This window comes from Geobacillus sp. DSP4a, from assembly GCF_013096875.1.
GTDB classification, from domain to species: Bacteria; Bacillota; Bacilli; order Bacillales; family Anoxybacillaceae; genus Geobacillus; species Geobacillus thermophilus.
The window spans coordinates 1-97,218 of the sequence record NZ_SDLD01000004.1; the positions used below are offsets into that span (position 1 = coordinate 1).

The following is a 97,218-nucleotide window of genomic DNA, read 5'->3' on the forward strand; positions in this document are numbered from 1 at the left end:
CGATCGTCTAATTTGTCCTCGAACCGTGGGGCACACGGGGATCGCTCGGTCAACTTCCCATCATGAGATGGGATTACCCGAGAAGCCCCCACCTCTAAGCGAAGCGTAGGTGGTGGGAGTATGTCACTCTGTTCACCCTTTTCGATAGTGTCTGGATCTGCTCGATGAAGTGATCCATTTGGCTCCACCCCTCTGCATAAAATTTATATGTCCTTGACGGACCATTTATATCCCCCTTTGCTAAATTTTCAGCGAAACATTTCCCGAAAATTTTGGATCTTTTATAGTATAATACAGATGACAATGATTTGATGAGTGGGGGGATGGGCATTGAAAAAACGGAAGAAATACGCGGCGGCGAGCGTGTTGTTGGCGTTGGGGCTGCTGGCTCCTTCGTTTGGGCCGACGGCGGTAGGCGCGGAGGATCGGGATGTCGTCAAGCTGCGCATTTTGGAGACTACCGATGTACATATGAATCTCGTTAACTATGATTATTTCAAAGACAGCCCGACGAATGAGTTCGGGCTGTCAAAAACGGCGCGATTGATCGAGCAGGCACGCGCTGAGCAGCCGAATACGCTTCTGTTTGACAACGGAGATTTGATTCAAGGAACGCCGCTTGGCGACTATGTGGCGAAAGTGAAGCCGCTGCAAGATGGCGAAGTGCATCCAGCCGTGAAACTGTTGCATTTGTTGAAGTACGATGCGGCGACAGTGGGAAACCATGAGTTCAACTATGGCTTGGATTTCCTCGATGAGGTGTATGATGATGCCAAGCTGCCGATCGTGAACGCGAATGTGTACCGCGATGACCATGATCAAAATCCAGATAACGATGTCAACTATTTCACGCCGTATCACATTTTAGAGAAAGAAGTCGTTGATGAAGACGGGGAGGCACATACGCTGAAGATCGGTGTCATCGGCTTTGTGCCGCCGCAGATTATGGATTGGGACAAAGCGAATTTGCAAGGGAAAGTGATAGCGAAAGACATTGTGCAGTCGGCACAAAAGTATATTCCAAAAATGAAAGCCGAAGGGGCCGATTTGATCGTCGTGCTGTCGCACTCGGGCATTGAAACCGGCGGAAACAGCCCGAATATGGAAAATGCCTCCTATTATTTGACGCAAATTCCGGGGGTCGACGCCGTGCTGACCGGCCACCAGCATAAAAAATTTCCGGCGCTTCCGGGAACGACGCCTGATTTTCTGGATGGGAACGGTATCAACAATGAAAACGGGACGATCAATGGCGTTCCGGTGACGATGCCAGGTTCGTGGGGCGATACGCTTGGGGTCATTGACTTGACGGTTGAGCAAGTGGATGGGAAATGGAAAGTAACACAGGCAAAAGCCCAGCTTCGCCCGGTGTATGACAAGGCGACGAAAACGCCGTTGGTTGACAGCGATTCGGCCGTTGAGCAGGCCATTCAGGCGGAGCACGAAGCGACGATCCAGTACGTCCGCAGCCCAGTGGGAAAAACTACGAGCCCGATCAACAGCTATTTTGCACTCGTTCAAGATGATCCGTCCGTGCAAATCGTCACGAACGCCCAAAAGTGGTATGTGGAAAAAATGTTAAAAGGGACGCAGTATGAAGGCCTTCCGGTGCTGTCAGCCGGCGCTCCGTTCAAGGCCGGCGGGCGCGGTGGACCGAGCTATTACACGGATATTCCGGCAGGGGAAATCGCCATTAAAAACGTCGCCGATTTGTACTTGTATCCAAACACGGTGTATGCGCTGAAAATTACGGGAGCCGAGTTGAAAGAATGGCTTGAGTGGTCGGCGGGACAATTCAACCAAATCGACCCGAACAAGACAGGCATTCAGCCGCTTGTCAACAACGACTTCCCGACGTACAACTTCGACATTATTGATGGCGTGACGTATGAGATCGATGTTACCGAGCCGGCGAAATACGACAAAAACCAAAATGTGATCAATCCGAAAGCAAACCGCATTAAAAACTTGCGATTCCAAGGCAAACCGGTGACGGCGAAGATGGAATTTATCGTTGCGACGAACAACTATCGGGCGACGACGAACCGGATCATCAATCCGGGCGGGAAAAACACGATTTTGGCCGCGCCGGATGAAAACCGGCAAGTGATCATCGATTATATTCGCGAAAGCGGAACGATCAACCCGTCCGTGGACGGCAACTGGACCTTTGCACCAGTGAAAGGGAAAGCATCGGTGACCGTTTCCTTTGAATCGTCACCGGAAGCACAAAAATATTTGCCGCCAGACAGCCGCATCCGCTATGTGGCGACATTGTCCAACGGGTTTGCCCAATACGAACTTACGCTGTTGTCTTGGAAAGAAACGAAAACAAACCATTCGAAAGAGCTAGAAAAATCTGGACGTTAAGAAGAGGTTGGAAAAATAGCAGGTGATTTAGGAGGCAGGTGATTTCGTATAAAATACTGCTAGTTCCAGCTGTTTCTTAATTAGAACAACCTTGCGGAATCAATCTTCTTTTTCGGCGAAATGCCGCTGATTTGCTCGTGACAGCCGTTTTTTACCGGCCTTTTAGGTGACACGAAAATGTGACTAAAAGTATTTCTGGCGCTACTGCCATTTTTTCCATTTCGAAAATATCGCCTTTTTGACTGACGATGAGAAGAAGATCTTTTACGTTAACGTCATTTCCGAAAGAAGTCTCCCACCTCAAGGAATGTGAAGAGCGATCGATCAATGAGTAGGTGGGAGATGAATTTCGGTTGGCCATCGCCGATGAATATGATCGTCTATGGTTCAAACCGACACCTTTGGAACGAAGGGAAGCGTAAAGGGTTCTTGTTTGTGGCTTACCGTTCAGCGAACACGCACAAGTCGCTTGAAGCCCCTGCCTCTAAGCGAAGCGTAGGTGGTGGGCAGTTCGCTTCTAACAAGGACAGTGAAAAACAGCCGCTTTCGTTGAGCGGGCGGTCATGGAAGGAAAAAAGATGTTCGATTGGGGAAGCGCTGCTTGTCCGACCGGGCGCTACCCATCATCTGCTTTTTCGAAGGCCGGTGGACATCGAGGTTCTTGGGATCATTCGTTTTGGAAAACGGAACGTTTTTGTCACTGTATCGGTGGTGAAGCCACCCACCTTTTGTAACATTGCCCGAAAGCAGTGCCACTGTCCATGGATGATTGTTTGCTAGCTTGGTCAGGAGGGAGACATGTGTTAGGCATTACAAGTTACGGGATGTATTTGCTGGCGTCGATTTTGATGCATGCCACTCCGGGAGTGGATACGATGTATATTATGGGGCGCAGTGTGGCGCAAGGGAGAAAAGCGGGCGTGTATTCGGTGTTGGGCATTTCGACGGGGGTGTTCATTCATACGTTGCTCGCTGCGTTTGGCTTGGCGGTGATTTTGCAGCAGTCGGTTGTCTTATTTACGGCTGTGAAAATCGCTGGCGCAGCGTATTTGGTGTATCTTGGCATCAAAATGATGCGGCAGTCGACGCCGCCAGCGTTGGAGTCCGAGGAACTGGCGCCGATGAAGCTGAAAAAGATTTATTGGCAAGGCGTGACGACGAATGTGATGAATCCGAAAGTGGCGTTGTTTTTCCTTTCCTTTTTGCCGCAATTCATTCAAACGGATCAGCCATACGGCCCGCTCCCGTTTCTGCTGCTCGGCGTTTCGTTCGTGGTGACGAGCACGCTGTGGGGGCTTGGCGTCGTCTATGTGGCTGCGCTGGCGACGAAACGGGTGCGCCAAAACGCGAAAATGGCGCTTCTTGTCAATCGGTTGACGGGGATCGTGTTCATTGGGCTTGGTGTGAAGCTGCTGCAAACGAAAGCGTCGTGAGCGAGGGCGGGCGGCGTCGGAACGCACGATTCTCAGCCGAATGAAAGCGCGGGCGGTGATTCGTGAGGAGGTTGGTTGGAGAAATGGGGGCGGATGACAAAGGAATAGCGGTGATTCTCCTTGTGGCGGGAATCGGGATGTTTCCGTTTGGGATCGTGATCATTAAGCAGCAGTGGGGAAGCATACAAGAAGAAGGAGGGCGTGAGCGGAGAATAGCCTTGTTTTTTGAAATGATCGATCTTTGGTCAACGTGGGTGCTGTTCCTCTCCCTGCTTCTCATATTGGGAGGCGCGGCGCTGTTGTGGAGATGAGCAGAAAAGAGGGCAGCCGCCCTCTTTTTTCTTGCCGCTACGACCGTTCGCTGACGGCGATTTGAATGCCGATCAGCGCGAAGATGGCGCCTTTGAGCCAATGGATTCGCTTGGTGATGGCGGTGTGGGCCGAGAGCCATTGGCGCAGCTTTTCCGCGCCGATGCTCACCAAGGTGAAGACAACGAGCGCCTGCACGAGAAAGATGGCGCCTAATAGAAGCATCTGCCCCGGCACATGGCCGGCTGTTTCGTCGACAAACTGCGGCAAGAGCGCCAAGAAGAAGAGAGACACTTTCGGGTTGAGCACGTTCATGACAATGCCTTTTTTGTACAGCGAGGTGTATGCCATCGGCGTCTGCCGCCCAAAGGCGAGGCCTTCGTCTTGTTCACGGAACGCCTGCCAGGCTAGGTACAGCAAATACGCGGCGCCCGCGTACTTGACGATGGCAAACACCAAGGCGGATTGGTAAATGACGGCCGAGACGCCAAGCGTGGCGGCACTGATATGGACAAGCAGCCCTGTGCACAGCCCGAGCGCGGTGGCGATGCCCGCGTGTTTGCCTTGGGACAGGCTTTGGGCGATGACGAATAAAATGTCTGGGCCCGGGGCGAGTGTCAGCACAATCGCGACGCCTAAAAACGATAAAGCGGTATCCATTTCCATCGAACACACCTCTTTGTTTGTCTATCGTGACGGTTGCTTCTAAATTTCGCGATCTTCCCGTTCGATTCCTTTTTCCTCGGCAAAAATGGGTTCATTTCCTGTTTGACGAACACATCGGCGCGCTTGGAAATAAAGGTGTACAGGGGGAGCAAAGAATGAAACAATTGAAAGTGATGGGGATGGCGTTGCTGCTGTTTTGGGGGTATAGCTCCGCTGCCTCGGCGGACACAGAAATCAAGCCGCCGTCCTCGGTAAAAGAAGTGGTTGCAAAGTTTTCTGAACCGAAAGAAATGGTGGCGAATGAATTAGTCGTCAAATTTAAAGAAGGGGTGACGGAAAAGCAGCGTGAGGCGCTACTGCGTCCGTTCCGAGCCGCCGAGCTCTCATTTATGGACATAGGGAATTTTTCCCTTATTAAAGCACCAAAAGGTATGGATCTGAAGGGGCTGGCTGCGAAACTAGTAAAGCTTCCCGAAATCGAATCGGTGGAGCCCAACTATATCATCGAACGGAACTATACGCCGAGCGATCCAGGATACAGCAAACAGTGGCATTTGAAAAAAATCAACGCCCCAAAGGCGTGGGATACGACAAGGGGCAGGGCAGATTACGGTAGCCGTTGTCGATAATGGGGTGCAGACGAATCATCCGGATTTGGCAGGGAAAATTGTCTCGCCTTATAATGTGGTCACCGGAACGAGATCTGTGCCAGCGGGGGAGCACGGGACGCATGTGGCGGGCATTATTGCCGCTTCGATCAATAAAAAAGGGTCACCGGCGTGGCTCCAAATGTAAAAATCATGCCAGTCAATGTGTTTGAAGGGGAAGGGGCAACAAGCTACGATGTGGCGTACGGAATCGTATATGCAACAGACCAAGGGGCGAATGTGATTAATTTAAGTTTGGGTGCATATGCGGCAACGAATTACGAAGCGGCGGCTGTGCAGTATGCCGCGTCCAAAGGGGCTGTTCTTGTTGCTGCGGCGGGAAATGACCATACATATTTGCCGTCGTATCCTGCCGCGTTCGAGCCGGTTATTGCAGTGAGTGCAACGGATGGTGATGACTTTATCACCGACTTTTCCAACTACGGAAATTATATTGACCTCGCCGCCCCCGGAGTCAACATTTATTCCACGTTTCCGGGAAGTTCCTATTACAGCCTGCCTGGGACATCGATGGCGGCGCCGATCGTATCGGGCACGGCAGCGCTCGTGTTGTCGAAAAATCCGCTGCTGACGCGCGGGGAAGTCGAGAGCATTTTGCGAAAGTCAACCGTCGATCTGGGCGGTAAGGGATGGGACGTGTTTTATGGGTATGGAAGAGTGGATGCCTATAAGGCGGTGCGGAACACGCCTTCGCCGCTGTCTTCGATTTCGGCGGCAGGAACGTTTACAATGAAGGGAAATAACAAGGTTGGGTTTTCGCTGTCCGCCTATAGAAAAGGGCTGAAAGTGACGGCGTACGTAAAAAACAGCAGGGGGTACGCCGTCCGGACGATCGCCAAAAACAAGCTTTGGAACAGCAACCGCATTTCCTTGTCGTGGGACGGCAAACAAGATAACGGCGCATTTGTCGGAAGCGGCGCGTATACGATGGTCGTTCAAGTGTCGAACGGGCGCGAAACGGTGGCGAAAACGAAGCAAATCAAGGTTGTAGACAGCGTGGTTCCGTCTATTCAGCTGTCATCTTCCACTGTATCGTTCTCGCCGAAGGCAAAAGGGAAGGTGTCCATTCCGTTTGCGCTCAACAAAAAGGCAAGCGTCACGGCGCAAGTGTACGATTCGAAAAACAAGCTCGTGAAAACGATTTGGAGCAACAAATGGCTTTCCGGCGGAAAACAGACGCTTGTTTGGGACGGGAAAAATGCGAGCGGAAAGCTGCTGCCTGACGGAACGTACCGGTTGAAACTGTCCGCAGTGGACGACAAAAAACGCAAGGCCGCCGCGCGCAGCCTCTCGGTCGTGATCGATACAAAAGTCGCCTTTAGCGGCGTGTCGCTTGGCCAAACACTGTTTAAAATGGACGGGGTGGCGAAAGCAAGCTTCCGGATGAATCTGAAAGAGCCTCTCGTCGTTTCTGCCTACGTGAAAACAGAAAAAGGAGCCATCAGCAAACAGCTTTTGCGCAATAAAAAATACAACAGCGGTTCTTATACGGTCAGCTGGGACGGAAAAGACAACAAAAACGCCTTTGTCAGTGAAGGAAACTACTATTATACTGTTGAGCTACGTTATTCGTCTATGACCCGTACGGCGATGCGTACATTGATGAGAAGACCTATTCGCTGAAGGCCAATGTGGAAACCAACATCGTGTATGCGAAAAAAGACAAATACAGTGACTACTATTACTTGCTTGCATACAAAGACCGTCTCGGCAATGTTTACGTCTACGGCGTGGACGAAACGGAAGAAACGGGATATGCAGCTTCGTACCGCCTGCAAAAAGAAAACGGAGCCAAAAACGGGTTAAAACGATCCGTGAACTGATCATAAAAGACCGCCTTGCCGATTCGGCATGGGCGGTCTTTATCATTGCGGCTGCTTCTTTTTCTCCAAAAACGCCTTCCCATAGGTTCCGTGGTCGTGGAGCATGGCGTGCTCGACTTGGATCGTGGCATGCTCAATGCCGTATTTTTCCTTCAGCATTTCATTCACCGCCAAAATGACACAAAGCGGCTGGATGTGCTCGCTGACAAACACATGAGCCGACAGCGAGTAATGGTCGGTCGAGATGGCCCATAAATGCATGTCGTGCACGTCTTCGACCCCTTCGATCTGTCGAATGTCGGCGCGGATTTGTTCGAGATCGAACCCATCTGGCACGGCTTCCATTAAGATGAGATACGATTCACGCATAATTTTCGCCCCGCCTGTGAAAATGATGGCGGCGATCACGAGGCTGATGATCGGATCGAACACCGTCCAGCCGGTGAAGTAAATGAGCAGCGCGGACACGATGACGCCGATCGAGCTGATTAAGTCGCCGATGAAATGCCAAAGGGCGCTCTGAACGTTCAAGTTGTCTTCTTCTTTCGTGCTCCGGCTTAAGACGATGGTCAACGTCAAGTTAACGATGAGGCCGATCGCCGCGATTCCGAGCATAAGACGAAAGTTGATCGGTTCAGGATGAAGAAAACGCTGAATGCCTTCCCATAAAATCCACAGCGCAATGACGGCCAACGTCAGCCCGTTCAAAAACGATGTGATGATTTCAAATCGCAAAAAACCGAACGTAAAGCGGCGGTTCGGCGGGCGCGTTGCCATGTAGAGGGCGACCATGCTCAATCCAAGCGCCAATACATCGGATGCCATATGGGCCGAATCGGACAATAAGGCGAGCGAGTTGGAAATCAGTCCGCCAATGATTTCAACGGCGGTGAAAAACATGGTCAACAAAAGCGTCACCCAGAGCGCTTTTTTTGATTCATGTTGCGTTTTGACGTGCGGGAGATGGTGAAAATCGTACAGTGTTGGAGCCATAATGCACCTCCATTATTTATAATAATTATCAACTTATATATATTATAATATAAAAATCAGCCTGTGTGCAAATGAAATTTCGACAGCGAGAAAGAGCGGTTGTTGGAATTTGTCTAAAAATATAGACGAACAATTCAAGGAATGGATCCTGCTGTTGGCGAATAGGAATCAATGTTGTGTATGGCCATCATCTTGCTTCAGAAAGGATGCGATCGAGCTTGATTGCGGCGAATCCGACGGATTTGGAAGTGTATTTGTTTCATGAAGGCAGCTTGCATAAAAGCTACGAGCTGTTTGGTGCCCACGTGATCGATGAGGGCGGAAGGGCCGCCACCCGCTTTTGCGTCTGGGCGCCGCATGCGCGCGACGTGCGCCTGGTCGGCAGCTTTAACGGCTGGGACGGGGCGAAGTTCCGCCTCACCAAAGTGAACGATGAAGGAGTATGGACGATCGTTGTCCCGGAAAACTTGGAAGGGCATTTGTATAAGTATGAGATTGTCACGCCGGATGGGCGGGTGCTGCTGAAAGCGGACCCGTACGCGTTTTGCTCCGAATTGCGCCCCCACACCGCCTCGATTGTCTACGATCTGAAAGGATACCAGTGGAACGATCAGTCTTGGCAGCGGAAGAAGCGGCGAAAGCGGATTTACGAGCAGCCGATGGTCATTTATGAGCTCCATTTCGGTTCGTGGAAGAAAAAGGAAGGTCGTTTTTTGACGTACCGTGAGATGGCCGACGAACTTATCCCGTACGTGCTAGAGCGTGGATTTACGCACATTGAGCTGCTTCCGCTTGTCGAGCATCCGCTCGACCGTTCGTGGGGGTATCAAGGGACCGGCTATTATGCGGTGACAAGCCGCTACGGTGCGCCGCATGATTTCATGTATTTCGTCGACCGCTGCCATCAGGCAGGAATCGGGGTCATTCTCGATTGGGTGCCGGGGCATTTTTGCAAGGACGCCCACGGGTTATATATGTTTGACGGCGCCCCGACGTACGAATATGCGAACGAAAAAGACCGGGAAAATTACGTCTGGGGGACGGCGAATTTTGACTTGGGCAAACCGGAAGTGCGCAGTTTTCTCATCTCCAACGCCTTGTTTTGGCTCGAGTATTACCACGTCGACGGATTCCGCGTCGATGCGGTCGCGAACATGCTGTATTGGCCGAACAACGACCAGCTCTATGAAAACCCGTATGCGGTCGAGTTTTTGCGCAAGTTAAACGAAGCGGTGTTTGCCTATGACCCCAACGTCTTGATGATCGCCGAAGATTCGACCGATTGGCCGCGGGTGACGGCGCCGACGTATGACGGCGGGCTTGGCTTTAACTACAAGTGGAACATGGGCTGGATGAACGACATGCTGAAGTATATGGAAACGCCGCCGCATGAGCGGAAGCATGCACACAATCAAGTCACCTTTTCCCTCCTTTATGCGTATTCAGAAAATTTCATTTTGCCGTTTTCTCATGATGAAGTTGTGCATGGCAAAAAGTCGCTGCTCAACAAAATGCCGGGGTCGTACGAGGAGAAGTTCGCCCAGCTGCGGCTGTTGTACGGCTACATGATGGCCCACCCCGGGAAAAAGTTGTTGTTTATGGGCAACGAATTTGCCCAGTTTGACGAATGGAAGTTTGAGGGAGAGCTCGACTGGGTGCTGTTTGATTTTGAGCTGCACCGGAAGATGGATGAGTATGTCAAGCAATTGATCGCCTGCTACAAGCGGTATAAGCCGTTTTACGAGCTCGACCACGACCCGCAGGGGTTTGAATGGATCGACGTTCATAATGCCGAACAAAGCATTTTCTCGTTCGTCCGCCGCGGGAAAAAAGACGGTGATCTGTTGGTAATTGTTTGCAATTTCACAAATCAAGCGTACGACGACTACAAAGTCGGCGTGCCGCTTTTGGCTCCGTATCGGGAAGTGCTGAACAGCGATGCGGTGGACTTTGGTGGATCAGATCATGTCAATTCGAAGCGGCTTCCGGCGTTCAATGAACCGTTTCATGGAAAGCCGTACCATGTGCGCATGACGATTCCGCCATTTGGCATTTCAATCTTGCGCCCAGTGCAAAAACGAGGGGAGAGAAAGCAAAATGAAGAAGACGTGCATCGCCATGTTATTGGCCGGCGGGCAAGGAAGCCGGCTTCGCTCGCTGACGACAAACATCGCGAAACCGGCCGTGCCGTTCGGCGGGAAGTATCGGATCATTGATTTTACATTGAGCAACTGCACGAATTCCGGCATCGATACGGTCGGCGTGCTGACGCAGTACCAGCCGCTCTTTCTTCACTCGTACATCGGCATCGGAAGCGCGTGGGATTTGGACCGGCGAAACGGCGGGGTCACCGTCCTGCCGCCCTATTCCGTCTCGTCCGGCGTGAAATGGTATGAAGGCACCGCCAACGCGATTTATCAAAATATGAATTATATTGAACAGTACGACCCGGACTACGTGCTCGTGCTGTCCGGCGACCACATTTACAAAATGGACTATCGGCAGATGCTCGACTACCATATCGCCAAACAGGCCGATGTGACGATTTCCGTTATTGAAGTGCCATGGGAAGAAGCGAGCCGGTTTGGCATTATGAATACGAATGACGAGATGCAAATTGTCGAGTTTGCCGAAAAACCGGCGGAGCCAAAGAGCAATTTGGCGTCGATGGGCATTTACATTTTCAATTGGCCGCTGTTGAAAGAATACTTGAAAATCGACAACGCTGACCCGCATTCGTCGCACGATTTCGGCAAAGACATCATCCCGCTTTTGCTTCGCGAACGCAAGCGGCTGTTTGCCTACCCGTTCCAAGGCTACTGGAAAGATGTCGGCACGGTGAAAAGCTTGTGGGAAGCGAACATGGACTTGTTGGATGAGGACAACGAGCTCGACTTGTTCGACCGCTCATGGCGCATTTATTCCGTCAATCCGAATCAGCCGCCGCAATACATTTCCCAGGAGGCGGAAGTGGCGGACTCACTCGTCAATGAAGGGTGCGTCGTCGAAGGGACGGTCAAGCGTTCAGTGCTGTTTCAAGGCGTCCGTATCGGCAAAGGGGCGGTCGTGAAAGAATCGGTCATTATGCCAGGAGCGGCAGTCAGCGAAGGAGCGTATGTCGAGCGGGCGATCGTCACGCCGGATTGCGTCATCCCGACGCATGCCTCGATTGCCCCGGACGAAGACGGCGAGGTGGTGCTCGTGACCGCCGAATGGCTTGCGCAATGGAATGAGGAAACCGCGAGGAAGGATGAAGCGTGATGAACAACAAGATGTTAGGCGTCATTGACGCGACGATGTATATGGAGGCGTTAGCGCCGCTTATCGAACAGCGCTCGATCGCCGCGGTGCCGTTTGCCGGCCGGTATCGGCTCATTGATTTCGTGCTCTCAAGCATGGTTAACTCCGGCATTGAGAGTGTTGCGATTTTTCCGAAATATCAGTACCGTTCGCTCATGGACCATTTAGGGTCAGGGAAAAACTGGGACTTAAACCGAAAGCGGGACGGACTGTTTTTCTTCCCATCGCCGGATTTGCTGTTTTCCGGCGAGCGCCGCGTCGGGGCATTTGCCCACTTCGAGCAGCACATCGACTATTTTTTGCGGAGCCGACAAAAATACGCGATCATTGCGAACGGCTATACGGTATGCAACATCGATTTTGCCGCCGTCTTGAAGCGCCATATCGAAAATGGCTGTGATGTGACCGAAATCCGTCATCGCGGTCGGTCGCTTGAGATGTATTTGCTGGAAACGTCGCTGCTGCTTGACTTGATCGCCGATTACAAAAACCGCGGCTACCGAAGCATCGTCGACGTCGTCCGCGATGGCCGCCATTCACTGTCGATTTGCGATTACGAATACACGGGGTATGCGGCGGTCATCGATTCGGTGGGGCAATATTTCCGCTCAAGCATGGAACTATTGGATCGGAACGTCTGGGAACAGCTCTTTCTCGCGGAGCGGCCGATTTATACGAAAGTGAAAGACGAGCCGCCGACGAAGTACGGGCGGGAAGGGAGCGTAAAGCGCTCGATGATCGCCAACGGCTGCGTCATTGACGGGACGGTGGAAAACAGCGTCTTGTTCCGCTCTGTGAAGATCGGCAAAGGAGCGGTCGTGAAAAACAGCATTATTATGCAAAAGTGCCAAATCGGCGACGGCTGCGTCCTCGATGGCGTCATTATCGATAAAGACGCCAAGGTCGAACCGGGCGTGGTGTTGAAAGGAACGGCTGATCAACCGTTTGTCGTCCGCAAAGGAACGGTGCAGGGGGAGGTCGCCAGCCGATGAACGTGCTATTTGCCGTTTCCGAATGCGCCCCGTTCGCCAAATCGGGGGGATTGGCCGACGTTGCCGGCGCGCTGCCGAAAGAGCTGCGCCGGCTCGGCGTTGACGCCCGTGTCATGCTGCCGAAATATGAGACGATCGCCCGCGAATGGAAAGAGAAGATGAACAAAACGGCGGAGTTCACCGTGCCGGTCGGGTGGCGCCGCCAATATGCCGGCGTGGAGGAGCTCGAGCACGACGGGGTCATCTATTACTTCATCGACAACGAGTATTACTTCAAACGGCCGCAGCTGTACGGCCATTATGACGACGGTGAGCGGTTTTCTTATTTTTGCCGGGCGGTGCTGGACGCGCTGCCGGAGATCGGGTTTCAGCCCGACATCATTCATTGCCATGACTGGCACGCCGGCATGATTCCATTTTTGCTGCGCGAGCAATACCACCATGATCCGTTTTATGCGGATATCCGCACGATGTTTACGATTCACAACTTGCAGTTTCAAGGGCTGTTTCCGCGCGGGATTTTAGAGGATTTGTTGAATTTGGACGGACGGTATTTCACCGTCGACCAGCTCGAGTTTTACGGAAGCGTCAGCTTTATGAAAGGGGCGCTTGTCGCCTCCGATTTGATCACGACGGTGAGTCCGACGTACAAAGAAGAGATTCAAACCGCCTATTACGGCGAGCGGTTGGACGGCTTGCTGCGGGCGCGGCGGGCCGATTTGCTCGGCATCTTAAACGGCATTGACGACGAGTTTTACAACCCGCAAACCGATCCGTTTTTGGCGGCGACCTATAGCGTACATACGCGGGAAAGAAAAAAACTCAACAAGCGCGCTTTGCAGCGGCGGTTCGGTCTGCCAGAGCGGGATGATGCGCCCGTCGTCGCCATGGTGACGCGAATGACGGCGCAAAAAGGGCTCGATTTGGTGACGTGCGTCTTTCATGACCTCATGCAGGAAGACATGCAGCTCGTCGTGCTCGGCACCGGGGATTGGCGCTTTGAACAGTTTTTCTCGCAAATGGCAGCGGCCTATCCGGACAAAGTCGGGGTGTACATCGGCTTTCACGAACCGCTCGCCCATCAAATCTATGCGGGCTCGGACTTGTTTTTAATGCCGTCATTATTTGAACCGTGCGGGTTGAGCCAAATGATCGCGCTTCGGTACGGGACGATTCCGATCGTTCGGGAAACGGGTGGGCTGAACGATACGGTGCAATCGTACAATGAATTTACAGGAGAGGGAAACGGGTTCAGCTTTACGAACTTTAATGCCCATGACATGTTGTACACGATCCGCCGGGCGCTGTCGTTCTACCACCAGCCATCTGTCTGGGAGCGGCTCATGGAGCGGGCGATGCGCGGCGATTACAGCTGGCGCCGTTCAGCGAAAGAGTATGAAAAAGCGTACAAACGGCTGGTCAAAAAAGGGGGAGATGCGCTTGTTCGCCGATAAAGAAACGTTCAAACGGGCGTTTGTGGCGCGGGTCGAGGCGCTGTGCGGCAAACCGTTTGCCGAATCGACGGCGCGCGATCATTATCACGTTCTCGGCCAGATGGTGCGCGAACATATCAGCCGCCATTGGATCACGACGAATGAACGCTACCGGGCGCAACGGTGGAAGCAAGTGTATTATTTGTCGATTGAGTTTTTGTTGGGTCGCCTGCTTGGCAACAATTTGTTAAACCTCGGCGTCCGCTCGGTCGTCGAGGAAGGATTGCGCGAGCTCGGCATTCGCCTCGAAGACGTCGAGGAATGTGAGGCGGACGCCGGGCTCGGAAACGGCGGGCTCGGGCGGCTCGCCGCCTGCTTTTTGGATTCGCTCGCGACGCTCAATTTGCCGGGCCACGGGCACGGCATCCGCTACAAGCATGGGCTGTTTGACCAAAAGATCGTCGACGGTTATCAAGTCGAACTGCCGGAGCAATGGCTGCGCCACGGAAACGTGTGGGAAGTCCGCAAAGAAGAGCTGGCGGTCGAAGTCCGGTTTTGGGGGCGGGTTGAGGTGTCGGAACAAAACGGCCGCCTTGTATTCCGCCATGTCGACAGCGAAAACGTGATGGCGGTGCCGTACGACGTGCCGGTCATCGGCTACGGGACGAACACGGTCAACACGCTCCGGCTTTGGAGCGCCGAACCGGCGAAGACGTTCCCGCTCCATAAAGATGTCATGCAATACAAACGGGAGACCGAAGCCATTTCCGAGTTTTTGTACCCGGACGATACGCATGACGAAGGAAAAATTTTGCGGCTGAAGCAGCAGTATTTTCTCGTCGCTGCCAGCCTCGGCAGCATCACCCGCGCTCATCGCCGCCAGCACGGGAGTTTGCGCCGGCTTCATGAGTATGTCGCCATTCATGTGAACGACACGCATCCGGCGCTCGCGATTCCGGAATTGATGCGCATTTTGCTCGATGAAGAAGGGATGGGCTGGGAAGAGGCGTGGCACATTACGACCCATACGATCGCGTATACGAACCATACGACGTTGTCGGAAGCGCTCGAGAAATGGCCGATCCACTTGTTCCGGCCGCTTTTGCCGCGCATTTATATGATCGTCGAGGAGATCAACGAACGGTTTTGCCGCGAGCTGTGGGAACGCTACCCTGGCGATTGGGGGCGGATTGAACAAATGGCCATCATCGCCCACGGAATGGTGAAAATGGCGCACTTGGCCGTCGTGGCAAGCCATAGCGTCAACGGCGTGGCGAAACTGCATACCGACATTTTGAAACAGCGGGAAATGCGCCTGTTTTACGAATGGGCGCCGCAAAAGTTCAACAATAAGACGAACGGCGTGACGCACCGGCGCTGGCTCTTAAAAGCCAACCCCGAGCTGTCGGCGTTGATTACGGACACGATCGGCCCGCGTTGGATTCATGAGCCGGAAGCGCTTGTGGAACTGGCGCCGCATGCTTCCGATCCGGCGTTTCAAGAGGCGCTCGCCGCCGTCAAGCGGCGGCGCAAAGCGAAGCTCGCCACCCGCATTTATGAGAAGACCGGAATCGGTGTTGACGAGTCGTCGATCTTTGATGTGCAAGTGAAACGGCTGCACGCCTACAAACGGCAACTGTTGAACGTGCTGCACATCATGCATTTGTACAATCGGCTGAAGGAGGATTCACACTTCTCGATTCACCCGCGCACGTTTATCTTCGGGGCGAAGGCGTCGCCGGGCTATTACTACGCCAAGAGGATTATCAAGCTGATCCATTCGGTCGCCGAGAAGGTGAACAACGACAAACGGGTCCATGACCAGTTGAAAGTCATTTTTTTGGAAAACTACCGTGTGTCGCTCGCCGAAGAGATCATCCCGGCCGCCGATGTGAGCGAGCAAATCTCAACCGCCAGCAAAGAAGCGTCCGGGACGGGCAACATGAAGTTTATGATGAACGGAGCGATCACGCTTGGTACACTTGATGGGGCGAACGTCGAAATCGCGGAAGCGGTCGGGAAAGAAAACATGTTTTTGTTCGGGCTGACGGCTGAGGAAGTGCTCAACTACTATGAGCACGGCGGCTACCGGGCGCACGAGTATTACCATCACGACAAGCGGATCAAGCAAGTCGTCGACCAGCTTGTCAACGGCTTTTTCCCGGATGCCGGCGATTACTTTGAACCGATTTACGATTCGCTTTTGACGCAAAATGATGAATATTTTGTGCTGCGCGACTTTGCCGCCTACGCCGAAGAGCATGAGCAGGTGGAAGACGCTTACCGCGATCCGGCGCGCTGGTGGCGGATGAGCGCCGTCAACATCGCCCACTCCGGCTACTTTGCCAGCGACCGGACCGTCGCGGAATACGCGGCTGAGATTTGGGGCATTTCGCCGTCGATGTAAAGCCCGGCGGGAAACAGGCGCCCCTAAAGACGAGCGCGGCCGCTTCGAATCATCCCAGAGGCGCAAACGACCAGCCGCTCGCCATCACGAACTTGTCTTTGGCATGATGAACCATTTCCGTCTGAGCCGGTCTGAACGATCGATTCCGCCGTTTCCAAACGCCGGGCTTGGGACGGTTTCCTGTGCGGAGGCAAAACAGCGGCCAAGGAGCGACGGCTTGCAGCGGAAAGAAGTCGGATGTATGACCGTTGCCGGACTGCGGCGGCAACGGCATAAACGGAACGGGGCGCCCTGTTGGAACGCCCCGTTTCGCGTCGGCGGAACCGGCCGGCGTTCGGTTTGAACGCCTGATTTTGTTTCAATCGTCGCCGTCTAGCCAATCGCCGATGCCGCCAAGGATGCTGCCTTCGCCGACCGACCGTCCGCCGGCGCTCGGAGCGGCGGCAAGCACGCGGTCAGCGAGCCGGCTGAACGGGAGCGACTGCACCCACACCGCCCCGGGGCCGGTGACGGTTGCCAAAAACAACCCTTCCCCGCCGAAAAAGGCGGTTTTGATGTTGCCGACGTATTCAATATCGTAGTCGACGTCCTTCGTCATGGCGACAAGGCAACCGGTGTCAATGCGCAGCTTTTCCCCCGGTTGCAGTTCGCGGCGTTGGATCGTCCCGCCCGCGTGCAAAAAGGCGAGGCCGTCGCCTTCCAGCTTTTGCATAATAAACCCTTCCCCGCCGAAAAAGCCGGCCCCGAGCTTGCGTTGAAACTCAATGCCGACGGAAACCCCTTTGGCGGCGCATAAAAACGAGTCTTTTTGGCAGATGAGTTTCTCGCCCAGTTCGCTCAAGTCGACCGGAATGATTTTTCCCGGATACGGAGCGGCAAAGGCGACGCGGCGCTTGCCGCTGCCTTGATTTGTAAACACGGTCATGAACAGACTTTCCCCGGTGAGCAGCCGTTTCCCGGCGCCGACGAGGCGGCCGAGCAGTCCTTTTCCGGCTGAGGAGCCGTCGCCAAAGACCGTTTCCATCGCGATGTCGTCTTCCATCATCATCATGGCGCCCGCTTCCGCAATGACGCTTTCGCGTGGATCGAGTTCGATCTCGACAAACTGCATGTCATCGCCGTACAGCCGGTAATCGATCTCATGTGCGTTCATCATTTCGCCTCCATTCGGATCATATAACGTTCTGCTCTGTACTACGGAAAACGGCATTGGCCCGTTTCACAAAAAAGACCATCTTGCCGATGGCCTTTTTCATGGAGTCGTTTCCCCAAAATGCTGCTGGGACGGTCTTTCATCGTACCGGCGGTAGCTGTCTTTCGATGTATACGGGTCTTTTTCATACGCCGGCAAATCGCCGATGTTCGACATGATGCCTTCGTCATCCAATATGTTTTCCAGCAGCTCATGCTCCCGCGTCGGGTACACACGTACGTGTCTGCCATGCAAATCGACGGCCGCGAAATTTTCCAAATCCTCGACATAGCCGACGTGCTCCTCCGATTCGGCGTATACTTCTCCGTAATAATCAACATTTTTGCCAAGGTCGGACGGCGTGTCCGATGAACCGTAGCGGGCGACTTCCTGCCAAGCGTCTTCGGCGTCATAGGCGACCGATTCGTCGCGGTCGTCAAAATCGAATTTGCCAAACGGCGGCATGAGTACCCCTTCTTCGAGTGGCCGCTTTTGCGAGACGATTTGGTCCGGGCTGTGCTCCCGGCAATAAAGCGTTGTCGGCAACGCCTCAAGCCGCTCGTACGGAATCGGCTGGCCGCATGTGCGGCAAATCCCGTACGTGCCGTCATCGATGGCTTTCAGCGCCCGCTCGATCTCGCGGAATTCGCGCTCTGTATGGTCGTCCAACGCCAAATCTTTTTCCCGCTCATACAGTTCGGTCGCCTCATCGGCGGGATGGTTGTCGTAGCTTGCCAGCTCGCCGACCGCATCGTGGGCGTGGCTGCGCGTCATGCCGAAATGGTCGTTTTGATTCAGCCGGTCTTCAATGTCCCGCTTCATCTCAAGCAATGTGGAGCGGAAGGCGGCGAGTTGTTCGTTCGTCAACATCGGTTGCAACCCCTTCCTTGCAGCGTCTGTCTTGCATGGATTCAAACTTGAAAATGTCTGGAGCCTTTCAAACACAGGGAGCGTTTCATCCTTCCGTTGGCGGCGAATGGTTTCGCCGCGGGAGCCTATCTATATGGTGTAGTATGGGCGAAAATCAAAAAAAAACACGGCCGTTTCGACCGTGTTTACAGCCATTGGCCGACAAGCAAGCCGATGGCGAGCAAAAAGCCAAATTGTGTATTCGTTTGCGCTGTGGCCTTCATCGCCGGCATCATCTCCGCCGGTTTCGTTTTACCGATGAATCCGCGCGCCGCGGCCGCTGCTTTTGGCGCGCTCAGCAAGGCGAGCATCGCCCAAAACGGCACGATGCCAAACAGCACAAGCGCCACCGTCCAAAGAAACGCGGCGGCAAACATCATGGCAAGCACGCGGATCGCCCAGTCGCGGCCGACTAAAATGGCGAGCGTTTTTCGTCCTTTTTCGCGGTCGCCGTCCAAGTCGCGAATGTTGTTGGCCAGCAAAATGGCGCCGATGAAAATGGCGACCGGGACCGCCACGAGTACCGCTTCTTTGCTCACGCCGCCTGTTTGGATGAAAAAGGAAATTAAAATGATCATAAAGCCCATGAAAAATCCGGCGGCGAGTTCGCCAAACGGTGTATAGGCGATCGGAACAGGACCGCCAGTGTAAAAGTAGCCGGCCGCCATGCAGACCGTTCCGACAAGCGCGAGCCACCAACTGCTTTGCGCGCAAATGTAGACGCCGATGAGCATCGCTGCCCCAAAGCAGGCAAACGCCAACGCCAGCACCGTTTTCGGCTTCAGGCCGTCACGGACGATGGCGCCGCCGATGCCGACCGATTCCGGCGAGTCAAGGCCGCGCTTGTAATCGTAATATTCGTTAAACATATTCGTCGCCGCCTGAATCAACAACGAGGCGGCCATCATGGCGACAAACAACAGCCAATTGACAGACGTTTCGCCCATCGCCAGCACCGTTCCGACGCAGACTGGCACAAACGCCGCTGTCAGCGTATGCGGACGCGTCAGCCGCCAAAAGACGCGCCAGTCGCGGCGAGCCGGCGGTCGGTGGCCGATATGTGTGACTGGTTGCATATCCATTCCCCTTATATTCCTTGAAAATATGATCGGTTTCCGCTCAAAATAAGTGTAGGAAAACGTTTTAGGCGTGTCAACCCTTTCTGATAGATAAATGATTTCCTATTATATATAATGGATAATGGGAAGCAGGGGATGGAGAGGGAATTTTACGAAAGAAAGCGTGAGGATCGTGGCGATTGGATTTCAACATACACTCCAACAACAACTGCACGAATTGGTGGTGCGGGCGGCGCGGCCGTTTGTCAGCTGGACGGAATCGTTGGAAGGCGTCGATCCGGTTTCTTTTTTTATGCAAGGGCCGTCTTGCGGATTCCGCGAACGGTTTTTTTGGTCGGACCGAAGCGGCGGCACCATCTTGGTCGGCCTCGGCTCGGTGCATACAATTGAGACGGGGGAAAAGGACGGGCGGTTTCGCGAGGTCGATGCGCGCCGCCGGCAGTGGGCCAGCCAAATCGAGCGGCATGGCGACACGGATGCGCCGCCGCTGCTGTTCGGCGGGTTTTCCTTTGATCCGCACCGGACGCCGACGGACGTATGGCGCGGGTTTTCAACCGGAAAACTGATCGCGCCGGCTGTGCTTCTTTCGATGCGGAACGGGCAGGCGAAGCTGACCGTCACGCTGCCTGCCGGCGGTGGGGGGCGGGAAATCGAGCAGGTCGGCCGGCTGCTTGGGCGAATCGCTGCACCGCCGCTTCCGCCCCCCCTTCCCGCGCTCGTCGCGGCTCGGGAAGCAGACAGCGGACGGTGGATGGAGGCGGTCCGACAGGCGATCGCTTCGATTCGCGCCGGGGCGCTTGACAAAGTCGTGCTCGCCCGCGCCCGGCAGTTGACATTTGCCGGAACGATCGATGCTGGCTCCGTATTGGCCCGGCTTCGCGAGCAGCAGCCGTTTGCCTACTTGTTTGCCTTTGAACAAGACGGCCGCTGTTTAATCGGGGCATCGCCGGAGCAGCTCGTCCAAAAAGAGGGGGAGACGTGCCGTTCGATTTGCCTGGCGGGATCGGCGCGCCGCGGGGCGACGGTCGAAGAAGACGAACGGCTCGGCGCCTGGCTGCTTTCCGACCGGAAAAACCGCCAAGAACATCAATTTGTGGTGCGCATGATCAGCCGCTTGTTCGCCGAGGTGTGCGAGGCGGTCGAGATGCCGGACGGGCCGCAGCTTCTCAAGCTTCCTCATATTCAGCACTTATGCACGCCGGTTGTCGGCCGCGGCTGCCGGGAGCCGTCCGTGTTGCGTCTGGTGGAACGGATGCATCCGACGCCGGCGCTCGGCGGGACGCCGCGCGAACGAGCGATGGAAACGATTCGCGCCCTCGAGCCGCTCGAGCGCGGGTGGTACGCCGCTCCGATCGGCTGGGTGGACGCTTATGGTGACGGGGAATGGGCGGTCGCCATTCGGTCGGCTTTGCTTGCTGGCAGTCAAGCGTTCTTGTTTGCTGGCTGCGGCATCGTCGCCGACTCCGATCCGCAAAGCGAGTACGAGGAGACGAACGTGAAAATGGCGCCGATGTTATCGGCGTTAGGAGTGATGCACCATGACTGAGGCGTTGTCGTTGTATGTAGCCGCTTTCGTCGATGGGCTTGTGCAAGCCGGGGTGGCGGAGGCGGTCATCAGCCCCGGATCGCGCTCAACGCCGCTGGCGATGGCGATCGCCGGGAACCCCGCCCTCCGCTTTTCGATGCACATTGACGAGCGGTCAGCCGCCTTTTTCGCCCTTGGCATGGCGAAAGCGAAGCGGCGGCCGGTCGCATTGGTGTGCACCTCGGGCACGGCGGCGGCCAATTACTTGCCGGCGCTCGTCGAGGCCCACTATTCGCGCGTGCCGCTCGTCGTGCTGACGGCGGACCGGCCGCATGAACTGCGCGATGTCGGCGCGCCGCAGGCGATCGATCAGCTTCATTTATACGGCCGCTATGCAAAATGGTTTGTCGATTTGGCGCTGCCGGAAGAAGCGGAAGGGATGCTTCGCTATGCGCAGGCGATGGCGGCAAGGGCTGTTGGAGCGGCCGCTGCTGCGCCGGCCGGTCCGGTGCATGTCAATTTGCCGTTCCGCGAGCCGCTTGTTCCGGAAATTGACGATGGCGTCTGGGAGCGCGTGCAGGCGCTTAAAGGGGTGCCGCGTGTGGTGAACGGCCAGCCGACGGTTTCTGATGAAAGCGCGGCCGGCCTGTATAAAGAGCTCGCCGCGGCTCAACGCGGGCTGATCATCTGCGGGCCGCTCGACCGGCCCGGTTTCGCCGAGGCGGTCACCGCGCTCGCGCGGGCGCTCGATGTTCCGATTCTCGCCGATCCGCTGTCGCAGTTGCGCGCCGGCGCGCACGACAAAACGTATGTCATTGACAGCTATGACGCGATTTTAAAAGACGAGGCAATCGCGTCCAAGCTTGTGCCCGATGTCGTGCTCCGCTTCGGCGCCATGCCGGTGTCCAAGCCGCTGTTGTTATGGCTGAAGCGGCATCGCTCGATCCGCCAAATCGTCGTCGATGACGGCGGCTGGCGCGACCCGACGCTGTCGGCCGCCTACATGGTGCAAAGCGACGAAACAGCGTTGTGCCGGCAGCTGTTGCGTGTGGCCGAACCGAAAGCGGCCTCAAGCCCCTGGTCGGCGGCATGGCGGGAAATGAACGACATCGCCCGCACCGTGTTGCGGCAGCACTTGCCAGAAACCGAATGGTTTGAAGGGAAGGTGTTCGTCGAGCTTGCCGAATTGTTGCCGCCGGACGCGTTGCTGTATATCGGCAACAGCATGCCAATCCGCGACGCCGATACGTTTTTCTGGTCGACGGACAAGCCGCTCCGCGTGCTTGCCAACCGCGGCGCCAACGGCATTGACGGCGTCGTCTCGAGCGCCTTGGGGGCCGGCGCCGCCGCGGGGCCGCTTGCGCTCGTGATCGGCGATTTGTCGTTTTACCACGATTTGAACGGGCTGCTGGCAGCGAAAATGCACGGATTGCAGGCGACGATTGTGCTGTTGAACAACAACGGCGGCGGCATTTTCTCCTTTTTGCCGCAGGCGCGTCATGAAGGGCCGTTTGAAACGCTGTTTGGCACGCCGACCGGTTTGTCGTTTTCCGATGCCGTTGGGATGTACGGCGGACGGCACGCAACGCCGCGTACGTGGGACGAATTTCGCCGTCAAGTGGCGGAATCGTTTGAAGCAGGCGGGCTTCATGTTGTCGAAGTGCGCACGTCGCGCGCGGAAAATGTCCAAATGCATCGTTTTTTGTGGGAACGTGTTTCCCAGGAAATCGCGAAATTTCTCGAACATAAAGGAATGGTTTGATGTGGAGCTGAATGGGGTTCGTTACCATGTGGAACAATATGGCGAAGGGGAGCCGCTTTTATTGTTGCACGGGTTTACCGGCAGCGCGGACACATGGCGGCCGCTCCACCCGTTTTGGCGGAGGTTCCGCCTGATTGCGGCGGACTTGCTTGGGCACGGGCGGACGGAAGCGCCAAAGGACGCCCGGCGGTATCGGATCGAACGCGCCGCCGCCGACTTGGCGGCGTTGCTTGATAAGCTTGGCGTCGAGAAAGCGAACGTGGTCGGCTACTCGATGGGCGGGCGGCTGGCGTTGACTTTCGCCATGTTGCATCCGCACCGCGTCCGCCGCCTTGTGCTGGAGAGCAGTTCGCCGGGGCTGCAGACGGATGCGGAGCGGCGCGCCCGGCGAGAGGCGGATGAGGCGCTTGCGCAGCGGATCGAGCAGGAAGGGGTGCGTGCGTTCGTCGACCATTGGGAGCGTCTTCCGCTTTTTTTTACGCAACAGGCGCTTCCGGCGTCTGTAAGGGCGGCGGTCCGCCGTGAGCGGCTTCGCCATACGGCTGAAGGGCTTGCCAACAGCTTGCGCGGGATGGGAACCGGCGTGCAGCCGTCTTGGTGGGAGCGGCTTAGGGAACTTGACATGCCCGTGCTTCTTGTTTGCGGGGAGCGTGATGAAAAGTTTTGCCGCATCGCCGCCCGCATGCATGAGCGGCTGCCCAACAGCAGGTTCGTCTGCGTTCCGGGAGCCGGACATGCAATTCACGTGGAACAGCCCGGTGTTTTTGCTACAATAGTAAGTGAATTCATGACAAAGGGGGAAGTGTAAATGCCGTTTGAATGGGTGAAGCAGTACGACTATGAGGACATTATTTACGAAACGTACAACGGCATCGCCAAAATTACGATCAACCGTCCGGAAGTACATAACGCGTTTCGGCCGAAAACGGTGAATGAGATGATCGACGCGTTCACAAAAGCGCGCGACGATTCGAATATCGGCGTCATCATTTTGACCGGCGCGGGCGGAAAAGCATTCTGCTCGGGCGGCGACCAAAAAGTGCGCGGCCATGGAGGATATGTCGGCGAGGACGAAATTCCGCGCCTCAATGTGCTCGATTTGCAACGGCTCATTCGCGTCATTCCGAAACCGGTCATCGCGATGGTCGCCGGCTATGCCATCGGCGGCGGCCATGTGCTCCACGTCGTCTGCGACTTGACGATTGCGGCCGACAACGCGATTTTCGGCCAAACGGGGCCAAAGGTCGGCAGTTTTGACGGCGGTTATGGGGCCGGCTATTTGGCGCGCATCGTCGGCCATAAAAAAGCGCGGGAAATTTGGTATTTGTGCCGCCAGTACAACGCCCAAGAAGCGCTCGAGATGGGGCTTGTGAACAAAGTCGTGCCGCTCGAGCAGCTGGAAGAAGAAACGGTCAAATGGGCGCAAGAAATTTTGGAGAAAAGCCCGACCGCCATTCGCTTCTTAAAAGCGGCGTTCAACGCCGATTCCGACGGCCTGGCCGGCATTCAGCAGCTTGCGGGCGATGCGACGCTTCTATTCTATACGACGGAAGAGGCGAAAGAAGGAATGCGGGCGTTCAAGGAAAAACGGAAGCCGGACTTCGGCCAGTTCCCGCGTTTCCCGTGAGAACGGACCAAGCAGCTTGATGCCGCATCAAGCTGCTTTTTCGCATCTCACTGCCAGCGGGGCACATAAGGAAGGAACAACCTCGCCCCCGGAACAGGACGTTTCCACAGCGGCGGATGTTTTTTGGCGGGAGCGGCGGCGCCTTGTGCGATGGGCCGGCACGCCAAACGGCCGAAAGGAGGAGAACGCATGACCACAATGCCAAACTGGCTGAAGCAGCGGGCGTTTTTAACCCCGGAGCGGACGGCTGTTCGTGATCGAGAGCGGGCGAAAACGTTTGCTGAACTGTACGAAGCGTCGGCGTCATGGGCGCGCCGCCTCGCTGCAGCGGGCGTTCGGGAAGGCGACATCGTCGCCATTTTGATGAAAAACCGCATTGAAATGATCGAGATCGTCCACGCCTTGTTTTTGCTCGGCGCGCGCGCCTTGCTGCAAAACGTGCGTCTCACGTCTTATGAGCTCGGCTGGCAGCTCGATGACAGCGGCGCGCGCCTTGTCATTGCCGATGAGGAACTGGCCGGGCGCCTTGGCGGCGACGGGCGGGTGATGACGACGAGCGCGCTCGCCGCGCTTTCGGAAGTGGACGTTCTGCTCAAGGAAACGCTCGAGTTGGACGAGACGGCGACGATTATGTACACATCCGGAACGACCGGCACCCCGAAAGGCGTGCTGCAAACGTACGGCAACCACTGGTGGAGCGCGGTCGGCTCGGCGCTCAATCTCGGGTTGCACGAAGGCGACTGCTGGCTTGCGGCCGTGCCGCTGTTTCACATCAGCGGCCTGTCGATCGCCATGCGCAGTGTCATTTACGGTATGCCGATGTACATTCAGCCGTCATTTGACCCAAAGGAAGCGAACGCCTTGATTATGAACGGAACGGTGACGATCATGTCGGTGGTAGCCGCCATGCTGCAACGGATGGTGGCGGAGCTTGGGGAAGCGCGCTATCCTGATACGTTTCGCTGCATGCTGCTTGGCGGCGGGCCGGCGCCGCGCCCACTGCTTGAGACGTGCAAGGAAAAAGGCATTCCGGTGTACCAGACGTACGGGATGACGGAGACGTCATCGCAAATTGTGACGCTGGCGCCCGAATACAGCCTGACGAAACTCGGCTCCGCCGGCAAGCCGCTCTTTCCGGCCGAGCTATGCATTATGCAAGACGGAAAACAAGCTGCGCCGTATGAAGCTGGGGAAATTGTCGTCAAAGGACCGAACGTGACGAAAGGATACTTGCACCGCCCCGAGGCGACGGAACGGGCGATCCGCGGCGGCTGGTTTTACACCGGGGATATCGGCTATGTCGACGAAGACGGATTTTTGTACGTGCTCGACCGCCGCTCCGATCTCATTATTTCCGGCGGGGAAAACGTCTATCCGGCCGAAATCGAAGCGGTGCTGCTGTCGCACCCCGATGTCGAAGAAGCCGGCGTGACCGGCATCGACGATGACACATGGGGGCAAGTGCCGTGTGCCTTTGTAGTGCTGAAAAAAGGCGCTGCGGCTGATGAGCATGGGCTGAAGCAGTTTTGCCGCGAGCGGCTTGCCAAATACAAAGTGCCAGCGCGCATTTATTTCGTCGACGCGCTGCCGCGCAATGCGGCGCAAAAACTATTGCGCCGCGAATTGAAAACGTTGATTCCGGAAGCAGAAAAGCGAGCGTCCCGTCTTTAAGCAGGGCGCTCGCTTCGTCTGTTTGCCCGCCTTACACGTCATCATCCGTCCATCCGATCTCAGCCGCTCGATAAGCGACAAGCCGTTTCAAATCCGGCGGCAGCGTCTCGAACGAACCGAATTCGTACTCCCACAAATTGGCGAACGAGTCGATGCAACGTGGGGACGCCATCGGGCGAGTCCGCTTCATTTCCTTTTGGAACGCTTGAATGAGGCTCGCGCGTTTGTCCATCGTCATCCCCCTCGAACGATGCAAGCGCCGCCCGCAACACCGGGCAGCGCTTTATTTGCTGAATCGTTACGCTTCATTGGAAGGAGTAAACGTTTTGCAGTCCGTTTCCGACGAATCAGACGCCATGTTTCCGGCATGGCTGACGACGTAAATCGCATCAGCGCTGCAGCGGTTTCCTTCCGCCCAATAATGGCAGTTGCGCACTTCGCACAAAACGTCTTTGGCCATGGATGGATCCCCCTTGTCGTGATGAAATCGCCGGCACTACTAGTTTGGCGGTTGCGGCGAAATTTATGAGCGAAGCTGCCGGCATTTTTTCAGTGAAAATATTTATCATTTTCATTGACATAGAAAATCATTATCAATTAAAATAAAAGCAAGAAGAACCGAAAGAGGAGGATGGCGCTATGGCATCACTGCTTGTCGTTGGAGCTGACCATTTAGGTCATATTACGGATAAACTAGCGGATTCCGGGTTCCGCGAAATCATTCATGTGAGCGGCCGGAAAGTGAACATGGTGAAGCGCGGCATTCCGGAACATGTGGACGCTGTCTTGGTGATGACCGATTACATCAACCACAACTTGTCAAAAAAAGTAAAAGAGAAGGCGAAAAGCAAAGACAAGCCCATTTATTTTGTCAAGCGGTCGTGGAGCTCGATTCACGCTGTGCTCGAGCAGCTTGAAAAACATGCGTAAAACGGGGGGAGGCCATGTGAGCGCCGCATGTCACCACGCTTTGCCTGAGCGTCCTTGTGCGGTCGGCGCCTTTCTTCGACGCGTGGTCGAAGCGTATTGCCAAACCGCCCCTTCACTCCGCTCGCCGTTTTCGCTGCTGCACGCCATTGAGCGGCATCGTCCGCTTCTGCTTCGGGCCGCGTTCCCATCGCCGCTTCATCCTATTTCGTGCAGGAGACTCCCACTTCAACGACCAAAGGGAGTAAGTGGGAGAGGAATGCGCGTTCCCCTTTTCTTTTGTGTATGATATAATAAAGGCGTGGAGAAAACCGTTCAATAAAGGCACTCCAATAACTGCTACTCGATGTATGGGGTTGGTTACAGGAAACGTTGTAACCGTAAAACATCGAGCGTAGATCCGTCTGTTGTGTGTGGAAGCCAAGTACTGCCAACAGACACACCGAGAGAATCGGTAACGATGCAGGCATGACCTGCGTCGTTGGGTAGTTGTCAACCTGCCCAGATGCAACCCCAAGTCAAGGAAGGAGGACGAAGTCCGCTTGTACTTCTGGGGAGTTGCAAGCCCCCACTTCAAGCGTTAGCTAAGTGGGGGTAGTTGACTACGGCCTTGTGCTGGCGAAAGTGACGGACCATTTGCTCGAGTTTTTTGGGCCGGAGGAACGGGAGGAGACCCCGCTGTTGTTGGCTGGCGGGGAAGAACGGGAAGCGGCGCGGCTGTATATCGTCTACTGCGACCGGGTCCGCGTGCTGCTCTGGCGGGACGAAGAGGACGAAATCCGGCACTGCAAGGAACAAGTGCCGCTTTTATGCCGGGAGGCGGTCGGATTTTGCCCGTGCGAATTGGAATGCTGCTTTTTATCTTAATTAGGCGAGAAGACTCCCACTTCAACGAAGCGAAGCGGAGTAAGTGGGAGATGAATCGCCTTAACTATATTTTGCTGAAAATAGGATAGATTCAGTAAAATATAGTATAATATAGTTAGATGGGAGGTGAAAAAATGTATTTTTGTATCAAACAACAGCTAAATGGTTTGACCAAAGAAGAATACTTGACTCTTCGAGAACTGTGCCATATTGCCAAGAACATGTACAACGTCGGATTGTAAATTGGCAAACTTGTCATTGGCTATGCGGAAACATGGCAACGCAATATTAATCTAGGAAAAAAGACAAATCAAAACTTTGTCAATATTCCTCTCGGTAACATAAAAGAAAAACTATATAAGTTGCAATAAAGATTTTCCGATTGTTCGATTCTGTTTTCCTTCATAACAAGTCATTTTGATAGAATGCAGCGGGCGTTCTACTGGATGTAAAACAAAGTTTCAACTTATGTAGAATATCTTTGTAAATTTTACGGCATTGAATTCTTGAAACAGGAAGAATCCTATACGTCTCAAGCCAGCTTTTTTGACGGCGATGAGATTCCTGAATATAATGCCGACAATCCAAAAGAATATAAGTTCAGCGGCAAACGTATTAAGCGCGGCTTGTATCGAACAAAGTCTGGCAAACTAATTAATGCTGATGTCAATGGCGCATTAAACATCTTAAAGAAAAGTAAAGCTGTAGACCTGAGTGTCTTATGCTCTAGCGGCGAAGTGGACACGCCTCAAAGAATAAGGATTGCTTGAAGCAGTCAAACTTCTTTGGAAGCCCCCACTTCAAATTTTCTCTAGAAAATTAAGTGGGGGTAGTTCACGGACGGGCGGCCGCCGCATCGAATGGATTTCTGCTTGAACGGATGCGGAGGGACAATGTATAATCATAAATTGAGAATGAAAATCGTTATTTTGATTGACGGCGGAAGCGAAGGAAGGGGAGCGCCTGTTTAACGGGAAAGGGAATTGCTTAAGCTGCCATGGGGGCGAGTATTTCACCGACAGCGTCAAGGCGGTCGGGCCGGACGGGAAATTGACGACTGCCAATACCGCCTACTTGCACGATATCGGCACGGCCAACCCGAAAGACCGCGCTTCCAAAGGCGACGCCCGCGTCCGGTTCACGAACCCGCGGACGCCGAAGCAATGGGATACGCCCACCTTGCGCGGCGTGTGGGCGACGGCTCCGTATTTGCACGACGGCAGCGCGAACATGATCGAAGAGGCGATTCGGCGGCACGAGACGAAGGAAGTGCAAACGTTGATGCCGGAGGAAATTGCCGCCATTGCGGCCTACGTGCGCTCTCTCGAGTAGCAGCGGCCGGGGGAAAGAAAAAAGATGTCCGCCTGATGCCGGGCGGACATCTTTTTATCATCATAAATGTCCTATTTTTGAAAAAAAGCCCCGCTCAATGGCCGGAGCGGGGGCGGAGGATTAACGAAGCGCCTGTTCAATTGTTTTGATGTTTTCTTCCATCAAGTCGAAGTAGTCGCGGCCTTGTTTTCGATCCTCATCGGTCACCGATTCGAGGTTGTGCAAATACAGCGCTTTGGCGCCGATTTCGCGCTGGACCGTTTCGGCGATTTTCGCCGGCGTGTTGCGCTCAAAGAGGACGTAGCGGATGTCATGGCGTTTCGCCAAATCGATGAGCGCGGCCAGCTCTTTTTGCGACGGCTCGTTCGTCGGCGACAGCCCGGAGACGCTCAGCTGGCGGAGGCCGTAGCGGTCTTCCCAATAGCCGTAGGCGGCGTGGGCGACGAGCATCTCTTTTTTGGGCGCTTTTTCGATGACGGAGCGGAACTGCCCGTCAAGGCGCTCGAGTTTGGCTTTTAACGCTGCAAAGTTTTGGTTGAACTGTTCCTTTTTTTCAGGGTTCAGTTCAACGAGCAAATCGCGGATGTTCTCGGCGACCGCAATCGAGCGGATCGGGTCGAGCCAGACGTGCGGGTCTTTGTCTCCATGGTCATGCTCATGTTCTTCCCCGTGTTCGTCTTGGTGCTCTTCCTCATGCCCCTCTTCGTGGTTTGATTCAAGCAATTCGATGCCGTTTGTGGCCGCAAGAAATTGGACATGCTCATTTTGTAATGTTTCCTTCAGCTTTTCAGCGAACGGCTCCATCCCGTGACCGATGTAAATGAACGCGTCCGCCCCGGCGATTTGCTCGATCGTTTTCGTCGTCGGTTCAAACGTATGGGCTTCCGCGCCCGGCGGATAAATGCTTTTCACCTCAACAAGATCGCCGCCGATCTTTTTCGTGAAGTCTTCCAACGGATAGACGGTCGTGTAAATCGTCAGGCGATCGTTTGACGTCCCGGTCTCGTTCTCCGGTTTCGATTGGCAACCATATAGCAAGGCGCTTGCCGTTAAAAGCAAGGATAGAAGGATGGGTGCAGCTCTCATGGTCGACTCCTTTCTGGAATGGGGATAGGCGTTTTTATTATATCGTAATCATTACGATTTGAAAATGATGAAGCACGGCCGGTTTCCCTGACCCTTGACCGAAAGTTTGTTCATCTGTTTTGCCTCCTTTATGCATGAAAATAGTAATCATTACGATTTAACGCGATCCATCATACAAAAAAAGAAAGCCTGCGGCAAGAGTTTTTCGTTATATTTTTCGTTTCGGACGCCGGGCCGGCTCGGGAACAGGGTCGAAACCGCCCGGATGGAACGGGTGGCATTTCAAAATGCGCTTCGCCGTCAGCCAGCCGCCTTTCAAGGCGCCAAAGCGCCGAATCGCTTCGATTCCGTAGCTTGAACAGGTGGGGGAAAAGCGGCATGTCGGCGGCTTGAGTGGAGAGAGAAATCGCTGGTAAAAGCGGATGAGCATAATGAGCAGCTTGGCCAACCGAAACCATTCCTTTCTAGCTTGACTATCTTTAGCATAGGACAAATCATTCCGCCGTTCAAGAAAAAGGGATGCTTCGTGCCGCGCGGAAGCAAAGCAGGTGAAACACAGTTCGGCCTCCAACTGGATCAAGTTAGCCAGAAAAGTCCTATGGGCAGCAGTTTTTCCTCCGTCCGGGCACGAAACGGGCGTTTTCGCGGAAACGTTGCATGGGCAGCGTTTTGCCCTCCACCTAGGCATGAAAATGGTTCATCAAGGCGCATGCATTTTCGCGGAAAACGTTTCCCGCTTGGGGCTTGGGAACGGCCGGCTTGGCGCCGCTTTTTGCGTCAGCCGCCGCAAACGGGACGGGCGGCAGGCAAAAAAGGTGCGGGACAGGCGCCGTTTTGGTTATGATAAAAACGAAAACAACTGACGAGGAGTGATGGGCATGCCTTCCCCTGTGGAAAGCTTTGAATTGGACCATTGCGCCGTCAAAGCGCCGTACGTGCGGCATTGCGGCGTTCATAAAGTCGGCAGCGACGGCGTCGTCAATAAGTTTGACATTCGCTTTTGCCAGCCGAACAAAGAGGCGATGGATCCGGCCGCGATTCATACGCTTGAGCATCTGCTCGCGTATACGCTGCGCAAACATGCGGCCAAGTATGATCACTTTGACATCATCGACATTTCCCCGATGGGCTGCCAAACCGGGTTTTATCTTGTCGTGAGCGGCTCGCCGACTGTCGAAGAGATCATCGATTTGCTTGAAGAGGCGATGAAAGACGCCTTGAACGCGACCGAGGTGCCGGCGGCGACGGAGCGGCAATGCGGCCAGGCGAAGCTCCATGACTTGGAGGCGGCGAAAAACTTGATGCGCTTTTGGCTGGCGCAAGACAAAAACGAGCTGAAAAAGGTGTTTGGCTGACAAACAAGCCGGCCCCAAGCCGCTAGTGCAGCTGTTTCGGGCCGGCTTGTTGTTCGCCGCCGCGTTCATTCGGGAGCGGATCGACCGTATGCTTGTAGGCATACGCTTTGGAAGTCGTGACGACCGCCAGCGCAAGAACGACAGCGGCGATGATGAGGCAAACGATCAAGGTCCAGTACATCATGACGCCCGCCTTTTTTCTTTTTATTATACCATATCTGGCAGAGCTGGCGTTCATATTTCCGGTGAAATCGGGCAAGCTATCCATCGACACGTTTTCCATGTTTCATCAACAAGCCAGCTGGGTACAAGAACCATGAGGAGGAGTGAGAGGATGACAACTCGACTGATCGATCTTGTCAACAAGCAAATCGCCAACTGGACTGTGTTGTACGTGAAATTGCACAACTATCATTGGTATGTCACCGGGCCGCAGTTTTTCACGCTGCATGAAAAATTCGAAGAGCTGTACAACGAAGCCGCGACCCACATTGACGCACTGGCCGAGCGGCTGTTGGCCTTGGGTGGCAAGCCTGTGGCGACGATGAAAGACTGCCTCAAGCAGGCGTCCGTCAAAGAAGCAGCCGGGACGGAAACGGCGGAGCAAATGGTCGCTTCGATTGTCGGCGACTTTGAAACGATGATCGGCGAATTGAAAGAAGGCATGCAGCTGGCGGATGAAGTGAACGATGAAACGACGGGGGATATGCTGCTTGGCATTCATCGCAGCTTGGAAAAACACGTCTGGATGTTGAAATCGTTCTTAGGACGATAAGAATGAGGAGGCTGTCCTCAGGCCGGGGGACGGCCTTTTGCTTTGTCCTTTCTTTGTCGAAAAAGGGCGATTTTTTAGGGAATGCGCCGCGCCGCGTTCTCCCCTCCGGGCATACGATAGTTACGCGTATCCTATGTTCAAGGAGGGGGGAGCGTGAACAAGCCGATCCCGATGGTTGCCGTGTCGCTGTTCGGTTCGTTTCTGTCGCTGTTTGTCGGCAGCGTGGACTCATTTGTCGTGATTTTGCTTGCTTTGGTCATTGTCGACTACCTTACCGGCATTGCCGCCAGCGCGGTCGAAGGCAAGCTGTCAAGTCAAGTCGGCTTTCGCGGCATCATCCGCAAACTGTTGATTTTCGTTCTGGTGGCAGCATCGCATCTCGTCGATTTGGCCATTGGATGGAACATGCATGTAATCCGCGATGCGATCATTTTTTTCTATATCGCCAATGAGTTTATCTCGATTGTGGAAAACGCCGGCCGGGCCGGCGTTCCGATCCCGTCCGTGCTGCGCAAGGCGATCGAGCTGTTGAAAGATGAAATAAAATAAGCATATTTTTCCCCGATTGCCCCACACTAAGCAAAAAGAGCAAAAGAAGGAGTGGATGAAGGTGGCAGATGAACAAAAAAAGACGTATTACGTCTCAATGGCGCACGGGGAAATTTCCCAGTTGAAAACGGCATCGCCGTGGGACTTTCAAATTGAGGCGACCGACGAGGAAATCGCACGCCTGCGCGAGTATTTTGACCAAAACTACTCCACCGACTGGCAGGCGTTTTGGCGCACCCATGTGCCGTACATCCAATACCACTATGATCGGGAAAACGATGCGTACGACCGGACGATGGTCGACATTTACAAAATGATTTATGAGCTCGGCAACGACGAAGCGAAAGCACACATCCGCTCGATGGGCATTCTTCCGGACGAACGCGACGCATAAAAAAGCCGCGAAGGAAGCGGCTTTTTTCGGTATAATGGGGAGAGGAAAGGAGCGAGTCCGATGCATGAATTTCGCGATTATTACGGACATCGCGTTCGGCTGGCCTTTGCGGATCATCCGTTTTCCCCCTCCCCCGGGCATGTATGGGTCATTTGCCGCTATGGCGGGCGATGGCTGTTGACGGATCATCCGCGCCGCGGCCTTGAGTTTCCCGGCGGCAAGGTGGAAGAAGGGGAAACAGCGGCGGAAGCCGCGGCCCGCGAAGTGATGGAAGAAACGGGGGGAATTGTCGGCCGGCTCGAATACATCGGCCAATATAAAGTGGAGCCGGATATCGTGAAAAACATTTATTTTGCCGACATCGCTGCGCTCGTCGAGCGGGGGTCGTATTTGGAAACGAACGGCCCGGTGCTGCTTGAGGCGCTGCCGGATGACATCCGCGCCGATCAGCGTTTCAGCTATTTCATGAAAGATGACGTGCTTTCACTGGCGCTTGCCAAGTTGAAACAGCGCGGGCTGATCGATTGAAAAGGGGCGCCGATCGGCGGCTCCCGAAGATGGGCTTCCCAAAAGCGGCGGATGCCGGCTCATTGGGACGACAGGAATGAAACGAGACGCCCGTCAACATTCGGCGAGCGTCCCGCTAGCGGCGGTTTCCCCATTTTTTTTCGATCAAGGCGACAAGCTGATACATAACGGTCGACAGCAAGGCGACAATGAGCAGGCTCATCAACACAAGGGTGAAGTTGAACACTTGGAAGCCGTAAATGATTAAATACCCAAGCCCTTGCTTGGAGATGAGAAACTCGCCGGTGATGACGCCGACCCAAGCGAGGCCGACGTTCACTTTCAACGTCGAAATGATCGCCGGGAACGACGCCGGCAGCACCGCCTCTTTAAAGCATTGGTAGCGGGTGGCGCCGAACGTCCGCAGCACTTTCAAATAGTTCGGATCAACTTCTTGGAACGCCGAATAGACGACGATCGTTGTGATGATGACCGAAATGACGACGCCCATGGCGATAATCGACGTAAATCCCGGTCCAAGAGCGACGATCAAAATCGGCCCGAGGGCGACTTTCGGCATGGCGTTGAAGACGACCAAATATGGATCGAGCGTTTTCGCCAGGCGCGGAAACCACCAGAGGACCGCGCCGATGAGCGCCCCGCCGGCGGTGCCGATCAGAAAGCCGAGCAACGTTTCAAACAATGTCGCCCACGTGTGGACAAACAGCGAATGATCGCCGAGTTTTTCGCCAAACAGCTTGGCGATGGCGGAGGGCGAACTGAATAGGAGCGGATCGACCCAATGGAAGCGGCTCGCCGCTTCCCAGACGGCGAAAAAGGCGACAAGTAGCGCCGTCTGCCAAAGGCGGATCACTCGCCGCTCTTTGCGCAATGCGGCGAGGTATTCACGGTGCAGCGACTGGATGCGGTCAGGAGCTTGATTCAAGAGCCTCCATCTCCTTCCAAATGGATTGGAACAATGGCGAAAACGCCGGATGCTGGCGGGCGGCAAGCGGCGGGCGGCCGCGCAGTTCATCCGGGATGACAAACGTCCGCACAAGGCGCCCAGGGCGCGGCGAAAACAAGAAAATGCGATCGCTCATGGCGATGGCTTCTTCGATGTCATGGGTGACGAGCACCGCTGTTTTTTCGTATTGTTTTAACGTCTTCCAAACGAGTTCTTCCAGTTTCAGCTTTGTTTGTTGATCGAGGGCGGAAAACGGTTCATCAAGCAAAAGCAGCTTCGGGTCGGTCGCCAACGTGCGCACGAGCGCCGCACGCTGGCGCATGCCGCCGGACAGCTGGCTCGGGTAATACGACTCGACGCCGCCAAGGCCGATCTCCGCCAGCAGAGCGAGCGCCCGTTCTTTGGTTTGAGCAGTTAGCGTTCTAGTCATTTTTAAGCCGAGAAGGATGTTTTCTTCGATTGTTTTCCATGGGAATAGGTAGTCTTGCTGAAGCATGTAGCCGACCGCGCGCCGCGCCGTCGGCGCGGCCATTCCGCTCGGCCAAATCGGTTGGCCTTCGATGTGGACCGCCCCTTCTGTCGGTTCAATCAGCCCAGCGATGATGGACAAAAGCGTCGTTTTGCCGCAGCCGCTTGGGCCGAGAAAGGAGACAAATTCTCCTTTCTCGACGGACAGCGACACATCATCGAGTGCAGTGACAGCGGTCGTTTTTGTCAAATACGTGTGCGAAAGGCGGTCGATGGCAAGAAACATTTCGTTCACCTGCTTTCGTCACTTGTTCATCGCGTTTTTGGCAAACGACGAATCAACAAGCGTGTTCAGGTCGATGCGCTTCGGCAGCTCGCCGGCTTCGGCCATAATGGTTTGCAAGTTGTTCCATTCTTCTTCATCCAAAATCGGATCGGTCGCGTAGGTCCCTTGGCTTTTGTAGCGCTCAACCACTTTTTCGATGATGGCCGAGTCCGTGTCCTTAAAGTACGGTTGAATGGCTTTGGCAATTTCAGCTACGCTGTGCGATTCGACCCATTGCTGCGCTTTGTAGATCGCGCGCGTAAATTTTTCAATCACGTCTTTGTTTTCGTTCATGTAGCTTCGTTTTGCCATATACGACGTGTACGGCACGCGCCCGGATTCGGTGCCGAATGAAGCGACGATATAGCCTTTCCCTTCTTGTTCAAAAATGCTCGCTGTTGGCTCAAACAGCTGGACGAAATCGCCGGTGCCGCTCGCAAAGGCGTTGGCGATATTGGCGAAATCGACGTTTTGGATCAGCTTCAAATCTTGATGCGGGTCAATGCCGTGTTTTTTCAGCACAAACTCGCCGACCATCTGCGGCATGCCGCCTTTCCGTTGGCCGAGGAACGTGCTTCCTTTCAGCATCTCCCATGTAAAGTGGTCGATTTTCTCGCGGGAAACAAGAAACGTCCCGTCGGTTTGCGTGAGCTGCGCGAAATTGATGACCGGATCGTCCGTCCCTTGTGCATACACATAAATGGATGTTTCCGAACCGACCAACGCGATGTCCGCGCCCCCGGAAAGAAGCGTCGTCATCGTTTTGTCGCCGCCCCATGTCGTCGTCAGCTCGACATCGAGCCCCTCTTCCTTGAAGAACCCTTTCGCCAAGGCGACGTACTGCGGCGCGTAAAAAATCGAACGCGTCACTTCGGCGAGGCGCACGGTTTTAAGTGGTTTTTTTCCTTCGTCGGCGCCGTTGTTGCAGGCAGCGAGCGGCAAAAGGAGAAGAAGCGAACACAACCATGCGATCCATTTTTTCATGCGGCTTACCCCCTTTTCGTCCACGTGCGGTGAACATTGGTTTCACCTTATCGTATGCAGGAGGGAAAAATGTGTGAAGGCCTAGAAAAAATAGGCGGTCGGCCGAGAACAGGTGGCGGTCGGGCCGTTCCTCGCGCTCGAGGGCTTTTTCAAGTTGATGCTCTTCCAAGGGGCGGCATGCAAGAGCGGCGAGGCAGTCGGACATCTCCACTTGCCCTAATGAAAGAAGGCGTTGGGGGATGATGACGGGTGGTTCGCATCATCTAGTTTCGCGTAGGAAGGAGGCGGGCGTATGGACGGGGACATCATCGACCAATACCGGTTTCCGTCGCCGCACCCGGGCATCGAGGTGTTCGTTGTCACCTATATGTCCCAAGGGCTGAAGGTGAAAGGGTTTTTCGCGGCGCCGAAAGGAAACGGCGTGTACGACGGGTTTTTATATTTGCGTGGCGGGATCAAAAACGTCGGGCAGGTGCGAGTGCCGCGCCTCATCGAGTTCGCGTCGCGCGGATTTGCCGTCTTCGCCCCGCTTTACCGCGGCAACGGAGGCGGGGAAGGGAACGAAGATTTCGCCGGCGACGATCGCTATGACGCATTTGCCGGGTTTGAGCTTCTTCGCCGCCACCCGCTCGTCCACCCGGGGCGCGTCCATCTGTTCGGCTTCTCGCGCGGCGGGGCGATGGCGCTTCATGCCGCCCTTATGGCGGAAAAGGTCTGTTCAGTCGCAGTTTGGGGAGGGGTGACCGATATGGCGCTTACGTATCAAGAGAGGCCAGACTTGCGGCGGATGATGAAGCGCGTCATCGGCGGGACGCCGAACAAATGCCCGGAGCGCTATCGGCACCGCACGCCGCTCTACCATTTGGAGCGGCTCAAGGCCCCGGTGCTCATCATCCACGGCGGACGTGATGAGAACGTATCGATTGAGCACGCTTGGCGGCTGGAACGGCGGCTGAAGCAGCTCGGCAAACCGGTGACCGCATGGTACTTCCCCACGTTCACCCACTATTTTCCGCCGCCAGCCAACCGCAAGACGGTGCAAAGGCTTACACAATGGATGAAACAACAGCCGACGGTGTGATACGATACGAGTAGAAAGGCGGCGCGGCCGCCAACGAATCGATGGGCAGCCAAGGAGGTTGAAATCATATGGGCATGCCGATGGAAGTGCAGACGGTCATTGTGACCAAAGGGAAGGAACAGCGCGTTCAAGGAAATGTGTTTGTGCTGGAAAAAGACGGATACCGCTTGTATCCGCTCGACGTGCCGCTTGAAGTGCGCCGGACCGTACAAAGCGAAGCGAGCGGCATCGCGGTCGTGAAAAAGCTCGAGTGGGAAGACAACCGGACGACGGTGACGTACGAGCTCGTCAGCCTGTATTCGACGAATTGAATGCGGGAGACCGCGGAGCCGCACCGAATGGGGCGGCCGACTAAGTGGGGAATGGGAGCGCAAACGGAAGAACGGTTTGCGCTCCCTGTTTTGGAAGCGAGGGAAAACTAGGCCGCTTGCCCCGATTCCGGCCGTAACAGCGAAACGGATGAAAAAGTTCGGGGAAAAGCAGGAGTTGGGCCGGAAGAAAGCGAATAGGATGCAATGAATTTGATATCGCAAGGAGGGAAAACGTGGCCAAACAGCGAATCGATCACGACCGGTTGTTCAAGGAGCTTCTGTCGACGTTTTTCGAAGACTTTTTGCTTCTTTTCTTTCCTGACGTGTACGAGCACATCGACGTTCACCATCTCTCTTTCCTCTCCGAAGAGCTGTTCACCGACGTGACAGCCGGGGAGAAGCACCGCGTCGACTTGTTGATCGAAACAAAGGTAAAAGGGGAAGACGGGCTCGTCATCGTTCACGTCGAACATCAAAGCTATAAGCAGCGGACGTTCCCCGAGCGAATGTTCCTCTACTTCAGCCGCTTGTTTCAAAAACACCGCCGCCGCATCCTCCCGATTGCCATCTTCAGCTACGACGAACGCCACGACGAACCTTCCTCATTGATGATTCAATTTCCATTTTTGACGGTTCTTGACTTCCGCTTTCTGACGGTGGAACTGCGCAAACTGCCGTGGCGCGAGTACATCCGCCGTGACAATCCGGTTGCCGCCGCCTTGTTAAGCAAAATGGGGTATAATGAAAGCGAGAAGGTGGAAGTGAAAAAGGAGTTTTTGCGCATGCTAGTCCGCCTCGAGCTCGATGAGGCGAAGCAGCGGCTGTTGTTTGGGTTTTTTGAAACGTATTTGCGGTTGTCCGAAGCGGAGGAAATCCAACTGCGAAACGAGGTGAGCCAAATGGAGACGAAGGAAGCGAAACAAGTGATGGAGCTCATCATCTCATACGAACAGCGGGGAATCGAGAAAGGCATTCAACAAGGAGTCAAACAAGGAATCGAACAAGGGTTGAAACAAGGAATAAAGCAAGGGATGAAGCAAGGGATGAAGCAAGGGATGAAGCAAGGGATGAAGCAAGGGATTGAACAGGGACGTCAAAAAGGGATCGAGGAAGGGAAAATCGACATCGCGAAGAAAATGTTGGCGAAAGGGTACGATGTCGACACGATCCACGAGCTGACCGGGCTGCCGGCGGAAAAGATTGAACAGCTGAAGAAGTAAACCCGCCTTCGCATTGTCGTCGACCTCCAATCGTGCAAAAATCCCGGGGGATCGACGACAATCATTTTATGCGTTCGAAAAAACAGCCGGACAGGGAACGGTTCCCTGTCCGGCTGGGTTCTTGTTAAACGAGCGGTCCGCCGAGTTTTTCGATGGACGGATCGATGTGGGCGAATTTTTGGAAGTTGGCGCGGAATTTTTGCGCTAGCTCTTTTGCTTTTTGTTCGTATGCTTGTTTGTCGGCCCATGTGTTTTGCGGCTGCAGGACGTCATCCGGCACGCCCGGGACGCGGGTCGGGATGGCGAGGTCGAAAATCGGATCTTTGACCGTTTCGACGTTGTCGAGCTCCCCTTCGACGGCGGCTTGCACCATCGCCCGGGTGTAGGCGAGCTTCATGCGGCTGCCGACGCCGTACGGTCCCCCTGTCCAGCCGGTGTTGACCAAAAAGACGCGGACGTTGTGTTCGGCGATTTTTTGCCCGAGCATTTCCGCGTATTCGACGGCCGGGCGCGGCAAAAACGGTGCGCCGAAGCACGTTGAGAACGTTGCTTCCGGTTCGGTGACGCCGCGTTCGGTGCCGGCGAGCTTGCTTGTGTAGCCGCTTAAGAAATGGTACATCGCCTGTTCGCGCGTCAGCTTGCTGATCGGCGGCAGGACGCCGAACGCATCGGCTGTCAAAAACACGATCGTGGACGGATGGCCGGCGACGCTCGGGTCGATGATGTTTTGGATCGCCTGAAGCGGGTAGGCGGCGCGTGTGTTTTCCGTCAGCGTGCCGTCGTCGTAATTCGGCACCCGCGTCGCGTCGTCGAGAACGACGTTTTCGAGCACCGCGCCGAAGCCGATGGCGTCAAAAATTTGCGGCTCTTTCTCGCGCGATAGGTTGATGCATTTCGCATAGCAGCCGCCTTCGATGTTGAAAATGCCGCGGCTTGACCAACCGTGTTCGTCATCGCCGATCAAGCGGCGGTTCGGGTCGGTCGAGAGCGTCGTTTTTCCCGTTCCCGACAAGCCGAAAAAGAGGGCGACGTCGCCTTCCTGCCCGACGTTGGCCGAGCAGTGCATCGGCAGGATGCCTTGTTCCGGCAGCACATAGTTCATGACCGAGAAAATCGATTTTTTCATTTCGCCGGCATACTCGGTGCCGCCGATCAACACGGTGCGCCGTTCAAACGAGATGATGATGAACGCTTCCGAGCGCGTCCCGTCCACCTTCGGGTCGGCTTTAAAGTTCGGCGCGCAAATGACGGTGAATTGCGGCTCGTGCGCGGCGAGCTCCTCGGCGCTCGGGCGGATGAACAGCTGATGGACGAACAAGTTGTGCCAGGCGAATTCGTTGACGACTTGAATCGGCAGCCGGTATTTCGGATCGGCGCCGGCAAAGCCTTTAAAGACGAACAGTTCATCTTGTTTCATTAAATAATCGAGCACTTTGTCGTACAGTTTCTCAAACGTTTCCGGAGACATCGGCTGGTTGACCGTTCCCCAGTCGATCGTTTGCTTCGTGGACGGTTCTTCGACGATGTATTTGTCTTTCGGCGACCGCCCTGTGTACTTGCCGGTTGTCACCGCGACGGCTCCGGTGTGCGTCAGCCGTCCTTCGTTCCGCCGCAGGACTTTCTCGACGAGCTCGGCGACGGACAGTTGATGATGCACGTACGGTTTTTGCAGCAATACATCCAGCTTATTTGTCATGTTTGCGATCCCCATGTTCACAACCTGCCTTCTTTTTGTAATCACTCTTGAAAATAGTATAACACATTTTTATTAATAGTCCATACTAATTGTGTGGGTTTTTTTGAACTTATTTTGCCTATTTTTCAGATTTTGCACGCTCTCCCGCCTGTGCTTCAAGCGGGAGGCGGCCGTTCCCGGGTTGTCTTACTGTCTTGCTATTAAGGAAGCAGGCAGTGATGACCCAAATCGGCAATACGTTTGCCAAATCCGCCTCGTCTTGTTCAAGCATGCAGCCGGAAGCGGCACGTTTATATAGACGCGCTCCCCTCCTATACAAAAGAAAGGGGCTGCGTTTAGCTTCCCTTTGTTTTATGGAGGCAAGGGAAAGGCGCTCATTCCTCCTTTGCTTGGGTTCGTGCGCGGAAGCGGGATGATAAAAAATTCACTTCTGCGGTTGACTTTGTTCCTTCAATTGCGATAAGATAATTCATTGAACGGATACTCTTATCCCGAGCCGGTGGAGGGACAGGCCCGATGAAGCCCAGCAACCGTCACAACTGGACATGTGTGAAATGGTGCTAACCTGTGGCAAGGCGCAGTCCTTGAACGATAAGAGTGAAAGGAAGCAATACGATTGCCATGACCTTTCCTCAGCCGTTACAGGAAAGGTTTTTTATATTGCGAAGGGAAAAAGGGAAATGAGTTCCGTGTCGCCACATTATGTTAAGAGGAGGAAACAAACCGAATGTCAGCCAAACGCCGCTTGTTTACGTCAGAGTCTGTGACGGAAGGACATCCGGATAAAATTTGCGACCAAATTTCTGATGCCATTTTGGATGCCATTTTGGAAAAAGATCCGAACGCCCGCGTCGCCTGCGAAACGAGCGTGACGACCGGGCTGGTGCTCGTGAGTGGGGAAATCACAACATCAACGTACGTGGACATTCCGCGCATCGTCCGCGATACGGTCCGGGAGATCGGCTACACGCGCGCCAAATACGGGTTTGACGCTGATACGTGCGCGGTGTTGACGTCGATTGACGAACAGTCGCCGGACATTGCGATGGGAGTGGACCGGGCGCTTGAGGCGCGCGAAGGTCAGATGACTGACGAGGAAATTGAAGCGATCGGCGCCGGCGACCAAGGATTGATGTTTGGGTTCGCCTGCAATGAGACGGAAGAATTGATGCCGCTGCCGATTTCGCTTGCGCACCGCTTGGCGCGTCGATTGGCGGAAGTGCGTAAAACGGACGTCTTGCCGTACTTGCGGCCGGACGGGAAAACGCAAGTGACGATCGAATACGATGAAAACGGCAAACCGGTGCGCGTCGATACGATCGTCGTGTCCGCGCAGCACCATCCGGAAATTACGCAAGAGCAAATCGAGCGCGACATTAAAGAGCAGGTCATCAAACCGGTCGTGCCGGCCGAGCTGCTTGATGAGAACACGAACTATTTCATCAACCCGACAGGACGGTTTGTCATCGGCGGTCCGCAAGGGGATGCTGGGTTGACGGGGCGCAAAATCATCGTCGATACGTACGGCGGCTACGCCCGCCATGGCGGCGGCGCGTTCTCGGGCAAAGATCCGACGAAAGTCGACCGCTCGGCAGCGTATGCGGCCCGCTATGTCGCGAAAAACATCGTCGCGGCAGGACTGGCCGACAAATGCGAAGTGCAGCTCGCCTACGCGATCGGCGTCGCCCGTCCGGTATCGATTTCCATTGATACGTTCGGCACCGGCAAAGTGTCGGAAGACATTTTGATTGAGGTCGTGCGCAGCAACTTCGATCTCCGCCCGGCGGGCATCATCAAAATGCTTGACCTGCGCCGCCCGATTTACAAACAGACGGCTGCTTACGGCCATTTTGGGCGTACGGACATCGACTTGCCGTGGGAGCGCACTGATAAAGCGACGACGCTGAGAGAACAAGCGCTGGCGCTGGCGGACAAGTGATGAAAGAAAAAGAGCTGCCTGATCACGGTAGCTCTTTTTTGTCGGCGCACGATGTCCGCTGTTGCTGCAGCGCTTTGTAATACTGCCCTTTCTCGACATATTCGCGGCGGATGCGCTCCATTTCGCGGATATCGTCTTCCGTCAGTTCGCGGACGACTTTCGCCGGCCGTCCGAGGGCGAGCGTGTTGGGCGGAATTTTTTTGCCCGGCGGCACTAAACTGCCGGCGCCGATAAACGCGCCTTCCCCGATTTCCGCGCGGTCCAAAATGATCGAGCCCATGCCGATGAGCGCGTTTTTGCGAACGATGGCGCTGTGCAAAATGACTTGATGGCCGACGGTTACCCCGTCTTCAATGATAAGCGGATTGTTTGGACTTTGATGCAAAATTGAGTTATCTTGAATATTGACCCGGTTGCCAATCACCGTTGGTGCCACATCGCCGCGAATGACGGTATTGAACCAAATGCTTGTCTCTTCGCCGATCACGACATCGCCGGTGATCGTCACATAGTCGGCGATAAAGGCGGAGGCGGCAATTTGCGGCGTTTTGCCTTTGTATGGGTAAATCATGGGCGTTCGTTCCTTTCTATGGCAAAATCGATCGTTCACCATGTATTGTACAACGCTGCGTCCAAATCGCCAACGAAAGCGAGCGCGCCTAATCGGGATTGGTGAAAAACGTTTCGTTTCGCCCGATGAGTGGTTGGGATCGGGGAAGAAGATCCGATTTCACAAAGCTTCTCAACGTGAGAAGAACCGTTGTTGAGCGGCTTTTTCATTCCGTCGCCAACCCTTTTATGGTTTGCCCCGGCCGCATTGATGGCAATACTGCGAGATCGCAAGCTGTTCAGACGCGAAACAATTTTGGTTGCCGATAAGATGGAAATGCTAGGAGACGAGACCATGGTGTTTGCACCTGAGGTGAACCGATTGAACATTCCGAAAAACCCCATCGCCTTGATGAAAATGGTGTATCGTGACGTGCTTCCGCTTGTCCACCGCGAGCTTGCCTATTGGCGGCGCCAGGCCGAGCGCATTCCCGACCCGGAGCTTCGGCGCCAGGCCTTGGCGAGCATCGCGTCGAAAACGTTCCATTGCGAAGGCGGCTCCATTTTGGCGCTTTTGGCCGGAGAAAACATGGAGGATTGCATCCGCTTTATCGTGGCTTACCAGACGATCAGCGATTATTTGGATAATTTGTGCGACCGCAGCACCTCGCTCGATCCGCTCGACTTTCGCGCCTTGCACGATTCGATGCCGGACGCGTTGACAATCGGCGCCGAGCCGTCGAACTATTACCGCCATCGCCGCGAACAGGAAGACGGCGGCTATTTGCCGGCGCTTGTCCGCACGTGCCAAGAGGTGCTCGAGACGGTGCGCCATTATGAGACGATCGCCCCATTTTTGCATGAATTGGCCGGATATTATTGCGACTTGCAAGTGCATAAACATGTCGAAGCGAGCGAGCGGGTGCCGCGGCTGGAGAAATGGTTCGCGCAATACAAAGACGCCTTGCCGCCGATGGAGTGGTATGAGTTTTCCGCCTGCTCCGGTTCGACGCTCGGTATTTTCTGCCTCGTCGCCTATGCGTTTGGCGAATCGCTGCCGCCGGAGATGGCGAGACAAGTGCGCGACGGTTATTTTCCATACATTCAAGGGCTGCACATTTTGCTCGACTATTTGATCGATCAAGAGGAAGATCGAGCCGGCGGCGATTTGAATTTTTGCTTTTACTATCCGAATGAAACGGTGATGCTTGAGCGGCTTTGCCATTTCATCGAAGAGGCCGACCGCCATGTCGGCGCCCTTCCGCACGGCCAGTTTCACCGCCTTATTCACCGAGGGCTTCTTGGGTTGTATTTGTCGGATGCCAAGGTGAAAAAGCAACGCGGTCTGCACCGGCTGGCGCGCCGGCTCGTCCGCGCCGGCGGGGCGGCGTCGATGTTTTTTTATTGGAACGGAAAAGCGTACCGCTTTTGGCAGGAGCGACAAAAACGGCTGTCCTTTTCGTAAGGGCAGCCGTTTGCTTGTACTGGCGAGAGCAGTGGTTCGTCGGCGGATCGGACGGAATCAGGCGCTCCCATCCGCCCGATTCTCGAGTGCGATCAAAAACGGCGGGTTGTTTTGCCGATTGATGAATTCGTATTTCAAGGCATGGACGCGCCGTTGATCAAGAAAGCGGACGTAATCAAGGAGCGCGTCGCGTTCGCGCTTTCCCTCCGGATGGCCGTGGTAGACGACAAGAACGATGATGCCGCCCGGCTTTAGGATGGAAAGAAGCTGCTCGACCGCTTGAATCGTCGATTCCGGCTGGGTGGCGATTTGCTTATTGCCGCCCGGCAAATAGCCGAGGTTGAACACGGCGCCGGCGATGCGTCCGTGAACGGAGTCGGGGAGCGTTTCGAGCAGCAGGCTATGGCTTGTCTGAAACAGCGTCACCCGCCCGTCCAGCCCGTGTTCGGCGAGGCGGGCTCTGGCCGCCGCGATCGCTTCGGCTTGAATATCAAAACCAAACACATGCCCGCGCTCCCCGACGAGCTCGGCTAAAAAGACGGTGTCATGGCCGTTGCCAACCGTCGCATCGACGGCGATGTCGCCTTCGTTGACTGCTTGATCAAGCAAAAAGCGGGCAAACGGCAAAATATTCATGATGGCCATGCGTTTGCCACCCCCTGTTCGCGCCGCTTTCCTTGAAAGCTGTCCCGCCGCTTGAGTTCAGCGTCAATGGCGTTTAGCCCTTCCCATTTGTTGACGCTCCACATCGGGCCAAAATCGCCCGATCTGGCGGCGCTGCAAAACGTGCAGTCGCCATACGTCACCGTCCCGTCGCGGTTCGGGCAGTCAAACCTGCCGTCAAGGGCGACTTTGAACACGTTTTGGCCGAACGTTTGCCGCAAATGGCAGTTCCATGTGTGATACCGTTTTCCGTCGGCGGCATATGGAAATGGGATTGCGTTTGTCACGGCCGTTCTCTCCTTGTGCTGAAATGGCATCATCCTTGCATTGTACCACGGATGGCGGCAAAAAGCGACTGTTGCCAATCATTGACGTGATACAGATGAAAGCGTCGGCGCATAGTAAAGATGAGGGAACATCATGAAACGAGGTGAGCGCATGGCGACAAGACAATCGGTGGAAGAATTTTTGCAGCGGTGCGAAGACGTCATCCGCTTTGCGAAAGAACAATATACGGAAGCGCAAAAGCAAGAGCACTACAACATCACGGAATACACAAACGCCCAGCAAATGCTTGAGCAGACAGTCAACGATTTGGCTCACTTGGCGCGAAGTTGCAACGCCCAGCAGCGCGAACAGCTGCATCGGATGCGGCTTCAGCTTGAGCAGCTGCAAAACGAGATGATCTTGCTTGACCGATGAAACAAGAGCTTTGCACGATGGCCGCTATCGAAGGTCCTGGTGCATAACAAGCGGATGTTGCCTGACCGGTGAAACGGAAAGCAACCGCAGGGCGGCTGTCTGCTTGATGGCGAACACAAGGAGGAACAAGGAATGAAGCGACGTCTGAAACAAACGAACCCGGAGCAAAAAACGCGCAACGGTCACAACAACAACGATTTGGAACTCGGCCAAGACTTTGATCCGGTGAAACTGGCGAAAAAACAGTATGAACAAACAGGTGGCCAGCCGGCCCGCTCCAAGCAGCGGAACGGGTGATGCGCCGCTGTCCGTGAGGGCGCCATGCCGCCCTCTTTTTTTGATTGCTTTTTTTCGCTTTCCCACATACAATTAGTTTGGGAGTCGAAATAGCAGACGAAAAGGATGATGACCGATGCCCCGCGCTCTTTGGTGGCTGCTTGTCGGCATGGCGCTCAATGTCACAGGAGCGTCGTTTTTATGGCCGCTAAATACCATTTATTTGCATGAACAGCTCGGCCAGCCGCTCGCCGTAGCGGGAGCGGTGCTGATGCTCAACTCCGGCGGCAGCGTCATCGGCAGCTTGCTCGGCGGCATGTTGTTTGACCGGATCGGCGGGTTTCGCACGCTCGTGTCCGGAGCGTGCCTGACGATGGCGGCGCTTGCCGGTTTGGGCGTCTGGCATGGTTGGCCGCATTATGCCGTCTGGCTGGCGCTTGTCGGCATCGGCAACGGCGTCGTCTTTCCGGCGGCGTCGGCGTATGTCGGGGCGGTTTGGCCGGAAGGGGGACGGCGGGCATTCAACGCCTTGTATGTGGCGCAAAACATCGGCGTCGCCGCCGGCTCGGCGCTTGGCGGCGTTGTCGCCTCGCATTCGTTTGCGCTCGTGTTTTGGGCGAACGTTTGGCTGTATGCCGCTTTTTTGGCGACGGTCGTCATTGGGCTGCGGCGCATGCCGCTGCCGCCGTTGCGGAGAAAAGAGCGGAAGCGCCGAACGGGGGACGGGGCGCCCCGGGCGCACATCCGTGCCCTTGTCCTTCTTTGCGCCGGCTATGGATTATGCTGGATGAGCTACGTCCAATGGTCGACGACGATCGCCGCCTATACGCGCGAGCTTTCCATTCCGGTTCATCACTACAGCTTGCTTTGGACGATCAACGGCGCCTTGATCGTGCTCGGCCAGCCGCTGTTGGCGCCGTTGGTCCGCCGCTTTATGCCGGGGATGAAGCGGCAGATCGCCATCGGGTTCGCCGTTTTCACCGTCTCGTTTGCGATATTGTTTGGCGCGGATTCACTTTTGCAATTTGCGACGTCGATGGTTGTGCTCACGATCGCCGAAATGATCGTCTGGCCGGCGATTCCGGCGGTGGTGAACGAGCTGGCGCCGCTGGGGAGAGCCGGGTTTTACCAAGGGATCGTCAACGGCACGGCCACGGCTGGACGGATGATCGGGCCGGTCCTCGGCGGGTGGGTCGCCGATGCGTTCGGAATGAAACCGCTCATCGGATTGCTTGTCGCCTTCGCTCTGCTGGCCGCCGGCGCGGCGCTCGTGTATGACCGGGGGCTGCCGAAGCGGGCGGAAGAGGCGGGGGAAAAAACGGCTGTGACCGTCTAGTTTTTCGCTTGCAATCGATCGACAAATTTTTTACAATAATAATAAATTTGTCATCATAAAGCGAACAACGGTGAAGAGGAATAGTAGCGGGCTTGATGGACGGCAGAGAGTTGACGGTCGGTGCGAGTCAACCGAAGTCAATCCGCGAACTCGCCTCGGAGTTGCCGGCGTGAACGGCTGCGGCCGATAACGCCGGCCGTGAATCTGCGTTAAGGAACAAAGCGGGTGCGCCATAGGCGCGCCAAAAAAGGGTGGTACCGCGGGAAGCGTTCCTCTCGTCCCTTTTGTTCGGGATGAGGGGTTTTTTTGTACATATTTTCGTCTATGATGCAAGTAGAACTGGATAGGAGGAGTGCTGCGATGAGCTTCAACCACCGCGAAATTGAACAAAAATGGCAGGACTATTGGGAGAAAAACAAAACGTTCCGCACGCCCGATGATGACGACAAGCCGAAGTTTTATGTGCTCGACATGTTCCCGTATCCGTCCGGCGCCGGCTTGCACGTCGGCCATCCGGAAGGATATACGGCAACCGACATTTTGGCGCGCATGAAGCGGATGCAAGGGTACAACGTCCTTCACCCGATGGGCTGGGACGCATTTGGGCTGCCGGCCGAGCAATATGCGCTTGACACCGGCAACGACCCGGCGGAGTTTACGCAAAAAAACATCGACAACTTCCGCCGGCAGATCAAATCGCTCGGGTTCTCATACGACTGGGACCGTGAAATCAACACGACCGACCCGAATTATTACAAATGGACGCAATGGATTTTCTTGAAGCTGTATGAAAAAGGGCTCGCCTACATGGATGAAGTGCCGGTCAACTGGTGCCCGGCGCTCGGCACCGTGCTGGCGAACGAAGAGGTGATCAACGGTCGGAGCGAGCGCGGCGGGCATCCGGTCATCCGCAAGCCGATGCGGCAATGGGTGTTGAAAATCACCGCCTACGCCGACCGGCTGCTCGAAGACTTAGAAGAGCTCGACTGGCCGGAAAGCATTAAGGAAATGCAGCGCAACTGGATTGGCCGTTCGGAGGGAGCGGAAATCGAGTTCGCCGTCGACGGCCATGACGAAACGTTCACCGTCTTCACGACGCGGCCCGATACGCTGTTTGGCGCGACGTACACCGTCTTGGCGCCGGAGCATCCGCTCGTGGAAAAAATCACAACGCCGGAGCAAAAGCCAGCCGTTGACGCCTACTTAAAGGAAATTCAAAGCAAAAGCGACCTTGAGCGCACCGATTTGGCGAAAGAAAAAACGGGTGTGTTCACCGGCGCGTACGCCATTCACCCGGTCACCGGCGATCGGCTTCCGATTTGGATCGCCGACTACGTCTTGATGAGCTACGGCACCGGAGCGATCATGGCCGTGCCGGCGCACGATGAGCGCGACTATGAATTCGCGAAAACATTCCACTTGCCGATCAAAGAAGTCGTTGCCGGCGGGAATATCGAAAAGGAAGCGTACACCGGAGATGGTGAGCATATCAACTCCGAGTTTTTAAACGGCTTGAACAAGCAGGAAGCGATCGACAAAATGATCGCCTGGCTTGAGGAGCATGGCAAAGGGCGGAAAAAAGTGTCGTACCGGCTGCGCGACTGGCTGTTCAGCCGCCAGCGCTACTGGGGCGAGCCGATTCCGATCATCCATTGGGAAGACGGCACGATGACGCCGGTGCCGGAAGACGAACTGCCGCTTGTGTTGCCGAAAACGGATGAAATCCGTCCGTCGGGAACGGGCGAATCGCCGCTCGCCAACATCGAAGAATGGGTCAACGTCGTCGACCCGAAAACCGGCAAAAAAGGGCGGCGCGAAACGAACACGATGCCGCAATGGGCGGGCAGCTGCTGGTATTACTTGCGCTACATCGACCCCCACAACGACAAGCAGCTCGCCGATCCGGAGAAATTGAAAAAATGGCTGCCGGTCGACGTCTACATCGGCGGGGCGGAGCACGCGGTCTTGCATTTGCTTTATGCCCGCTTCTGGCATAAGTTTCTCTATGACCTTGGCATCGTGCCGACGAAAGAACCGTTCCAAAAGCTGTTCAACCAAGGGATGATTTTGGGCGAAAACAACGAAAAAATGAGCAAATCAAAAGGCAACGTCGTCAACCCGGACGACATCATCGAAAGCCATGGCGCCGACACCTTGCGGCTGTATGAAATGTTCATGGGGCCGCTTGAGGCGTCGATCGCTTGGTCGACGAAAGGGCTTGACGGGGCGCGGCGCTTCCTCGACCGCGTCTGGAGGCTCTTTGTCACCGAGAATGGCGAACTGAACCCGAACATTGTCGACGAACCGGCAAACGATACGCTCGAGCGCATCTATCACCAAACGGTGAAAAAAGTGACGGAAGACTACGAATCCTTGCGCTTTAACACCGCCATTTCGCAGCTGATGGTGTTCATCAACGAAGCGTACAAAGCGGAGCAAATGAAAAAAGAATACATGGAAGGCTTCGTCAAGCTCTTGTCACCGGTTTGTCCGCACATCGGCGAAGAGTTGTGGCAAAAGCTCGGCCATACGGACACGATCGCCTACGAACCGTGGCCGGCGTATGATGAAACGAAGCTCGTCGACGACGTCGTCGAAATCGTCGTGCAAATCAACGGCAAAGTGCGGTCGCGCCTGCACGTGCCAGCCGACTTGCCAAAAGAAGCGCTCGAGGAGCGGGCGCTGGCCGACGAAAAAATCAAAGAGCAGCTCGAGGGCAAAACGGTGCGCAAAGTGATCGCCGTCCCCGGCAAGCTCGTCAATATCGTCGCCAACTGATCGTTGGCTGTTCGATCCGCACAGGCGGTGGCGCGTGCCGTTTCCTGCGAAGCAACCGCAACGGCGCCCGCGCCGTCTGGGCCGGCTTTGTCCCTCCGCTTGGCGCGGAAGCGGGCGTCCATCGCCGATGTGCTTTTAGGCAGCGGGCGGGGAAACTGCGCTTTCTCGCCGCCGTTTGTCGAAGCGGCCAAAAGCAAGAACCGTTTGCTGAAACGATCAAAGAAAGGAGTCGGTCCGCCATGGAAGAGATCAAAGAAATTACCCCGGCTGAGGTGAAGGAAAAACTCGAACGCGGTGAAAAGCTGAACATTGTCGATGTGCGCGAAGACGAGGAAGTCGCCCTCGGCATGATTCCGGGCGCCAAGCATATCAAAATGGGCGACATCCCCGATCGGCTTGAGGAATTCGACCGCAATGAAGAATATATTTTCGTCTGCCGCTCCGGGCGGCGTAGCGAAAACGTCTGCCGCTATTTACAAGAGCGCGGCTACCGTGTTTGCAACATGACAGGCGGCATGCTTGAGTGGGAAGGGGAAACGGTGCCGAAACGATGATGCCTCGTCGCGCCTGCCGTTTCCGCCTGACCGCGGCCGGGCGTCCGTGCGAATGGCGATGTGGGCTTTCGTGAAGAAGGTTTCCATGTTAATGAGACATCACAGTTTCGGCCGACATGCAGCCGGCAGCCGAAGGCGGCCTGCACGTTTTGTTCGACAGGTGTCCCAATCGTTTGGGGCGCCTGTTTTGTTTTTTAGTGCCGAAGGGCGATGGAAGCAGACAGAAAAAACGTTATAATTTTCAGTAAAAGAAAAATGAAGGGATCGATGGTGGTTGAAACTGGGCGATCATGTGAAATTGGCCCGCTTGATGAAGGGGTTGACTCAAGAGGAGGCGGCGGACGGTATCATTTCGGTCTCGTATTTGTCGAAAATTGAAAACAATCAAGCCACGCCGAGCAAAGACGTGCTTGACCTGCTGTTCCGCCGGCTCGGCATCCGTCAAGGTGAAGGCAAAACGGCCGCTTCATGGCGTGAATCGGTGATGGACTGGTACAAAACGATGGTGGCCAGAGAGGTGCAAGCCGCCCGCGAGAAGCATGAAACGGTGAGGCAGCTGTGCCAGGAGAGCAACGATATCGAAGCGGCGATTTACTTCCAATTGATGTACGTCCGGTATTTGCTGCTGCTTCGCGATGTCAAAGGGGCTGAGGCGGCGGCGCGGAGCGTACAGGAGTGGTATGAGGCGCTCGATGATGCGATGCGCTACTACTATTGGAAGTTTTTTGGGCTTCTCTATTATTGTCAAGAAAAATACGACGATGCTTTGCAATGCTACCAAAAGGCAGAACGGTTGTCGGGGGCGGAACGCCGGCCGGGCTGGGAGAAGGCGGATTTGGATTATTTGTTGGCGCTTTCATACAGCCGGACGTGGAACGTGTTTTCGTGCCTCCGCTATGCCGAGCAGGCCTTGGCGCTCAGTCAGGCGGAGTACGATTTGCGCCGCAGCGCTGAATGCCATATTTTGCTCGCGATTTGCTACCGGCGATGCGGGGAGATCGACAAAGCGGTCGACCATTGTCTGCTGGCCCAAAAGGCGGCGAGGATGGTGGATGATCGACGACTTCTGGGGATTGTGGAACACAATCTCGGCCACTTGAAAGGAATGAAACGTCAATACCGCGAGGCGGTGCAACATTACGAGAACAGTTTGATCTATAAAGAGGACGTCCCGCTGGATGCTCGGCTCATCACGCTTTTGTCGCTCGTGCGCGTGCATTGCGATGCCAAGCATTATCGCAAAGCGTCGATGGCTGTCGAGGAAGGGTGGAAACAGCTCGAACAAGCCCCTAACGGCGCGTCCGAGCATTATGAGTATTATTTGCATTTTTCCATTTACCGGCTGCTGTTGTCGGGCGAGGGGGAAGCGTTCGAGCGGCTGCTCAAGCACGAAGCCATTCCGTATTTTCAAAGGCGGAAAGAATACGAAGACGCCGCCTGCTATGCCGAATATTTGGCCGATTACTACGCGCGCTTGCGCCAGTACAAACAAGCGGCCCATTATTATCGGCTCAGTTGCGAGCTTTTGCGGAAACGGGAAAGGAGGTGAAGCGGTTGAAAAAGCGAATCATCCTGATCATCGCACTCGCTGTCCTTGGTCTTGCTTCCGCCTTCGCCGGCGGAACCGGCGTGAAAGAAGCAGCGAAAGACGAACATCCGCCGCCGACCGTGATCGCCCGGTAACCGGGCGTGCGATAGGCCGCGAAACTAAAGCAAAACCGTAAACAGTGGCGCCCCTAAAGGGCCCCTTTTTTCTTTGAAAATGCGCCGCCTTGATCAGTCATTTTCATGCCTAGGTGGGGAGCAAGGCTTGCACATAGATGTTTTTTATGAGCGGAGGAGGCCCCCTTCCCCGGGTGGCGTCACGCCTTGCTGTGGATCAGGAAGCATTGCGCTATGGACGAAGCGAGCCTCCTTTCGTTCTCGGGATATAGCCGAAAAGAACCAGGGGAGGAAAAACGAAAGTCCGGCCGTGCACGGAGGGCGTGTCATTGCCGTTCATTTTCCCAATACAATAAGGATGACTATTTTGGTAAAATTCATAATGTAAGGAATCATCAAATACATATTCAAGAAAGGGGAAGAGGAGAATGAACAAACGGGCGATGCTCGGGGCGATCGGGCTGGCGTTCGGCCTGCTGGCGGCGCCGATCGGCGCTTCGGCGAAGGGGGAATCGATCGTCTGGAACGAACAATGGAAGACGCCGTCATTCGTGTCCGGTTCGTTGCTAAACGGAGGGGAACAAGCGCCGGAAGAGCTCGTTTATCAATACGTCGATCGGGAAAACGGCACATTCCGCCTCGGCGGACGCGCCCGCGACCGTTTGGCGCTGATCGGCAAACAGACTGACGAACTTGGCCATACCGTGATGCGGTTTGAACAGCGGCATCACGGTATACCGGTTTACGGCGCCATGCTGGCTGCCCATGTGAAAGATGGCGAGCTGATCGCGCTGTCGGGGTCTTTAATTCCCAATTTAGACGGCCAGCCTCGGTTGAAAAAGGCGAAAACGGTCACCGTCCAACAGGCGGAAGCTATTGCCGAGCAAGACGTAACGGAGACAGTGACGAAGGAGCGGCCGACAACCGAAAACGGCGAGCGGACGCGGCTCGTCATTTACCCGACTGATGGCACGGCCCGCCTCGCTTATGAAGTGAACGTCCGCTTTTTAACCCCGGTTCCCGGCAACTGGGTGTATATCATTGATGCAACCGATGGGGCCATTTTGAATAAGTTCAACCAAATCGACACCGCCAAGCCCGGCGGCGGGCAGCCGGTCGCCGGCGCGTCGACGGTCGGCGTGGGCCGGGGTGTGTTGGGGGATCAGAAATATATCAATACGACGTATTCCTCGTATTACGGCTACTACTATTTGCAAGACAATACGCGCGGCAGCGGCATTTTTACGTATGACGGACGAAACCGCACTACACTGCCCGGCAGCTTGTGGGCCGATGGCGACAACCAACTGTTCGCCAGCTATGACGCGGTGGCCGTGGACGCCCATTATTACGCCGGCGTCGTGTATGATTACTACAAAAATGTGCACGGCCGCCTGAGCTATGACGGCAGCAACGCCGCCATCCGTTCGACCGTCCATTATGGCCGCGGCTACAACAACGCGTTTTGGAACGGTTCGCAAATGGTGTACGGCGATGGCGATGGACAGACGTTTTTGCCGTTTTCCGGCGGCATTGACGTCGTTGGGCATGAGTTGACCCATGCGGTGACGGATTATACGGCCGGGCTTGTTTACCAAAACGAATCTGGCGCCATCAATGAAGCGATGTCCGATATTTTCGGCACGCTCGTGGAGTTCTACGCCAACCGCAACCCGGACTGGGAGATTGGCGAAGACATTTACACGCCTGGGGTCGCCGGCGATGCGCTCCGCTCGATGTCCGACCCGGCGAAATACGGCGATCCGGATCATTATTCCAAACGGTACACCGGCACGCAAGACAACGGCGGCGTGCATACGAACAGCGGCATCATCAATAAAGCGGCGTACTTGCTCAGCCAAGGCGGCGTCCATTACGGCGTGAGCGTCACCGGCATCGGCCGCGACAAAATGGGGAAAATTTTCTACCGGGCGCTTGTCTACTATTTGACGCCGACGTCGAACTTCAGCCAGCTGCGCGCCGCCTGCGTGCAAGCGGCCGCTGATTTGTACGGGTCGACAAGCCAAGAAGTCAACTCGGTGAAACAGGCGTTCGATGCGGTTGGAGTGTATTAAGACGAATGAAGTTTCTGACGTCACGCGTCCCGCTGTTCGGGGGCGCGTGACGCCTTTTGTGGGCAGGATTTTCCCTAAATGCGTGGAAAAGGAAAAAGAAAACGGGGGAATGGCGATGTACAAAGTGAAAGTGTTTGATAAAGAGCATGAAAAAGATTTGGAAGCGGCGGTCAATGATTTTTTAGCCCGATTGAAAGACGGACAGTTGATCGATGTCAAGTACAGCGTGGCGGCGATGGAATCGGAAGGCGAGCAAATCTACTGTTTTTCCGCCATGGTCATTTACCGGACTTGACACTTCACACGGCTCCAGACTGCGGGATTCTTTGGCCGTTTTCGTGCTGATCCCCCCAAAGCGGGCGACGCTTTTTTCGTTTCGGCATTTCCATTTCAGGCGGCGAAATTTTGCGATCGCCCGCCTTGAAGACGGGCGTTGTCGGAATGTCAGCGAACGCCCCGGAGCACCCGAGGGGCATGAGGACGGCGGTCAATTCGTTGCTGTCTGCCCCGCGGAGCCGCTCTCCCCGTTTTTTTCCGCCAATGCATAGCGGGCGGCGTTCACGCCGGCGAGCCGCCCGGTGACAAGGGCGGCGGTGATGTTGTAGCCGCCCGTGTAGCCGTGAATGTCCAAAATTTCCCCACAAAAGTAAAGGCCGGCCATGCATTTGGAGGCCATTGTTTTCGGCTCAATTTCTTTGACCGACACGCCGCCGCCGGTGACGAATGCTTTCTCAAGCGGCAGCGTGCCGTGGACGTAAAAGGTAAATTGTTTGCACTGTCGGACAAACGCCCGCAGCTCCTCATGGCCGACCGTGCCGGCAGAGGCGTGCGGGTCGATGCCGGCCCGCTCGAGCAAAAAGACGGCGTACCGCTCGGGAAGCACCGTTTTGGCGATCGTTTTCATCGCCTTTTTCGGCTCCTCTTTGCACAGCTTGGCGAACTGTTGAAACAGCTCTTCCTGCGTCACGTCCGGAAGCGCGTCGATACTCATTTTGACCGCGCCGTCCGCCGCTTTTTTCAACGCCTTAACGACAAACTGGCTGCAGCGGAGAGCAGCTGGGCCGGAAATGCCGAAGTGCGTAAACAGCATATCCATCCGGTGGGTGATGATCGGTTTGCCATTCGGCTTTAAGACGCTTAACGCGACGTCGCGCAGCGACAAGCCTTGCAGCGTCCGCTCTCGGATGAACGGCTCATGCGAGACGATCGGAACTTCGGTTGGAAACAGTTCGGTCACCGTGTGACCCGCTTTTTCCGCCCACGGATAGCCGTCGCCTGTTGAGCCGGTTTGCGGCACCGATTTGCCGCCGACGGCGACGACAACCGCACGGGCGTGGATCGTCTCCCCGCTTTTCAGCGTGACACCGACTGTTTTTCCTTGTTCATACAACACGTCCGCCACTGGCGATTCAAGTCGAACATCGACGCCAAGGCGCGACAATTCGCGAACAAGCGCGTCGACGACCGACTGGGCGCTGTCGCTTTTGGGAAACATGCGGCCGTGGTCTTCCTCCTTGAGCGGCACGCCGAGCCGCTCAAAAAAGCGGATGATGTCTTCATTGTTAAATACGGAAAAGGCGCTGTATAAAAAGCGGCCGTTGCCGGGAATATGGCGGACCATTTCATCCACCGGCAGCCGATTCGTCACGTTGCAGCGTCCGCCGCCGGAGATGGCGAGCTTGCGCCCGAGCTTCGTTCCTTTTTCCAACAAGAGCACCTTCGCCCCTTCTTCGCCGGCGCCGATGGCCGCCATGAGCCCGGACGGACCGCCGCCGATGATGATGACGTCGTATCCCATGTTCATTCCACCCTTTCTTTCTGCGCGTGGCCGATATTTTTCGTTCCATTGACAACTATGGTAAAATAGATACGTTGTCATTTTCAACGTCCATGGCTAGGGAAGGGGTCATATGTCAACATCGAAACTGCTGCGCGGCACGTTTATTTTAACGGCTGGCGTGATGATTTCTCGCCTTCTTGGTTTATTTTACGTCATCCCGTTTTACCATCTTGTCGGCGAGCGCGGCGGGGCGCTGTACGGATACGGCTATGTGCCGTACCAAATTTTTTTGAGCTTGGCGACCGGCGGGCTGCCGGTGGCGGTGTCAAAGTTTGTGTCGAAATACAACGCGCTTGGGGAATACGGCGTCGGCTATCGGCTCTTTCGCTCCGGCCTTGTCTTGATGATCGCAAGCGGCATCGCCTCATGGCTCATTTTGTACGCCCTGGCGCCCATCTTGGCGCCGCACGTCATCGATGCGAAAACGAACGTCAACTCGGTCGACGACGTCACGGCCGTCATCCGCGCGGTCAGCTTTGCGCTCCTCATCGTGCCGGTGATGAGCTTGATCCGCGGATTTTTCCAAGGACATGAGTCGATGGGCCCGACGGCGCTGTCGCAAGTCGTCGAACAAATCGCGCGCATCGCGTTTTTGCTTGGGGCGTGCTACGTCATTTTGCGCCTGATGGACGGCTCGATCGTCTCCGCTGTGAGCGCGGCGACGTTTGCCGCGTTTGTCGGGGCGGCGGCGGGGCTTTTGGTGTTGCTTGTCTATTGGTGGAAGCGGCGTCCGTATTTGCAGTCGCTGCTTGCGCGTGACCGCGGCGAAGCGGACGTGTCGCTTTTGGCGATGTATAAAGAGCTGCTTCTTTCTTCGATTCCGTTTGTTTTTGTCGGCTTGTCGATGTCGCTGTACCAGCTCGTCGATCAGTTTACGTTCAATCACGCGATGGCGGCGGCGGGCCGCGGGAGCATCTCGGAGCACGCGTATTCCGTGTTCAACATGTGGGCGCAAAAGCTCGTCGTCATCCCCGTGACGCTCGCGACCTCGTTCAGCTTGGCGCTCATCCCGACGATTACGAAAGCGTATGTCGCGCAAGACCGGAAAGCGCTGCGGCAATATTTGAACCAGACGTTTCAAGTGCTCATGTTTTTAACGCTCCCGGCGGTGATTGGCATGGCGGTGCTGGCAGGGCCGGTGTACAGCTCGTTTTACAGCTATGATCCGCTTGGTGAACAAGTGTTGCGCTGGTATGCGCCGGCGGCGATTTTGTACGCTTTGTTTTCTGTGACGGCGGCGATCATGCAAGGCATCAACGAGCAGCGGTTTACGGTCGTCAGTTTGACAGCCGGCTTGCTTGTGAAGCTTTTGCTCAACACGCTGCTCATTATGAAATGGTCGGCCGTCGGGGCCATTGTGGCCACGATGGCGGGCTATTTCGTCTCGGTGGCGTTCAATTTATGGGTCATTCAGCGCCGCACGCGCTACCGCTATCAGTTTGTCGCCCGCCGGACGGCGTTTATGGCCATCCTGACGGCGGCGATGTCAGCGGCGGTTATGGGGGTCGAGGCGCTGGCGTCCCGATGGATCGATTACCGCGCCGGCACCGCTGAATCGGTGGGCGCTGTTTCCATCGGCGTAGCGGTCGGGGCGGCCGTCTACTTGTTTCTCAGCATCCGCTCCGGGTTGTTTTCGGCGCTGTTTGGCGACCGGTTTGCGTTTTGGCGCCGGAAAGAGAAAAAGGCGGTATCGTAGACGAGGGTGTATGGGGGGATCGGCCGTTTCCTAGAAGCGGCTCGTTTAGGCCGGGAGCCTGGCGGACGGCGCTTCTTGCGAACATCGCGGCGCCCGAGCGAAAGGGTTCGACGACGGCTGTTTTTCGCCCTCCCCCATGCCGTTCGGCTTGCGGCAAAAAAAGAAGAAGGCGGTCGTCCCCGCCTTCTTTCTCCATTTCGCTTACGACAGGCCGAGCCGGCGTTCGACGCGATCGAGGCGGCTTTCCACCCGGTCGAGCCGGCGGTCGAGCCGTTCGACGGCCCGCTCAAGCCGTTCGATGCGCCGCGCCCAGTTGGCGAATGGCCCGCCTGGGTATCCGGGCCAAAATTGGCTGGCTGGCGGCTGTTGACGGTAATCATCCAACGTTGGGACATAATAGTAATATTCATTCATCGGCAAATCCCCCTTCTTGATGTTTCCTTCACAGTGTATGGGGGGAAGGCGGAAGCGGACTAGATGAACGCCTAATGAAGGCCATATTTTTAGGAGGGAGATTTGTGGAGCTGCGCATTGACAAGCTGCTCGCCCATATGGGGTATGGGACGAGGAAGGAAGTGAAAAAGCTGCTCAAGTCCGGAGCGGTGAAAGTGGACGGCGCGCCGGTTCGTGATGCGAAAACGAAAGTGCGGCCGGATGAGCAAATCGTGACCGTTTGGGGAGAAACGGTCGAGTACAAGCCATTCATTTACTTGATGATGAATAAGCCTTCGGGGGTCGTTTCCGCGACGGAAGATGCCGTGGAAGAGACGGTCGTCGATTTGCTTGAAGAAGAAGACCGGGCATTTTCCCCGTTTCCGGTCGGGCGGCTTGACAAAGATACGGAAGGGCTGCTGCTCTTGACGAATGACGGCCAGCTCGCCCATCAGCTGTTGTCGCCGAAAAAACACGTGCCGAAAACGTATTTTGCCGTCGTGGACGGGGAAGTGACGGAAGCGGATGTCGCGGCGTTTCAGCGCGGCGTCGTCCTTGATGACGGCTATGAAACAAAGCCGGCCAAGCTCGTTGTGTTGAAATCCGGCCTTCGTTCCGATGTCGAGGTGACGATCACCGAAGGGAAGTTCCATCAAGTGAAGCGGATGTTTCAAGCGGTCGGCAAGCGGGTCGTCTATTTAAAACGAATTCAAATGGGGCCGCTGCCGCTTGACCCGGATTTGGCGGTCGGTGAGTATCGGGAATTGACGGACGAAGAGGTGGACATGTTGAAGCAATACCGGCCAGAGACGGACGAAAAAAAAGGAACCTGACGCGGTTCCTTTTTTATGGAAAAATAGTGGATATTCATCTGTGGAAAAATGGTTCGCGTTCATCTCCCATCTTGCCTACCCTATTGGCACCGGGTTTACGAAGAGATGCGCACTTTTTTGTTTGTGGTCGTCCATTTGCCCTTGCTTGGGCTGCGAACGAGATCGTTGTACATAAGCACGTTTAAGTCGCGCTGGATCGTTCGTGGGGTGGTGCCGAACTCATCAACAAGCTCTTGGGTCGTAACCGTTCCTTTTTCGCTAATGTACATATACACGGATTTGATGCGGGTAAGCATCCGATGTGTTGAAGGTTTCAAAAGACCACTCCCTATCTTAGCATCATTCGCATGGCACAACCGACTGCTAGCAGATGAGAGATGTCTTTGTCTGTTTACTACCATTGTACACGAAATAAGAGGGAAAATGCTACCCGGTTGCCTCTATTCACGAAAAATTTCAACATTTTGTCATGAAACGGAAATCGATTTGCAACGAATGAAACATTTTGACTTCCTGTTTTTGATATGATACGTTGGCAACAAAGGGTGTTGAATAAGGAAAGGAAGAATGGCGTTGAACATCGACTGGATGAACGAAGCGAAGAAACGAAAAGACGATCTTGTCCGCGACGTGCAAGCGCTTGTCCGCATTCCGAGCGTCCGCGATGACGGCGGGGCGAAACCGGGGGCGCCGTTTGGCCCGAAGGTGGCGGAGGCGCTCGATTACATGTTAACTCGCGGTCAAGAAGAAGGATTTCGCATTAAAAACGTCGACGGCTATGCCGGTCATATCGAAATGGGAGAAGGGGAGAAGCTCGTCGGCGTGCTCGGCCATCTGGACGTCGTGCCGGCAGGGGACGGTTGGTCCGTTGATCCGTTTGCTGCTGAGGTCAAGGATGGCCGCCTTTACGGGCGCGGGGCGATCGATGACAAAGGGCCGACCATCGCGGCGTTTTACGCCTTGAAAATCGTCAAAGAACTCGGCTTGCCGCTCCGCAAGCGGGTGCGGCTTATCCTCGGCGGCGACGAGGAAAGCGATTGGCGTTGCGTCGCTCATTATTTTCAGCGGGAAGAAATGCCGGATGTCGGGTTTGCGCCGGATGCTGATTTTCCGATCATTCATGCCGAAAAAGGAATCATTGACGCCGATTTGTCGTACCGACCGCCTGAATCGGCGGAGGCGGAAGGGCTCGCGCTTGCCTCATTCCAAGCCGGGCGCCGCTACAATATGGTGCCGGATGCGGCCGAAGCGGTGATGGAAGGAGCGGGACGGACGGAGGAGCTGCTTGGCCTCTATGAACAGTTTTGCCGAGAGCGCGGCGTAAAGGGGAGCATGAGGCAAAGCGAAGGGGCCGTCGTCTTTCAATTGGAAGGGGTGTCCGCTCATGGCGCCGAGCCGGAGCGCGGCAAAAACGCCGGCGTCTATTTGGCGCAGTTTTTGGCGTCGCTTCCGCTCGATGGCCGAAGCCGGCCGTTCGTTCAGTTTGTGACCTCCGCCTTTTTCGGCGATGCCCGCGGCCGGCGGCTCGGCCTTGCGTATCGGGACGAACAAAGCGGCGACTTGACCGTCAACGTCGGGGTGCTGTCGTATGACCGGCGGCATGGCGGAACGATTGGGCTGAACATCCGCTATCCGGTGACGGCCGACGGCGACGCGATCCGCCGGACGCTCGCCGGCGCTGCGGCTGAACATGGATTCGCGCTCAGCCGTTTCAGCGATACGAAACCTCATTATATCGATCCGAGCCACGAGCTTGTCCGCACGCTTCAGCGCGTCTACGAAGAGCAGACGGGCGAGCCGGCCCGGCTTTTGGCCATCGGCGGCGGCACATACGCCCGCGCCTTGACCGCCGGGGTGGCGTTTGGCGCGTTGTTTCCGGGCCGTCCGGATGTCGCCCACCAGAAAGATGAGTATATCGAAATCGACGATTTGGTGAAAGCGACCGCCATTTACGCGCAGGCGATCTACGAGCTGGCGAAATAAACGGCGGTCCGCCGCTCCGGCGAAAAAGAGAGCGGGGCGGGCGTTGTTTTAACGAAAGGGGGGACGGGATGGAAGCGGCGTTCAAACGGGGGGCGGCAGCGCGAAAAACGGTGTTTCCGCTCTTTTACTTTCTCATCTTTTTTGCTTTTGGCGCGTTGTTTCCGCTTTTGTCCGTCTATTTGCAGGAAGAGGCGCGCCTTTCGGGGGCGGCGATCGGCTGGATCATGTCTCTTCCTCCGATCGTGACGATGGCGGCCCAGCCGCTTTGGGGCACGGCGGCCGATTACACGCGCAAACCGGTCGGCCTTTTGCTGGCAGCGCTCGTGCTGGCGGCGCTGTTTGGGGTCATGTATGCGCTCGCCGGCAGCTATCGGCTGTTTGTTGTGCTCACCGTGCTGCTGTCAGCGATGCAAAGCGCCATCGTTCCGCTTTCCGACAGCCTCGCCCTTCGCCATGTGCACGAACAGGGAGGAAACTACGGGGCGATCCGGCTGTGGGGGTCGCTTGGGTTTGCGATGGCGGTGCTGGCCGTCGGCTGGCTGTCTGATCATATCGCCTTTGCGGTCATTTTTTACGCCTTTTCGTTGGCGCTGCTCACCGCGGCGGCTTTGGCCACCCGCCTGCCGCGCTATCCGATGGGGGCGCCGGGGGCGCTGACGCGGCAGGACGTGCGCGGGCTGCTGGCGTCCCGCCCGTTTCGGCTGCTGCTTGTGGCGACGTTTTTATTGTTTGGCCCGATTTTGGCCAACAATTCGTATTTCGGGTTGCTCATTCATGAGCTGGGCGGGACGTTGACCGGCATTGGCCTTGCTTTTTTGTTTGCCGCCGGCAGCGAGGCGCCGTTTATGAAAGCGGCGGATCGGCTCATCGGCCGTTTCGGCATGGTGCGGCTTCTTCTATTGGCGGCGCTCATCTCGGCGGCTCGCTGGCTGGCGTATGCGGCCGACCCGCCGCTTTGGTTTGTGTATATGACGACGGTCGTGCAAGGCTGTTCGGTCGGTCTGGCGATCCCGACGGCGCTGCAATATGCGCGCCGCCTGGCGCCGGAGCGGGTGCAGGCGACGGCCGTCGCGCTATACTCAGCGGTCGGCAACGGCCTTGGCGCGTGGTTTTGCACGTTGGTGGGCGGATATTTGCTTGAGCGTTGGCAGATCGGCGCTGTCTACTTGTTTTTTAGCATCTGCACGATCGTGGGTGTGCTCGTGCTCCTTTTGCTCGCAAAACGAGAACGAACGGCAGGTGAAGAGAAGTGAAACGAAGCCATTATTTTATCGCTGTTCCGCTGACGTCTGAAGCGAAACAAGCCATTGCCCGATTTTCGGGGGATGCGTCGTCATCGCTGCCGTTTCGCACATGGGTGCATGAAGAGGATTATCATATCACCCTCGCGTTTTTAGGCGATGTGCCGCCGGGGAAAATGGCGCCGCTGTGCGAAGCGATGGCCGCCGTCGCCGCCAAAAGCGCCCCGTTTTCCCTCGCGCTTGCCGGACTGGGGACGTTCGGGGAGCGGACGGCGCCGCGCATTTTTTGGCAAGGGGTGAAAGAGGAGGCTGCGTTGAACGAGCTGCGACGCGATGTGTATGAAGCGTGCCTTGCGCTCGGCTTTTCCCTCGACCGGCGGCCGTTTGCCCCGCATATTACGATCGCCCGCAAATGGCAGGGCGAGGCGCCGTTTCAGCCGGAGGCGCTCCGTTCGCTTCCAGCCGCTTCGACGGTGTTTTCGGTGCCGGAAATCGTGCTGTACCGGACGAATATGGAGAAAACGCCGAAATACGAGACGATCGCCGCGTTCCCGTTGCTTGGCGCGCCGGACGGCCGGAGCGGGTGAAGGCATGGGGCAGCTTTTGAAGCTGCGGGATTATATTTCCCGCTATGAAACGGATGTGTATCATTATGTGCCGGAGTTTATCCGGCTGAAACAATGGCAATGGGAGCAGGCGAAAGCGCGTTGGGAGGCGGAGCGGGACGCCGATGGCGCGCGGCGGGAACCGGGAGAAACGTGGGACTTTTTGCTTGACAAGCCGTCATGGTGGGAGCGGCTCATCGGCCGCTGGCGCCGCGGCCCGGAGCCGGAGATGGACGAAGAACGGCCGCCCGCCCCGTCTTTGAGCCGGGCGGCCACCCTCGATGAGCTGAAGCGGCAGTTTCTTGACGATTTGTTTGAGCTCCAGCTGAGATGGGCGAGTTCAACGATGACGCACATCTCTTTTGTGGATGAAGCATGGTACGGCGATGAAAGGTTGAAATATTTTTTGCAGCGGTTTCCGGACACCTATTTATGTTTTTACCGGCCAGTCGCGGCAGCCGGCAAGGCGGCCGTCGAGCTTGAGACGATTTTGTTGACGCCGGCGGCCGCTTGGTGCCTCGCGTTTGTCGAAGGGGAGCCGGACAACGTCGTCATCGCCTCCACCGGCCGGTTTTGGGTGGAACGCGCCGGAGCGGACACAGTGAAGCGGGTCAACCCGGTTATCTCGCTGCGGCGGACGGAAGGAATCGTTTCGGACATTTTCCGCCGGCACGGTGTGGAGTGGCCGATCCATCTGGCGGTTGTCAACCGCTATGGCTACATTGACAGTGGCCATCTCTTTCCATTTGTCCGCTATATCGATAAGCGAAACTATGAATCATGGTTTTCCCGCCTGCGCGGCTCGGCCCTGCCGCTTCGGCACGGGCAGCTGAAGGCGGCTGAAGCACTGCTCAGGCATTGCATCAGCTTTTCGAGCCGCCGTTATGACGGGAATAGCGGCGTTGATGAGTGGCAACAATAGAATCATGTGTGCATCGATGGGGCGACCGGCCGTTTTTTTGGCACCGCCCTTTTTCTTTTGCGTATGATAGTACTAACGGGAGGCAAAAAAAGGGGGTGAACCGCGATGCTTCACATCAGCCGAACGTTTGCCGCCTATTTGGACGAGATCGATCAAATAACAGTGATCGTGCCGAAAGCGCGCTGCCTCGACAACATGGAGCCGTTTGTGATGACGGCGCCCAGCGGAGAAGACATCCCGCTTGTGGTGCAACAAAAGGAGGACTTGGGCGATGCGGTCAAATATGTGTGCCGGTTTTCGGTGCCGTTTCAAATTGGAGAGACGCATTGGATTCGCGCCCGCTCCGGGGAGGAGTCCGATGTGCAAATCGGGGCGGTGGTGCGGACGGCAGCGTTTGATGACCAGTTTTTTTACGACGGAAAGCTTGGCGTGGAGTATGCGAAAGAGCAGACGATCTTCCGCGTTTGGGCGCCGACGGCCACTGCCGTGAGCGTCAAGCTCGTCCATCCAGACCATGGCGATGTCCGCTATGTGCCGCTTGTGCGCGGGGAGCGCGGCGTCTGGTCGGTGGCCGTCTCCGGGGACTGGGAGCGGGCGCGCTATATGTATGTCGCCTGCATTAACCGCGTCTGGCGCGAGGCGGTTGACCCGTATGCGACCGCTGTCTCGGTCAACGGAGAGCATGGCGTGATCGTAGATTGGGAAAAAACGAAGCTGGCCAAGCCTGCTCCGCCGCTTCCGCCATGCCCGTCGCCGACCGATGCCGTCATTTACGAGCTGAGCATCCGCGATTTTACGAGCCATCCCGACAGCGGCGCCGTCTGGAAAGGAAAATACCTCGGGTTGACGGAGGAACATACGCGCGGGCCGAACGGGACCGTCACTGGGCTTTCCTATTTGAAGGAGCTGGGCGTCACCCATGTCCAGCTCATGCCGTTTGCCGATTTCGCCGGGGTCGATGAGCGCGATCCACAAGCGGCCTACAACTGGGGATACAATCCACTTCATCTATATGCGCCGGAAGGAAGCTATGCCACCGATCCGCATGATCCATACGCGCGCATTGTCGAGCTGAAGCAGGCGATCCGCGCGCTGCAGGAGAACGGCTTGCGCGTCGTGATGGACGCGGTGTACAACCATGTGTACGACCGGGAGCAGTCGCCGCTTGAGAATCTTGTTCCCGGCTATTACTTCCGCTATGACGCCTACGGCCGGCCGGCCAACGGCACCGGTGTCGGCAACGATATCGCCTCCGAGCGGCGGATGGCGCGCCGCTGGATTGTCGATTCAGTGGTGTTTTGGGCGAAAGAGTACGGCATAAACGGGTTTCGTTTTGATTTGATGGGCGTGCATGATATCGAAACGATGAAGTCGGTGCGCGACGCGCTCGATGCGATCGACCCGTCCATTCTCGTCTATGGGGAAGGCTGGGACTTGCCGACGCCACTCGCTCCGGAGCAAAAAGCGACGATGGCGAACGCCAAGCGGCTGCCGCGCCTTGCCTATTTCAATGACCGGTTCCGCGATGCGGTCAAAGGCAGCACCTTCTATTTGCCGGACCGCGGGTTCGCTCTTGGCGACTCCGCCGGCCGCGAGCAGGTCAAAACGGCGATCGCCGGCAGCCTGCAGGCGTTCGGCGGTCTGTTTTGCCATCCGCTTCAATCGATCAACTATGTCGAATGCCATGACAACCATACATTTTGGGACAAAATGGAGGCCGCCAACGGCCATGAACCGGAATGGCTTCGTCGTAAACGGCAAAAATTGGCGACTGCAATCGTTCTGTTGGCGCAAGGCATCCCGTTTTTGCACAGCGGCCAAGAGTTTTATCGGACGAAAGGCGGCGACGAAAACAGCTACCGGTCGCCCGATGCGGTCAACCGGCTCGACTGGGAGCGGAAAAGCCGCTATGAAGACGATGTCCGCTACATCCAAGGATTGATCGCCATCCGCCGGGCGCACGGCGCGTTCCGCCTAGCGACCGAAGTCGATGTGCAGCGCCATTTGACGTTTCTCGAACCAATCCCGCCATCGGTCATCGCCTATTGGCTGCGCGATGTCGCCCTTTACGGACTGTGGACGGACATTGTCGTCATTCACCATAACGAGGAAACTGGGGTAGTCATCGCCCTTCCGGATGACGGGGAATGGCACGTTGTATGTGACGGAGAGCGAAGCGGGACCGTCCCTCTTCGGCAAGTGCGCCGCTTTTTGGACGCGGACGGCATCGGCACATGGGTGCTCGTCAAAACGGGCGCGGCCGCGGATGTGGAAAACGGAAAATGAAGCCGGACGGCATGACAGCGGCCCCGCCGTTTTTTCGCCTTGGCGGATGAAGAATGGAATCTTTAGGAGGTTTGTTTGGCAAGAAAAATGTTTGCATGCCGGGGTTGTATTTCAGTATAATACAAGTAACATGGACGGAAGCAGGCTGCGGGATGGCCGTCCTTTTTATTTGTACTTTAAGTCGCAGGTGAACATGCTTTGGAACAGTTACTAGGTAAGGAGTGGGCGATCACTCCGGCTGGCGGTGCAACAGGGGATGCGTATTTTGCGGAATATGAGGGGAAGAAGCTGTTTTTGAAACGGAATTCTTCCCCGTTTCTTGCCGTGCTGTCTGCCGAGGGCATCGTCCCGAAGCTTGTATGGACGAAACGGCTGGAAAACGGCGATGTGTTTACGGCTCAGCAATGGCTGAACGGGCGGGAACTGAAGCCGCATGAAATGAAGAGCGGGCAGGTGGCGGCGCTGCTGAAGAAAATTCACGGCTCGAAAGAACTCGTGACGATGCTTCAGCGGCTTGGCAAAACGCCGCTGCACCCGAAGGCGATGTTCGCTGCGCTCGCTGAGCAGCAGAGGCGCCATCCGCTCGGTTTGGCGGCCGTTTCCGAAGCGCTCGGCTGGCTTGAGCTGCGCGTCCCGCTCCTGCCGGCTGATCAATATGTCGTTTGCCACTGTGACATCAATCATAACAATTGGCTGCTTGCCGATGACGGCACGTTGTACTTGATCGATTGGGATGGGGCGGTCATTGCGGATCCGGCCATTGACATCGGCACACTGCTTCATCTATACATTCCACGCGCCGAATGGGAAGCGTGGCTGCGCGAGTATGGGGTGGCGTGGACGGAGGAGCTTGGCCTCCGCCTGAAGTGGTATACGATCGCCCATACGCTTTACTCGCTGTTTTGGCCGAAGGGAAAAGACTGGAAAAAAGAAAAGGAGCGGTCGCTCCAGTTTTTGCACCGTGTGTTGTCCGACCCGCTTTGACGTGCACCGAAGCGGCAGCGCAAAGCGCGGCGGTTTGGCGCCGCCCCCTGTTCAGGAGAGCTCGTTCACCCAGTCGGCGAGCTGGCTTTGATGAGCGGAAATGTGGGCGCTTAAATCGGCGCTGTATTTTCCGCCTTGGCCGTAGGCGTAAATGTTCGGAAGAATTTGCTTGACATGGGCGTTCACTTCGCTATTGGCAAGCAGCGACTTTACAAGCCGCTCAATTTGTTCACATTCGGAGACGGTTCCGCAGCAATCAAGCTGATGTTCGGATAAAATATCGCGGAGCACGGTCAATTGGTCGTTATGGTCGAGCGCCATGTCGATCACCATCCTTCAAGCAAAGCTGTATGTTGTTAATATGCCCGGGCGCAGCAGCGTTTATGCCCGGGTGTTTGCTTCTTTGGGCGCGACTATGATATCGTCAAACTGACAAATTCAACGAGGCAGAGGTGTCCGTATGCGTTTGCGCAACAAACCGTGGGCGAAAGACAAAATCGCCGCTTATCCGCATTACGTCATTCCCGACCCGGAAGCGAGGCGTGGGCGATGGCGCGAACTGTTCGGCAACGAGCGGCCGATCCATATTGAAATCGGCACGGGGAAAGGGAAATTTATCACCGAAATGGCGAAGCTTCATCCCGATCTCAATTTCATTGGCATCGAGCTGTATCCGAGCGTGCTCGTATCAGCGCTTGACAAGCTGATTGAGAGCGAGCTGCCGAACGTGCGGCTGCTCAATGCCAATGCGAAAGACCTCGGCACATTTTTTGCCGACGGGGAAGTCTCCCGCATTTATTTGAATTTTTCCGATCCGTGGCCAAAAAAGCGGCACGAGAAGCGGCGGCTTACATATCGGGATTTTTTGGCGCTTTATGAACGCATTTTAACGGAAGACGGCGACATTCATTTGAAAACGGACAACCAGTCGTTTTTTGAATACTCGCTCGTCAGCTTGTCGCAATACGGCTTTGTGCTCGCGGCGGTTCAGCTCGATTTGCATCGGAGCGATGTCGAAGGCAATGTGATGACCGAATACGAGGAGAAGTTTTCCGCTAAAGGCAACCGCATTTACCGCTGCGAGGCGGTGCGCCCGCGGCGGGCGTAGCCGCAAACGGAAGAGCCCCAACAGGCGGGGCTCTTTTTTGTTTTACGAAAAGCCGACAGGGGCGGACGCTGCGCTGCCGCGACCAAGAGGGCACGATGCCGGCCCAGTCTGCGAACATCAAAGCGGATGAGCGTTTCCGGCCTTACAAAAAAAGGCGGTGTCCCAAAAGGATCGGGACACCCCTTTCGTTTTTATATATACACCGATCGCTTCTTCCGTGCTATATTTTGTGTCTATCCTGAAGACAGACAGCCTTTTGGGTCAGCCCCGCTCAAACGGAAACATGTTGCACCACACCGATTTTCATCCCGTTTTTGGTCATCGATATGATCGTCGGCTCAAACAGAAAAATGTTGAACCGCACCGGTTCGCCCACGGAACACCGCCGTTTTCCCCATCGGTTTAGAACGGAACGGCGGGGCGGTTTTTTTCTTTCTCGATTATGAAGAAAATGGTACACTAAGGAAGGGGGGAGATGGACATGGAACAGCTGAAAATCGGGCAAATCACCTTGACGTGGCTGAACGGAGGCGTCACTCACCTGGACGGCGGGGCGATGTTTGGCGTCGTTCCGAAGCCGCTTTGGTCGAAAAAGTATCCGCCAAACGACAACAACCAGATTGAGCTGCGCACCGACCCGATTTTGGTTGAAGCGGGCGGCAAGCGGCTGCTCATTGAGTCCGGCATCGGCAACGGCAAGCTGACCGACAAACAAAAGCGCAATTTCGGCGTCACCGAAGAATCGTCGCTCGATGAGTCGCTTGCCGCGCTTGGGCTTGCGCGCTGCGACATTGACATTGTCATCATGACGCATCTTCATTTTGACCATGCGTGCGGCTTGACAGTGTGGGAAGACGGGCGGCTCGTGTCGGCGTTTCCGCGGGCGGCGGTCATCGTGTCGGATGTTGAGTGGGATGAGATGCGAAACCCGAACATTCGTTCGAGAAATACGTATTGGAAAGAAAACTGGGAACCGATCGCCGAACAAGTCGTTCCGTTTGCGAAAGAGACCGAAGTCGTTCCGGGAATCCGCCTTATACATACCGGCGGCCACAGCGCCGGCCATGCGATCGTGGTGATCGAATCAGACGGGGAGATGGCGATTCATCTTGGCGATTTGCTCGGGACGCACGCCCATCAAAACGTGCTTTGGGTGATGGCGTACGACGACTACCCGATGGATTCCATTTTTGCCAAACAGCGATGGCTCCCGTACGGCATGGAGCGAAACGCCTGGTTTACGTTTTACCACGACGCTTATTACCGGGCGGTGAAATGGCAGGCGGACGGCGCGATCGCCGCAGCGGTGAAGCGGAACCGGCCGCCGCTATAACAGTTTGGCCTCGATGACCGCGCCGGTGTAGGCGTTGACGAAAAATTCCGCGTCCCCGTCATCGCGGCAAACGCCGCCGCGGTAAACAGTGTACGTCAACCCGTTTTTCTCATACTGCTCCGGCGTAACTTGAATCCATGAACCGCGAATGGGGAGCGGTCCGCCGAGCGCGCGTTTCGCCATCGCGAGCGCTTGTTCCGGCGCGAGAAGCGTCGGCTTTGCGGCGGCGCGGACGGCGCAGATGGCGGCGGCGCCCACTGCGGCGCCAACGATCCATTTTTTCCAAGCCATGCGTTCGGTCCTCCTTTTGCCTTGATACGGTTTAGTATAGCCGATTTTGGCGAAATAGGTAAGCAGAACGGGAAAAGGAACTGAAAACAGAAAGGAAGATAGGCGATGAATGAAGAAACGCTCCAATTGTTTCAGACGTTGACCGAGCTGCCGGGGGCGCCGGGCTATGAACATCCGGTGCGCCAGTTTATGCGCCAAGAGCTGGCGAAGTATGCCGACGAAGTGGTGCAAGACCGGCTCGGCAGCGTTTTCGGCGTCAAGCGCGGCGACGAAACCGGCCCGACGGTGATGGTCGCCGGTCATATGGATGAGGTCGGGTTTATGGTGACGGCGATCACCGACAACGGCATGATCCGCTTTCAAACGCTCGGCGGCTGGTGGAACCAAGTGCTGCTCGCCCAGCGCGTGCAAATTATTACGGACAACGGGCCGGTCATCGGCGTCATCGGCTCGATTCCGCCGCACCTGCTTGATGAAGAGCAGCGCAATAAGCCGATGGACCTGAAAAACATGCTCATTGACATCGGTGCGGAAAGCCGCGACGACGCGGAGCGCATCGGCATTCGCCCCGGCCAGCCGATCGTGCCGGTCAGCCCGTTTACGCCGTTGGCGAACGGGAAGACGGTGATGGCGAAGGCGTGGGACAACCGGTTTGGCTGCGGGTTGGCGATTGAACTGCTGAAAGAGCTCCAAGGCGCTGCGCTGCCGAACGTCCTGTACGCCGGCGCGACTGTGCAGGAAGAAGTCGGGCTGCGCGGGGCGCAGACGGCGGCCACGATGATCAATCCGGACATCTTCTTCGCCCTTGAGGCGAGCCCGGCGAACGATATGACCGGCGACAAGCAGGCGTTTGGCCATATCGGGAAAGGAGCGCTCGTCCGTCTGTACGACCGGACGATGATCACGCACCGCGGCATGCGCGAATTTGTGCTCGATACGGCCGAGTCGCTTGATGTGCCGTACCAATTTTTCATTTCCCCGGGCGGGGGGACAGACGCCGGGCGAGTCCATGTCGCCAACCGCGGCGTGCCATCGGCGGTGATCGGCATTTGCGCCCGCTACATTCATACGCATGCGGCGATCATTCATGTCGACGATTATGCGGCGGCGAAAGCACTCATCGTCGAGCTCGTGAAACGGTGCGACCGGGCGACGGTTGAGGCGATCCGCCAAAACAGCTAGGCAAAGAGAAACGAACGGCAGAGCGGAACAAAGGGAGGGGGAGAAGCGGCAGCTTCTCCTTTTCCATGCGAAGGAGGGCCAATGATGAAAACTGTTGCGGTCGGAACGAAAAACGAAGCGAAAGTTGCCGCCGTCCGCGCGGTGTTCGCCGCGCCGTCGTGGCGCCTTGTGCCGCTGGACGTGCCCTCCGGCGTCTCCGTCCAGCCGCTGTCCGATGAAGAAACGCGGCTTGGGGCGATGAACCGCGCCAAACGGGCGCTGGACGCGGCAGGAGCGGAGATCGGCATCGGGTTGGAAGGCGGCGTGATGCGGATCGACGGGCAATGGTGGCTGTGCAATTGGGGGGCGTTGGCCGACCGAAGCGGCCTTGTTCTCACCGCGGCGGGTGCGCGCCTTGCCCTGCCGCCGGAGATCGGCGCCGGACTTGAAGCAGGAAGAGAACTCGGCGAGGTGATGGAGGAATATACGGGGCGGCGGAACATTCGCGCAAATGAAGGGGCGGTCGGCGTGCTGACGAACGGGCGCATCAAGCGTGCGGCGATGTTTTCCCACATCGTCGAGCTGCTGGCCGGCCACTATGAGTTTTTTTGCCAAAACGGACCGTTCACGGTATGATAAAAGGGAGCGGCTGACGACGCTATTATGCTAAGGAGGCAAACGAATGGACAGCCGGCAAATGTACGAGACGATTAAGAAGCGTCTAGGCGGCCATCCGCACTGGACGTTTCGCTTTGACGCCAAGCAGGATGCGATGCGCATCGAGGATGAACGCACGAAAAAAGGCGTGACGATTTCGCTTCCCGGCGTGATCGCCAAGTGGCACGATCAAAAAGACGAAGCGGTGCGCGAAATCGTCTATTACGTGGAACAAACGCTGAAAACGATGGAAGAAGCGGCGGCGCTTTCCGGCAACGAGCGGAACATTTACCCGGTCATTCGCTCGACATCGTTTCCGACGGAGACGAAAGAAGGCGTGCCGCTTGTGCACGATGGCCATACGGCAGAAACGCGCATTTATTATGCGCTTGATTTAGGCAAAACGTACCGCTTGATCGATGAACAAATGCTGAAAGCGGAGCGGTGGAGCGCCGAGCGGGTGAAGGAAATCGCCCGTTTCAACGTCCGGTCGTTGCCGACGCCGGTGAAAGAAGACCGCGTGGCGGACAACGTGTTTTATTTTGTCAACACGAACGACGGCTATGATGCGAGCCGGTTGTTGAACGAGGCATTTTTGGCGGAAATGGAAGCGCGCATCGAAGGGACGATGGCGTTGGCCGTCCCGCATCAAGATGTGCTCATTATCGCCGATTTGCGCAACGAGGTCGGCTACGACGTTCTAGCGCAAATGACGATGAGTTTTTTTGCCGGCGGCCGCGTGCCGATTACCGCCTTATCCTTTTTGTACGAAAACGGAGAGTTAGAACCTATTTTTATTTTAGGAAAAAAACGGAGAACGTAAGGTGCAAGGAGGAATCAACCGATGAATGTATTTTACAATCGCGAAGGAATCGGCGATGTATTGCTTGTGTCGCTGAAGCCGATTCCTGCCGAAGAGCGGGCGTTTGTGAAACGAGGCGACGTCGTTCGCATTTTTTCGGAGCGGAGCGGAGAGACGGTCGGTTACAACATTTTTTCCGCTTCTTCATACCATCCGTTTTCCGGCAACGGCCCGCTCGATGTCGATGAAGAACTCGTTGGCGTCATCAATGACATTTTGGCGAAAAACGGTTTTGACGAACCGATCGAGGCTGATTTGTCGCCGAAGTTTGTCGTCGGATATGTGAAAGAAAAAACGAAGCATCCGAACGCCGACAAACTGAGCGTCTGCCAAGTCGATGTCGGCGGTGAAGTGCTGCAAATCGTCTGTGGGGCGCCGAACGTCGCCGCCGGGCAGAAAGTCGTCGTCGCCAAAATCGGCGCCGTCATGCCGAGCGGCCTTGTCATTCAGGAAAGCGAGCTGCGCGGCGTCCGGTCATCCGGCATGATTTGTTCGGCGCGCGAACTTGGGCTGCCGAACGCCCCGCAAGAAAAAGGGATTCTTGTGCTCTCCGACGAGTACGAAGTCGGCCAGCCGTTCGTGTTTTGACCGTCCCGGCGGCGTTTTTGCCGACAATGAATGAGATAGAAAGAGTGAAACGGCCGATGAAATTTTGGAAACGATGGCTTCGCATGTTCGCGGAGGAAGAAGAGCAGGAACAGCCGCCCATTCCTCAACCGGAGCGTGCAGAGGCGAAAGTGGTGTACCAATACCCGCAAGGCCGCTTTCGGTTTCCGCTCATTCCCGACGATCAGCCGCGGGAGGAACAGAAACAGCCGCAGCGGTTGGTAGACGGGGGAAGAACGCGGACGGCCTCTGGCCGCCCGTCAGACAGCCTGGCGCGGGAAACGGCGGAAAAACGCCCGTTCCGCCCGTCCGATGTGCCGTCGCCGGTATTTGGGTATCAAAGACAGGGCGGCGAACAGCGGGGGGCAAAACGAACGCCGGTTTCCGACTTTAAGCCGGAGCAAAGCCGCTCCGCCTCTTTGGCGCCGCCCGAACAGGAAGAGAGCAGCAAAGCGACCGCCCCACCGGATGAACAAGCCGCCGTTGCGGCCGGGAGCGAAACGGCAGCAGAGACTATGGCCAAGGCCGCGGAAGAAGGGGCGCCGCGATCGGATGAGCGGCAGCACGATCAGCAGGAAAGGGGCGCCGCCGGGCAAGAGGAAGAGGAGCGGTCCGTCTTTGGCGCCGGTCCGCGGCTTGAAGAGGCGATTGAGAATGAAACGGCGGCGGAGAAGATCACCAAGGTGCTAGAAGAAGGAGCGCCGCGACCGGATGAGGGGCAACGCGGCCTTGGGGCGGAGAAAGGCGCCGGACGGGAAGAAGAAGCGCGGCTGTCTTCTCCCCGTCTCGGACGGGCGCGCATCCCGTACAATGTGATGATGCTAAAGGAAGACCGGCGCAAGCTCGAGGAACGCTCGCGCCGGGACGGCTATTCGCTGCCGCCGTCTGCGTTGCTTGAGCCGCCCGGGGAGGCGGCGTCTGCTGACGAACAGTGGATTCGCGAACAATGCGCCCGCCTCGACCGGACGTTTGCGAGCTTCCATATCGGAGCGAAGGTCGTTGGGGCAACGCAAGGGCCGACGGTGACGCAGTTTGAAGTGCAGCCCGATTTGGGCGTGAAAGTAAGCAAAATTACGAGCTTGACGGACGACATTAAACTGAGTTTGGCAGCGAAAGACATTCGGATTGAAGCACCGATTCCCGGAAAGCGGACGATCGGCATTGAAGTGCCGAACCCATCGAGCCGTCCGGTGCGGCTGCGGGAGATTTTAGACGACCGCGCCTTCCGCGAGCGCCGCTCTCCGCTCACTGTCGCCCTTGGGCTTGACATCAGCGGCGCGCCGGTCGTGACCGATATCCGCAACATGCCCCATGGTCTCATTGCCGGGGCGACCGGGTCAGGCAAAAGCGTCTGCATGAACGCTATGCTTGTCAGCATGTTGTACAAAGCCGCCCCGCATGAGGTGAAGTGGCTGCTGATTGATCCAAAAATGGTGGAGCTTGCCCCGTACAACGGCTTGCCGCATTTGCTCAGCCCGGTCATCACCGAAGCAAAAGCGGCCGCCGGGGCGCTCAAGTGGGCGGTCGGCGAAATGGAGCGGCGGTACGAGCTGTTTGTCCATGCCGGCGTGCGCGATCTTGAAAAATACAATGACCGTCTGCGTGCAAGCGGGGGAAGTGAGGCGCCGTTGCCGTACATCGTCATCGTCATCGACGAACTGGCTGATTTGATGATGGCCGCCCCGGCCGATGTCGAGGAATCGATTTGCCGCTTGGCGCAAAAGGCGCGGGCGTGCGGCATTCACTTGTTGATCGCCACGCAACGGCCGTCGGTTGACGTCATCACCGGCTTGATCAAGGCGAACATTCCGACGCGCATCGCCTTTTCTGTTTCTTCCCAAGTCGACTCGCGCACGATTTTGGATGTGAACGGCGCCGAGCGGCTGCTTGGGCGCGGCGATATGCTTTTTTTGGAAAACGGGTCAGCCAAGCCGGTGCGGTTGCAAGGCTGCTTCATTTCCGATGAAGAAATTGAGCGGGTCACCGCCCACGTGAAAGCGCAGCAAGCCCCTTCGTACATGTTCAGTCCGGACGAGTTCCGGCAAGCGGCGACGTTCGGCGAGGAAGACGACGAGCTGTTTGACGAAGCATGCCGGTTTGTCATCGCCCAGGGAGGGGCGTCAACGTCAAGTTTGCAGCGTCATTTCCGCATCGGCTACAACCGCGCCGCCCGGCTCATCGAGATGATGGAGCATCATGGGCTCATCTCGGAAGCGCGCGGCAGCAAACCGCGCGATGTGCTGATGAGCGAGGAAGAGTGGGCGCGCCGGCGCGGGGAGCACGGCGGGCGCTCTGCCAACGGCGTTGCTTCCGGGCGGTAGTGTTTTGCCGCCGGCCGTGCTATAATGGGGAAATGAAACCGCCGGCGCGGCGGCATGAAGCAAATGGCAAAACTAGACGAATATCATATACTGTTCTACAGAGAGAAGATGGCTGGAGGGCTTAGCGATGACAGTTTACCATTTTGTTGGCATCAAAGGCACGGGAATGAGCGCGCTTGCACAAGTGCTTCATGATCTCGGTTATACAGTGCAAGGGTCGGATGTAGAAAAGTGGTTTTTTACGCAAAAGGCGCTCGAGGAACGGGGCATCCCGGTTTTGCCTTTTTCCAAAGACAATATCCGCCCAGGTTATACGGTCATTGCCGGCAACGCCTTTTCCGATACGCATGAGGAAATCGAAGCGGCCCGTCAACTCGGCGTCCCTGTCATTCGATACCACCGCTTTTTGGGCGAGCTGGCGGGGAAATTCACAAGCATCGCGGTGACCGGCTCACATGGAAAGACGACGACGACGGGCTTGCTCGCTCACGTGATGCAAGGGGCGCACCCTACGTCATATTTAATTGGGGACGGAACGGGAAGAGGGGAGCCGGGGAGCAAATACTTTGTGTTTGAGGCGTGCGAGTACCGCCGGCATTTTTTGTCCTATTTTCCCGATTATGCAATCATGACGAACATTGACTTCGACCACCCCGACTATTTTGCCAATATTGACGACGTCTTTTCCGCCTTCCAACAAATGGCGGAACAAGTGAACAAGGCGATTGTCGCCTGCGGGGATGATCCGTATTTGCCGAATCTCCAGGCGAAAGTGCCGATTTTGTTTTACGGGCTTAGCGACGAAAACGATTTTCAGGCGCGCAATATTGTCAAGACGCCCGAAGGGACGGCGTTTGACGTGTTCGTGCGCAACACGTTTTTTGCCTCTTTTTCCATCCCGCGCTTTGGCACCCATAACGTGCTGAATGCGCTCGCGGTCATCGCCCTTTGCCACTATGAAGGCATTGACGCCGACACGATCGCCGCCCGGCTGCAGACGTTCCAAGGGGTGAAACGCCGCTTCAGCGAAAAAACGGTCGGGCGCCAGGTGTTGATTGACGATTATGCGCATCATCCGCGCGAAATTACCGCCACATTGGAGGCGGCAAGGCAAAAATATCCGGGACGCGAGGTCGTCGCCATTTTCCAGCCGCACACGTATACGCGAACGCAGACGTTTTTGCGCGAGTTTGCCGAAAGTTTAAAGCAGGCCGACCACGTCTATTTATGCGATATTTTCGGCTCGGCGCGCGAACGCGAGGGCAAGCTGTCCATCCGCGATTTGCAGGCGCAAATTCCGCGCTCGCAGCTGCTTGAAGAAGACAACGTTGCAGTGTTGAAGCAGCATCCGGATGCAGTGTTGGTGTTTATGGGAGCCGGCGATATTCAAAAATTTCAACAGGCGTACGAACAGGCCGTTCTGTCCGCGTAGCGGCCGGCCGGGAAGCGGGCTGTGACCAAAACAGCCCGTTTTTCGTTGGGCGGCAGGAATCGAATGAGACGGCGGCGAACGTTTAAAGGCGGAGGCAAACGGGTACAAACGGGATGAGGCGGTCCGGACGGCAAGGAGGGAAACGAAGTGGAGTGGCTTTTGTACGCGAGCGCTGCGGTGGCGGCGGCGGCGTTTTTGCTGCTTGTCGTGTACATCGCGAGGACGCTCGTCGTCCTGCAGGAAACGCTGCGCCGGCTGACGGCGGCGGTGGGCCATACGGAGGAGCAAGTGCAAGCGGTGGCCCGCGAAGTCACCGAGCTTTTGCATACGGCGAACGACATCGCCGGCGATGTGCAAAAGAAGGTGGAAAAGCTGAACAGCGCCGTCGAAGCCGTCAGTGAAGTCGGCGACGCCGTCCGCTCGTTCAACCGCGCCCTTCAGCAGACAGTCGCGGCGCTGTCGGCTCGAGCGGGCGGCGGGCGGAAAAAATGGCGCAAAACGTTGCGATGGGCAAATGTTTTGCTCGATCTAAGGGAAAAATGGAGGGAAAGGGAACGATTGCGTGAACAGGAGGGAATGCAAAATGGCGAAAAATAACGGCGGATTTTTGCTTGGGGCGCTTGTCGGCGGCATCGCCGGCGCGGCGGCGGCCATGTTTTTAACAAGTGAGAAAGGACGGCAATGGCTCGCGGAATGGAGCAGCAGCGAAACGTGGGAGCCGGTGAAAACGACGGCGGCGGAATGGTTGGAAACAGCGAAAGAGAAAACGAAGGAAATCGCCGAGTTCATCCCGCTGAAAACAGCTGAGGCCCCGTCCGAAGCCGAAGAGGCAAAGACCGGTGCTGAAAAAGCGACGATCCCGATTCCGCCATCCGCTGAGCCGGCCGACCGCGAGACGCTGCAAAAGCTGTTTGAGGAAGCGGAAGCGGCGCTCGATGACACCAAGCAAACGATGGGACACCGAAGCGGAATGGAGTGAGCAGAACGTGGGAATGGAGAAACTGGAAACCGTCGAACAGTTTGAACGCGTCAAGAAGGAAACGAACCGCTTTTTGTTCGTCAAACATAGCCTAACATGCCCGATCAGCCGAGCGGCGTTCGGCGAATGTGAAAAGTTCGCCGCCGATCACCCGGAGCTCGCGGTATATTGCCTGTACGTTCAAGAAGCGCGGCCGCTCTCGAACTACATCGCCGAGACGACCGGCGTTAAGCACGAATCGCCGCAGGCGCTTTTGTTTGAAAACGGCAAAGTCGTCTGGCACGCGTCCCATTGGGCTATTACGTACGATGCGCTGAGAACGAACATAGCCACCGCCTAGCCGCCTGTCCGCGCGACAGGCGGTTTGTTCTCCTTTTAAACTTTACCACTTAAAAGCGTTTAATCAAAAAAGCATTTTTTTCGTGACAACCGCTAAGTCATCGATTATAATAAAGACTAATTACAAAACTTCGATCTTCAAAACGGGGAAGCGCCCCGAACGCAGCCGGCCGGCGGCCGCTATGGGGCGGAAACGATGCATGAAAATGGGCGAAAGGATGAGAGAAGCATGAGCAACGAACGGTTGGAGGAGCTGCGGGCAAGGGTCGATGAGATTAACCTGCAATTGTTGAAGCTGATCAACGAACGGGGGCGGCTCGTTCAAGAAATCGGCAAGATCAAAGAAGCGCAAGGAACGCACCGCTACGACCCGGTGCGCGAGCGGAAAATGCTCGACCTCATTTCCGAGCATAACGACGGTCCGTTCGAAACGTCGACGCTGCAGCACATTTTCAAGGAAATTTTCAAAGCGGCGCTCGAATTGCAAGAAGATGACCATCGGAAAGCGCTGCTTGTCTCGCGGAAAAAGCATCCAGAAAACACGATCGTCGAGGTGAAAGGCGAGCGGATCGGCGACGGCAAGCAATATTTTGTCATGGGCCCGTGTGCGGTGGAAAGCTACGAGCAAGTGGCTGCGGTCGCCGAAGCGGTGAAAAAACAAGGCATCAAGATGCTGCGCGGCGGTGCGTACAAACCGCGCACGTCGCCGTACGATTTCCAAGGGCTCGGCGTGGAAGGACTGAAAATTTTGAAACGGATCGCCGATGAGTTTGATTTGGCGGTCATCAGTGAAATCGTCACGCCGGCGGACATTGAAATCGCCTTGGACTATATTGACGTCATCCAAATCGGCGCCCGCAACATGCAAAACTTTGAGCTGCTTAAGGCAGCCGGCCAAGTGAATAAGCCGATTTTGCTGAAGCGCGGCTTGGCGGCGACGATCGAAGAATTCATCAACGCCGCTGAGTACATCATGTCGAAAGGAAACGGGCAGATCATTTTGTGCGAGCGCGGCATCCGTACGTACGAGCGGGCGACGCGCAACACGCTCGACATTTCGGCTGTGCCGATTTTGAAGAAAGAAACGCACTTGCCGGTGTTCGTCGATGTCACCCACTCAACGGGGCGGCGCGATCTGCTCATCCCGTGCGCCAAAGCGGCCTTGGCGATCGGCGCCGACGGCGTCATGGCCGAAGTGCATCCGGACCCGGCCGTCGCCTTGTCCGATTCCGCCCAGCAAATGGACATCGCCCAATTCAACGAGTTTATGGAAGAAGTGCGCGCCTTCCAGCGCCAGTTCGTCCAAGCGTAAAGGGCAAAGGGCGGTGTGTCGGCGAAAGAAGACGTCCCATTGTGTTGGGGCGTCTTTTGTTTTTGGGGCAGTGCGAAGCAGGCTGTGGTCGAGGCGGGAAATGGAGGCCGGTTGGGTTGGCGGCATGATAGGGCAACCGAATCGCGCTGTCTGGCGGATTCCTGTTTGCGCTGATGGCCGTTGGCGCCCAGCACAAAAACACGGGGAAACGGCGGGCTTCCTTTTCATGCAATGGCGTGGTTTCGGGCAAACTACCGGTGAACGGTTTGTGAACAAACCGGCAAAATGGTTGCGATTTCGTTGCGAGTTGGCGATAATGTATCGTATGATAGTTGTACATACATTCGGAATTTGACCGGTCGAGTGAAAAGGAGTGAAAGGAATGACCGTAACGATTTATGATGTGGCGCGGGAGGCGAACGTCTCGATGGCGACTGTTTCGCGTGTCGTGAACGGCAACCCGAACGTCAAGCCGTCGACACGAAAAAAAGTGTTGGAAGCGATCGAGCGGCTCGGCTACCGCCCGAATGCAGTGGCGCGGGGGTTGGCGAGCAAAAAAACGACGACGGTCGGGGTGATCATCCCGGATATTTCGAGCATTTTCTTCGCCGAACTGGCGCGCGGCATCGAAGACATTGCAACGATGTACAAATACAACATTATTTTAAGCAACTCCGACCAAAACAAAGAAAAAGAGCTGCATTTGCTCAACACGTTGCTCGCCAAGCAAGTGGACGGCCTGTTGTTTATGGGCGGGACCATCACCGAAGAGCACGTCGCCGAATTTCAAAAATCATCGGTGCCGATCGTGCTGGCGGCGACGGTCGGGCCGGAGGAGATTCCATCGGTCAACATCGATTATGAGCAGGCGGCGTTTGAAGCGGTGACGTATTTGCTGGAAAAAGGAAACCGCCGTGTGGCGTATGTGACCGGTCCGACCGACGATCCGATCAACCAGCGGAAGTTGGCTGGCTATCGGCGCGCGTTGGAAGAGCGCGGGGTGCCATATGACGAAGAGCTGGTCGTTGAGGGCGACAATTCATACGACTCCGGCTTGGAAGCGTATGAGAAAATCGCGGAGCTTGCCGAACGACCGACGGCGGTGTTTGCCGGCACGGACGAAATGGCGCTCGGCATCATCCACAGCGCCCAAGACCATCACGTGCGCGTGCCGGAAGAGGTGGAAGTCGTCGGCTTTGACAACACAAGGCTTGCGACGATGGTGCGGCCGCGGCTGACGACCGTCGTGCAGCCGATGTACGACATCGGAGCGGTAGCGATGCGGTTGCTGACGAAGTACATGAACAAGGAGAAAGTTGACAACCATATCGTCGTCTTGCCGCACCGGCTTGAAGTGCGGGAATCGACGAAATAAGGAGCGAGGCTGATCCGAAAACGCGGAGCGTTTTCGGATCAGCCTTTTTCGCGTTTCCTCCGAACGCGCCCGCCGAGGCGCTCTCGTTTGCGTTTCCCATGCGCCGCCAACAGGCGCGAACCGGCTCGATGGCGCCCATAAAAAGCAGCCCCCTTCGCCTATTGTTTCTGAATTTGGAGGGCGGTTCGGCCGGCCGGTCACCGTGCCGGCCGCTGGCTGCGGATGAAATACAACGCTTTTTCCACCGTCTGGGCATTTTTTTCGCTGATCTCTGCTTTGCGCGGAATCGGGGGATACAAGTCATCCGGGTCGTCCCACTCAAGCGGAAGCGCGACGGGTGAAAGCGGTTGCCAACGTTCGCGCCACTCATCTGGCAGCGGGCCGGACACATCGGCTTGTCCCGTCATCTCGAGCCAAAGGAGCGCCCATGCCCGTGGCACGACGCGCCAGATGTCATAGCCGCCGCCGCCGACGGCGATCCAGCGTCCGCCGCAATATTCATGTGCGATTTCGTGCGCGAGCTTCGGAATGGCGCGGTACGTTTTCATCGTCACCGACAAATGGGTGAGCGGATCGTAATAGTGGGCGTCGACGCCGTTTTGCGTCACGATGACATCCGGGCGGAAAAAGTCGGCGATTTCCCGAAGCGCGGTCGTATAGGCGGCGATCCATGATTCGTCTTCCGTGAACGCATCAACGGGAATGTTGAACGAATAGCCGTAGCCTGCGCCTAAGCCGCGTTCGTTGACATTTCCGGTCCCTGGGAACAAATAGCGCCCCGTTTCATGAATGGAAAACGTGCAAACGTTCGGATCGTCGTAAAACGCCCATTGCACCCCGTCGCCATGGTGGGCGTCCGTGTCGACGTACAACACGCGCAGTCCGTATTTCTCCCGGATGTATTGAATGGCGACCGCACTGTCGTTGTAGACGCAAAAGCCGGACGCTTTGCCGCGGAAGCCGTGGTGCAGACCGCCTCCAAGGTTGAGCGCATGCTCGGCCGCTCCGGAAAGAACCGCGTCGACGGCGGTGAGGGTGCTGCCGACCAAAAGAGCGCTCGATTCGTGCATGTTGGGGAAAATCGGCGTATCCTCGGTGCCAAGGCCGTAGTTTTGCGCCGCCGCTTCCGACAGTTCGCCGCGCCCGGCCGCTTTCACCGCCTCGATGTAGGAGCGGTCATGAATGAGCGCCAGCTCGTCATCGGTCGCCATGCGCGGGGCGACGATCTGGCGGTCTTCGAGCGCGCCGAGCGTGCAAAGCAAGTCGTATGTCATTTTGACCCGCAGCTGGTTGAACGGATGGTCGTCATGAAATTTGTACTGAAGAAATTGCTCGCTATAGACGAATGCGCAGTTTCGGCTCATGACGTAACCCCCGGCAAGTTCGGCCATAGCACGTGATAGCCGGCGTTTTGCAAATCGCGGATCAATGGAAGCGGATTCATCGTCTGCACGCGGAAAACTAAAATTTTCTCATTCGGATCCGGAGCTGGATACACCAAGACGCTGGCGATGTTCACATGGCGCTCGCTGATGATGGCCGCCGCTTTGCTTAACATGCCGGCCTCGTTCGGCACTTTGATCTCGATTTGCGACCCCGGCTGGTGAACGCCGGTCAATTCAATGAACGTGCGGAGCAAATCCGTTTGCGTGATGATGCCGACAAGTTTCCCGTGATTGACGATCGGCAGGCAGCCGATTCGGTGTTCGTGAAAGAGCGCCGCCACCTCCTCGACGAAATCGAGCGGATGGCCGACGATGAGGTCGGTTTTCATAATCGTGCTGACCGGTTTTTGCAAGTCTTCAAGATGTTCATGAAGATGGAAAATGGACGGGCTCGCGTCGCGCAAATCTTGGCTCGTCACAAGCCCCAGAAGACGTCCTTCCCCGTCGACGACCGGCAGATGGCGGATGCGGTGATGTCTGAGCAGTTGCAGCGCTTCGGCGATCGTATTGGTGGCGCGAAGCGTGATAACCGGTGCTTTCATCACTTGTTCGACAAGCATCGTTCTCCTCTCCCCTTTGTGCGTGGCATTTAGTACATGTAACGGTTCATAAACCGAAGCCGGTCAAACCGTTGAATCGATTCGGCGTCGACCCGTTTGCCGATGCGGACCATCAGGCAGTTCGCCGGATGGGAGCAAATTTCCGGGTCGTCGGTCGCATACCAGACGAGCCCGCCGGCGTTCATCATTTTCTCCATCACTTTTCGGTACTCCCATACGTTCAGCCCCGTGCCTTTTAAATCCCAATGCCAGTAATATTCAGTTGTAATGATGATGTAGTCTTCCATGGCGTCGTCCATCATCGAGACGATCAACAAATTTTTTCCGACGCCAAACCCGCGGAACTCCGGAATGACTTCAATGGCGCCAAGCTCGAGCAAATTTTCCATGTTCCCTTCCGACCAACGCTCAAGCGGATCGGGATACAAAAACGTCACATATCCGACAATCACCTCGCCGCGGCGGGCGATGATGATCCGCCCTTCCGGCAGCTTGGCGATTTCGATCAACGCTTTGTGCTGTTTGGCAGGCGGGCGGAAGGAAGTGAGGTCATGGTGGAATTCGTAGCTGGCCAACGCTTCCGGCGCCACCGGCCCTTCGATGAGGAGCGTTCCTTTCGGGGTTTTCAGCTCTTTGGCGTTATACGTTTTTTTATGTTCCATTCGTCCACCACCTGAATTGGTCGTTCTGCTTCCATTATAAATAAAAATGGCGCCGGCTGGCGCGGTTCAAAAAAATTTCAAAAAAGCGGGGACGAGGAATATTTTAAAAATTGAGAAATGGTTTTCAATTGACTATAATAGAAATGTAATCACTTACATAAGGGGGATCGGAGAATGAAAACGGAACTGCTGCCTGTCGTACAAGGGGACTACAACTTGAAAAACTACGAGGAAACGTACAAGCAATTTCAATGGTCGGAAACAGAGAAAGTGTTTTCTTGGTATGAGACGGGACGGGTCAACATGGCGTACGAGGCGATCGACCGCCATGCTGAGTCGTTCCGCAAAAATAAAGTGGCGCTTTACTACCGGGATGCGGTGCGGAATGAGAAATATACGTTTAAAGAAATGAAAGAAATGTCGAACAAAGTGGCGAATGTTTTGAAAAATGTGGCCGAGATTGGAAAAGGAGACCGCGTGTTCGTCTTTATGCCGCGCTCGCCGGAGCTGTATTTCGCTGTGCTCGGGATCATCAAAACCGGCGCCATCGTCGGACCGCTGTTTGAGGCGTTCATGGAAGGCGCGGTGCGCGACCGCCTCGAAGACAGCGGGGCGAAGGCGATCGTGACGACGCCGGAGCTTTTGCCGCGCGTGCCGGTGGGCGACTTGCCGGAGTTGAAGTACGTCTTTTTGGTTGGCGACGGCGTTGTCGAAGAAGGGCCGTACATCGATTTGAAAAAGCGGATGAACGAGGCAAGCAAGCACTTCGACATCGAATGGGTCGACCGCCAGGACGGCTTGATTTTGCATTACACATCCGGTTCGACCGGAAAGCCGAAAGGCGTCCTGCACGTCCATAACGCGATGATTCAGCATTATCAAACCGCGAAGTGGGTGCTCGACTTAAAAGAAGACGACATTTACTGGTGCACGGCCGATCCGGGGTGGGTGACCGGAACGTCGTACGGCATCTTCGGCCCGTGGCTGTGCGGGGCGTCAAGCGTCATCGTTGGCGGCCGCTTCAGCCCGGACGCCTGGTATGAAACGATCCAAGACTTCGGCGTCACCGTCTGGTACAGCGCGCCGACGGCGTTCCGCATGCTGATGGGCGCCGGCGATGAAGTCGTGAAAAAATATGATTTAAGCTCGCTCCGCCACATTTTGAGCGTCGGCGAGCCGCTCAACCCGGAAGTCATCCGCTGGGGGATGAAAGTGTTCGGTCGCCGCATCCATGATACGTGGTGGATGACGGAAACAGGCGGGCATCTCATCTGCAACTACCCGTGCATGGAAATCAAGCCTGGATCGATGGGGAAACCGATTCCGGGTGTTGAGGCGGCGATCATCGACGACCAAGGAAACGTCCTGCCGCCGTACCGAATGGGCAACTTGGCCATCAAAAAAGGCTGGCCGTCGATGATGAAAACGATTTGGAACAACCCGCAAAAATATGAATCGTACTTTATCGGCGACTGGTACGTCTCGGGCGACTCGGCGTACATGGACGAAGACGGCTACTTCTGGTTCCAAGGCCGTGTTGACGATGTCATCAACACATCCGGCGAGCGCGTTGGGCCGTTTGAAGTCGAAAGCAAGCTCGTCGAGCATCCGGCCGTGGCCGAAGCCGGCGTCATCGGCAAGCCGGACCCGGTGCGCGGGGAAATCATCAAAGCGTTCATCGCGCTTCGCGAAGGCTATGAGCCGTCTGAAGAGCTGAAAGAAGACATTCGCCAGTTCGTGAAAAAAGGGCTCGCCGCCCACGCCGCGCCGCGTGAGATCGAGTTCCGCGACAAACTGCCGAAAACGCGGAGCGGGAAAATCATGCGCCGCGTCTTAAAAGCGTGGGAGCTCAACTTGCCGACCGGCGACTTGTCGACGATGGAAGACTGAACACGAACATAGGCGCCCGGAATGTTGCGCTTTCCGGGCGCTTTTTCTTATAGCGTCAGATGATGCAATGCTCCGTCAGTTGTTCGCCATTCATACGACTCCGTGACGGAAAAAGACAACGGGAGACGTAACGGTTGAAAAAGTGGGATGACAAGGCATAAAAGACGAGCGAGAGGAAGTGGAACGAACGACCACGAGTATATAGGCGGCGAAAGGAGGTTCTCCTGCCGGTCGAAAAATAGGTGCCCGCTCATAAAAAAGGCTTTCCAACTGTTTGGTTGGAAAGCCTCATAATATTTATCTAGAAGAAGATGGGGGAGCTTCGCTATTTTCCGCGTTGTCCGCACTAGCGGGCGAATTGGCCGGCGGGGAGGACTGGGCGGCCGGCAGTGCGACTTTGCTTGATGGTGCTGATTCCCGGCCAGCAATATCGACAGCGGTGACGTAATATGTTGCTCCCGGTTTGAGATCGGAAAAGGAAGTCGTTTCCCCCGCTTTGATGATGGCGACGATTTGCCGCTTTCCGGTTTCGCTTACCTGATAGACGCGGTAGCCGATGACATCGCGCTCTCCGTGGCGAGCCCAGACGAGCTGATTGTCATTCAGGCGGGCGGCCGGTGGGGCGGGCACGCGTCCATTGTCTTTTAAGGTGGAAACAACGAACGCATCGCCGACCGATGTCTTTCTATTGATTCCCCACTGATCGAGCAATTTTGGATTGACAACGACCTCGCGGGTGACAAACTCTTCCGGCGTCGTCTCGAGCGCTGCATACCGATGCTCGCCAATGACGACAACCCGACCCTCGATCAAATAGTCATCGCTTCCTTGCCGCGGCGTAAACTTTGTATTGTATAAATCATAGCGAACGAGTCCAGCTTTTTTACATGCCGATGACGGGCTGAATCCACTCGTGGCACAATACGCGCGGCGAACGATGCCGCCCGGCATGGAAAACCGCTTTGGCGGGGCGATGAGTTTTGGCTTGGCGCCATAGGCGGCGTTCATGAATTGCGCCCATAACAGCTGGGTGCGCTGGCTGTAGGAAAGCCCTTTGTAGCGCGACTCCAGCGGCGCTGGATGGTCGTAGCCGACCCAAACACCGAACGTGACGCTTGGATTGACGGCGATAAACCACGAATCGCGCTTGTCTTGGGATGTTCCGGTTTTTCCGGCCCAGTCGGCGGAGAAGGTCAAGTAGCGCCGCACTGAAGAGGCGGTCCCGCCATTAAGCACATCACGCATCATGTCAATCATCAAGTACGACGTCTGCGGGGAAAAGACGGGAACGGGCTTCGTTTGATGCTGGTAGATGATGTTTCCGTCCTTGTCGGTAATTTTCTCGATCATATACGCATCGACGAACGACCCGTAGTTGGCAAACGTCGCATAGGCGTTGACGTTTTCTTCGACGGTGACGCCGATGTGCGTTCCGCCGATCGCCAAGGTCGGGTTGGCCTCTTCTTGTTTTGAGACGCTTGTGATCCCCATTTTGTGCAAATAGTCGACCGGATGGCGGTTTTGGATTTTCGTATAGACCCGAACAGCCGGGATGTTGTACGAATGTTGAAGCGCGCGCCGCGCTGTGACAAGGCCGTGCGTTTTTCCATCCGCATTTTTTGGCTTATACGAACCGATCGAAAGCGGAAGATCAGGAATGATCGAGCCGGGCTGAATGACGCCCATCTCCATCGCCGGTGCGTACACTAAAAGCGGCTTCATTGTGGAGCCGTTCGAGCGGTGCGCCTGGGTGGCATGGTTGAGCTGCTCGCGCCCGTAATCGCGGCCGCCGACAAAGCTGATAATTTTGCCTGTTTTGTTTTCAATCAGCATTGCCCCGACTTCCACCGGCTGACGATGGGCGACTGTTTTTCCGGTTTTGCCGTCCTTGGTGTAATAGACGTTGTCGTTTCCGTAATACGGGTAGCGGGCGGCCACCTTCTGCATCCGTTCGTAAATGTCTTTGTCGATCGTTGTATAAATGCGCAATCCCCCTTGTCGCAGCGCTTTTTCCGCCTCGCCGAGATAGCGGCGGCGGAGGGCGAGATCGCGCCCCCACTCTTTCGCCGAATGGCCGTCGCGCTTGGCGAACGTTTCCGCAATCACCTCTTTCGCCCGCCGCTCAATTTCCATCGTCAAAAACGGATAGCGTTCAAACGGCGACGGCTTCGGCGGGGCGAAATGTTTCGTCACATCGTAGGCGAGCGCTTCTTGGTATTGCTTGTCGGAAATATAGCCGGCCTGCTTCATCCGGCGCAGCACCGTTTTCATTCGTCTGAGCCCGGCTGAGACATCTTGCTTGACGCTCCCATCAGCGGTAAACGGTGTATAGACGAACGGGTTTTGCGGCAAGCCGGCTAAAAACGCCGCTTGGGCGAGATTGAGTTCTTTGGCGTCAACGCCAAACACTCCTTGGGCAGCGGCTTGGATGCCGGCGATGTTGCGGCCCGATGAACTGCGGCCGAACGGGACGACGTTTAAGTAGGCTTCCAAAATCTCTTCTTTTGAAAAAAAGCGCTCAAGGCGCAGCGCCAATACCATTTCCTTCGCTTTGCGCTCAAACGACACTTCGCTCGTCAGCATCTGGTTTTTGACAAGCTGCTGCGTCAGCGTGCTGCCGCCGCTTTTGACCGGCGTGTTTGCCCCCTCTTGAAAGATGGCGCGGATGACCGCTTTGGGCACGACGCCATCATGCTCGTAAAAATGTTCGTCCTCGGTGGCGATCACCGCTTGCACGACGTACGGGGAAACGTCGGAAAGGGGCACCGCCTCGCGGTCGAGATCGGAGCGGAACCGGCCTAAATAGACGCCGTTGGCAAAATACATATGGCTCGTTTCTTCGTAACTGTAAATCTCGCTTTTCATTTTGTCCGGCGAAGGGACAGCCAAGTCTTTAACCAGAAAGGCGAAATAGCCGGCGCCGGCGCCGGCGGCAAAGCAAACGAGGCAGAGCGCGGCGATGAGCAGCATTAAGGTGGCGTTCCAGACGATGTCGTATGTAAGGCAAAAATAACGCCATGCTTTCTCGACAGAAATACGGAATGGTTTTCGTTCCATGCCGGCCCCCCTATAGTGGCAAATCTTCGCCATCAGTATACCATACCGTCGGGCGCCGTTGTGGAATTTTGTTGTTTTTTCACCGTTTTTGGCGGAAAAATGCGGGGTTGACAGTGAACAAGGAATATGGTAAAAGAAAGTATATAAAGTATATAATTTTGGATACGACAACGCGATGACGGGAACAAGTAGCGGTTGTCTCCCTGGTGCAGAGAGCTGGCGGGTGGTGCGAGCCAGTCCATAGGCAAACGTGAATTACCTCCCCGAGCAGCGATGGTGAACGGCTTTGTCGCCTAGTAGCCGTCTGCCGGCATGCGCCGTTACCGAAATGAGCGAGAAAGCAACATGCTTTCTAAGTAGGGTGGTACCGCGACGAACACTCGCCCCTTCATGCAGGGCGGGTGTTTTCTTTTTTGACGACATTCATTAAAGAGGTGAGAAAAACATGAACCTGCTTGAAGAACTGCAATGGCGCGGACTTGTCAATCAAACGACGGATGAGGATGGGCTTCGAAAGCTCCTGAATGAGGAGAAGGTGACGCTTTATTGCGGGTTTGACCCGACAGCAGACAGCTTGCATATCGGCCATTTGGTCACGATCATGACCTTGCGTCGCTTCCAACAGGCGGGGCATCAACCGATCGCCTTAGTCGGCGGCGCCACCGGGTTGATTGGCGATCCGAGTGGCAGAAAAAGCGAGCGCACGCTCAACGCCAAGGAGACGGTCGAGACGTGGAGCGCCCGAATCAAAGCGCAACTCGAGCGGTTTCTTGATTTTGAGGCTGAGAGCAATCCAGCGAAAATCAAAAACAACTACGACTGGATCGGGCCGCTTGATGTCATTTCGTTTTTGCGTGACATCGGCAAGCATTTCAGCGTCAATTACATGCTTGCGAAAGAATCGGTGCAGTCGCGCATTGAAATGGGCATTTCGTTTACCGAGTTCAGCTATATGATGCTGCAGGCGTACGACTTCCTCAACTTGTACGAAACGGAAGGTTGCCGACTACAAATCGGTGGCAGCGACCAATGGGGCAACATCACGGCGGGGCTTGAGCTCATCCGCAGAACGAAAGGTGAGGCGAAAGCATTCGGTTTGACGGTTCCGCTCGTGACGAAAGCCGATGGGACGAAGTTTGGAAAAACGGAAAGCGGCACGATTTGGCTCGACAAAGAGAAAACGTCGCCGTACGAGTTTTACCAGTTTTGGATCAACACCGATGACCGCGATGTGATCCGTTACTTGAAGTACTTTACGTTCCTGTCGAAAGAGGAAATCGAAGCGCTTGAACAAGAGCTTCGTGAGGCCCCAGAGAAGCGGGCGGCCCAAAAGGCGCTTGCTGAGGAAGTGACAAAGCTCGTGCACGGCGAAGAGGCGCTCAGGCAAGCGATTCGCATTTCTGAAGCGCTCTTTAGCGGCGACATTGCCAATTTGACAGCGGCGGAAATTGAGCAAGGGTTCAAAGATGTGCCGTCATTCGTTCATGAAGGAGGCGACGTTCCGCTTGTCGAGCTGCTCGTTTCTGCCGGCATTTCGCCATCGAAGCGACAAGCGCGCGAAGACATCCAAAACGGCGCCATTTATGTGAACGGGGAGCGCATCCAAGACGCGGGCGCCGTCCTGACCGCCGAGCACCGCCTCGAAGGGCGGTTTACCGTCATCCGCCGCGGCAAGAAGAAGTATTATTTAATCCGCTACGCTTAAACAAAAAAGCTCCGAAATGCATCGGCATTTCGGAGCTTTTTTTGCGCATTAACGCGAGTAGAACTCAATTGTTTCATCTCACTTGATATATCAGTGTTTAAAAACCTTCTTAAAAATTACCTCAATCAAATTCATTTTCTCCATTTGTTGAAACAGAAAGAAGAAGTTATCATCACGATTCGTGCACTTGGAAAGTTGTTAGGCTTCACTTTCGAACAGGTTTGGCACCAGTTTGTGATCAGGAATTAGTTTTCCAAGGGCTTGTTCCCTGAATATTCTTGACACAACTGTCGTTGTCGAGCGCTTGACTTTGCCATCAAGTGGGGCAGCACCAGCTGGCCAAGCGTGGACAACACCGTGTGTATGCGGTCGTGGGCAGTTTGCCGCTCAAGCTATGTCATTCATTCCGAATGGATCGCACCAAACGGTTTCGTAGAGAAGCGGATATTGGCTATTGTGCTTCGAAAAAGATCGTTTTCAAACTTTATCCGCAGATCACCAATTAAGGAGTTCCGATGGGATACGCCATCAATGAATCATCTTGTGTATGATCGGGTGCCGCTGAAACCGTCATAGTGCAAATTCTACATCCATAAACCTAGGTGGACAAAGAGTACATCAGCCAAAAACTACAAAAGGAGCTGTACAAAGAGCATCGAGTTGCTTTTTGAATGCCCGTTCGAAAAGATGAGCGAATTCGCCAATCCATCTCATGGAAACAACGGATGAAATGAAAATGCAAAGTGATTGAAACCGTGTTTTCGATTTTCAGCGATTCGTATTGGCTCATCGAGATTCGAGCGAACTCGATTTCGGGATTTGAAACGGCACTCGATGGGATTTTACTGGCTTACTCCTTTGTTGTTCTTCGGTTAGTTGAGTGTTAACGCTCCACTAGCACCAGGGGGATATAAATAATGGTTATAATATTTAGAAAATTAATATTATTACTAAAATAAATGATATAACCCGTGGTGCTAGTTGAACTTTAACGCTCAACTAGCCCAAGAATGACGAGTGAATAAGCGAGTAAAATGCCATCCAAAGATGATTCAAATCCAGAAACAGAGTTGGATCGAATCTCTGTGATCCGGTACTGATCAATGAGAACGGAAAACACGGTTTCAATGACTTTGCGCTTTCGTTTCATCCATCGTTTCCATGCTTTCGATTGATGGATTTTCTGGTTTTTCCGAACGGGCGTCCAAAAAGTGATCTTGTATTCATCATACAGCTTCTTTTGCAAGTCTTGGCTCACATATCCTTTGTCACCAAGTGTATACGGATGAGGAAGTTGGACCATCACGGTTTCCGCAGCTGTCCGGTCGTGACAGGATGCTTCGGTGACGACATATCCCATCGGAAGCGCTTGGTCAGTGATCTGGAGATGAAGCTTCAATCCATAGTAAGCCATCTTTTTGGATGCACAATACCCAATATCTGCGATTCCTTGAAACCGTTTGACGCGATATATTCGTGCGTGGTGGCAGAGTTCAATGGGTAAGCTATCCACTACCGCATAAGCATGATGTTGCCCACGTTTGGCTAGTTGATATCGGATCCATTTGACGGCAAAGCCAAGATTTCGACAACGACGGTTATATCGAGAGCGTTCAGGAAATAAATCTTTCGAAAATAAGTTTCCGATCACAAATCGGTGCCAAGCTCGTTCGGATGTAAAACCTAACAACTTTCCAAGAACATGGACGGCGATGATGACCTCATCTTCTTGCTTCAACAAATGGCGATTTCGACGTTGTAAATACATCTGAATTAAAGACAATTGTCCAGATACAAAGAATAAAATCGCTGCATATTGTTTTTGAATTTTCGCTTCGTCTGTTGTAAAATGAAAGTGCTCTTGCATGTGAACTCTCCTTTTGAATGTTTGGTAGCACTTTCATTTTAAAGGCGATCCTTCATGCAAGGGCTATTTTTATACTTATCTCATTTTATCTAGCACCACGGGTATTGCTAATAAATTAGAACTAATGATAGGTGAGGGGTATTTATGTTTGGTAATAAAGAGATAACTGTTTCAAGAAAAATTTTTTCTAAATATAAGACGATTACAGCGGCCATACAAAATGCAGTGCCTGGGGCCAAAATTTTTGTTGAACCAGGTACCTATCATGAAAATATTATTATCGATAAAGAGATAGAGCTTATTGGCAATGGTCCCGTTAATGAAATTATTCTTTACAGTAAAAATACCTCTGCTATTCTCATGCAGACGGAACATGCCATTGTTCGTGGAATAACTATTCACCAGGGAGGACAAAGCAAGGAAAACGAATATTATTATGCCGTTGATCTACCTATGGGTTCATTAATTTTAGAGGATTGCAACATTAGTTCGGATATCGGGGGTGGCATACGAGTTCATAATTTACATACCAATCCGGTAATCCAGCGATGCAATATTCATAATACTCAGAGAAATGGTATTTTCATAACTACCAAAGGCAACCCGACTATACGAGATTGCAAGATTTATAATAATCTGATGAATGGTGTATATGTAAACAACAAAGGCCGCGGGACAATCGAGAATTGTGAAATCTACAGTAACACGTATCCAAATGTATGTATAAAAAGTGAAGGGGATCCGGTGATAAGGGGCTGCAAGATTTACGAAAGTAAGCAAAATGGAGTTTGGGTGAAAGAAAAAGGTCGCGGGATGATCGAGAATTGTGAAATCTACAGTAACACGTATCCAAATGTAGATATAGAAAGTGAAGGGGATCCGGTGATAAGGGGCTGCAAGATTTACAAGGGCGAGACAAATGGATTGGTCGTAGCCAACAAAGGCCGCGGGACAATCGAGAATTGTGAAATCTACAGTAACACGTATCCAAATGTATGTATAAAAAGTGAAGGGGATCCGGTGATAAGGGGCTGCAAGATTTACGAAAGTAAGCAAAATGGGGTTTGGGTGAAAGAAAAAGGTCGCGGGATGATCGAGAATTGTGAAATCTACAGTAACACGTATCCAAATGTAGATATAGAAAGTGAAGGGGATCCGGTGATAAGGGGCTGCAAGATTTACAAGGGCGAGACAAATGGATTGGTCGTAGCCAACAAAGGCCGCGGGACAATCGAGAATTGTGAAATCTACAGTAACACGTATCCAAATGTATGTATAAAAAGTGAAGGGGATCCGGTGATAAGGGGCTGCAAGATTTACGAAAGTAAGGAAAATGGAGTTTGGGTGAAAGAAAAAGGCCGCGGGATGATCGAGAATTGTGAAATCTACAGTAACACGTATCCAAATGTAGATATAGAAAGTGAAGGGGATCCGGTGATAAGGGGCTGCAAGATTTACGAAAGTAAGGAAAATGGAGTTTGGGTGAAAGAAAAAGGCCGCGGGATGATCGAGAATTGTGAAATCTACAGTAACACGTATCCAAATGTAGATATAGAAAGTGAAGGGGATCCGGTGATAAGGGGCTGCAAGATTTACAAGGGCGAGTCAAATGGATTGGTCGTAACCAAAAAAGGCCGCGGGACAATCGAGAATTGTGAAATCTACAGTAACACGTATCCAAATGTAGCTATAGAAAGTGAAGGGGATCCGGTGATAAGGGGTTGCAAGATTTACAAGGGCGAGACAGATGGAGTTTTGGTGAAAGAAAAAGGTCGCGGGATGATCGAGAATTGTGAAATCTACAGTAACACGTATCCAAATGTATGTATAGAAAGTGAAGGGGATCCGGTGATAAGGGGCTGCAAGATTTACAAGGGCGAGTCAAATGGATTGGTCGTAACCAAAAAAGGCCGTGGAAGGCTGGAGAATTGCGAGATATACAACGCACCCGAAGACTGCCCTGCAGTAGTAATAGACAAGGAAGGAAATCCAACCCTGCAAAAGTGTAAAATTTATGATAATAGAGGCACAGGTGTATGGGTAAAAGAACAAGGGTATGGCGTATTGGAAAACTGTGAAATATACGGAAATTTTATACAGGATATTGAAATCTCTGAAGATAGTAAAGTTGTAATTTTAGGTTCAACAACTAAACAGGAAGAAAGAAAGGATGAGGAAAAGAAACAGGACAATTCTTATCATCAGTTTTCAGATGGCAATATATCAGAGTTAAATAAGGTTTTAGAGGAACTAGACTCCTTAATTGGAATGGAAAACGTAAAAAAACAAATTCGGGAAACCATTGAATATATACAGTTTAACCAAGAGCTCGCTAACTTTGGGATTGAATCCGAAAATGTCAAAATTGCGGCCTCCCATACCGTACTATATGGAAATCCGGGGACTGGAAAGACGACTGTAGCCAAGTTGTTAGGAAAGCTCTATAAAGCCATGGGATTATTGTCTTCCGGACATGTTGTAGAGGCAAATCGTGAAAAATTAGTCGGAGAATATATAGGTCATACAGCACCCAAAACCAAAAAGAAAATCGATGAAGCCATGGGTGGTATACTGTTTATTGATGAAGCCTATGCCCTTACTAATAAAGGTTCTGAAAACGATTTTGGGCCAGAGGCAATTGAAGTGCTTCTAGAGGAGATGGAGAATAGAAAGGGTGAATTTGTTGTAGTTGTAGCGGGATACGAGAAGGAAATGGCCCAGTTTCTAGAAGCAAATCCCGGATTAAAAAGCCGATTTACGCAATATTTCCATCTTCAAGACTATACACCTGATGAGATGGTGGACATTGCTAGGAAAATGGTGAGAGATAAAAAACGCAAACTTTCACAGGATGCAGAGGAAGCTTTACATAAAGAATTTACATTGTTATGGAGGAAAAGGGATCGATTCTTCTCCAATGCTCGGACTGTCCGTAATTACGTCGATGGGATGCTTCAAGCTCAAGCGCAGCGATGTATGCGAGTGCCAAGGGAACAATGGACGAAGGAATTTCTGCTAACATTAACGGCAGAAGATGTGCAAGCCGTGTTGCCTAAGAAAGAAACGAAAACGTTTGACCTCCCGATTAATGAAGCACTATTATCAGAAACTCTACAGCGATTACATCGTATGATTGGGATGGATCAAGTAAAAGCCGAAATTGAAAAGCTCGTCACACTTGTTCGTTTTTACAAGGAAGAGGGAAGGGATTTAGCGGAGTTATCTCCACATACGTTACTCGTTGGGAGTCCAGGAACAGGAAAGACAGAGGTGGCTCGTATTATAGCGAAAATATACGAAGCACTGGGGATTTTAGAACGAGGAGATCTAGTAGAGGTAAACCGCGATAAATTGGTAAGTGCCTATCCTGGTGAAAGCGAAAAACTCATTGCTCGTTATATTGACCAAGCAATGGGAGGAACATTGTTTATCGATGAAGCGTACCAGCTTACTCAATATGGTGCACACGATCCGGGTCATAAAGTAATTGAAGTATTACTTAAACGTATGGAGGACGATCGAGGAAAATTCATTGTCATAGTCGCAGGCTATAAAGAAAAAATGGAACAATTTTTAGATAGTAATGACGGTTTACGCAGACGTTTTGTCCGTTGTATTGAATTTGAAGATTATACTCCATCTGAGTTGATGCAAATTAGCGAGTTAATGCTTCAAGAAAAGGGATATAGATTAGACGGTGAAGCACGTAAAAGCCTTTTCGCCTATTACGAATCCGCGTATGAAAATCGAGATCATACATTTGGTAACGCTGGGTTTGCTAGAAATGTTGTAAACGAAGCGATAAAGAATATAGACTATAGGGTAGCAAAAATGCCAAAAGAAAAACGTACACAGGAGATAACGAAAACCATATTGGCAGAGGACATTAACCCTGCTATAAAAAAGTAACGTGCTAAATGAACATTTTCTGCCTTCATTTTAGTGTGAAGATAACCCGTGGTGCTATATAGATGCAATTTAAAGCTTTAACATTTTTTGTCTTTGCCGGTCATTGCATCCGACTGTCGAGTGACCGAACAACGCCGCTTAAAGACCCATGAATGGGTCTGTGAAGCGAGTCGTTGTTCGGTCTTCCGTCACCCTAAGGCGTGACGGAGGCAAGCCACACGCTTGCCTTCGACAGTCGAAAATGGGCAAACCACTTTTCTGTCAAGGATATGTTAAACTTCTTTGTTGCATCTATATATATAAGTTGAATTAAAGATTTACAACTGAACACACAAACGATCGATCGTTTGTTCTGGTTTCTGGTTGATTCGCTGAATAAAGGCTTGGACATTCTTTCTAATTTCTTGCACACTCGAATAGAACACGTTGTAAATCACGTCTGATTTCAGCCATTTCCATAGCCCTTCAATCAAGTTCAATTGCGGACTGTATGGTGGCAAAAAGACGAGCTCTAACCGATCTT

At 55.0% G+C, this 97,218-nt stretch carries 89 protein-coding genes, 5 pseudogenes, 1 riboswitch and 2 other annotated features; of the genes and pseudogenes, 66 read left to right on the forward strand and 28 right to left on the reverse strand.

Annotated features, from left to right (window positions below; genetic code table 11):
• Positions 1–330: 330 nt before the first annotated feature.
• The 3 genes and pseudogenes from ETC02_RS02440 to ETC02_RS02450 all read left to right on the forward strand — a co-directional run.
• Positions 331–2,358: pseudogene (locus ETC02_RS02440) on the forward strand (bifunctional 2',3'-cyclic-nucleotide 2'-phosphodiesterase/3'-nucleotidase); the annotation flags it as partial.
• A gap of 812 nt (positions 2,359–3,170) precedes the next feature.
• Complete coding sequence (locus ETC02_RS02445) at positions 3,171–3,803, forward strand: LysE family translocator (RefSeq protein ID WP_033009724.1); 633 nt, start codon at positions 3,171–3,173, stop codon at positions 3,801–3,803.
• 83 nt (positions 3,804–3,886) lie between these two features.
• Positions 3,887–4,114: a hypothetical protein gene (locus tag ETC02_RS02450; protein ID WP_033009725.1), complete on the forward strand. Its 228-nt coding sequence runs from the start codon at positions 3,887–3,889 to the stop codon at positions 4,112–4,114.
• Between the two features lie 37 nt (positions 4,115–4,151).
• Here ETC02_RS02450 and ETC02_RS02455 read toward each other — a convergent pair whose 3' ends face one another.
• Positions 4,152–4,778, reverse strand: coding sequence for a LysE family translocator (locus ETC02_RS02455; protein ID WP_050367725.1), 627 nt, complete (start codon positions 4,776–4,778; stop codon positions 4,152–4,154).
• A gap of 155 nt (positions 4,779–4,933) precedes the next feature.
• Between ETC02_RS02455 and ETC02_RS02460 the strand changes: the two genes are divergently transcribed.
• The 4 genes from ETC02_RS02460 to ETC02_RS02475 are packed head-to-tail and all read left to right on the forward strand — an operon-like array spanning position 4,934 to position 7,269.
• Complete coding sequence (locus ETC02_RS02460; RefSeq protein ID WP_050367724.1) at positions 4,934–5,407, forward strand: S8 family serine peptidase; 474 nt, start codon at positions 4,934–4,936, stop codon at positions 5,405–5,407.
• Between the two features lie 4 nt (positions 5,408–5,411).
• Positions 5,412–5,573: a S8 family serine peptidase gene (locus ETC02_RS18325; RefSeq protein ID WP_158522916.1), complete on the forward strand. Its 162-nt coding sequence runs from the start codon at positions 5,412–5,414 to the stop codon at positions 5,571–5,573.
• Positions 5,558–7,069, forward strand: coding sequence for a S8 family serine peptidase (locus tag ETC02_RS18330; protein WP_050367723.1), 1,512 nt, complete (start codon positions 5,558–5,560; stop codon positions 7,067–7,069). Before ETC02_RS18325 ends, ETC02_RS18330 begins: the two co-directional genes overlap by 16 nt.
• Before the next feature lie 8 nt (positions 7,070–7,077).
• Positions 7,078–7,269, forward strand: a complete 192-nt coding sequence (locus ETC02_RS02475) for a hypothetical protein (protein ID WP_044743763.1) — start codon at positions 7,078–7,080, stop codon at positions 7,267–7,269.
• Positions 7,270–7,311: 42 nt separating this feature from the next.
• Here ETC02_RS02475 and ETC02_RS02480 read toward each other — a convergent pair whose 3' ends face one another.
• Positions 7,312–8,262, reverse strand: coding sequence for a cation diffusion facilitator family transporter (locus tag ETC02_RS02480; protein ID WP_033009732.1), 951 nt, complete (start codon positions 8,260–8,262; stop codon positions 7,312–7,314).
• 206 nt (positions 8,263–8,468) lie between these two features.
• Between ETC02_RS02480 and glgB the strand changes: the two genes are divergently transcribed.
• The 6 genes from glgB (at position 8,469) to ETC02_RS02510 (ending at position 16,737) form a co-directional block, all read left to right on the forward strand.
• On the forward strand, positions 8,469–10,478 hold the full coding sequence (gene glgB / locus ETC02_RS02485) for a 1,4-alpha-glucan branching enzyme (RefSeq protein ID WP_050368714.1): 2,010 nt from the start codon (positions 8,469–8,471) through the stop codon (positions 10,476–10,478).
• Positions 10,360–11,523 (forward strand): glucose-1-phosphate adenylyltransferase, encoded by a 1,164-nt coding sequence (locus ETC02_RS02490; protein WP_033011749.1) that lies wholly within the window; start codon positions 10,360–10,362, stop codon positions 11,521–11,523. Before glgB ends, ETC02_RS02490 begins: the two co-directional genes overlap by 119 nt.
• Positions 11,523–12,554: a GlgC family sugar phosphate nucleotidyltransferase gene (locus tag ETC02_RS02495; protein ID WP_033011748.1), complete on the forward strand. Its 1,032-nt coding sequence runs from the start codon at positions 11,523–11,525 to the stop codon at positions 12,552–12,554. The genes ETC02_RS02490 and ETC02_RS02495 overlap by 1 nt, the downstream gene beginning before the upstream one ends.
• A complete protein-coding gene (gene glgA / locus ETC02_RS02500) occupies positions 12,551–14,008 on the forward strand; it encodes a glycogen synthase GlgA (protein WP_033011747.1) in 1,458 nt (485 codons plus the stop codon). Before ETC02_RS02495 ends, glgA begins: the two co-directional genes overlap by 4 nt.
• Entirely contained in the window at positions 13,995–16,394 is a 2,400-nt protein-coding gene (locus tag ETC02_RS02505) for a glycogen/starch/alpha-glucan phosphorylase (RefSeq protein ID WP_033011755.1), read from the forward strand. The genes glgA and ETC02_RS02505 overlap by 14 nt, the downstream gene beginning before the upstream one ends.
• Before the next feature lie 103 nt (positions 16,395–16,497).
• Positions 16,498–16,737 carry a hypothetical protein gene (locus ETC02_RS02510; RefSeq protein ID WP_150825928.1) on the forward strand — a complete coding sequence of 80 codons (240 nt, stop codon included), beginning with the start codon at positions 16,498–16,500 and terminating at the stop codon, positions 16,735–16,737.
• Between the two features lie 15 nt (positions 16,738–16,752).
• Here ETC02_RS02510 and ETC02_RS02515 read toward each other — a convergent pair whose 3' ends face one another.
• From ETC02_RS02515 to ETC02_RS02525, 3 genes are all read right to left on the reverse strand, one after another.
• Positions 16,753–17,547, reverse strand: a complete 795-nt coding sequence (locus ETC02_RS02515; protein WP_033011754.1) for a TIGR00266 family protein — start codon at positions 17,545–17,547, stop codon at positions 16,753–16,755.
• A gap of 99 nt (positions 17,548–17,646) precedes the next feature.
• Positions 17,647–18,456 carry a yteA family sporulation protein gene (locus ETC02_RS02520; protein WP_050367722.1) on the reverse strand — a complete coding sequence of 270 codons (810 nt, stop codon included), beginning with the start codon at positions 18,454–18,456 and terminating at the stop codon, positions 17,647–17,649.
• Positions 18,457–18,641: 185 nt separating this feature from the next.
• On the reverse strand, positions 18,642–19,571 hold the full coding sequence (locus tag ETC02_RS02525; RefSeq protein WP_033011753.1) for a 1,4-dihydroxy-2-naphthoate polyprenyltransferase: 930 nt from the start codon (positions 19,569–19,571) through the stop codon (positions 18,642–18,644).
• 175 nt (positions 19,572–19,746) lie between these two features.
• Between ETC02_RS02525 and ETC02_RS02530 the strand changes: the two genes are divergently transcribed.
• From ETC02_RS02530 to ETC02_RS02550, 5 genes are all read left to right on the forward strand, one after another.
• Positions 19,747–21,120, forward strand: a complete 1,374-nt coding sequence (locus tag ETC02_RS02530; RefSeq protein WP_063210920.1) for an isochorismate synthase — start codon at positions 19,747–19,749, stop codon at positions 21,118–21,120.
• Positions 21,113–22,861 carry a 2-succinyl-5-enolpyruvyl-6-hydroxy-3-cyclohexene-1-carboxylic-acid synthase gene (gene menD / locus ETC02_RS02535; RefSeq protein ID WP_063210922.1) on the forward strand — a complete coding sequence of 583 codons (1,749 nt, stop codon included), beginning with the start codon at positions 21,113–21,115 and terminating at the stop codon, positions 22,859–22,861. The genes ETC02_RS02530 and menD overlap by 8 nt, the downstream gene beginning before the upstream one ends.
• A gap of 1 nt (position 22,862) precedes the next feature.
• Positions 22,863–23,669 carry a 2-succinyl-6-hydroxy-2,4-cyclohexadiene-1-carboxylate synthase gene (gene menH / locus ETC02_RS02540; RefSeq protein WP_044742321.1) on the forward strand — a complete coding sequence of 269 codons (807 nt, stop codon included), beginning with the start codon at positions 22,863–22,865 and terminating at the stop codon, positions 23,667–23,669.
• Positions 23,670–24,488 carry a 1,4-dihydroxy-2-naphthoyl-CoA synthase gene (menB, locus tag ETC02_RS02545; RefSeq protein ID WP_033009854.1) on the forward strand — a complete coding sequence of 273 codons (819 nt, stop codon included), beginning with the start codon at positions 23,670–23,672 and terminating at the stop codon, positions 24,486–24,488.
• A gap of 189 nt (positions 24,489–24,677) precedes the next feature.
• Entirely contained in the window at positions 24,678–26,159 is a 1,482-nt protein-coding gene (locus tag ETC02_RS02550; protein WP_033009852.1) for an o-succinylbenzoate--CoA ligase, read from the forward strand.
• Between the two features lie 31 nt (positions 26,160–26,190).
• On the opposite strand, the gene ETC02_RS02555 is transcribed toward ETC02_RS02550, so the two are convergent.
• Positions 26,191–26,391, reverse strand: a complete 201-nt coding sequence (locus tag ETC02_RS02555; protein ID WP_033014606.1) for a hypothetical protein — start codon at positions 26,389–26,391, stop codon at positions 26,191–26,193.
• Positions 26,392–26,457: 66 nt separating this feature from the next.
• Positions 26,458–26,619 carry a DUF1540 domain-containing protein gene (locus ETC02_RS02560; protein ID WP_080729586.1) on the reverse strand — a complete coding sequence of 54 codons (162 nt, stop codon included), beginning with the start codon at positions 26,617–26,619 and terminating at the stop codon, positions 26,458–26,460.
• A gap of 179 nt (positions 26,620–26,798) precedes the next feature.
• Between ETC02_RS02560 and ETC02_RS02565 the strand changes: the two genes are divergently transcribed.
• The 4 genes and pseudogenes from ETC02_RS02565 to ETC02_RS02580 all read left to right on the forward strand — a co-directional run.
• Positions 26,799–27,089: a DUF2325 domain-containing protein gene (locus ETC02_RS02565; protein WP_033009850.1), complete on the forward strand. Its 291-nt coding sequence runs from the start codon at positions 26,799–26,801 to the stop codon at positions 27,087–27,089.
• 585 nt (positions 27,090–27,674) lie between these two features.
• Positions 27,675–27,953, forward strand: a complete 279-nt coding sequence (locus tag ETC02_RS02570; RefSeq protein ID WP_050367721.1) for a hypothetical protein — start codon at positions 27,675–27,677, stop codon at positions 27,951–27,953.
• A gap of 467 nt (positions 27,954–28,420) precedes the next feature.
• Positions 28,421–28,723: pseudogene (locus ETC02_RS02575) on the forward strand (zinc ribbon domain-containing protein); the annotation flags it as partial.
• 163 nt (positions 28,724–28,886) lie between these two features.
• Positions 28,887–29,285: pseudogene (locus ETC02_RS02580) on the forward strand (c-type cytochrome); the annotation flags it as partial.
• A gap of 120 nt (positions 29,286–29,405) precedes the next feature.
• Here ETC02_RS02580 and ETC02_RS02585 read toward each other — a convergent pair.
• Both ETC02_RS02585 and yidD read right to left on the reverse strand, forming a co-directional pair.
• Positions 29,406–30,371 (reverse strand): metal ABC transporter substrate-binding protein, encoded by a 966-nt coding sequence (locus ETC02_RS02585; RefSeq protein ID WP_050367720.1) that lies wholly within the window; start codon positions 30,369–30,371, stop codon positions 29,406–29,408.
• Between the two features lie 208 nt (positions 30,372–30,579).
• Positions 30,580–30,801, reverse strand: coding sequence for a membrane protein insertion efficiency factor YidD (yidD, locus tag ETC02_RS02590; RefSeq protein WP_050368713.1), 222 nt, complete (start codon positions 30,799–30,801; stop codon positions 30,580–30,582).
• Between the two features lie 448 nt (positions 30,802–31,249).
• Here yidD and ETC02_RS02595 point away from each other — a divergent pair, with 448 nt between their 5' ends.
• A complete protein-coding gene (locus ETC02_RS02595) occupies positions 31,250–31,726 on the forward strand; it encodes an S-ribosylhomocysteine lyase (protein ID WP_033009842.1) in 477 nt (158 codons plus the stop codon).
• Positions 31,727–31,748: 22 nt separating this feature from the next.
• On the opposite strand, the gene ytzI is transcribed toward ETC02_RS02595, so the two are convergent.
• Positions 31,749–31,910 carry a YtzI protein gene (ytzI, locus tag ETC02_RS02600; RefSeq protein WP_080729585.1) on the reverse strand — a complete coding sequence of 54 codons (162 nt, stop codon included), beginning with the start codon at positions 31,908–31,910 and terminating at the stop codon, positions 31,749–31,751.
• 150 nt (positions 31,911–32,060) lie between these two features.
• Here ytzI and ETC02_RS02605 point away from each other — a divergent pair, with 150 nt between their 5' ends.
• The 4 genes from ETC02_RS02605 to ytkD all read left to right on the forward strand — a co-directional run bounded on the left by ETC02_RS02605 (position 32,061) and on the right by ytkD (position 33,972).
• Complete coding sequence (locus ETC02_RS02605; RefSeq protein WP_011232333.1) at positions 32,061–32,501, forward strand: Dps family protein; 441 nt, start codon at positions 32,061–32,063, stop codon at positions 32,499–32,501.
• 153 nt (positions 32,502–32,654) lie between these two features.
• On the forward strand, positions 32,655–33,050 hold the full coding sequence (locus tag ETC02_RS02610) for a phage holin family protein (protein ID WP_013524459.1): 396 nt from the start codon (positions 32,655–32,657) through the stop codon (positions 33,048–33,050).
• Positions 33,051–33,111: 61 nt separating this feature from the next.
• Positions 33,112–33,444, forward strand: a complete 333-nt coding sequence (locus ETC02_RS02615) for a hypothetical protein (RefSeq protein WP_050367719.1) — start codon at positions 33,112–33,114, stop codon at positions 33,442–33,444.
• A gap of 60 nt (positions 33,445–33,504) precedes the next feature.
• The gene (gene ytkD / locus ETC02_RS02620) at positions 33,505–33,972 is read left to right on the forward strand and encodes an RNA deprotection pyrophosphohydrolase (protein WP_047818907.1); all 468 of its coding nucleotides are present in this window, start codon (positions 33,505–33,507) and stop codon (positions 33,970–33,972) included.
• Positions 33,973–34,087: 115 nt separating this feature from the next.
• Here the strand turns inward: ytkD and ETC02_RS02625 are convergent, their stop codons facing one another.
• Genes ETC02_RS02625 through ETC02_RS02635 form a run of 3 tightly spaced genes read right to left on the reverse strand, consistent with a single transcriptional unit; the run spans position 34,088 to position 36,695 of the window.
• Positions 34,088–34,897: an ABC transporter permease gene (locus ETC02_RS02625; RefSeq protein WP_033014564.1), complete on the reverse strand. Its 810-nt coding sequence runs from the start codon at positions 34,895–34,897 to the stop codon at positions 34,088–34,090.
• A complete protein-coding gene (locus ETC02_RS02630; protein WP_050367718.1) occupies positions 34,881–35,672 on the reverse strand; it encodes an ABC transporter ATP-binding protein in 792 nt (263 codons plus the stop codon). The genes ETC02_RS02625 and ETC02_RS02630 overlap by 17 nt, the downstream gene beginning before the upstream one ends.
• Positions 35,673–35,690: 18 nt before the next feature.
• Positions 35,691–36,695, reverse strand: coding sequence for an ABC transporter substrate-binding protein (locus ETC02_RS02635; RefSeq protein ID WP_050367717.1), 1,005 nt, complete (start codon positions 36,693–36,695; stop codon positions 35,691–35,693).
• 292 nt (positions 36,696–36,987) lie between these two features.
• On the opposite strand from ETC02_RS02635, the gene ETC02_RS02640 reads away from it, so the two are divergent.
• The 3 genes from ETC02_RS02640 (at position 36,988) to ETC02_RS02650 (ending at position 39,307) form a co-directional block, all read left to right on the forward strand.
• A complete protein-coding gene (locus tag ETC02_RS02640; RefSeq protein WP_049626452.1) occupies positions 36,988–37,776 on the forward strand; it encodes an alpha/beta hydrolase family protein in 789 nt (262 codons plus the stop codon).
• A gap of 68 nt (positions 37,777–37,844) precedes the next feature.
• Entirely contained in the window at positions 37,845–38,087 is a 243-nt protein-coding gene (locus tag ETC02_RS02645) for a DUF2584 domain-containing protein (RefSeq protein ID WP_033009830.1), read from the forward strand.
• A 233-nt stretch (positions 38,088–38,320) separates the two neighbouring features.
• On the forward strand, positions 38,321–39,307 hold the full coding sequence (locus tag ETC02_RS02650; protein ID WP_050367716.1) for an Rpn family recombination-promoting nuclease/putative transposase: 987 nt from the start codon (positions 38,321–38,323) through the stop codon (positions 39,305–39,307).
• Between the two features lie 124 nt (positions 39,308–39,431).
• On the opposite strand, the gene pckA is transcribed toward ETC02_RS02650, so the two are convergent.
• Positions 39,432–41,018 carry a phosphoenolpyruvate carboxykinase (ATP) gene (pckA, locus tag ETC02_RS02655; protein WP_050367715.1) on the reverse strand — a complete coding sequence of 529 codons (1,587 nt, stop codon included), beginning with the start codon at positions 41,016–41,018 and terminating at the stop codon, positions 39,432–39,434.
• Between the two features lie 468 nt (positions 41,019–41,486).
• Positions 41,487–41,601, forward strand: a riboswitch (SAM riboswitch).
• A gap of 129 nt (positions 41,602–41,730) precedes the next feature.
• On the opposite strand from pckA, the gene metK reads away from it, so the two are divergent.
• A complete protein-coding gene (gene metK, locus ETC02_RS02660) occupies positions 41,731–42,942 on the forward strand; it encodes a methionine adenosyltransferase (protein ID WP_050367714.1) in 1,212 nt (403 codons plus the stop codon).
• A 22-nt stretch (positions 42,943–42,964) separates the two neighbouring features.
• Here metK and ETC02_RS02665 read toward each other — a convergent pair whose 3' ends face one another.
• Positions 42,965–43,513 (reverse strand): gamma carbonic anhydrase, encoded by a 549-nt coding sequence (locus ETC02_RS02665; RefSeq protein ID WP_011232320.1) that lies wholly within the window; start codon positions 43,511–43,513, stop codon positions 42,965–42,967.
• 333 nt (positions 43,514–43,846) lie between these two features.
• Between ETC02_RS02665 and ETC02_RS02670 the strand changes: the two genes are divergently transcribed.
• Positions 43,847–44,956 (forward strand): tetraprenyl-beta-curcumene synthase family protein, encoded by a 1,110-nt coding sequence (locus ETC02_RS02670; RefSeq protein ID WP_095859810.1) that lies wholly within the window; start codon positions 43,847–43,849, stop codon positions 44,954–44,956.
• A gap of 57 nt (positions 44,957–45,013) precedes the next feature.
• Here ETC02_RS02670 and mnmM read toward each other — a convergent pair whose 3' ends face one another.
• Positions 45,014–45,601, reverse strand: coding sequence for a tRNA 5-(aminomethyl)-2-thiouridylate-methyltransferase MnmM (gene mnmM, locus ETC02_RS02675; protein WP_049625025.1), 588 nt, complete (start codon positions 45,599–45,601; stop codon positions 45,014–45,016).
• A 110-nt stretch (positions 45,602–45,711) separates the two neighbouring features.
• Positions 45,712–45,936 (reverse strand): annotated as a pseudogene (locus ETC02_RS02680) (hypothetical protein); the annotation flags it as partial.
• A gap of 121 nt (positions 45,937–46,057) precedes the next feature.
• Between ETC02_RS02680 and ETC02_RS02685 the strand changes: the two are divergent.
• The 9 genes from ETC02_RS02685 to ETC02_RS02720 all read left to right on the forward strand — a co-directional run bounded on the left by ETC02_RS02685 (position 46,058) and on the right by ETC02_RS02720 (position 55,297).
• Positions 46,058–46,321 carry a YtzC family protein gene (locus tag ETC02_RS02685; protein WP_033009819.1) on the forward strand — a complete coding sequence of 88 codons (264 nt, stop codon included), beginning with the start codon at positions 46,058–46,060 and terminating at the stop codon, positions 46,319–46,321.
• 132 nt (positions 46,322–46,453) lie between these two features.
• Positions 46,454–46,618 (forward strand): hypothetical protein, encoded by a 165-nt coding sequence (locus ETC02_RS02690; RefSeq protein WP_033009817.1) that lies wholly within the window; start codon positions 46,454–46,456, stop codon positions 46,616–46,618.
• Positions 46,619–46,733: 115 nt separating this feature from the next.
• A complete protein-coding gene (locus tag ETC02_RS02695; RefSeq protein ID WP_050367713.1) occupies positions 46,734–47,933 on the forward strand; it encodes an MDR family MFS transporter in 1,200 nt (399 codons plus the stop codon).
• Between the two features lie 61 nt (positions 47,934–47,994).
• Positions 47,995–48,219 (forward strand) — a binding site (T-box leader).
• Between the two features lie 74 nt (positions 48,220–48,293).
• A complete protein-coding gene (leuS, locus tag ETC02_RS02700) occupies positions 48,294–50,711 on the forward strand; it encodes a leucine--tRNA ligase (RefSeq protein WP_171698025.1) in 2,418 nt (805 codons plus the stop codon).
• A gap of 239 nt (positions 50,712–50,950) precedes the next feature.
• Positions 50,951–51,265 (forward strand): rhodanese-like domain-containing protein, encoded by a 315-nt coding sequence (locus ETC02_RS02705; protein ID WP_050367712.1) that lies wholly within the window; start codon positions 50,951–50,953, stop codon positions 51,263–51,265.
• A 274-nt stretch (positions 51,266–51,539) separates the two neighbouring features.
• A complete protein-coding gene (locus ETC02_RS02710; protein WP_095859807.1) occupies positions 51,540–52,814 on the forward strand; it encodes a helix-turn-helix domain-containing protein in 1,275 nt (424 codons plus the stop codon).
• Between the two features lie 5 nt (positions 52,815–52,819).
• Positions 52,820–52,948 (forward strand): hypothetical protein, encoded by a 129-nt coding sequence (locus tag ETC02_RS18055; protein ID WP_256370876.1) that lies wholly within the window; start codon positions 52,820–52,822, stop codon positions 52,946–52,948.
• A 407-nt stretch (positions 52,949–53,355) separates the two neighbouring features.
• Positions 53,356–55,002 carry a M4 family metallopeptidase gene (locus ETC02_RS02715; protein WP_094239108.1) on the forward strand — a complete coding sequence of 549 codons (1,647 nt, stop codon included), beginning with the start codon at positions 53,356–53,358 and terminating at the stop codon, positions 55,000–55,002.
• A 115-nt stretch (positions 55,003–55,117) separates the two neighbouring features.
• On the forward strand, positions 55,118–55,297 hold the full coding sequence (locus ETC02_RS02720; protein ID WP_008880941.1) for a sporulation protein Cse60: 180 nt from the start codon (positions 55,118–55,120) through the stop codon (positions 55,295–55,297).
• 192 nt (positions 55,298–55,489) lie between these two features.
• On the opposite strand, the gene ETC02_RS02725 is transcribed toward ETC02_RS02720, so the two are convergent.
• Positions 55,490–56,800: a BaiN/RdsA family NAD(P)/FAD-dependent oxidoreductase gene (locus ETC02_RS02725; RefSeq protein ID WP_050367710.1), complete on the reverse strand. Its 1,311-nt coding sequence runs from the start codon at positions 56,798–56,800 to the stop codon at positions 55,490–55,492.
• A gap of 112 nt (positions 56,801–56,912) precedes the next feature.
• Between ETC02_RS02725 and ETC02_RS02730 the strand changes: the two genes are divergently transcribed.
• The gene (locus ETC02_RS02730) at positions 56,913–58,538 is read left to right on the forward strand and encodes a putative polysaccharide biosynthesis protein (protein WP_171698026.1); all 1,626 of its coding nucleotides are present in this window, start codon (positions 56,913–56,915) and stop codon (positions 58,536–58,538) included.
• A 201-nt stretch (positions 58,539–58,739) separates the two neighbouring features.
• Here ETC02_RS02730 and ETC02_RS02735 read toward each other — a convergent pair whose 3' ends face one another.
• The gene (locus tag ETC02_RS02735; RefSeq protein ID WP_033006856.1) at positions 58,740–58,952 is read right to left on the reverse strand and encodes a hypothetical protein; all 213 of its coding nucleotides are present in this window, start codon (positions 58,950–58,952) and stop codon (positions 58,740–58,742) included.
• Positions 58,953–59,056: 104 nt separating this feature from the next.
• Between ETC02_RS02735 and ETC02_RS02740 the strand changes: the two genes are divergently transcribed.
• Entirely contained in the window at positions 59,057–59,803 is a 747-nt protein-coding gene (locus tag ETC02_RS02740) for a pseudouridine synthase (protein ID WP_033009804.1), read from the forward strand.
• 95 nt (positions 59,804–59,898) lie between these two features.
• On the opposite strand, the gene ETC02_RS02745 is transcribed toward ETC02_RS02740, so the two are convergent.
• Positions 59,899–60,120 carry a DeoR family transcriptional regulator gene (locus ETC02_RS02745; RefSeq protein ID WP_008880936.1) on the reverse strand — a complete coding sequence of 74 codons (222 nt, stop codon included), beginning with the start codon at positions 60,118–60,120 and terminating at the stop codon, positions 59,899–59,901.
• A 250-nt stretch (positions 60,121–60,370) separates the two neighbouring features.
• Between ETC02_RS02745 and pepV the strand changes: the two genes are divergently transcribed.
• From pepV to ETC02_RS02775, 6 genes are all read left to right on the forward strand, one after another.
• Entirely contained in the window at positions 60,371–61,786 is a 1,416-nt protein-coding gene (gene pepV / locus ETC02_RS02750) for a dipeptidase PepV (protein WP_171698027.1), read from the forward strand.
• 68 nt (positions 61,787–61,854) lie between these two features.
• The gene (gene malA, locus ETC02_RS02755) at positions 61,855–63,039 is read left to right on the forward strand and encodes a maltose permease (protein WP_047818891.1); all 1,185 of its coding nucleotides are present in this window, start codon (positions 61,855–61,857) and stop codon (positions 63,037–63,039) included.
• Positions 63,036–63,614, forward strand: a complete 579-nt coding sequence (gene thpR / locus ETC02_RS02760; RefSeq protein WP_049626118.1) for an RNA 2',3'-cyclic phosphodiesterase — start codon at positions 63,036–63,038, stop codon at positions 63,612–63,614. Before malA ends, thpR begins: the two co-directional genes overlap by 4 nt.
• A 4-nt stretch (positions 63,615–63,618) precedes the next feature.
• Entirely contained in the window at positions 63,619–64,554 is a 936-nt protein-coding gene (locus tag ETC02_RS02765) for a hypothetical protein (RefSeq protein ID WP_047818889.1), read from the forward strand.
• Positions 64,555–64,659: 105 nt separating this feature from the next.
• Positions 64,660–66,840, forward strand: a complete 2,181-nt coding sequence (pulA, locus tag ETC02_RS02770; RefSeq protein ID WP_050367709.1) for a type I pullulanase — start codon at positions 64,660–64,662, stop codon at positions 66,838–66,840.
• A 198-nt stretch (positions 66,841–67,038) separates the two neighbouring features.
• A complete protein-coding gene (locus ETC02_RS02775; RefSeq protein ID WP_050367708.1) occupies positions 67,039–67,824 on the forward strand; it encodes a phosphotransferase family protein in 786 nt (261 codons plus the stop codon).
• Between the two features lie 51 nt (positions 67,825–67,875).
• Here the strand turns inward: ETC02_RS02775 and ETC02_RS02780 are convergent, their stop codons facing one another.
• Entirely contained in the window at positions 67,876–68,145 is a 270-nt protein-coding gene (locus tag ETC02_RS02780; RefSeq protein ID WP_050367707.1) for a YtzH-like family protein, read from the reverse strand.
• 139 nt (positions 68,146–68,284) lie between these two features.
• Between ETC02_RS02780 and trmB the strand changes: the two genes are divergently transcribed.
• Both trmB and ETC02_RS02790 read left to right on the forward strand, forming a co-directional pair.
• Positions 68,285–68,932: a tRNA (guanosine(46)-N7)-methyltransferase TrmB gene (gene trmB, locus ETC02_RS02785; protein WP_033009793.1), complete on the forward strand. Its 648-nt coding sequence runs from the start codon at positions 68,285–68,287 to the stop codon at positions 68,930–68,932.
• 481 nt (positions 68,933–69,413) lie between these two features.
• Positions 69,414–70,265, forward strand: a complete 852-nt coding sequence (locus ETC02_RS02790) for a YtnP family quorum-quenching lactonase (protein ID WP_033014517.1) — start codon at positions 69,414–69,416, stop codon at positions 70,263–70,265.
• Here ETC02_RS02790 and ETC02_RS02795 read toward each other — a convergent pair.
• Positions 70,260–70,556, reverse strand: coding sequence for a PepSY domain-containing protein (locus ETC02_RS02795; RefSeq protein ID WP_050367706.1), 297 nt, complete (start codon positions 70,554–70,556; stop codon positions 70,260–70,262). The two genes, ETC02_RS02790 and ETC02_RS02795, sit on opposite strands and share 6 nt — an antisense overlap.
• A gap of 105 nt (positions 70,557–70,661) precedes the next feature.
• Between ETC02_RS02795 and ETC02_RS02800 the strand changes: the two genes are divergently transcribed.
• The 11 genes from ETC02_RS02800 (at position 70,662) to ccpA (ending at position 81,600) form a co-directional block, all read left to right on the forward strand.
• Positions 70,662–71,738 carry a M42 family metallopeptidase gene (locus ETC02_RS02800; protein WP_044744770.1) on the forward strand — a complete coding sequence of 359 codons (1,077 nt, stop codon included), beginning with the start codon at positions 70,662–70,664 and terminating at the stop codon, positions 71,736–71,738.
• 84 nt (positions 71,739–71,822) lie between these two features.
• Entirely contained in the window at positions 71,823–72,353 is a 531-nt protein-coding gene (locus tag ETC02_RS02805; protein WP_033009790.1) for a DUF84 family protein, read from the forward strand.
• A 46-nt stretch (positions 72,354–72,399) separates the two neighbouring features.
• Entirely contained in the window at positions 72,400–73,197 is a 798-nt protein-coding gene (locus ETC02_RS02810) for a DUF1444 domain-containing protein (RefSeq protein ID WP_033014510.1), read from the forward strand.
• A gap of 21 nt (positions 73,198–73,218) precedes the next feature.
• A complete protein-coding gene (ytpR, locus tag ETC02_RS02815) occupies positions 73,219–73,824 on the forward strand; it encodes a YtpR family tRNA-binding protein (protein WP_033014508.1) in 606 nt (201 codons plus the stop codon).
• 56 nt (positions 73,825–73,880) lie between these two features.
• Positions 73,881–76,163: a DNA translocase FtsK gene (locus ETC02_RS02820; RefSeq protein WP_050368710.1), complete on the forward strand. Its 2,283-nt coding sequence runs from the start codon at positions 73,881–73,883 to the stop codon at positions 76,161–76,163.
• A 127-nt stretch (positions 76,164–76,290) separates the two neighbouring features.
• Positions 76,291–77,595 carry a UDP-N-acetylmuramate--L-alanine ligase gene (gene murC / locus ETC02_RS02825; protein WP_050367705.1) on the forward strand — a complete coding sequence of 435 codons (1,305 nt, stop codon included), beginning with the start codon at positions 76,291–76,293 and terminating at the stop codon, positions 77,593–77,595.
• A 147-nt stretch (positions 77,596–77,742) separates the two neighbouring features.
• Entirely contained in the window at positions 77,743–78,192 is a 450-nt protein-coding gene (locus ETC02_RS02830; RefSeq protein WP_049625012.1) for a DUF948 domain-containing protein, read from the forward strand.
• The gene (locus ETC02_RS02835; protein ID WP_050367704.1) at positions 78,179–78,574 is read left to right on the forward strand and encodes a hypothetical protein; all 396 of its coding nucleotides are present in this window, start codon (positions 78,179–78,181) and stop codon (positions 78,572–78,574) included. Before ETC02_RS02830 ends, ETC02_RS02835 begins: the two co-directional genes overlap by 14 nt.
• A gap of 7 nt (positions 78,575–78,581) precedes the next feature.
• Positions 78,582–78,914 carry a bacillithiol system redox-active protein YtxJ gene (ytxJ, locus tag ETC02_RS02840; RefSeq protein WP_044743344.1) on the forward strand — a complete coding sequence of 111 codons (333 nt, stop codon included), beginning with the start codon at positions 78,582–78,584 and terminating at the stop codon, positions 78,912–78,914.
• A gap of 228 nt (positions 78,915–79,142) precedes the next feature.
• Positions 79,143–80,225 carry a bifunctional 3-deoxy-7-phosphoheptulonate synthase/chorismate mutase gene (locus tag ETC02_RS02845; RefSeq protein ID WP_050368709.1) on the forward strand — a complete coding sequence of 361 codons (1,083 nt, stop codon included), beginning with the start codon at positions 79,143–79,145 and terminating at the stop codon, positions 80,223–80,225.
• A 382-nt stretch (positions 80,226–80,607) separates the two neighbouring features.
• Positions 80,608–81,600 carry a catabolite control protein A gene (gene ccpA / locus ETC02_RS02850; protein ID WP_047818881.1) on the forward strand — a complete coding sequence of 331 codons (993 nt, stop codon included), beginning with the start codon at positions 80,608–80,610 and terminating at the stop codon, positions 81,598–81,600.
• Between the two features lie 197 nt (positions 81,601–81,797).
• On the opposite strand, the gene ETC02_RS02855 is transcribed toward ccpA, so the two are convergent.
• Genes ETC02_RS02855 through ETC02_RS02865 form a run of 3 tightly spaced genes read right to left on the reverse strand, consistent with a single transcriptional unit; the run spans position 81,798 to position 84,267 of the window.
• The gene (locus ETC02_RS02855) at positions 81,798–82,964 is read right to left on the reverse strand and encodes an acetoin utilization protein AcuC (protein WP_050367703.1); all 1,167 of its coding nucleotides are present in this window, start codon (positions 82,962–82,964) and stop codon (positions 81,798–81,800) included.
• Positions 82,961–83,605 (reverse strand): acetoin utilization AcuB family protein, encoded by a 645-nt coding sequence (locus tag ETC02_RS02860; protein ID WP_050367702.1) that lies wholly within the window; start codon positions 83,603–83,605, stop codon positions 82,961–82,963. Before ETC02_RS02860 ends, ETC02_RS02855 begins: the two co-directional genes overlap by 4 nt.
• A gap of 29 nt (positions 83,606–83,634) precedes the next feature.
• Positions 83,635–84,267 carry a GNAT family N-acetyltransferase gene (locus tag ETC02_RS02865; RefSeq protein ID WP_094239095.1) on the reverse strand — a complete coding sequence of 211 codons (633 nt, stop codon included), beginning with the start codon at positions 84,265–84,267 and terminating at the stop codon, positions 83,635–83,637.
• Positions 84,268–84,441: 174 nt separating this feature from the next.
• On the opposite strand from ETC02_RS02865, the gene acsA reads away from it, so the two are divergent.
• The gene (acsA, locus tag ETC02_RS02870; RefSeq protein WP_171698028.1) at positions 84,442–86,157 is read left to right on the forward strand and encodes an acetate--CoA ligase; all 1,716 of its coding nucleotides are present in this window, start codon (positions 84,442–84,444) and stop codon (positions 86,155–86,157) included.
• Positions 86,158–86,454: 297 nt separating this feature from the next.
• On the opposite strand, the gene ETC02_RS02875 is transcribed toward acsA, so the two are convergent.
• A complete protein-coding gene (locus ETC02_RS02875) occupies positions 86,455–89,214 on the reverse strand; it encodes a transglycosylase domain-containing protein (protein ID WP_171698029.1) in 2,760 nt (919 codons plus the stop codon).
• 166 nt (positions 89,215–89,380) lie between these two features.
• Positions 89,381–89,605 (forward strand) — a binding site (T-box leader).
• A gap of 54 nt (positions 89,606–89,659) precedes the next feature.
• On the opposite strand from ETC02_RS02875, the gene tyrS reads away from it, so the two are divergent.
• Both tyrS and ETC02_RS02885 read left to right on the forward strand, forming a co-directional pair.
• Positions 89,660–90,919 carry a tyrosine--tRNA ligase gene (gene tyrS / locus ETC02_RS02880; protein ID WP_171698030.1) on the forward strand — a complete coding sequence of 420 codons (1,260 nt, stop codon included), beginning with the start codon at positions 89,660–89,662 and terminating at the stop codon, positions 90,917–90,919.
• 87 nt (positions 90,920–91,006) lie between these two features.
• A pseudogene (locus ETC02_RS02885) lies at positions 91,007–91,806 on the forward strand (IS982 family transposase).
• Between the two features lie 101 nt (positions 91,807–91,907).
• Here the strand turns inward: ETC02_RS02885 and ETC02_RS02890 are convergent.
• The gene (locus ETC02_RS02890) at positions 91,908–92,786 is read right to left on the reverse strand and encodes an IS982 family transposase (RefSeq protein ID WP_087959983.1); all 879 of its coding nucleotides are present in this window, start codon (positions 92,784–92,786) and stop codon (positions 91,908–91,910) included.
• Between the two features lie 144 nt (positions 92,787–92,930).
• Between ETC02_RS02890 and ETC02_RS02895 the strand changes: the two genes are divergently transcribed.
• Entirely contained in the window at positions 92,931–96,695 is a 3,765-nt protein-coding gene (locus ETC02_RS02895) for a right-handed parallel beta-helix repeat-containing protein (RefSeq protein ID WP_171698031.1), read from the forward strand.
• A gap of 317 nt (positions 96,696–97,012) precedes the next feature.
• Here ETC02_RS02895 and ETC02_RS02900 read toward each other — a convergent pair.
• Positions 97,013–97,218 (reverse strand): transposase (locus tag ETC02_RS02900; RefSeq protein WP_171698032.1); only part of this gene is annotated, 206 nt, incomplete at its 5' end.

Coding starts and splice junctions, on each gene's coding strand:
- ETC02_RS02550 (WP_033009852.1), top strand. CDS start 24,678: ATGACCACAATGCCAAACTGGCTGAAGCAGCGGGCGTTTTTAACCCCG.
- ETC02_RS02725 (WP_050367710.1), bottom strand. CDS start 56,800: ATGGGATACGACGTCATCATCATCGGCGGCGGTCCGTCCGGGCTCATG.
- ETC02_RS02685 (WP_033009819.1), top strand. CDS start 46,058: ATGGCGACAAGACAATCGGTGGAAGAATTTTTGCAGCGGTGCGAAGAC.
- pepV (WP_171698027.1), top strand. CDS start 60,371: ATGGCGTTGAACATCGACTGGATGAACGAAGCGAAGAAACGAAAAGAC.
- ytkD (WP_047818907.1), top strand. CDS start 33,505: ATGCATGAATTTCGCGATTATTACGGACATCGCGTTCGGCTGGCCTTT.
- ytpR (WP_033014508.1), top strand. CDS start 73,219: ATGAATGTATTTTACAATCGCGAAGGAATCGGCGATGTATTGCTTGTG.
- ETC02_RS02890 (WP_087959983.1), bottom strand. CDS start 92,786: ATGCAAGAGCACTTTCATTTTACAACAGACGAAGCGAAAATTCAAAAA.
- ETC02_RS02490 (WP_033011749.1), top strand. CDS start 10,360: ATGAAGAAGACGTGCATCGCCATGTTATTGGCCGGCGGGCAAGGAAGC.
- ETC02_RS02800 (WP_044744770.1), top strand. CDS start 70,662: ATGAATGAAGAAACGCTCCAATTGTTTCAGACGTTGACCGAGCTGCCG.
- ETC02_RS02630 (WP_050367718.1), bottom strand. CDS start 35,672: ATGTTTCTTGCCATCGACCGCCTTTCGCACACGTATTTGACAAAAACG.
- glgA (WP_033011747.1), top strand. CDS start 12,551: ATGAACGTGCTATTTGCCGTTTCCGAATGCGCCCCGTTCGCCAAATCG.
- ETC02_RS02865 (WP_094239095.1), bottom strand. CDS start 84,267: ATGGAACATAAAAAAACGTATAACGCCAAAGAGCTGAAAACCCCGAAA.
- ETC02_RS02460 (WP_050367724.1), top strand. CDS start 4,934: ATGAAACAATTGAAAGTGATGGGGATGGCGTTGCTGCTGTTTTGGGGG.
- ETC02_RS02695 (WP_050367713.1), top strand. CDS start 46,734: ATGCCCCGCGCTCTTTGGTGGCTGCTTGTCGGCATGGCGCTCAATGTC.
- ETC02_RS02645 (WP_033009830.1), top strand. CDS start 37,845: ATGGGCATGCCGATGGAAGTGCAGACGGTCATTGTGACCAAAGGGAAG.
- ETC02_RS02520 (WP_050367722.1), bottom strand. CDS start 18,456: ATGTTGACGAACGAACAACTCGCCGCCTTCCGCTCCACATTGCTTGAG.
- ytzI (WP_080729585.1), bottom strand. CDS start 31,910: ATGATGTACTGGACCTTGATCGTTTGCCTCATCATCGCCGCTGTCGTT.
- ETC02_RS02450 (WP_033009725.1), top strand. CDS start 3,887: ATGGGGGCGGATGACAAAGGAATAGCGGTGATTCTCCTTGTGGCGGGA.
- ETC02_RS02845 (WP_050368709.1), top strand. CDS start 79,143: ATGAGCAACGAACGGTTGGAGGAGCTGCGGGCAAGGGTCGATGAGATT.
- ccpA (WP_047818881.1), top strand. CDS start 80,608: ATGACCGTAACGATTTATGATGTGGCGCGGGAGGCGAACGTCTCGATG.
- ETC02_RS02515 (WP_033011754.1), bottom strand. CDS start 17,547: ATGAACGCACATGAGATCGATTACCGGCTGTACGGCGATGACATGCAG.
- ETC02_RS02495 (WP_033011748.1), top strand. CDS start 11,523: ATGAACAACAAGATGTTAGGCGTCATTGACGCGACGATGTATATGGAG.
- acsA (WP_171698028.1), top strand. CDS start 84,442: ATGAAAACGGAACTGCTGCCTGTCGTACAAGGGGACTACAACTTGAAA.
- ETC02_RS02860 (WP_050367702.1), bottom strand. CDS start 83,605: ATGCTTGTCGAACAAGTGATGAAAGCACCGGTTATCACGCTTCGCGCC.
- ETC02_RS02640 (WP_049626452.1), top strand. CDS start 36,988: ATGGACGGGGACATCATCGACCAATACCGGTTTCCGTCGCCGCACCCG.
- glgB (WP_050368714.1), top strand. CDS start 8,469: ATGCGATCGAGCTTGATTGCGGCGAATCCGACGGATTTGGAAGTGTAT.
- ETC02_RS02510 (WP_150825928.1), top strand. CDS start 16,498: ATGATGAACCATTTCCGTCTGAGCCGGTCTGAACGATCGATTCCGCCG.
- ETC02_RS02875 (WP_171698029.1), bottom strand. CDS start 89,214: ATGGAACGAAAACCATTCCGTATTTCTGTCGAGAAAGCATGGCGTTAT.
- mnmM (WP_049625025.1), bottom strand. CDS start 45,601: ATGGCCATCATGAATATTTTGCCGTTTGCCCGCTTTTTGCTTGATCAA.
- trmB (WP_033009793.1), top strand. CDS start 68,285: ATGCGTTTGCGCAACAAACCGTGGGCGAAAGACAAAATCGCCGCTTAT.
- yidD (WP_050368713.1), bottom strand. CDS start 30,801: ATGCTCATCCGCTTTTACCAGCGATTTCTCTCTCCACTCAAGCCGCCG.
- ETC02_RS02585 (WP_050367720.1), bottom strand. CDS start 30,371: ATGAGAGCTGCACCCATCCTTCTATCCTTGCTTTTAACGGCAAGCGCC.
- ETC02_RS02560 (WP_080729586.1), bottom strand. CDS start 26,619: ATGGCCAAAGACGTTTTGTGCGAAGTGCGCAACTGCCATTATTGGGCG.
- ETC02_RS02555 (WP_033014606.1), bottom strand. CDS start 26,391: ATGGACAAACGCGCGAGCCTCATTCAAGCGTTCCAAAAGGAAATGAAG.
- ETC02_RS02835 (WP_050367704.1), top strand. CDS start 78,179: ATGGCGAAAAATAACGGCGGATTTTTGCTTGGGGCGCTTGTCGGCGGC.
- ETC02_RS02765 (WP_047818889.1), top strand. CDS start 63,619: ATGGGGCAGCTTTTGAAGCTGCGGGATTATATTTCCCGCTATGAAACG.
- ETC02_RS02635 (WP_050367717.1), bottom strand. CDS start 36,695: ATGAAAAAATGGATCGCATGGTTGTGTTCGCTTCTTCTCCTTTTGCCG.
- pulA (WP_050367709.1), top strand. CDS start 64,660: ATGCTTCACATCAGCCGAACGTTTGCCGCCTATTTGGACGAGATCGAT.
- ETC02_RS02795 (WP_050367706.1), bottom strand. CDS start 70,556: ATGGCTTGGAAAAAATGGATCGTTGGCGCCGCAGTGGGCGCCGCCGCC.
- ETC02_RS02805 (WP_033009790.1), top strand. CDS start 71,823: ATGAAAACTGTTGCGGTCGGAACGAAAAACGAAGCGAAAGTTGCCGCC.
- tyrS (WP_171698030.1), top strand. CDS start 89,660: ATGAACCTGCTTGAAGAACTGCAATGGCGCGGACTTGTCAATCAAACG.
- ETC02_RS02480 (WP_033009732.1), bottom strand. CDS start 8,262: ATGGCTCCAACACTGTACGATTTTCACCATCTCCCGCACGTCAAAACG.
- ETC02_RS02565 (WP_033009850.1), top strand. CDS start 26,799: ATGGCATCACTGCTTGTCGTTGGAGCTGACCATTTAGGTCATATTACG.
- ETC02_RS02820 (WP_050368710.1), top strand. CDS start 73,881: ATGAAATTTTGGAAACGATGGCTTCGCATGTTCGCGGAGGAAGAAGAG.
- metK (WP_050367714.1), top strand. CDS start 41,731: ATGTCAGCCAAACGCCGCTTGTTTACGTCAGAGTCTGTGACGGAAGGA.
- ETC02_RS02855 (WP_050367703.1), bottom strand. CDS start 82,964: ATGAGCCGAAACTGCGCATTCGTCTATAGCGAGCAATTTCTTCAGTAC.
- ETC02_RS02595 (WP_033009842.1), top strand. CDS start 31,250: ATGCCTTCCCCTGTGGAAAGCTTTGAATTGGACCATTGCGCCGTCAAA.
- ETC02_RS02790 (WP_033014517.1), top strand. CDS start 69,414: ATGGAACAGCTGAAAATCGGGCAAATCACCTTGACGTGGCTGAACGGA.
- malA (WP_047818891.1), top strand. CDS start 61,855: ATGGAAGCGGCGTTCAAACGGGGGGCGGCAGCGCGAAAAACGGTGTTT.
- menD (WP_063210922.1), top strand. CDS start 21,113: ATGACTGAGGCGTTGTCGTTGTATGTAGCCGCTTTCGTCGATGGGCTT.
- ETC02_RS02670 (WP_095859810.1), top strand. CDS start 43,847: ATGGTGTTTGCACCTGAGGTGAACCGATTGAACATTCCGAAAAACCCC.
- ETC02_RS02810 (WP_033014510.1), top strand. CDS start 72,400: ATGGACAGCCGGCAAATGTACGAGACGATTAAGAAGCGTCTAGGCGGC.
- ETC02_RS02720 (WP_008880941.1), top strand. CDS start 55,118: ATGTACAAAGTGAAAGTGTTTGATAAAGAGCATGAAAAAGATTTGGAA.
- ETC02_RS02525 (WP_033011753.1), bottom strand. CDS start 19,571: ATGCAACCAGTCACACATATCGGCCACCGACCGCCGGCTCGCCGCGAC.
- ETC02_RS02690 (WP_033009817.1), top strand. CDS start 46,454: ATGAAGCGACGTCTGAAACAAACGAACCCGGAGCAAAAAACGCGCAAC.
- ETC02_RS02455 (WP_050367725.1), bottom strand. CDS start 4,778: ATGGAAATGGATACCGCTTTATCGTTTTTAGGCGTCGCGATTGTGCTG.
- ETC02_RS02705 (WP_050367712.1), top strand. CDS start 50,951: ATGGAAGAGATCAAAGAAATTACCCCGGCTGAGGTGAAGGAAAAACTC.
- pckA (WP_050367715.1), bottom strand. CDS start 41,018: ATGGGGATCGCAAACATGACAAATAAGCTGGATGTATTGCTGCAAAAA.
- murC (WP_050367705.1), top strand. CDS start 76,291: ATGACAGTTTACCATTTTGTTGGCATCAAAGGCACGGGAATGAGCGCG.
- ETC02_RS02895 (WP_171698031.1), top strand. CDS start 92,931: ATGTTTGGTAATAAAGAGATAACTGTTTCAAGAAAAATTTTTTCTAAA.
- leuS (WP_171698025.1), top strand. CDS start 48,294: ATGAGCTTCAACCACCGCGAAATTGAACAAAAATGGCAGGACTATTGG.
- ETC02_RS02715 (WP_094239108.1), top strand. CDS start 53,356: ATGAACAAACGGGCGATGCTCGGGGCGATCGGGCTGGCGTTCGGCCTG.
- ETC02_RS02605 (WP_011232333.1), top strand. CDS start 32,061: ATGACAACTCGACTGATCGATCTTGTCAACAAGCAAATCGCCAACTGG.
- menB (WP_033009854.1), top strand. CDS start 23,670: ATGCCGTTTGAATGGGTGAAGCAGTACGACTATGAGGACATTATTTAC.
- ETC02_RS02780 (WP_050367707.1), bottom strand. CDS start 68,145: ATGGCGCTCGACCATAACGACCAATTGACCGTGCTCCGCGATATTTTA.
- ETC02_RS02730 (WP_171698026.1), top strand. CDS start 56,913: ATGTCAACATCGAAACTGCTGCGCGGCACGTTTATTTTAACGGCTGGC.
- ETC02_RS02735 (WP_033006856.1), bottom strand. CDS start 58,952: ATGAATGAATATTACTATTATGTCCCAACGTTGGATGATTACCGTCAA.
- ETC02_RS02665 (WP_011232320.1), bottom strand. CDS start 43,513: ATGATTTACCCATACAAAGGCAAAACGCCGCAAATTGCCGCCTCCGCC.